Origin of the sequence: Vitreoscilla stercoraria DSM 513 (assembly GCF_000382305.1) — a bacterium.
Lineage (GTDB): Bacteria > Pseudomonadota > Gammaproteobacteria > Burkholderiales > Neisseriaceae > Vitreoscilla > Vitreoscilla stercoraria.
On sequence record NZ_KB908026.1, the window covers coordinates 1 to 115,343 of the forward strand.

General features: G+C 44.0%; 113 protein-coding genes, 1 other RNA gene and 1 pseudogene. 53 read left to right on the forward strand and 62 right to left on the reverse strand.

Annotated features, from left to right (window positions below):
* Nucleotides 1-560 precede the first annotated feature (560 nt).
* Both H150_RS0107825 and H150_RS14030 read left to right on the forward strand, forming a co-directional pair.
* A complete protein-coding gene (locus H150_RS0107825) occupies nt 561-2,021 on the forward strand; it encodes a protein adenylyltransferase SelO (RefSeq protein WP_026353574.1) in 1,461 nt (486 codons plus the stop codon).
* A 39-nt stretch (nt 2,022-2,060) separates the two neighbouring features.
* Nucleotides 2,061-3,320 (forward strand): glycosyltransferase, encoded by a 1,260-nt coding sequence (locus H150_RS14030; protein ID WP_019958497.1) that lies wholly within the window; start codon nt 2,061-2,063, stop codon nt 3,318-3,320.
* Nucleotides 3,321-3,543: 223 nt separating this feature from the next.
* On the opposite strand, the gene H150_RS14035 is transcribed toward H150_RS14030, so the two are convergent.
* Together H150_RS14035 and H150_RS0107840 are read right to left on the reverse strand one after the other, a co-directional pair.
* Nucleotides 3,544-4,224 carry a septal ring lytic transglycosylase RlpA family protein gene (locus H150_RS14035; protein WP_425316056.1) on the reverse strand — a complete coding sequence of 227 codons (681 nt, stop codon included), beginning with the start codon at nt 4,222-4,224 and terminating at the stop codon, nt 3,544-3,546.
* A gap of 440 nt (nt 4,225-4,664) precedes the next feature.
* Complete coding sequence (locus H150_RS0107840) at nt 4,665-5,372, reverse strand: ComF family protein (RefSeq protein WP_019958499.1); 708 nt, start codon at nt 5,370-5,372, stop codon at nt 4,665-4,667.
* On the opposite strand from H150_RS0107840, the gene H150_RS0107845 reads away from it, so the two are divergent.
* The 5 genes from H150_RS0107845 to ruvA all read left to right on the forward strand — a co-directional run bounded on the left by H150_RS0107845 (nt 5,371) and on the right by ruvA (nt 9,264).
* The gene (locus H150_RS0107845) at nt 5,371-6,111 is read left to right on the forward strand and encodes an alpha/beta fold hydrolase (protein WP_019958500.1); all 741 of its coding nucleotides are present in this window, start codon (nt 5,371-5,373) and stop codon (nt 6,109-6,111) included. The genes H150_RS0107840 and H150_RS0107845 overlap by 2 nt on opposite strands.
* Nucleotides 6,101-6,916 carry a methyltransferase domain-containing protein gene (locus H150_RS0107850; protein ID WP_019958501.1) on the forward strand — a complete coding sequence of 272 codons (816 nt, stop codon included), beginning with the start codon at nt 6,101-6,103 and terminating at the stop codon, nt 6,914-6,916. The genes H150_RS0107845 and H150_RS0107850 overlap by 11 nt, the downstream gene beginning before the upstream one ends.
* A gap of 8 nt (nt 6,917-6,924) precedes the next feature.
* Nucleotides 6,925-7,809 carry a patatin-like phospholipase family protein gene (locus H150_RS0107855; RefSeq protein WP_019958502.1) on the forward strand — a complete coding sequence of 295 codons (885 nt, stop codon included), beginning with the start codon at nt 6,925-6,927 and terminating at the stop codon, nt 7,807-7,809.
* A 286-nt stretch (nt 7,810-8,095) separates the two neighbouring features.
* The gene (ruvC, locus tag H150_RS0107870; RefSeq protein ID WP_019958505.1) at nt 8,096-8,635 is read left to right on the forward strand and encodes a crossover junction endodeoxyribonuclease RuvC; all 540 of its coding nucleotides are present in this window, start codon (nt 8,096-8,098) and stop codon (nt 8,633-8,635) included.
* A 41-nt stretch (nt 8,636-8,676) separates the two neighbouring features.
* On the forward strand, nt 8,677-9,264 hold the full coding sequence (gene ruvA / locus H150_RS0107875; protein ID WP_019958506.1) for a Holliday junction branch migration protein RuvA: 588 nt from the start codon (nt 8,677-8,679) through the stop codon (nt 9,262-9,264).
* Nucleotides 9,265-9,319: 55 nt separating this feature from the next.
* Here ruvA and H150_RS0107880 read toward each other — a convergent pair whose 3' ends face one another.
* The 3 genes from H150_RS0107880 to H150_RS0107890 all read right to left on the reverse strand — a co-directional run bounded on the left by H150_RS0107880 (nt 9,320) and on the right by H150_RS0107890 (nt 11,467).
* The gene (locus tag H150_RS0107880; RefSeq protein WP_019958507.1) at nt 9,320-9,523 is read right to left on the reverse strand and encodes a CsbD family protein; all 204 of its coding nucleotides are present in this window, start codon (nt 9,521-9,523) and stop codon (nt 9,320-9,322) included.
* Nucleotides 9,524-9,690: 167 nt separating this feature from the next.
* Nucleotides 9,691-10,440 carry an SDR family oxidoreductase gene (locus tag H150_RS0107885; protein ID WP_019958508.1) on the reverse strand — a complete coding sequence of 250 codons (750 nt, stop codon included), beginning with the start codon at nt 10,438-10,440 and terminating at the stop codon, nt 9,691-9,693.
* Between the two features lie 121 nt (nt 10,441-10,561).
* A complete protein-coding gene (locus tag H150_RS0107890) occupies nt 10,562-11,467 on the reverse strand; it encodes a LysR family transcriptional regulator (RefSeq protein ID WP_019958509.1) in 906 nt (301 codons plus the stop codon).
* Nucleotides 11,468-11,603: 136 nt separating this feature from the next.
* Here H150_RS0107890 and H150_RS0107900 point away from each other — a divergent pair, with 136 nt between their 5' ends.
* From H150_RS0107900 to mnmE, 3 genes are all read left to right on the forward strand, one after another.
* The gene (locus tag H150_RS0107900; RefSeq protein ID WP_019958511.1) at nt 11,604-12,014 is read left to right on the forward strand and encodes a DoxX family protein; all 411 of its coding nucleotides are present in this window, start codon (nt 11,604-11,606) and stop codon (nt 12,012-12,014) included.
* Between the two features lie 132 nt (nt 12,015-12,146).
* Nucleotides 12,147-13,985 carry an ABC transporter ATP-binding protein gene (locus tag H150_RS0107905; protein WP_026353576.1) on the forward strand — a complete coding sequence of 613 codons (1,839 nt, stop codon included), beginning with the start codon at nt 12,147-12,149 and terminating at the stop codon, nt 13,983-13,985.
* A 610-nt stretch (nt 13,986-14,595) separates the two neighbouring features.
* The gene (mnmE, locus tag H150_RS0107910) at nt 14,596-15,948 is read left to right on the forward strand and encodes a tRNA uridine-5-carboxymethylaminomethyl(34) synthesis GTPase MnmE (protein WP_019958513.1); all 1,353 of its coding nucleotides are present in this window, start codon (nt 14,596-14,598) and stop codon (nt 15,946-15,948) included.
* Nucleotides 15,949-16,322: 374 nt separating this feature from the next.
* Here the strand turns inward: mnmE and H150_RS0107915 are convergent, their stop codons facing one another.
* The 4 genes from H150_RS0107915 to H150_RS0107930 form a co-directional block, all read right to left on the reverse strand.
* Nucleotides 16,323-16,814: an outer membrane protein gene (locus H150_RS0107915; RefSeq protein ID WP_026353577.1), complete on the reverse strand. Its 492-nt coding sequence runs from the start codon at nt 16,812-16,814 to the stop codon at nt 16,323-16,325.
* Between the two features lie 165 nt (nt 16,815-16,979).
* Nucleotides 16,980-17,732, reverse strand: coding sequence for a 5'-methylthioadenosine/S-adenosylhomocysteine nucleosidase (locus H150_RS14040; RefSeq protein ID WP_019958515.1), 753 nt, complete (start codon nt 17,730-17,732; stop codon nt 16,980-16,982).
* 20 nt (nt 17,733-17,752) lie between these two features.
* The gene (locus H150_RS0107925) at nt 17,753-18,946 is read right to left on the reverse strand and encodes a pyridoxal phosphate-dependent aminotransferase (protein WP_040755816.1); all 1,194 of its coding nucleotides are present in this window, start codon (nt 18,944-18,946) and stop codon (nt 17,753-17,755) included.
* A 190-nt stretch (nt 18,947-19,136) separates the two neighbouring features.
* Complete coding sequence (locus H150_RS0107930) at nt 19,137-19,478, reverse strand: hypothetical protein (RefSeq protein ID WP_019958517.1); 342 nt, start codon at nt 19,476-19,478, stop codon at nt 19,137-19,139.
* Nucleotides 19,479-19,973: 495 nt separating this feature from the next.
* Between H150_RS0107930 and H150_RS0107935 the strand changes: the two genes are divergently transcribed.
* Nucleotides 19,974-20,585 (forward strand): HAD family hydrolase, encoded by a 612-nt coding sequence (locus H150_RS0107935; protein ID WP_019958518.1) that lies wholly within the window; start codon nt 19,974-19,976, stop codon nt 20,583-20,585.
* A gap of 23 nt (nt 20,586-20,608) precedes the next feature.
* Nucleotides 20,609-20,968 (forward strand): hypothetical protein, encoded by a 360-nt coding sequence (locus tag H150_RS0107940; RefSeq protein WP_019958519.1) that lies wholly within the window; start codon nt 20,609-20,611, stop codon nt 20,966-20,968.
* A 73-nt stretch (nt 20,969-21,041) separates the two neighbouring features.
* Here the strand turns inward: H150_RS0107940 and H150_RS0107945 are convergent, their stop codons facing one another.
* Together H150_RS0107945 and H150_RS0107950 are read right to left on the reverse strand one after the other, a co-directional pair.
* Entirely contained in the window at nt 21,042-21,782 is a 741-nt protein-coding gene (locus H150_RS0107945) for a DUF4850 domain-containing protein (RefSeq protein ID WP_019958520.1), read from the reverse strand.
* Nucleotides 21,783-21,905: 123 nt separating this feature from the next.
* The gene (locus H150_RS0107950; protein ID WP_019958521.1) at nt 21,906-22,949 is read right to left on the reverse strand and encodes a threonine aldolase family protein; all 1,044 of its coding nucleotides are present in this window, start codon (nt 22,947-22,949) and stop codon (nt 21,906-21,908) included.
* A 180-nt stretch (nt 22,950-23,129) separates the two neighbouring features.
* On the opposite strand from H150_RS0107950, the gene dinG reads away from it, so the two are divergent.
* From dinG to H150_RS0107970, 3 genes are all read left to right on the forward strand, one after another.
* Nucleotides 23,130-25,265: an ATP-dependent DNA helicase DinG gene (gene dinG / locus H150_RS0107955; RefSeq protein WP_019958522.1), complete on the forward strand. Its 2,136-nt coding sequence runs from the start codon at nt 23,130-23,132 to the stop codon at nt 25,263-25,265.
* A 192-nt stretch (nt 25,266-25,457) separates the two neighbouring features.
* Nucleotides 25,458-26,303, forward strand: a complete 846-nt coding sequence (locus tag H150_RS0107960; protein ID WP_026353580.1) for a GNAT family N-acetyltransferase — start codon at nt 25,458-25,460, stop codon at nt 26,301-26,303.
* A 549-nt stretch (nt 26,304-26,852) separates the two neighbouring features.
* The gene (locus H150_RS0107970; protein WP_019958525.1) at nt 26,853-28,010 is read left to right on the forward strand and encodes a branched-chain amino acid ABC transporter substrate-binding protein; all 1,158 of its coding nucleotides are present in this window, start codon (nt 26,853-26,855) and stop codon (nt 28,008-28,010) included.
* Nucleotides 28,011-28,082: 72 nt separating this feature from the next.
* Here the strand turns inward: H150_RS0107970 and H150_RS14780 are convergent, their stop codons facing one another.
* The 6 genes from H150_RS14780 to mutS all read right to left on the reverse strand — a co-directional run bounded on the left by H150_RS14780 (nt 28,083) and on the right by mutS (nt 34,496).
* Nucleotides 28,083-28,820 carry a DUF4870 domain-containing protein gene (locus H150_RS14780; protein WP_019958526.1) on the reverse strand — a complete coding sequence of 246 codons (738 nt, stop codon included), beginning with the start codon at nt 28,818-28,820 and terminating at the stop codon, nt 28,083-28,085.
* Nucleotides 28,821-28,903: 83 nt separating this feature from the next.
* Entirely contained in the window at nt 28,904-30,235 is a 1,332-nt protein-coding gene (gene hslU / locus H150_RS0107980; RefSeq protein WP_019958527.1) for an ATP-dependent protease ATPase subunit HslU, read from the reverse strand.
* Nucleotides 30,236-30,280: 45 nt separating this feature from the next.
* Complete coding sequence (locus tag H150_RS0107985; RefSeq protein ID WP_019958528.1) at nt 30,281-30,742, reverse strand: hypothetical protein; 462 nt, start codon at nt 30,740-30,742, stop codon at nt 30,281-30,283.
* A 52-nt stretch (nt 30,743-30,794) separates the two neighbouring features.
* Nucleotides 30,795-31,334, reverse strand: coding sequence for an ATP-dependent protease subunit HslV (gene hslV / locus H150_RS0107990; protein ID WP_019958529.1), 540 nt, complete (start codon nt 31,332-31,334; stop codon nt 30,795-30,797).
* Between the two features lie 105 nt (nt 31,335-31,439).
* On the reverse strand, nt 31,440-31,853 hold the full coding sequence (locus H150_RS0107995; RefSeq protein ID WP_019958530.1) for a VOC family protein: 414 nt from the start codon (nt 31,851-31,853) through the stop codon (nt 31,440-31,442).
* Between the two features lie 51 nt (nt 31,854-31,904).
* Complete coding sequence (gene mutS, locus H150_RS0108000) at nt 31,905-34,496, reverse strand: DNA mismatch repair protein MutS (RefSeq protein WP_155970497.1); 2,592 nt, start codon at nt 34,494-34,496, stop codon at nt 31,905-31,907.
* A gap of 122 nt (nt 34,497-34,618) precedes the next feature.
* Here mutS and H150_RS0108005 point away from each other — a divergent pair, with 122 nt between their 5' ends.
* Together H150_RS0108005 and mltA are read left to right on the forward strand one after the other, a co-directional pair.
* Nucleotides 34,619-36,067 (forward strand): capsule assembly Wzi family protein, encoded by a 1,449-nt coding sequence (locus tag H150_RS0108005; RefSeq protein WP_019958532.1) that lies wholly within the window; start codon nt 34,619-34,621, stop codon nt 36,065-36,067.
* 54 nt (nt 36,068-36,121) lie between these two features.
* Nucleotides 36,122-37,468: a murein transglycosylase A gene (gene mltA / locus H150_RS0108010; protein WP_019958533.1), complete on the forward strand. Its 1,347-nt coding sequence runs from the start codon at nt 36,122-36,124 to the stop codon at nt 37,466-37,468.
* Nucleotides 37,469-37,579: 111 nt separating this feature from the next.
* On the opposite strand, the gene H150_RS0108015 is transcribed toward mltA, so the two are convergent.
* The 9 genes from H150_RS0108015 to H150_RS0108055 all read right to left on the reverse strand — a co-directional run bounded on the left by H150_RS0108015 (nt 37,580) and on the right by H150_RS0108055 (nt 43,908).
* Nucleotides 37,580-38,119 (reverse strand): GTP-binding protein, encoded by a 540-nt coding sequence (locus H150_RS0108015; RefSeq protein WP_019958534.1) that lies wholly within the window; start codon nt 38,117-38,119, stop codon nt 37,580-37,582.
* A gap of 149 nt (nt 38,120-38,268) precedes the next feature.
* Nucleotides 38,269-39,612 (reverse strand): NADP-specific glutamate dehydrogenase, encoded by a 1,344-nt coding sequence (gdhA, locus tag H150_RS0108020; RefSeq protein ID WP_040755807.1) that lies wholly within the window; start codon nt 39,610-39,612, stop codon nt 38,269-38,271.
* Nucleotides 39,613-39,891: 279 nt separating this feature from the next.
* Nucleotides 39,892-41,166, reverse strand: coding sequence for a glutamate-1-semialdehyde 2,1-aminomutase (hemL, locus tag H150_RS0108025; RefSeq protein ID WP_019958536.1), 1,275 nt, complete (start codon nt 41,164-41,166; stop codon nt 39,892-39,894).
* Nucleotides 41,167-41,193: 27 nt separating this feature from the next.
* Nucleotides 41,194-41,655, reverse strand: coding sequence for a CYTH domain-containing protein (locus tag H150_RS0108030; RefSeq protein ID WP_019958537.1), 462 nt, complete (start codon nt 41,653-41,655; stop codon nt 41,194-41,196).
* An 8-nt stretch (nt 41,656-41,663) separates the two neighbouring features.
* Nucleotides 41,664-42,092 carry a CopD family protein gene (locus H150_RS0108035; protein ID WP_019958538.1) on the reverse strand — a complete coding sequence of 143 codons (429 nt, stop codon included), beginning with the start codon at nt 42,090-42,092 and terminating at the stop codon, nt 41,664-41,666.
* Nucleotides 42,093-42,125: 33 nt separating this feature from the next.
* Nucleotides 42,126-42,767, reverse strand: coding sequence for a YdcF family protein (locus H150_RS0108040; protein ID WP_019958539.1), 642 nt, complete (start codon nt 42,765-42,767; stop codon nt 42,126-42,128).
* Complete coding sequence (locus tag H150_RS0108045) at nt 42,754-43,119, reverse strand: ArsC/Spx/MgsR family protein (protein ID WP_019958540.1); 366 nt, start codon at nt 43,117-43,119, stop codon at nt 42,754-42,756. The genes H150_RS0108040 and H150_RS0108045 overlap by 14 nt, the downstream gene beginning before the upstream one ends.
* A 10-nt stretch (nt 43,120-43,129) precedes the next feature.
* Nucleotides 43,130-43,450 carry an efflux RND transporter periplasmic adaptor subunit gene (locus tag H150_RS0108050; protein ID WP_019958541.1) on the reverse strand — a complete coding sequence of 107 codons (321 nt, stop codon included), beginning with the start codon at nt 43,448-43,450 and terminating at the stop codon, nt 43,130-43,132.
* A gap of 20 nt (nt 43,451-43,470) precedes the next feature.
* Nucleotides 43,471-43,908, reverse strand: a complete 438-nt coding sequence (locus H150_RS0108055) for a surface-adhesin E family protein (protein WP_019958542.1) — start codon at nt 43,906-43,908, stop codon at nt 43,471-43,473.
* A gap of 108 nt (nt 43,909-44,016) precedes the next feature.
* Between H150_RS0108055 and recQ the strand changes: the two genes are divergently transcribed.
* Together recQ and H150_RS14050 are read left to right on the forward strand one after the other, a co-directional pair.
* Entirely contained in the window at nt 44,017-45,849 is a 1,833-nt protein-coding gene (recQ, locus tag H150_RS14045; RefSeq protein WP_019958543.1) for a DNA helicase RecQ, read from the forward strand.
* A gap of 64 nt (nt 45,850-45,913) precedes the next feature.
* Nucleotides 45,914-46,468 (forward strand): DUF2799 domain-containing protein, encoded by a 555-nt coding sequence (locus tag H150_RS14050; protein WP_019958544.1) that lies wholly within the window; start codon nt 45,914-45,916, stop codon nt 46,466-46,468.
* A gap of 67 nt (nt 46,469-46,535) precedes the next feature.
* Here H150_RS14050 and H150_RS0108070 read toward each other — a convergent pair whose 3' ends face one another.
* From H150_RS0108070 to H150_RS0108090, 5 genes are all read right to left on the reverse strand, one after another.
* Complete coding sequence (locus H150_RS0108070; protein WP_019958545.1) at nt 46,536-47,195, reverse strand: site-2 protease family protein; 660 nt, start codon at nt 47,193-47,195, stop codon at nt 46,536-46,538.
* A 14-nt stretch (nt 47,196-47,209) separates the two neighbouring features.
* A complete protein-coding gene (locus tag H150_RS0108075; RefSeq protein ID WP_019958546.1) occupies nt 47,210-47,830 on the reverse strand; it encodes an L-threonylcarbamoyladenylate synthase in 621 nt (206 codons plus the stop codon).
* Nucleotides 47,831-48,231: 401 nt separating this feature from the next.
* Entirely contained in the window at nt 48,232-49,068 is an 837-nt protein-coding gene (locus H150_RS0108080; RefSeq protein WP_019958547.1) for a PHP domain-containing protein, read from the reverse strand.
* Nucleotides 49,058-49,234: an oxidoreductase-like domain-containing protein gene (locus H150_RS14990; protein WP_019958548.1), complete on the reverse strand. Its 177-nt coding sequence runs from the start codon at nt 49,232-49,234 to the stop codon at nt 49,058-49,060. The genes H150_RS0108080 and H150_RS14990 overlap by 11 nt, the downstream gene beginning before the upstream one ends.
* Nucleotides 49,231-49,464 carry an RNA-binding S4 domain-containing protein gene (locus H150_RS0108090; RefSeq protein WP_019958549.1) on the reverse strand — a complete coding sequence of 78 codons (234 nt, stop codon included), beginning with the start codon at nt 49,462-49,464 and terminating at the stop codon, nt 49,231-49,233. Before H150_RS0108090 ends, H150_RS14990 begins: the two co-directional genes overlap by 4 nt.
* Before the next feature lie 166 nt (nt 49,465-49,630).
* On the opposite strand from H150_RS0108090, the gene H150_RS0108095 reads away from it, so the two are divergent.
* Both H150_RS0108095 and H150_RS0108100 read left to right on the forward strand, forming a co-directional pair.
* Entirely contained in the window at nt 49,631-50,155 is a 525-nt protein-coding gene (locus H150_RS0108095) for a hypothetical protein (protein WP_019958550.1), read from the forward strand.
* A 7-nt stretch (nt 50,156-50,162) separates the two neighbouring features.
* Nucleotides 50,163-50,486 (forward strand): YnfA family protein, encoded by a 324-nt coding sequence (locus tag H150_RS0108100; RefSeq protein WP_019958551.1) that lies wholly within the window; start codon nt 50,163-50,165, stop codon nt 50,484-50,486.
* Between the two features lie 49 nt (nt 50,487-50,535).
* On the opposite strand, the gene H150_RS0108105 is transcribed toward H150_RS0108100, so the two are convergent.
* Both H150_RS0108105 and H150_RS0108110 read right to left on the reverse strand, forming a co-directional pair.
* Nucleotides 50,536-51,534, reverse strand: a complete 999-nt coding sequence (locus H150_RS0108105) for an adenosine deaminase (protein ID WP_019958552.1) — start codon at nt 51,532-51,534, stop codon at nt 50,536-50,538.
* Nucleotides 51,535-51,608: 74 nt separating this feature from the next.
* The gene (locus H150_RS0108110; protein ID WP_051083019.1) at nt 51,609-52,019 is read right to left on the reverse strand and encodes a hypothetical protein; all 411 of its coding nucleotides are present in this window, start codon (nt 52,017-52,019) and stop codon (nt 51,609-51,611) included.
* Between the two features lie 43 nt (nt 52,020-52,062).
* Here H150_RS0108110 and H150_RS0108115 point away from each other — a divergent pair, with 43 nt between their 5' ends.
* Nucleotides 52,063-52,695: a nitroreductase family protein gene (locus H150_RS0108115; RefSeq protein WP_019958554.1), complete on the forward strand. Its 633-nt coding sequence runs from the start codon at nt 52,063-52,065 to the stop codon at nt 52,693-52,695.
* Between the two features lie 52 nt (nt 52,696-52,747).
* Here the strand turns inward: H150_RS0108115 and H150_RS0108120 are convergent, their stop codons facing one another.
* From H150_RS0108120 to pyrB, 3 genes are read right to left on the reverse strand one after another with little or no spacing between them, the layout of a single operon-like run.
* A complete protein-coding gene (locus tag H150_RS0108120; RefSeq protein ID WP_040755808.1) occupies nt 52,748-53,428 on the reverse strand; it encodes a YjjG family noncanonical pyrimidine nucleotidase in 681 nt (226 codons plus the stop codon).
* Between the two features lie 60 nt (nt 53,429-53,488).
* Complete coding sequence (gene pyrI, locus H150_RS0108125; RefSeq protein WP_019958556.1) at nt 53,489-53,947, reverse strand: aspartate carbamoyltransferase regulatory subunit; 459 nt, start codon at nt 53,945-53,947, stop codon at nt 53,489-53,491.
* Nucleotides 53,944-54,870 carry an aspartate carbamoyltransferase gene (gene pyrB / locus H150_RS0108130; protein ID WP_019958557.1) on the reverse strand — a complete coding sequence of 309 codons (927 nt, stop codon included), beginning with the start codon at nt 54,868-54,870 and terminating at the stop codon, nt 53,944-53,946. Before pyrB ends, pyrI begins: the two co-directional genes overlap by 4 nt.
* A 382-nt stretch (nt 54,871-55,252) precedes the next feature.
* Here pyrB and H150_RS14995 point away from each other — a divergent pair, with 382 nt between their 5' ends.
* The 4 genes from H150_RS14995 to H150_RS0108150 all read left to right on the forward strand — a co-directional run bounded on the left by H150_RS14995 (nt 55,253) and on the right by H150_RS0108150 (nt 60,721).
* Nucleotides 55,253-56,515 carry an NYN domain-containing protein gene (locus H150_RS14995; protein ID WP_019958559.1) on the forward strand — a complete coding sequence of 421 codons (1,263 nt, stop codon included), beginning with the start codon at nt 55,253-55,255 and terminating at the stop codon, nt 56,513-56,515.
* Nucleotides 56,516-56,656: 141 nt separating this feature from the next.
* On the forward strand, nt 56,657-57,367 hold the full coding sequence (locus tag H150_RS0108140) for a glutathione S-transferase N-terminal domain-containing protein (protein WP_019958560.1): 711 nt from the start codon (nt 56,657-56,659) through the stop codon (nt 57,365-57,367).
* Between the two features lie 248 nt (nt 57,368-57,615).
* Nucleotides 57,616-59,511: an arginine decarboxylase gene (speA, locus tag H150_RS0108145; RefSeq protein ID WP_019958561.1), complete on the forward strand. Its 1,896-nt coding sequence runs from the start codon at nt 57,616-57,618 to the stop codon at nt 59,509-59,511.
* 490 nt (nt 59,512-60,001) lie between these two features.
* The gene (locus tag H150_RS0108150; RefSeq protein ID WP_019958562.1) at nt 60,002-60,721 is read left to right on the forward strand and encodes a DUF4760 domain-containing protein; all 720 of its coding nucleotides are present in this window, start codon (nt 60,002-60,004) and stop codon (nt 60,719-60,721) included.
* Nucleotides 60,722-60,786: 65 nt separating this feature from the next.
* On the opposite strand, the gene metH is transcribed toward H150_RS0108150, so the two are convergent.
* The gene (gene metH / locus H150_RS0108155) at nt 60,787-64,494 is read right to left on the reverse strand and encodes a methionine synthase (protein WP_019958563.1); all 3,708 of its coding nucleotides are present in this window, start codon (nt 64,492-64,494) and stop codon (nt 60,787-60,789) included.
* Between the two features lie 271 nt (nt 64,495-64,765).
* On the opposite strand from metH, the gene H150_RS0108160 reads away from it, so the two are divergent.
* Together H150_RS0108160 and H150_RS14060 are read left to right on the forward strand one after the other, a co-directional pair.
* Nucleotides 64,766-65,134 carry a hypothetical protein gene (locus H150_RS0108160; protein ID WP_019958564.1) on the forward strand — a complete coding sequence of 123 codons (369 nt, stop codon included), beginning with the start codon at nt 64,766-64,768 and terminating at the stop codon, nt 65,132-65,134.
* 34 nt (nt 65,135-65,168) lie between these two features.
* Nucleotides 65,169-65,657: a glutathione S-transferase family protein gene (locus tag H150_RS14060; RefSeq protein ID WP_019958565.1), complete on the forward strand. Its 489-nt coding sequence runs from the start codon at nt 65,169-65,171 to the stop codon at nt 65,655-65,657.
* A gap of 137 nt (nt 65,658-65,794) precedes the next feature.
* On the opposite strand, the gene H150_RS0108170 is transcribed toward H150_RS14060, so the two are convergent.
* The 6 genes from H150_RS0108170 to H150_RS0108195 all read right to left on the reverse strand — a co-directional run bounded on the left by H150_RS0108170 (nt 65,795) and on the right by H150_RS0108195 (nt 70,272).
* Nucleotides 65,795-66,610 (reverse strand): aldo/keto reductase, encoded by an 816-nt coding sequence (locus tag H150_RS0108170; RefSeq protein WP_040755810.1) that lies wholly within the window; start codon nt 66,608-66,610, stop codon nt 65,795-65,797.
* 31 nt (nt 66,611-66,641) lie between these two features.
* Nucleotides 66,642-67,364 carry a LytR/AlgR family response regulator transcription factor gene (locus H150_RS0108175; protein ID WP_019958567.1) on the reverse strand — a complete coding sequence of 241 codons (723 nt, stop codon included), beginning with the start codon at nt 67,362-67,364 and terminating at the stop codon, nt 66,642-66,644.
* A gap of 132 nt (nt 67,365-67,496) precedes the next feature.
* The gene (gene dksA / locus H150_RS0108180) at nt 67,497-67,913 is read right to left on the reverse strand and encodes an RNA polymerase-binding protein DksA (protein WP_019958568.1); all 417 of its coding nucleotides are present in this window, start codon (nt 67,911-67,913) and stop codon (nt 67,497-67,499) included.
* A gap of 213 nt (nt 67,914-68,126) precedes the next feature.
* Nucleotides 68,127-68,693: a YggT family protein gene (locus H150_RS0108185; RefSeq protein WP_019958569.1), complete on the reverse strand. Its 567-nt coding sequence runs from the start codon at nt 68,691-68,693 to the stop codon at nt 68,127-68,129.
* Between the two features lie 11 nt (nt 68,694-68,704).
* Nucleotides 68,705-69,502, reverse strand: a complete 798-nt coding sequence (gene proC / locus H150_RS0108190; protein ID WP_019958570.1) for a pyrroline-5-carboxylate reductase — start codon at nt 69,500-69,502, stop codon at nt 68,705-68,707.
* A 71-nt stretch (nt 69,503-69,573) separates the two neighbouring features.
* Nucleotides 69,574-70,272 (reverse strand): YggS family pyridoxal phosphate-dependent enzyme, encoded by a 699-nt coding sequence (locus H150_RS0108195; RefSeq protein WP_040755811.1) that lies wholly within the window; start codon nt 70,270-70,272, stop codon nt 69,574-69,576.
* Nucleotides 70,273-70,423: 151 nt separating this feature from the next.
* On the opposite strand from H150_RS0108195, the gene H150_RS0108200 reads away from it, so the two are divergent.
* The 3 genes from H150_RS0108200 to rarD all read left to right on the forward strand — a co-directional run bounded on the left by H150_RS0108200 (nt 70,424) and on the right by rarD (nt 73,708).
* Complete coding sequence (locus H150_RS0108200; RefSeq protein ID WP_019958572.1) at nt 70,424-71,467, forward strand: type IV pilus twitching motility protein PilT; 1,044 nt, start codon at nt 70,424-70,426, stop codon at nt 71,465-71,467.
* A 14-nt stretch (nt 71,468-71,481) separates the two neighbouring features.
* The gene (locus H150_RS0108205; RefSeq protein WP_019958573.1) at nt 71,482-72,747 is read left to right on the forward strand and encodes a PilT/PilU family type 4a pilus ATPase; all 1,266 of its coding nucleotides are present in this window, start codon (nt 71,482-71,484) and stop codon (nt 72,745-72,747) included.
* 64 nt (nt 72,748-72,811) lie between these two features.
* Nucleotides 72,812-73,708 carry an EamA family transporter RarD gene (gene rarD / locus H150_RS0108210; RefSeq protein ID WP_040755812.1) on the forward strand — a complete coding sequence of 299 codons (897 nt, stop codon included), beginning with the start codon at nt 72,812-72,814 and terminating at the stop codon, nt 73,706-73,708.
* A gap of 76 nt (nt 73,709-73,784) precedes the next feature.
* Here rarD and H150_RS0108215 read toward each other — a convergent pair whose 3' ends face one another.
* From H150_RS0108215 to H150_RS0108225, 3 genes are all read right to left on the reverse strand, one after another.
* The gene (locus tag H150_RS0108215) at nt 73,785-74,606 is read right to left on the reverse strand and encodes a basic amino acid ABC transporter substrate-binding protein (protein ID WP_019958575.1); all 822 of its coding nucleotides are present in this window, start codon (nt 74,604-74,606) and stop codon (nt 73,785-73,787) included.
* A gap of 70 nt (nt 74,607-74,676) precedes the next feature.
* Entirely contained in the window at nt 74,677-75,486 is an 810-nt protein-coding gene (locus H150_RS0108220) for a basic amino acid ABC transporter substrate-binding protein (protein WP_019958576.1), read from the reverse strand.
* Between the two features lie 201 nt (nt 75,487-75,687).
* Nucleotides 75,688-77,883, reverse strand: a complete 2,196-nt coding sequence (locus H150_RS0108225; protein WP_019958577.1) for a UvrD-helicase domain-containing protein — start codon at nt 77,881-77,883, stop codon at nt 75,688-75,690.
* Nucleotides 77,884-78,026: 143 nt separating this feature from the next.
* On the opposite strand from H150_RS0108225, the gene argE reads away from it, so the two are divergent.
* The 3 genes from argE (at nt 78,027) to H150_RS0108240 (ending at nt 80,377) form a co-directional block, all read left to right on the forward strand.
* Nucleotides 78,027-79,181, forward strand: a complete 1,155-nt coding sequence (gene argE, locus H150_RS0108230) for an acetylornithine deacetylase (RefSeq protein WP_026353589.1) — start codon at nt 78,027-78,029, stop codon at nt 79,179-79,181.
* A 13-nt stretch (nt 79,182-79,194) separates the two neighbouring features.
* Entirely contained in the window at nt 79,195-79,890 is a 696-nt protein-coding gene (locus tag H150_RS0108235) for a nitroreductase (RefSeq protein WP_019958579.1), read from the forward strand.
* Between the two features lie 211 nt (nt 79,891-80,101).
* Complete coding sequence (locus H150_RS0108240; RefSeq protein WP_019958580.1) at nt 80,102-80,377, forward strand: hypothetical protein; 276 nt, start codon at nt 80,102-80,104, stop codon at nt 80,375-80,377.
* Nucleotides 80,378-80,442: 65 nt separating this feature from the next.
* On the opposite strand, the gene H150_RS0108245 is transcribed toward H150_RS0108240, so the two are convergent.
* From H150_RS0108245 to purD, 4 genes are all read right to left on the reverse strand, one after another.
* Nucleotides 80,443-81,018 carry a TMEM165/GDT1 family protein gene (locus H150_RS0108245; RefSeq protein ID WP_019958581.1) on the reverse strand — a complete coding sequence of 192 codons (576 nt, stop codon included), beginning with the start codon at nt 81,016-81,018 and terminating at the stop codon, nt 80,443-80,445.
* 300 nt (nt 81,019-81,318) lie between these two features.
* A complete protein-coding gene (locus H150_RS0108250; RefSeq protein WP_019958582.1) occupies nt 81,319-82,059 on the reverse strand; it encodes a helix-turn-helix domain-containing protein in 741 nt (246 codons plus the stop codon).
* 131 nt (nt 82,060-82,190) lie between these two features.
* Nucleotides 82,191-82,769 carry an L-threonylcarbamoyladenylate synthase gene (locus H150_RS0108255; protein ID WP_019958583.1) on the reverse strand — a complete coding sequence of 193 codons (579 nt, stop codon included), beginning with the start codon at nt 82,767-82,769 and terminating at the stop codon, nt 82,191-82,193.
* A gap of 54 nt (nt 82,770-82,823) precedes the next feature.
* On the reverse strand, nt 82,824-84,092 hold the full coding sequence (gene purD / locus H150_RS0108260; RefSeq protein ID WP_019958584.1) for a phosphoribosylamine--glycine ligase: 1,269 nt from the start codon (nt 84,090-84,092) through the stop codon (nt 82,824-82,826).
* A 156-nt stretch (nt 84,093-84,248) separates the two neighbouring features.
* On the opposite strand from purD, the gene H150_RS0108265 reads away from it, so the two are divergent.
* Complete coding sequence (locus H150_RS0108265; RefSeq protein WP_019958585.1) at nt 84,249-85,214, forward strand: lysozyme inhibitor LprI family protein; 966 nt, start codon at nt 84,249-84,251, stop codon at nt 85,212-85,214.
* A 29-nt stretch (nt 85,215-85,243) separates the two neighbouring features.
* Here H150_RS0108265 and H150_RS0108270 read toward each other — a convergent pair whose 3' ends face one another.
* Entirely contained in the window at nt 85,244-85,879 is a 636-nt protein-coding gene (locus H150_RS0108270) for an IMPACT family protein (RefSeq protein WP_244802730.1), read from the reverse strand.
* A gap of 100 nt (nt 85,880-85,979) precedes the next feature.
* Between H150_RS0108270 and trmL the strand changes: the two genes are divergently transcribed.
* The gene (gene trmL, locus H150_RS0108275) at nt 85,980-86,459 is read left to right on the forward strand and encodes a tRNA (uridine(34)/cytosine(34)/5-carboxymethylaminomethyluridine(34)-2'-O)-methyltransferase TrmL (RefSeq protein WP_019958587.1); all 480 of its coding nucleotides are present in this window, start codon (nt 85,980-85,982) and stop codon (nt 86,457-86,459) included.
* A gap of 103 nt (nt 86,460-86,562) precedes the next feature.
* On the opposite strand, the gene H150_RS0108280 is transcribed toward trmL, so the two are convergent.
* From H150_RS0108280 to waaC, 3 genes are all read right to left on the reverse strand, one after another.
* A complete protein-coding gene (locus tag H150_RS0108280; protein WP_019958588.1) occupies nt 86,563-87,492 on the reverse strand; it encodes an electron transfer flavoprotein subunit alpha/FixB family protein in 930 nt (309 codons plus the stop codon).
* 11 nt (nt 87,493-87,503) lie between these two features.
* Complete coding sequence (locus H150_RS0108285; RefSeq protein ID WP_019958589.1) at nt 87,504-88,253, reverse strand: electron transfer flavoprotein subunit beta/FixA family protein; 750 nt, start codon at nt 88,251-88,253, stop codon at nt 87,504-87,506.
* A 109-nt stretch (nt 88,254-88,362) separates the two neighbouring features.
* A complete protein-coding gene (gene waaC / locus H150_RS0108290; protein ID WP_019958590.1) occupies nt 88,363-89,334 on the reverse strand; it encodes a lipopolysaccharide heptosyltransferase I in 972 nt (323 codons plus the stop codon).
* A 50-nt stretch (nt 89,335-89,384) separates the two neighbouring features.
* Here waaC and tsaA point away from each other — a divergent pair, with 50 nt between their 5' ends.
* Together tsaA and lpxC are read left to right on the forward strand one after the other, a co-directional pair.
* The gene (gene tsaA / locus H150_RS0108295) at nt 89,385-90,077 is read left to right on the forward strand and encodes a tRNA (N6-threonylcarbamoyladenosine(37)-N6)-methyltransferase TrmO (RefSeq protein ID WP_019958591.1); all 693 of its coding nucleotides are present in this window, start codon (nt 89,385-89,387) and stop codon (nt 90,075-90,077) included.
* 343 nt (nt 90,078-90,420) lie between these two features.
* A complete protein-coding gene (gene lpxC / locus H150_RS0108300; RefSeq protein WP_019958592.1) occupies nt 90,421-91,338 on the forward strand; it encodes a UDP-3-O-acyl-N-acetylglucosamine deacetylase in 918 nt (305 codons plus the stop codon).
* A 107-nt stretch (nt 91,339-91,445) separates the two neighbouring features.
* Here the strand turns inward: lpxC and H150_RS0108305 are convergent, their stop codons facing one another.
* Nucleotides 91,446-92,234 carry an inositol monophosphatase family protein gene (locus H150_RS0108305; RefSeq protein ID WP_019958593.1) on the reverse strand — a complete coding sequence of 263 codons (789 nt, stop codon included), beginning with the start codon at nt 92,232-92,234 and terminating at the stop codon, nt 91,446-91,448.
* Between the two features lie 144 nt (nt 92,235-92,378).
* Here H150_RS0108305 and H150_RS0108310 point away from each other — a divergent pair, with 144 nt between their 5' ends.
* From H150_RS0108310 to H150_RS0108320, 3 genes are all read left to right on the forward strand, one after another.
* Nucleotides 92,379-93,104, forward strand: coding sequence for a 16S rRNA (uracil(1498)-N(3))-methyltransferase (locus H150_RS0108310; protein WP_019958594.1), 726 nt, complete (start codon nt 92,379-92,381; stop codon nt 93,102-93,104).
* Nucleotides 93,105-93,122: 18 nt separating this feature from the next.
* Nucleotides 93,123-93,746 carry a PAQR family membrane homeostasis protein TrhA gene (trhA, locus tag H150_RS0108315; protein ID WP_019958595.1) on the forward strand — a complete coding sequence of 208 codons (624 nt, stop codon included), beginning with the start codon at nt 93,123-93,125 and terminating at the stop codon, nt 93,744-93,746.
* 156 nt (nt 93,747-93,902) lie between these two features.
* A complete protein-coding gene (locus H150_RS0108320) occupies nt 93,903-94,427 on the forward strand; it encodes a hypothetical protein (RefSeq protein ID WP_019958596.1) in 525 nt (174 codons plus the stop codon).
* Between the two features lie 31 nt (nt 94,428-94,458).
* Here H150_RS0108320 and rnpB read toward each other — a convergent pair.
* The 4 genes from rnpB to H150_RS0108345 all read right to left on the reverse strand — a co-directional run bounded on the left by rnpB (nt 94,459) and on the right by H150_RS0108345 (nt 98,446).
* Nucleotides 94,459-94,807: RNase P RNA component class A (rnpB, locus tag H150_RS14790), an RNA gene on the reverse strand.
* Nucleotides 94,808-95,131: 324 nt separating this feature from the next.
* Nucleotides 95,132-95,593, reverse strand: coding sequence for a DUF4442 domain-containing protein (locus tag H150_RS0108335; RefSeq protein ID WP_019958599.1), 462 nt, complete (start codon nt 95,591-95,593; stop codon nt 95,132-95,134).
* A gap of 163 nt (nt 95,594-95,756) precedes the next feature.
* Nucleotides 95,757-97,115 carry a M16 family metallopeptidase gene (locus tag H150_RS0108340; protein WP_019958600.1) on the reverse strand — a complete coding sequence of 453 codons (1,359 nt, stop codon included), beginning with the start codon at nt 97,113-97,115 and terminating at the stop codon, nt 95,757-95,759.
* Entirely contained in the window at nt 97,112-98,446 is a 1,335-nt protein-coding gene (locus H150_RS0108345; RefSeq protein ID WP_019958601.1) for a M16 family metallopeptidase, read from the reverse strand. The genes H150_RS0108340 and H150_RS0108345 overlap by 4 nt, the downstream gene beginning before the upstream one ends.
* A gap of 607 nt (nt 98,447-99,053) precedes the next feature.
* Between H150_RS0108345 and ftsY the strand changes: the two genes are divergently transcribed.
* The 5 genes from ftsY to yczE all read left to right on the forward strand — a co-directional run bounded on the left by ftsY (nt 99,054) and on the right by yczE (nt 103,571).
* Complete coding sequence (gene ftsY / locus H150_RS14065; RefSeq protein ID WP_155970500.1) at nt 99,054-100,346, forward strand: signal recognition particle-docking protein FtsY; 1,293 nt, start codon at nt 99,054-99,056, stop codon at nt 100,344-100,346.
* A 22-nt stretch (nt 100,347-100,368) separates the two neighbouring features.
* Nucleotides 100,369-101,226 (forward strand): DMT family transporter, encoded by an 858-nt coding sequence (locus H150_RS0108355; RefSeq protein ID WP_019958603.1) that lies wholly within the window; start codon nt 100,369-100,371, stop codon nt 101,224-101,226.
* Nucleotides 101,227-101,246: 20 nt separating this feature from the next.
* Nucleotides 101,247-101,900: a cell division ATP-binding protein FtsE gene (locus tag H150_RS0108360; RefSeq protein ID WP_019958604.1), complete on the forward strand. Its 654-nt coding sequence runs from the start codon at nt 101,247-101,249 to the stop codon at nt 101,898-101,900.
* Nucleotides 101,901-102,818, forward strand: coding sequence for a permease-like cell division protein FtsX (gene ftsX / locus H150_RS0108365; protein WP_019958605.1), 918 nt, complete (start codon nt 101,901-101,903; stop codon nt 102,816-102,818).
* A gap of 105 nt (nt 102,819-102,923) precedes the next feature.
* Nucleotides 102,924-103,571 (forward strand): membrane protein YczE, encoded by a 648-nt coding sequence (gene yczE, locus H150_RS0108370; protein ID WP_019958606.1) that lies wholly within the window; start codon nt 102,924-102,926, stop codon nt 103,569-103,571.
* A 54-nt stretch (nt 103,572-103,625) separates the two neighbouring features.
* On the opposite strand, the gene murJ is transcribed toward yczE, so the two are convergent.
* Nucleotides 103,626-105,185, reverse strand: a complete 1,560-nt coding sequence (gene murJ, locus H150_RS0108375) for a murein biosynthesis integral membrane protein MurJ (RefSeq protein WP_026353593.1) — start codon at nt 105,183-105,185, stop codon at nt 103,626-103,628.
* A 198-nt stretch (nt 105,186-105,383) separates the two neighbouring features.
* Between murJ and H150_RS0108380 the strand changes: the two genes are divergently transcribed.
* Complete coding sequence (locus tag H150_RS0108380) at nt 105,384-106,925, forward strand: class I SAM-dependent methyltransferase (protein ID WP_019958608.1); 1,542 nt, start codon at nt 105,384-105,386, stop codon at nt 106,923-106,925.
* A 37-nt stretch (nt 106,926-106,962) separates the two neighbouring features.
* Entirely contained in the window at nt 106,963-108,501 is a 1,539-nt protein-coding gene (locus tag H150_RS14785; protein WP_019958609.1) for a class I SAM-dependent methyltransferase, read from the forward strand.
* Between the two features lie 217 nt (nt 108,502-108,718).
* On the opposite strand, the gene H150_RS0108390 is transcribed toward H150_RS14785, so the two are convergent.
* Nucleotides 108,719-109,741, reverse strand: coding sequence for an isopenicillin N synthase family dioxygenase (locus H150_RS0108390; protein ID WP_019958610.1), 1,023 nt, complete (start codon nt 109,739-109,741; stop codon nt 108,719-108,721).
* 132 nt (nt 109,742-109,873) lie between these two features.
* Here H150_RS0108390 and H150_RS0108395 point away from each other — a divergent pair, with 132 nt between their 5' ends.
* From H150_RS0108395 to H150_RS0108405, 3 genes are all read left to right on the forward strand, one after another.
* Nucleotides 109,874-111,343 carry an aldehyde dehydrogenase family protein gene (locus H150_RS0108395; RefSeq protein ID WP_019958611.1) on the forward strand — a complete coding sequence of 490 codons (1,470 nt, stop codon included), beginning with the start codon at nt 109,874-109,876 and terminating at the stop codon, nt 111,341-111,343.
* 127 nt (nt 111,344-111,470) lie between these two features.
* On the forward strand, nt 111,471-112,859 hold the full coding sequence (locus H150_RS0108400; RefSeq protein ID WP_026353594.1) for an NAD(P)/FAD-dependent oxidoreductase: 1,389 nt from the start codon (nt 111,471-111,473) through the stop codon (nt 112,857-112,859).
* Nucleotides 112,860-112,876: 17 nt separating this feature from the next.
* Nucleotides 112,877-113,359 carry a GNAT family N-acetyltransferase gene (locus H150_RS0108405; protein WP_019958613.1) on the forward strand — a complete coding sequence of 161 codons (483 nt, stop codon included), beginning with the start codon at nt 112,877-112,879 and terminating at the stop codon, nt 113,357-113,359.
* Nucleotides 113,360-113,434: 75 nt separating this feature from the next.
* Here H150_RS0108405 and H150_RS0108410 read toward each other — a convergent pair whose 3' ends face one another.
* Nucleotides 113,435-114,394, reverse strand: a complete 960-nt coding sequence (locus H150_RS0108410) for a D-2-hydroxyacid dehydrogenase (RefSeq protein ID WP_019958614.1) — start codon at nt 114,392-114,394, stop codon at nt 113,435-113,437.
* A gap of 121 nt (nt 114,395-114,515) precedes the next feature.
* Between H150_RS0108410 and H150_RS15315 the strand changes: the two are divergent.
* Nucleotides 114,516-114,701, forward strand: a pseudogene (locus tag H150_RS15315) (DUF2061 domain-containing protein); the annotation flags it as partial.
* Between the two features lie 172 nt (nt 114,702-114,873).
* Nucleotides 114,874-115,197, forward strand: a complete 324-nt coding sequence (locus H150_RS0108420; RefSeq protein ID WP_019958616.1) for an FKBP-type peptidyl-prolyl cis-trans isomerase — start codon at nt 114,874-114,876, stop codon at nt 115,195-115,197.
* The last annotated feature ends 146 nt before the right edge of the window (nt 115,198-115,343 follow it).

Genomic DNA, 115,343 nt, shown 5'->3' on the forward strand with positions numbered 1-115,343 from the left:
AACTCTTATGTTTAATCTCTAAGCTTACTATTTAATTTCTGGTCTGCTTCTCAAAGAAAAAGAGCGAGAAATGATTAAAAATCATATCTTGTCTTTACTTCTTTAGCAGTGTGAGGCTCTTCGCACTCACACTTATCGGTAATCTGTTTTTTAAAGAGCTGTGCTGTGAAACTTGTGAAGCTGACCGTTTGGTCTGTTTCGTTTCTGTCTCAGCAGCGAAGAAACCGAATATTACAGAAACACCGAAAACCCGTCAACACCTAATTGTAAAAATATGACTATAAAAACACAATCACACTGAATTTAAAGGAAATCTTATTACAAATTATTTTAACAACCTTCAAAAAACCACAAACATCACATCAAAATATTTTTTAAAATAACCGAAATATCACTAAACAAAGCAATCCAAGCGTCCTGCAACTCCTTTACAGGACGCTTGGATTGCTTTTTTATTGCTTCAATCACACTAATAAGTATGTTTTAAAGACTTGAGTGCATCGATATACATTTTTTTGATTGGGTATATACTGCCCAAAAAACTTTCAGAATGCCCACACATGCCAACATCTCTTCAGCCTTCTCGATTATTGTCTTTGCCTGAACATCATTACAGCGCAATAGATGTGCAACCCTTACACCAAGCTTCTTTGCTTGCCTACAATACAGAGTTGGCAACGAGTTTGAATTTACCAGCTACGGTTCAACATTTAGAGAATTGGATTGCGCTTTTTTCAGGCAGCTTATTAACGCCACCACAACAGCCTATTGCCACTGTATACAGCGGTCATCAATTTGGTATTTGGGCTGGACAATTGGGTGATGGTCGAGCAATGTTGCTAGGGGAAGTGGTTTCGTCCCAACATGAACACTGGGAAATCCAATTAAAAGGTGGCGGTCAAACACCTTATTCACGCCGTGCTGATGGCCGAGCGGTATTGCGTTCGTCCATACGCGAATATTTGTGTTCAGAATACATGCATGCTTTGGGCATTCCAACGACACGAGCCTTGGCTTTAACAGCATCTAATGATGTGGTTTACCGCGAACAAGCCGAAACGGCAGCAGTGGTCACTCGAGTTTCGCCTTCATTTTTACGCTTTGGTCATTTTGAACATTGGTATCACAAAGGTTTGAATCACGATGTACAGGTTTTAGCCGATTGGGTTTTGGATCATTTGTATCCAGAATGTTTACAGGCCGACAATCCTTATTTGCAATTGTTTGCAACCATTAGCCAACGCACAGCCGATTTGGTCGCTTCGTGGCAAGCAGTGGGCTTTTGTCATGGCGTCCTGAATACAGACAATCTGTCTATATTAGGCTTAACCATAGATTATGGTCCGTTTGGTTTTATGGATGGTTTTGATCCACACTATATATGTAATCATTCTGACCATCATGGACGTTATTCTTACCAAGCACAGCCAGCCATTGTGCAATGGAATTTGTCATGTTTGGCGTCTTGCTTTTTGCCTTTGGCGACTGAAGAAGAATTGGTTGCCGTTTTGAATGGTTTTGTAGCGCAATACAAGGACGCTTATTTGCAAAAAATGCGTGCGAAACTCGGCCTGTATATAGAAGATGAACACGATCAAGAATTGATAGATGACTTATTAAAAGCCATGGCAGCGCAACGAGTCGATTTTAGTTTGGGCTTTCGTTATCTAAGCCAAGTCCAACGCAATGACAATACCATTCCTCAAAAATTACGCCATATTTGGCCTTTGCCCGACGTTGGTTTAACAGATTGGTTGCAACGCTACCGCCATCGTTTACAACAAGAAGTGCTCAACGATGAAGAACGGGCAGTGCGAATGAATGCCGTCAATCCAAAATATGTCTTGCGCCAATATTTATTACAACAAGCAATTGAGCAAGCTCAACAAGGCAATGTCGACAGCATGAACGAGCTATACCAAGTCATGTCCAAACCGTATGATGAGCAACCTGAATACGAACAATATGCCGCATTGCCACCTGATTGGGCGGCTGGTATTTGCGTATCATGTTCTAGTTAAACGCACTCAACCTTCAAACTGACTTCAAAAAGGCTATTCATGAGTACCATTTGTTTGAATATGATTGTGAAAAATGAGGCTGCCATCATTGCCGATACGTTGGCCAATGTGGTGGAGCATATTCACATTGATTACTGGGTGATTGCTGATACAGGTTCTAGCGATGCGACCATGGACATTATCCGCACTTTTTTTCAAGAGCGTGGTATTGCAGGCGAATTGTTGCAACACGAATGGAAAGACTTTGGTCACAATCGCCAATTGGTTTTAGAAGCCGCGCAAGACAAAACCGATTATGTGTTCTTTTTTGATGCCGATGATCGGTTTGAAGGTCGACTCACGCTGCCTGAAAATTTAACCACCACTTTTTACAATTTATTCCTCACCAATGCTCAAAGATCCACACGCTATCCACGGCGTTTATTGGCTAAAAATGATGGGTCGGTTTATTGGAAAGGTGTATTGCATGAAGTGATTTTACCTAAGACGGATCACGCCAACCAAGAACAACATATTGAAGGTCCTTATCATGTGATTTCAGGACGCTTTGGCGCACGCAACCAAGACCCAAACAAATACTTAAAAGATGCACAAGTTTTGGCTGCTGCCTTTGAAACCGAAACCAATATCATTTTTAAACGCCGCTATTCTTATTATTGTGGTCAATCTTATCGCGACTGTAATCGTCCTGATTTGGCAGTCACATGGTTTGAGCGCAATATTCAATTGTGCGAACCTCATGGCGAAGAAGTTCGCTTTAGTTATATTGCGCTGGGCACAGAATACAATCGCATGAATCAGCATGCCAAAACAGCGGAAGCTTGGTGGAACGCTTATAACGCAATGCCAAAACATGCCGAAGCGCTAGCCCTCTTGGCACAACTGTATAACAACACCCAACAATATCAACTGGCCTTTGATGTGGCTAAAAAAGCCTCCACACTGCCACCGCCAGACCCACAAAAAACCTTATTTGTGAACGAACCCATACACCGCTATATGATTTGGTATGAAGTCGCACGCAATGCCATTAAACTGCATTTAGCCGAAGAAGCTTATTGTGCTTGTCGTCACCTGCTCCATCAAGCTGAGTATGGCGAAACTTTAAACGACTTTATTCTTGATGTTCTGTATGTTCATAGAAATCAAATTGAACAAGATACATTGTCCAATGCCAAAAAAATCTATCTACGCTTAGGTCAATTGACATTGGTATCTGAAAAATCACAGCCAACCTATACCCAACTGCTGCAATGGTTTCACAATCAATTTACCAGTAGCAGTCATCCAAACATTTAAATTTGCCTGTTTCACTTATCTTCTCATGAGTATGAGAATGGAACAAATGAAGCGTCAACATCGATTTGCGTACCAACTTCCATATAATATGAGTCATATTTGGTCATTGCATCTCTAAAAAAATGGTATTTTGCTGATGAGATAAAGTCAGAACACATTCTCATTAAACAATAAAAAAGCGTCCTGTAAATATTTACAGGACGCTTTTAATATTCAAATCAGATTACAAAGCGGTGAGCATATTCTTCTTCAAAGATTCCGCTTTTTCTTTGTTGCTAAATGGACCGATGCGAACAACATATTGGTCGTTTTGACGCACCATAATCACTTTTTGTTCATGGCTACCTTGTTTCACCAAATCGCTCACGCGCTTCAAATAAGCTTGCGCATCGCTGACTTGGTCAAAAGTATGCAAATTCACATAAGTATTTTTAGACGCTTCCGCTTGTGCCAATTGACCAGGTACCAATTGCTCAACACGCACTTTGGCCGTACCAGAATTGACCATGCCTAATTTTTGCGCAGCACCATAAGAAACGTCGATGATGCGATTGCCATGAAATGGACCACGGTCATTAATACGCACAATCACGCTTTTACCATTGCTCACATTGGTGACTTTGGCATAACTTGGAATCGGCAAAGTTTTGTGAGCGGCAGTCATCTCATGCATGTCATAGCGTTCACCTGAAGAGGTTTTACGACCATGAAATTGCTTGCCATACCAAGAAGCACCACCTTCTTGAGAAAATTGCGATACTTTATTTAAAGGCTGATAACGTTTGCCTTTGACTTGATAACTGCGGTTGGCGCTAACATGTAACTTTTCTGCTTTTACCACAGAGTCAGGCACCAGTTTGTGCGTACGACCTGCATGATTGGCGACTTTTAATTGGGTCGCCATGGCTTTTTGAGTCGACATTGCAATCGGTTCTTTAGCCACAGGTGCACGCGCTGTATCAGCTTGAGCCTGAGTCATTAAGGTGCTACTGATTGCAATAGCGGCTATGGTACAGAAAAAAACATTTTTGCTAGACAAACCGGGGCTACTTTCTTGAGTTTATAAGGGGCAATACCAATACAGGACTTTCGCATCGAACAAATTTCAACCTATTGTTGAGCCATCACATCAGCTTGGTACTTTTGGTGTCTCACGCATTGAATATGCGCAAAGGCAATCGTTCTAAAGTCCGTTTTTAAACCTTATCTAACCTCGCCAAAGCCACCATTTTTTATGACATAAAAATGTAAAAAATAGTTAAATTTTTACATAAAATATTAAAATCAACTACTTAACAATCGCTACTATGCAGCAAGCCGCAAACACGGTCAAATTTTTTGCAATTACGCTTTCGCAAGAACCCAACAAGAAACACTCGCAGCCCCCGCCCCTTTTAGCTTTCGAGCCAATTCATTTAATGTTGCACAAGTGGTCACAACATCGTCAATTAACAGCAAATGACGTTCATTAACATCGTTCTGAATCGAAAATACACCATCTACATTTTCATAACGTTGTTGCAGTGGTAATGAACTTTGAGGCGGCCTGTAAAGACGCCTAATTTTGACTTTTGAATGTTGAGAAGATATTAATGATGATGTACTAAGAAACTGAAATAACCATTCAGACTGGTTATAACCACGCTCAAACAAACGTCCTCGGCTCAAAGGCATGGCAATCACACCATCCAAAGCCAAATCAGACAGCCATTTGGGCGGATTTTCCTGCATCCAAGCTGCCAAAATCGGTGCATACGACCATTGCTTGTGAAACTTATATTCGGTAATGATTTGATGTAGTGGAAATGCCAAGTGATAACTCGCCCACAAACGATCAAAATAAGGCATGTTTTGCTGACACTCCCCACAAATAGCACCACCGACACTTAAATGCGCACACCAAGGACACACTTGTTCAGACATGATAAGCTGCTGTAACAAAGGCAAACAGTCGGCACACAAATGCAAACGCTCGATGGAATCGTGGCATAATAAACAGCCTTGAGATGGCTTAAGCCATGAATCACAAGATTTCAGAAAAGATTGCCACATGTATTTAACCTCGCCTGTGCTGCTACTACATGGTTGGGCTGCCAACCACCACGTTTACGACGATTTCCGTCAATATTTACCCACAGATTCCATTTGGGCGCCCGACTTACCCGGTCATGGCGACCATCACGAGACCGAATTTGATGCTGCCGTATTTGCCGACCAATTGGCGGCGCAAATGGACGAAGCACATCACATTGTGGCTTGGTCTTTGGGCGGACAAGTGGCGCTGCAATTGGCAGCTCGCCATCCTGATAAAGTCAAAACCTTGTGCCTGTGCGCCACATTTGCCAAATTGTTACAAACTGAGGGTTATGATGCAGGTTTGGTTCAATCCAAACTGCTGGGCATGATTCCTGTGTTTCAGGCCGACTATGGCAAAACCATGACGCAATTTTTGCAATTGCAAATTTTGTACACGCCAGAGCGCAAAGCGGCGGTTGAAGCCATATTGCCCGCCACCATCGCTTGTGGTGTGCCTGCGGGTTTACACAGTGCGCAGCAATATGCCAGCGCTGCCGATGCGCGCAGCTTGTTGGCTCACATCACCACGCCTACTTTGTGTGTTTTTGGCGACAAAGACACCATTACCCCTGTGCGCTTGGGCGAATATTTGGCCGCTCACTTGCCCAATGCACAATTATTGAACATCCCCAAAGCCGTACACGCCCCATTTATTTCCCATCCTGATGTGATGGCGAACGCATTGATAGAATTTTGGAACACTCATGAAGCTTGATTGGCAAGAAAACGATTGGTTTGTACACCAGCGTTTGGTAACACAAATGGACGAACGCTTGGACGTCTTGAAAAACACACCCAAAGACATTGCCATTTTTGGTGCAGATTTTGATTTAAGCCATGCCGCTTTGTCGCAACGCTATCCACAAGCAAGCCTGCAAGAATTTGATGCTCGCAGCGATTATTTGGAGCTGAGCGCCGAGCAACGCGCTTCCAAACGCAATATGTGGCAAAAATTGATGGGCAAAAAAACCATCCAAACCCAAGGCGTCTTAACCGACATTGGCGCCACTGCCAGTTTTGATGTGTTGTGGAGCAATTTGGCATTTGTTGCCGAGAGCGAACCGACAAAATTGTTTGAACATTGGTCAGATGTATTGCGCAAAGATGGCTTGCTGTATTTCACGCATTTTGGTCCCGATACTTTGCAAGAAATCATCATGTTATTGCAAATCCATGGCATCCAAGTGGCCAAAAACCGTTTTTGGGACATGCATGACTTGGGCGATATGTTGTTCCATCATGGTTTTTACGACCCGGTGATGGATGTCGATCGCATCCATTTAAGCTATCAAAATCCACAACGCTTTTGGCGTGATATGGAAGTATTGCAAGTGTGGCAGGCTTTGGGCATTGCAGACGATGATCAAGAAAATGCACAAAAAATCATCAGCCAATCTTTGCAAAATGGCGAATTGAAAAACATCACATTAGAAGTGATTTTTGGTCATGCAGTGAAAAAACTGGTTTTGCCTGAAAACGAATCTTTGGTGAATTTTTACCCATCTAAACCCAAAGCTTAAGGACGCTTATGTTAGCCAACCGTTATTGGATATTGGGCAGCCTCGCTGTATTATTAAGTGCTTGCGGCAGCACAGACAAACCCCAAACCAAACCAACATCTGTGACACACTCCAAACCCAAAGCCGTCATTGGCTTGGCTTTAGGCGGCGGGGCAAGCAAAGGTTTCGCCCATATTGGCGTGATTAAAGTTTTGCGTGAAAACCATATTCCCATTCATGTGGTCACAGGTACCAGTGCAGGTTCTGTGGTCGGTAGTCTTTACGCTTCAGGCATGAGTCCTGATCGCTTAGAATTGGAAGCCCAAATCATGGATTCGACCAATTTGGTCGATTTGACTTTGTCCACCAGTGGTTTTATCAAAGGGCAAAAGCTGCAAGACTTCATCAATGGCAAAGTCAAAAACAAGCCAATACAACAGTTTCCCATTAAATTTGGCGCAGTTGCGACCGAGTTTGGCAGCGGTAAAATGGTCACATTCACCCATGGCAATGTGGGTCAAGCCGTGCGTGCATCGGTCAGCATTCCCAATGTATTCCAACCGACCATCATTGGCGGCAAACAATATGTTGATGGTGGTTTGGTCGCACCGGTACCTGTGAAATCTGCAAAAAGTTTAGGTGCCAATTTTGTCATTGCAGTCGATATTTCACAAAAACCTGCCAAAAGCGCCACAGGCTTTTTAGCCCAATTGGATCAAAGCTTGAACATCATGAGCGTTTCCGCTTTGAATGGCGAACTCAAACAAGCCAACATCGTCATCCGTCCACAAGTGCAGCAATTGGGTGCCATTGGCGGCTTCAACCAACGTGACCATGCCATCAAATTGGGCGAAGATGCCACACGAAAAGCATTGCCGCAAATCAAAGCCCAATTGGCAAAATACCGTTATTAACCATTTAATATCATCCACCAAGCCAACAAGCGTCCTGTAAACCTTTACAGGACGCTTGTCATCATTTCATGAGCTGATTCAATATCAAATTTGAAAGCGTTTCCACAGCCATTGATGAGCTTGTTTTTAAAAAATATTGTCTTAGTTGCGTCAACATTTCCATCAACCAACACCTTCATATTGTGGCCATCAATTCATCACTACCTTCTTTAAAACCAAAACTCCAAACTCAGCACCGACAAACCACACTTTTGAGTCACCAACAATTTGGGCTACAATCTTCGCCATGAACACTCCTACCCGAATTTTAGGCATCGATCCTGGCAGTCGCATTACGGGCTTTGGTGTGATTGATTTGGTTGGTCGCCAACATGTTTATGTGGCTTCAGGCTGCATCAAAACGCCACCCAAAGCCACTTTAGCCGAACGCATTGATGTGTTGTTTCGCCACATTGTCGAAGTAATCGACACTTATCAACCGACTGTTAGCGCCATCGAACAAGTCTTTGTCAACGTCAATCCCGCAGCGACATTGATGCTAGGTCAGGCGCGCGGTGCGTGCATTGCTGCATTGGTACACCAATCTTTACCTGTGCATGAATACACCGCTTTGCAAGTCAAACAAGCGGTGGTCGGACAAGGCAAAGCCGCCAAAGAACAAGTGCAACACATGGTGGTACAAATGTTGGCATTAAATGGCACACCTTCCGCCGATGCGGCAGATGCGTTGGCAGTTTGTCTGACCCACGCGTTGCGCAACCACAATTTGGCAGCACAAATTCAACAAGGTTTGAGCATCAAAGGCGGTCGTTTTACCGCACGTTAAGCCTGTATTTTTAAGCGTCCTGTATTTTTTAGAAAGCCTGTATGATCAGTCAATTGACCGGCAATATCATCGACAAACAACCGCCCATCATCATTATGGATGTCAATGGTGTCGGTTATGAAGTGCATGTTTCGATGCAAACTTTTTACACTTTGCCTGCTGTGGGTGAAAAACTGCGTTTGTACACACAATTGATTGTGCGTGAAGATGCACATTTACTGTTTGGCTTTGCCAATACTGCCGAGCGTGAAACCTTTCGCTTGCTCATCAAAGTTTCTGGCATCGGTGCCAAAACCGCTTTGGGCATCTTATCGGTTTTGTCTAGCGACGATTTGGCTCGGGCGATTGCCGATGAAGACATCAAAGTGTTGAGTTCTGTACCAGGCATTGGCAAAAAAACCGCCGAACGCTTGGCTTTAGAATTGCGTGGCAAATTGCACATTGGTGGTGCGGTTGATATGCCTGAAGGTTTATTCACCCCCAAAACCGATACCAAAGACGACATCATCAGCACTTTATTGGCATTGGGCTATAACGAGCGTGAAGCCAATGCAGCGACCAAAACCTTGCCTGCCGATTGCGATGTCAGCGAAGGCGTGCGTTTGGCTTTGAAAAACATGCTCAAATAAAACAATGTATCAAAAAAACCGCAGCCCATCGCTGCGGTTTTTTGTTGATGCGCTTTCAATCTTTGTTGCTGTCAAACCAATCATTGACTTCTTTTTCAGCCTCTTCTTTGGTTTTACCGTATTTCTCTTGCACTTTACCCGCCAAATATTGGGCATTGCCTTTGGCCTCTAACAATTCATCATCGGTCAAGTCGCCCCATTTTTCTTTGGCTTTACCTTTAAGCTGTTCCCATTTGCCTGCCATTGTATCTTTGTTCATCCAAATCTCCTTGTCATTCAATCAATCGTTGCTTTATGCAGACATGCTTCTTTTCAATAAAGTTTGGCAAAATACATTTCTTTAACAATATTAACCCAATCAAAACACCGTCAATCCATACAAAAAGCGTCCTGTAAATCATTACAGGACGCTTGTAATTTGAAGATTTAGGCTTCGCGTGCCACTGCCAATGGTGCAAATGCTTGCGCCACAGGCATGATTTCAATGCTGTTCACATTCATATGCTTCGGTTGCTCTAACGCCCACACAATGGCATTGGCAATGTCTTCACCGGTTAAAGCTTGCACATTGTCATACACACTGGCAGCTTTTTCATCATCGCCTTTGAAGCGCACATTGGAAAACTCCGTTCCACCGCACAAACCGGGCTCAATATTGGTCACACGCACAGGCGTTCCCACCAAATCCGCACGCAAATTCAAGCTAAACTGCTTCACATAAGCCTTGGTTGCACCATATACATTGCCACCTGGATACGGATACGTGCCTGCAATCGAACCCAAATTGACAATATGACCTTGCCCACGTGCGACCATGCTCGGTAATACTTGGCGAGTCAGATAAGTCAATCCAATGATATTGGTATGAATCATTGTGAGCCAATCAGCAAAATCAGCTTGAGGCGCTTTTTCCAAACCCAAAGCCAAACCTGCGTTGTTCACCAAAACATCAATATTTTGCCAATCCTGCGGCAAAGCTGCCAAAGCCGCATCTACTTGCTCCAATTGTGTGACATCCAATTGCAACGGCAAAAATGCGTCACCCAATTCTTGCTTCAAACCATCCAAACGCGCCATGCGACGTGCCGCACCAATGACGCGATGCCCTTTAGCGACCAACAAACGACAAGTCGCTTCACCAAAACCTGCCGATGCTCCTGTAACCAATACCAACATGTGTCTTCCTTTATGTGAATATGCATTCGTCAATCAAACAGCTGTGCCAAAATTGTAGGCGATAGCAAGGCATTTGCAAAAGAATTAAAACTTCCTAGTTAAGAAGCAAACGCTGTTCGGACTAGGCTTGCGGATATTTAACCCGCTCGTGCTGAATTTTTTCGGCTAAAAAATCAATAAACGTGCGCACTTTGGCGCTTAAGAATTGGCGATTAATATAAGCTGCATACAATGTCACAGGCGTGTAATGCTCATGGCTCAAAACCCGTTCCAAGCGCCCTGCCGCCAAATCTTCCAACAAAATCGGCTCAGGCAAATACGCAATGCCCATGCCTGCCAAAGCCAAACGATAATTCATCAAAGTATCACTGGTTAAAATAGAAGCAGGAATGTCAAAAACAGGCGCAGATTTATCAGCATTGATGACAATTTGCGATAAATTGGTATAAGTGGGCATCACGCCTTTGTGCTGCGACAAATCAGCAATGCTTTCAGGACGCCCATAACGCTGCAAATACTCAGGCGCAGCCACCAAATAAAATTGAATGGTGTCAATCGGTTTGACAATCAAAGATGGTGATGGGTCGTGCGACACTCGCAAAGCCAAATCATAGCCTTCGGTCACCAAATCCACACGGCGATTTTCCAAGCTCAAATGTACCAATACCTCAGGATATAAGCGATGGTATTGAGCCAGCCAATCGGCAAATTGTGGAATCGCCATCCAACCCGGTGCCGTCACTTTCAGGACGCCTTTGGGCTGTTTGACACCAGCGCTGGCATTGGTGCTGGCTTGTTGCAAGATGTCCAAAGCCTGCCCTGATTCATCAAAATACAATTGCCCAGCTTCAGTCAAATGCAAACGGCGACTGGTGCGCATTAACAAACGGGCTTGTACTTGTTGTTCCAAATTGGTGACATGCTTGCTTGCCATCGCTGTCGAAATATTCAAATCTTCCGCAGCTTTGGTAAAGCTGCCACGCATCACCACTTGGCGAAAAACTTTGATACTGGTCAGTAAATCCATGGTTTCTATCTTTAACGATTGATAAACAATTCTATAACAAAATGCATATCGATTTCTAAATAAGACATGATTACAATGCTCATCTGCATCAAAACCAACAACATATTTGAAAATCAATCACATACAAAGAGCCATCATGTCAAATCCTACCAAAATCCAAATGTTAGAACCCATTACTTTGGGATTATTGCGCATCGTCAGCGCATATTTGTTTATTTTTCACGGCACGACCAAATTGTTCCAATTTCCTTATATTGAAAAATTTGCCAACGTTCCTATGGCATCAATTTTTGGCGTGGCGGGCATTTTGGAAGTCATCGGTGGCATGTTATTGTTATTAGGATTGTTCACCCGTCCTACTGCTTTTGTTTTGTCAGGCTTCATGGCGGTGGCTTATATCATGGGTCATGTGATGAATGCAGGCAATTTCTTGATGCCTATTTTAAATGGCGGTGAGTTGGCGATTGTATGGTCGTTCGTCTTCTTATACATCAGCGTAAAAGGCGCAGGCGCATTTGCTTTGGACAATATGCGTCAAAAAGCCTAAGCCCAATTAAGCACTATATGAAACAGGTCAGTTTATACTGGCCTGTTTTGTGTTTCAGGAACCACCATCATTATAATAAGCTCATTTATCACAAAACTGTTTGTGGTCATATTTTAGAAGAAAGCTGTCTTTATGAAAAAATGGTTTCGATGGTTTGAAACTCGATTGCCGCTTTACCCTGAGTCCCTACCACCACTATCCCAAGACAATATGTGGCAATTTGTGCGGGCTTGCTTAAAAGGTTGCGGCTTTTGGATAGGCATCATGATGGTCTTTTCCGCAGGTGTCGGCATGTTTGAAGCCTATTTGTTTCAAATGATGGGCAGCTTGGTCGATGCGATGAACACGCTCACACCTGCGCAATTTTGGGCAGAGAAAAAAGCGTGGTTGCTTGGCATGGCAGTCATCTTGATACTCAGTCCATTTTGGGTGTTAACGGGCTCATCTGTGCATTTGCAAACCTTACAAGGCGTGTTGCCCATGCGTTTGCGCTGGCAGTTTCACCGCCTGATGCTCAATCAATCGATGAAATTTTACCAAGATGAATTTGCAGGACGCTTGTCGGCAAAAGTGATGCAAACGGCTTTAGCCATTCGTGACTTGACCATGACCGCAGCAGAAATGGCCGTCTATTTGCTGATTTACTTCCTGTCTATTGGCGTGATTTTGGCGCAATTTGACTGGCGTTTGTTATTGCCATTTGTATTGTGGATTGTCACCTTCACTTGCATGTTGGCATTTTTTATTCCCAAAATGGCCAAAGCCGCTCGCAACCAAGCCGATGCACGCTCATTGATGACAGGTCGCATCACCGATGCTTATTCCAATATTTTGACGGTCAAATTGTTCTCACACAATGAACGTGAATTGGATTATTCCAAAGAAGCCATGGATGAATTCATGCTCACGGTGCACAAGCAAATGCGTATCGGCACCCAACTGGATGCCATCAATCACGCTGGCAATGTGTTGCTGATTTTACTCACAGGCATTTTGTGCGTGTTGCTGTGGCAAGACGGTATGATTACCGTGGGTGCTGTGGCTGCGGCAACTGCGATGGCTTTGCGCTTGAATGGTTTGTCACAATGGATGATGTGGCAATCGGCGATGGTTTTTGAAAACTTGGGTACCATCCAAGATGGCATGAACACCTTAGCCAAAGAACACCATGTCACCGACCATGACCATGCCCCTGCACTACAAGTGACACAAGCGAACATCCGTTTTCAAGATGTTGATTTCAGTTATGGGCAAAAGAATTTATTAGAACAATTCAATTTGCACATACAAGGCGGCGAAAAAATTGGTTTGGTTGGCAGATCTGGTGCTGGTAAATCCACCTTGGTCAATTTGCTGTTGCGCTTGTATGACATCGATAGCGGCAGCATTCAAATCGATGGTCAGAATATCGCTGCGGTACAGCAAATTTCATTGCGCAAACACATCGGCATGGTCAGCCAAGATACGGCTTTGTTACATCGCTCGGTGCGGGACAATATTTTGTATGGTTTTCCCGAAGCGAGCGAAGCGCAGTTACAGGCCGCTTTGAAGCAAGCACAAGTCTTGGAATTTCTCGACAATCTGGTCGATGCCAAAGGTCGACGTGGCTTGGATGCGCATGTGGGCGAGCGTGGTGTGAAGCTCTCGGGCGGTCAACGCCAACGCATTGCCATCGCTCGGGTGATTTTGAAAAATGCGCCGATTTTGTTATTGGATGAAGCCACCAGTGCGCTCGATTCTGAAGTAGAAGCGGCGATTCAGGAAAATCTTTACCAATTGATGCACAACAAAACTGTGATTGCCATCGCGCATCGCTTGTCTACCATTGTACAAATGGACAGATTGATTGTTTTGGACGGTGGTCAAATTGTCGAAAGTGGCAGCCATGAACAGCTTCTTGCCAAAGGTGGCGTGTATGCCCGTTTGTGGCAACGTCAAAGTGGTGGTTTTTTAGGTGATGACATCGATTAATCTCACCACTATTTCGATGCATTGCCATTTACAGGACGCTTTTAAGCGTCCTGTAACATTTTTTAACAAAAAAAACCCGACTGTTCAACCAGTCGGGTTCAAATCACATCATCATGAAGAAAGTTCATACACACATCGTGCGTGAATCAAACTGTGCGTCAAACGGTTGGCGGCTTTGATTTGTTTTGCTCCCACAAACAATACAAATCCTCGCTAGCAACCATCTGTGATGAACATCAAGCACTGTTTGCCTCACCACGGGTGTCAATATAATGTTTACTTCATCATGACTCTTTGCGCTAACGCAAACAATCTAATCTCAATTAGACTAAATCGGTCTGAGGATTGATATAAAACAAATTATTTTTAGCCTCACCATACACATCATGCATCCATCCTCCAATCCTCAACACCATACCAACTGTTTTCTACGGCTTATTTGTTCTGATATTATTTTTTTAAAATGTTTCTCCATCACCAACAACAGTTTGGAATATTCACTGTTCATTGCTGACAAAACACCACTCTTATAGATAGCCATTTCGTAAATCCCTGATAAAACGCCGATTGCGTTACAATCACCTTTTTGCTGCAAAGATAGAGTGACATCATGTCTGAAACCGTTACCATTGCCGCCATTGCCACTGCCCCAGGTCGAGGCGGTGTGGGCGTGATTCGCTTGTCGGGTCAAAATCTAATGCCACTGGCACAAAAAATCACTGGCGGTAAAACGCCCAAACCTCGCATGGCTTTGTACAGCGACTTTTTGTCTGAAGATGGTCAAGCTTTGGACAACGGCTTGTTATTGTATTTTGCTGCGCCCGCAAGTTTCACAGGTGAAGATGTGATTGAATTGCAAGGTCACGGTGGTCCTGTGGTGATGCAAATGTTGCTCGCACGTTGTTTGGAATTGGGCGCACGTCTTGCTGAACCGGGCGAATTTACTAAACGCGCTTTTTTGAACAATAAACTCGATTTGGCTCAAGCCGAAAGCGTTGCCGATTTGATTGATGCATCCAGCCAATCTGCCGCACGCATGGCGTTGCGTTCGCTCAAAGGCGCTTTTTCCAATCACATTCACGCTTTGGTTGACGATGTGATTACTTTGCGCATGTTGGTCGAAGCGACTTTGGATTTTCCTGAAGAAGACATTGACTTCTTAGAAGCGGCAGATGCCAAAGGCAAATTACGCAAAATCCGTGAGCAATTAGACGGCGTTTTGGCACAAGCACAACAAGGCGCCATTTTGCGTGAGGGTATGCAAGTGGTATTGGTTGGTGCACCCAATGTCGGCAAATCCAGTTTGCTCAATGCATTGGCAGGCGATGATGTGGCGATTGTGACCGACATTGCTGGTACCACACGCGACACCGTGCGTGAAATGATTACTGTAGATGGCGTACCGATGCACATCATCGATACCGCAGGTTTGCGGGATACCGACGACGTGGTCGAAAAAATCGGCATCGAACGCAGTCACAAAGCCGTACAAGAAGCCGATGTGGCATTGATTTTGATAGATCCACGCGAAGGTGTGAATGCTCGCACACAAGAAATTGTCGCCAGTTTGCCTGAAAACTTACCTTGTTTGGAAATTCACAACAAAAGCGATTTGATGGGTAGCGAAGTTTTGCAAACCCAACAATACATTGCCCGTGCCAACGATGTGATGACCATTTCAGCCAAAAAAGGCGCAGGTTTACAAGCTTTGAAACAAGCATTGCTCCAACAAGTTGGCTGGCAAGGTGAAGCCGAAGGTTTGTTTTTGGCACGAAGCCGCCATTTGCATGCTTTGGAACAAGCCAAGCAAGAGTTGGCATTTGCTGCCGATTGCGGTGAAATGATTGATTTGTTTGCCGAACATTTGCGCTTGGCACAAATCAGCTTGAATGACATTACAGGAGAATTTACCGCCGATGATTTATTGGGCGTGATTTTCAGCCGTTTTTGTATCGGTAAATAAAAAAACAGGCGTCCTGCACCCTTTCAGGACGCCTTTAAATAAGACATCATCAATTGAATTAAAGAAGATAATTCTGCCAAATTCTGTGCTCACGAGAAGTTAACAAAGCGCATCATAAAGCCATCCATAGCATTTTCACAAAGAATATAATCTTTGCCGCTTAGTGCTAAAAATTATGTGATACAAACAATCTGATTGGAGATTCAAACAAACCGCATCTATCCAACACTGACAAGGCTTGTATTAGAAAATTTGCTCACCAATAAAATCTTGAAACGGTTATTTTTTTAGAAATATGCCTCTGGTTATTGATTTAACAATCACATCTAAAGCCATTTTCAAATCCATTCATTTTAGATATGAATTAAAAATATTCAGAACCGATAAGCAACACCTATATTAAAGTAATTAACCCTCTTGCCATCATCTCCTTGGGTTTGAAACTGCGTGTTTTGATATTGCATATCCACCACCCATTGTTCACTCGGGCTCATGCTCAGACCCATTCCATACATTCTAGAATCTTTATCCAAACTCAAAGCTTGCAAAGAAGCAGAATCCTGACGATGGCTATCCGAAGTGGTTGCAGAACCGACCAAGCCATAAGCACGCAATTGAGGGCTCAAATCAAGACTAGGACCAAAACCAAAAGAGGAATATTGGCTTTGCAAGGTAGAATCCGCACTCACCTCTTTAATCGCCTCCCAGCTGGGACGGTCAATATAAGCCGTAATCAGACCAATTTTATCTTCTGCCTCTAGTTTCATCACATAATCGGCATAAATAGAGGTTGGAATGTCATCTGCCCAACAAAATGAATGCACCCACAAACAGCAACCAGCAAAGCAAATATTCAATCTGTTCATCCAACATACTCCCGATCACAATCAAGACTAATATTTTCTAGAAAACTTCTATTGAATCAACATACAAACACGACCATAACACCAATCATGCTCGATGAGAAAGTCTGAGCATAAAAAAGCGTCCTGTAAACTTTTACAGGACGCTTAAAATCATGCTTCAACCCATTATGCTGTTGCGTATTGTTTGACCACTTCCAAAACAAAGGCTTGGCAAGCACGACCGCTGTCAGGATTGTATTGACCATTGTTGGTAATATTGTTTGAAACCACACGAATGGCCAGCATCGGCACACCGTATTGAATCGCCACTTGCGCCACCGAAGCCGCTTCCATTTCTTCAACGCTCGTTCCGTATTGCTGACGCAAAAACGCAATGCGGTCGAGTTCATTGTTCCAGCAATCTGCCGAACCAATCACGCCTTCAACCACTTTGCCTTCAGTGTATTGTGCTGCCACAACTTGCGCAGCCTGCATCAAGCCTGCATCGGCTGCATAAAAGCGTTGGCGAATCGGCTCAGGATCGCTTTCGTCTTCTGGCAACATGTCAAACGCTTCTACCCATGTCAAAGCATTGCTGCCCTCGCCCACAGCCGCCACAGGCGTTTTGACTGTATTGATATTGGCGACTTTTTCACCCAAAACAATGTCAAACACATTCAATTGCGGATCATGGCCGCCACTGGTGCCTTGATTGATGATGGCTTTGGGCTGGAAACATTCAATGGCAATGGCCGTAGCCGCTGCTGCATTGGTCATGCCCATGCGTGTTTTAGACACAATGATGTCGATACCTGCATATGTACCATGCCAAAAAACCCAACCGCCTCGTGTTTCACGTGAAACATTGTGTAACTGTTTCACCAATTCATCACATTCCAACGGCAAAGCTGCCTGTATCACGATTGCTTGTTTGCTCATTTTGATGTTTTCCTTATGGCTTAAACCGATTGCGTTTGAATAAAACGCTGAATCCGCGCCACCGCTTCTTGCAAGCGTGGCAAACTGTCAGTGTACGCAAAACGCACATGCTCGTCACAACGGAATGTGCCAAAATCCTCACCCGGTGTCACGGCCACGCCTTCTTGCTCTAGCAATTGCAAACACCAATTGCGACTGTCTTGGGTGAACGCTGACACATCGGCATACACATAAAATGCCCCTGCTGGCACATTTGGAATAATCAAACCCAAATCCCGTAAAGCTTGCACCAAATAGTCTCGACGCTGCGCAAATTCGGCTCGACGTGCTTCATGAATGGCGACCGCTTCTGGCGAAAATGCGGCCAAAGCGGCATATTGCGAAATCGTCTGTACGGAAATATAAAGGTTTTGCGCCAATTTTTCGATTTCAGGAATCAAAGCTTCAGGTGCGACCAACCAACCAATGCGCCAACCGGTCATGCCAAAATATTTGGAAAAGCTGTTCAGCACCAACACATCGTCCGCCACTTCCAATACCGACACCGCATCTTCGCCATACACCATGCCATGGTAAATTTCATCGACCAATAACACGCCACCCAATTCACGACACACCTGAGCCAATGCTTGCAATTGTTCACGGCTGAGCAATTCGCCTGTCGGATTGCTTGGTGAGGCGACCAGTACGCCTTTGGTATGTTCATTCCAATGCTCACGCACCATCGCAGGCGTGAGTTGATAACGGCTAGTGGCAGTGGTTTCAATCAAGCGGGCTTTGCCTTCAACCAAACGCAAAAAATGACGGTTACACGGATAACTGGGGTCTGACATTAATAATTCATCATTTGGATTCATCAACAAAGCCGACAACAGCAACAATGCGCCCGACCCTCCCGGTGTCACCACAATGCGGCTGGCAGGTACATCTATGCCATATTGTTTTTGATACCAAGCCGAAATGGCGGTGCGCAACTCAGGAATACCCAACGCTTGGGTATACGTGGTTTTGCCTTGTGCCAAAGCCTCTTGCGCGGCTGCGATAATCGGCTCGGCAGTAGTAAAATCAGGCTCACCAATTTCCATATGGATAATGTCCCGCCCCTCAGCTTGCAATTGCTTGGCACGAGCGAGCAAAGCCATGACACGAAATGGTTCAATCGCTTGCATGCGTTCAGCAAGCGCAATGGTACGACTAACAGGCAAATCAGACATCACACGCACATCCATTTAAATTAAAAATAAGTATCCATCATACCTTTGTTTGCAAAATCACAGGCAGCAGATTGTTTTTACCATTATCAAGATGCATACTATGCTTAGTCTTTGCCAAGCCAATTGACAATTAAAAAGCGTCCTGTAAACATTTACAGGACGCTTCTCACTGTGCCACACAGGTTCAATACTATGACCCAATACCCATCATTTGCAATGCAGGCATGCAATGTTTTTTAAACAATGACTGCAATTTTGCATTCCATTTAGGGTTTTGAATTTCAAATTCAGTCGGCTCAAAAAGATGAGGATGGTATAACCAATTGTAACTGTAAACAGGTTTTAAAAACCAACCACCTTCATCCAATTGAATCACCAAACCACCTTCTTCAAACATGACCGCATTTTTAGCAGTCAGCGAAAAAACCAAACGCTCTACTTTGGTTTGCATGTCTTCCTCACGCTGAGGCTCAAATGACATTGCCTTAAATAAGGAAACAGGTGCTGAAGCATTAAAAGGAATAATCTTCATAATCAGGCTTTTCAAATCAAGTTAAATGGTTTTCAATTACAATGTAACCAATATACTGTTTTATCTGTTTTTGAAATTAGATTTAAATCAAAATATAGATAAAAATTCATATAATTCAAAAAGATATAAAAATACTCAATCAGTATATAATTATATATAAATAATACAAATCGGCTTTATTGGATGTTGCTTAAAATTAGATTCATTTCATCTTAAATAAATTCCATTTTGCGTATTCAAACTGGATTTCGCTTGCGTTAAAACAAACAAGCTTCATTTCTTGGAAAAAATCTTCAATTTGTTTTTATTTCAATGTCTTATATTAAATTAATATATTTCAATACCATATCTATTTTAAAAACATTAAATTTAAGCAAATATCATTATTCAATACCATTGCATCAAGGAACTTTCATCCAAACCAGCTGATAAACACCTTGCACTGCTATACTCAAAATAGCTAAAGTAAAATTTCAAATCTTTCAGGACGAAAATATGCCGACAGCCTTACAAAACATTAACCATTGGATTTTTGATATGGACGGTACCTTAACCGTTGCTTGCCATGATTTCCCTTATATGCGCCAACAATTGGGCATGGCTGATGGCTATACCGATATTTTGGCTTATGTTTCACGTCAAGATGCAGCTACGGCGGTCAAAATGGTGAGATGGTTGCAAGATTATGGTTTGGATTTGGCTCAAAATGCCGAAGCGGCACAAGGTGCGGTGGCTTTGCTCACGCATTTACATCAACAAGAGCACAAATTGGCGATTTTGACCCGCAACGAAAGAAGCTTGGCGATGGTGACGCTGGAAGCCATAGGCGTATTGGATTATTTTGATGAAGATTGCATTTTAGGGCGAGAAAGCTGCCAACCCAAACCCAAACCCGATGGCATTTTGCATGTTTTGAACAAATGGCAAGCCGATAAAGCCAATGCCATTATGGTAGGTGACTACCATTTTGATTTGAACGCAGGACGCAATGCAGGCGTGAACACCATGCTTTTGCATCCTGAATTCAATGAATGGCCTCACTTGAGTGATTATTATTTTGCCGATTGCGCCGCAGTATTGACCCAATTGCAATATTCAGCCGCTTAAAACCCATTGATACAGAGCCAGCCATGATTTTATACCGCAGCCACACGCAAACCTTTGACATCGAAACCTTATCGTTAAATCTGCAAGACGATGTGATGGCAGAGGTATATTTGTTCCAACCCGAATTCATCATGGCGGAAGCCGAGCTGGAAAATACAGCGGTATTACAGGCCGCTTTAAACACTTGGGCAGGCTTTGGTCTGATTGAACCCGATATAGCACAATTGGGCTGGGCTGCTTTTCAAAACCAACAATCCAAAGTGTTATTGCTCAAGCCTGATAATGCCTATAGCCCGTTATTGTCCCAATATGGCTTGGTGGTGCACGATATGACCCATTATCAAGCGGCTTGTATCGAGGCTTTGAACAATATATTGACTTAAATATCGCACTCCCAAGCGGCAATATTCAAGCGTCCTGTAAACGGTTTTACAGGACGCTTCATCTATAAAAACATTAAAACGCCATCATACCCGCATTCAATATCACACCAGCCAATGCCGTATTGTCTTGACTCACCGTCACACGCATATCTTGATACGGCTCATCATCAGCATTTTGCCAAAACGCCACGCCATGAGTGGTATATTGGTTTGACAAGGTATAACTGAACAAAACTTTGTTGTTTTGCGCACGCACCAATTGGATACTTGGGTTGGGACGGTTAGGCTCGTAATCATCAGCCTGAGCCAATTTAAATGCTTGTGGGAAAAATGGTGCCGCAGCTGTCAACGCACAACCAACACACGCGCCACTGTGGTAATAACTCACATATTCACGCCCATCTGCACTTTTCATCAACAACGCCTGCGAACCATTCACGCCCACATCCGCTTCGATATTGCGCCACGTTTTCGGTGCCAATATCCAACCCATGCCCGCCACACGCACCGCCATCAAACGATACAACTGTTCGGTTCTGACATTGGCAGACACAGGCAAAACACAAGCCTTGGGATGACAGGCATCGTCTTCAGATATCCAACCTTCTTCGATAGGGTCACGCACAGACACGGCATAAGCAGGCAAACGTTGTCCTGCGACCATCGCCGTGCCGATGTTTTGCCACGGATTGTTTTTCGCTCTTTGGTTGCCATTGGTTTCATTAAAAGTCGGCACTTGCGGTTGGTATGTTTTTGCCTGTACTTGCGTTACCATCAAAACGCCCAACAATGCCAATATGATTTTATTTTGCATCCCGCTTCCCCCTTTTTAAACTGATGAAAACAAAGATTTGGATTTAGATGGGCAATGTAACCTATCAAAAAGCGACCTGTAAATGTTTACAGGCCGCTTTTCATTTTTCAAAACCACCACAGATTAAGATACTGAATATTCATTCAACAACGTTTCCGCTTGCTGCAAAAACAATACAATATTTTCAATATCGCTTGCCCACGATGTCACCAAACGCACTGCGCTGCGCTCTGCATCCATCGCTTGCCATGTATAAAATGCAAATTGCTCTTGCAAAGCCGCCATCACTGAATTGGGGAAAATCGGGAAGATTTGATTCGATTGCGGTGGCGTTAAAAATTCACAACCCAAAGCGCGCAAACCTTCTGCCAAATACATTGCATTGGCATGCGCGTTTTGTGCAGATTCAAAAAAGATTTTGTCTTCAAACAAGCCCAAAAACTGAATGCCCAACAAACGACCTTTGGCCAACAAAGCGCCGTGTTGTTTCATTACAAAACGGAAAGCGTCCTGTAAATCAGAATTCACAATGACGATTGCTTCACCAATCAATGCACCATTTTTAGTGCCGCCAATGTAAAACACGTCGGCAATTTGTGCGATCAATGCCAAACTCAAAGCTTTATTGGCCGCCAAAGCCGCACCCAAACGCGCGCCATCAATGTGCAAATACAAGCCCAACGCATCACAACAAGCCCGAATCGCAGTCAATTCATCAACCGTATAAACACTGCCATTTTCAGTGGTTTGCGAAATATATACCAATTTGGGTTTGACCATGTGTTCATCGGTATGGCTGTGACAAATGTCTGCAATTGACTCAGGCGTCAATTTGCCATCGGCACCGCTAGGCGCCACAATGACTTTGTGACCTGTCGCTTCAATCGCACCTGTTTCATGTACCGCAATGTGACCACTTTGTGCGGCAATCACCGCCTCGTGTGGGCGCAAAATGGATTTGATGATGACCGTATTGGCTTGTGTGCCACCACTGACCAAATGAATCTGTGCGTGCTCATTGTGCAAATGCTGCTGAATCAACGCTTTTGCCTGCTCGCTATACACATCTTCACCATAGCCTGCACATTGCGCCAAATTGTGTTCGGTCAACAATGCCAAAATGCGCGGATGTGCGCCTTCGCTATAATCGTTTAACAATGAAATCATGGTCTGCCAATTCATTAACAATGAAGCGAATCAGTATACACCTGCCTTTTTAAAAAAACAGTCTAACAAGCGTCCTGTAAGCGTTTACAGGCCGCTTATCGGGCATAGTTTGATTTGATTAGTTTGTATGCAAAGAAAGCTTTATACTGTCACATCATTTGTCTTTATCAGTCTGCGTCAATGCTCACCGACCTCGAAAAAAATGCCATCTCCGACCATTACAAAAACATTGCTCGCAATTTGCCCAATTTCCGCCCGCGCGCGGCACAACGCAAAATGCTGGCAGAAATCGCCAATGCGTTCAGCCGCACCCAAATACGCACCTCTGAAGACGAAATCATCGAGCGTCAAGGCGAAAGCATTGTGGTGGTCGAAGGACCCACAGGCGTGGGCAAGAGTTTGGCGTATTTGCTCGCAGGCGGCATCATGGCGCAAACGCGCGACAAAAAATTGATTGTTTCCAGCGCCACCATCGCCTTACAAGAACAATTGGTCCATCGTGATTTGCCATTTGTGATTGAAAAAAGTGGCTTACAAATGAGTTTCGCGCTCGCCAAAGGTCGTGGGCGTTATTTGTGTCCAAAACGCTTATACGATTTGACGCAAACGCATGCCCAAACGGCTTTGGGTTTTGAAGAATTGCAGCCAAATACCACGCTTTGGGACAAAAAGCCCAAACAAGAAGAACTCGATACGCTGCGTGAATTGGCAGACGCTTTTACCGAACGTCGCTTTAATGGCGATCGCGACACTTGGCCTGAAAATATTGACGATGGATTGTGGCACCGTGTCACCAATGACCGCCATGGCTGTTTGAAACAAGCCTGCCCCAACCGTCCTGAATGCCCTTTTTTCTTGGCGCGCGAGGTTTTGGAGCAAGTCGATGTCGTGGTCGCCAACCACGATTTGTTATTGGCAGACATTTCTATGGGCGGTGGCGTGATTTTGCCCGACCCTGAACGCTCGTTTTATTGCATCGATGAAGCGCATCATTTGTCCAAAAAAGCCGTCAACCAATTTGCAGCCGAACACAGCTTGAGCCAAGCGCAAAGCTTTTTAGAAAAATTGCCAGTGACCACCAGTAAAATTGCCGCTCATTGCGACAAAGCAGAAGTGGCGAATTTGGCAGATGAAGCGGCTACTGCATTATTGGAAGCATTTGGCGATTGGATGTACCAAGTGCAGCAAGCCGATGAGTTGGCGCCTACCTCTAGCGGTGCAGACCCTTTGTGGCTGTGGGAACGTGGTCAAATTCCTGAAGGTTTGGACACGTTGGTCGAAAATACCGCTATCAGTGCACGCATGTTGCTCAAACATTTGTACAACCTCAATGACGCCATTTCATTGGCTCGCCGCCAAAACGATGACAATGCAACTTTATTAGATGGCTTGAATTTAGAAGCAGGTTTGGCCATTGCCCATGCCGAAAAAATCAATGCTGTGTGGGATTTGATGGTCACTGTTCCACGTGAAACCGAACCACCTTTGGCCAAATGGATGGTTGCCAAACGCCAAAGCAGCATCGATTTTCTGTTTTGTGCGTCCCCCGTATCCAGTGCCTCAATGTTGAACAATCAATTGTGGCGCCGTGCCGCAGGCGCAGTTTTGACATCGGCAACCTTGCAAAGCTTGGGCAGTTTTGATTTGCTGTTGCGCCAAACTGGTTTGCAATGGTTGCCTGAAACCACCACTGTGGCATTAGAATCACCGTTTGATTTTCCTCAGCAAGGCGAATTGTATTTGCCATTTTTGCCAGTTAGTCCCAAAGACAGCAACGGTCACACATTGATGATTGCCGAATGGTTGCCCAAATTGATTGATTTGCGCCAAGGCGTCGGTACTTTGGTCTTGTTCTCATCTCGCAAACAAATGCAAGAAGTGGCGATGCGCTTGCCTGATGCATACCAAGAGATGTTATTGATACAAGGTGACAAACCCAAAGCGATTTTATTAGAACAACATTTGGCAGCAGTGAATCAAAATCGTGCCAGCATATTGTTCGGCTTAGACAGTTTTGCCGAAGGTTTGGATTTGCCGGGTTTTGCATGCGTACATGTCATCATTGCCAAATTGCCGTTTTCAATGCCTGACAATCCCATCGACAAAACTTTGAGCGATTGGGTCTCAGACCAAGGCGGCAATCCATTTATGGAAATTACGGTACCTGAAGCGAGCATCAAATTGATTCAGGCCGTTGGTCGTTTGATTCGTACCGAAACCGATACAGGTCGCGTGACCATCTTAGACAATCGTTTGACCACTGCCCATTATGGCAAAAAAATGTTGGCAGCCTTACCGCCATTCAAACGCATTTGAATCTGATTCCATCATGCGGATGATCAAGTATGTAATCCGCATGTCATGATGAATACAAAGCATGTATTTCACCACAATCCGACCAACTTACCACTTCTTAAGACGGTTTTGGATACTCTGTACATACAGGCTACTGTATAATCATGCCCATTCTAATCACCGCGCATCAAGCGTCCCAAAAGAGCGAATCTTATGCAAGTATGTAATCCGTATGAAATTCTGATTCAAGGCATGACGACCAAAGGCAAACGTTTCCGTCCAAGCGACTGGTCAGAACGCCTGTCTGGTATTTTGTCTTCATTCAATACAGGACGCCTGTCTTACCATCAGTATGTTCGTCCGTTGCTGGTCGACAATGTGAGCTGTGTGGCAGTGGATAAAAAATTGGCAGAACTGCATCCTGAAATGTTCCAGTTTTTGATGGATTTTGCCCAAGACAATGATTTGCGTTTAATTGACTGCAAAGAAATGTCAGAATCTGAAGCCATCGCCGCCTCTACCCCAACCATCACACCTGAAAAAGCCGTGATTGCCGCAGCACAAAACACCATCGAACAAGCAGAAAAAACGATGGAGCCTGCCATTGCAACCACTCCTGAGTCGATCACAGTCAAAGAGATTTTGCCACCAGACACCGCCTTGGCTTATCACGCCATGAAAGAGTTGCGTGTGAGCTTGGTTTCAACGCAATCTTTTGCCAATCAAGTAGACAATATCCAACGTGGCGCAGGCTACCGTTTGTTTGCGGTGTTTGTACCTGAGCAAAAAGAAGCCGTCGCAGTCTGTGGTTTCCGTTTGACCCACAATTTGGTATGGGGTCGTTTCATTCATATTGATGATTTGGTCACCCAACAAGCCTACCGCCGCCAAGGTCATGCACAAACTTTATTGGATGCAGTCACCATCGAAGCGCGCAAACTCGGTTGCACTGAAATTCATTTGAATGCTTATGTATCCCCAGAACGCGCGCCGATGCATCGTTTGTGTTTTGACAATGAGTTTTTCATTGCCAGCCATCATTTCCGTCGCAGCCTGTAACACCCAATACCAACAGCCCTGATTTTAAAATATCAGGGCTTTTTTTATTGCTCTTTTTTGATGTTTTGACCTATCAAATTGTCAAAATATGGATATTTTCTTCATTTAATATGATAAAACAATTATAATTCGTCATGATATGGCTTAGCATTTTATTGCGTTTATTTGATTAATCGAAACATTAAAAACAATGTTTAATTGACATCAATATGACTATAAATCAAACAACAACACCCATTTAATCCTATTGCAATTCCTGACGCAAAGATGCCTTAAAATACAAAATTGCGACACAATCTTGCGTCAAATCAGCCATCCTCTTGACGAAAACCCATAAAAAAAGCAACAATTCTTAACACATTTTCATACTTAGCATGGAAACCATTCAAGCTAAGTATGATTGCGATGGTCGTAAACGTGCATGGCAATTGATTCGGCATCAACAATACCAAAAACGAATCCATACCTTGGCACACGACATCACTTTATCGATTCAAAGGTTAGGAAGAGACATGTTGACTTTAAGTAAGTTTCGCTGTTGCCGCGGCTTTGTTGTTGGCAGCTTGTGGTGGCAAACCAGCAGAAACCGCACCTACCGCAGCACAGCCTGCTGCCAGCGGCGCAAGCGCCTCAGCACCTGCAACCACAGGTGGTGAAATTGTGGTGAAATTGGGTACAGCCAACCCATTGACAGGCGCATTTGCTGAATGGGGTAAAGATGCAGCCAATGGTGTGAAATTGGCTGTCGATGAAGCCAATGCCAAACAACTTACTTGGAACGGTCAAGTAGTTAAATTTGAATTGCTTTCAGAAGACGACATGGCAGACCCAAAAACTGCGGCTCAAGTGGCTGACCGTTTTGTAGATGCCAAAGTCAATGCGGTGATTGGTCACTTGGTAACAGGTGCGACTTTGCCAGCTTCTATCGTGTACAACGACCACAATATTCCATTGGTAGCCTACTCTGTAACAGGTCCTAAACTGACCCAACAAGGCTTCAAAGGCACGTTCCGTGTGATTTCGAACGACAAGCAACAAGGTGATGCCCTGGGCGCTTATGCAGTTAGCAAATTGGGTGCAAAAACCTTTGCTGTGATTCATGACAAAACGGCTTACGGTGAAGGTTTGGCCAATGACTTCGCTACTGCTGCCGAAGCCGCTGGCGCGAAGAAAATTGCAACCGAATTCACCAGCACCAGTGCTACCGATTTTGGTGCGATTGTAACCGCGATGAAAGCTGCCAAACCTGATTTGATTTTCTACGGTGGCATGGACCCACAAGGTGCACCATTGTTGAAAGAATTGCGTAAGCAAGGTGTTGAAGCCAAATACATGGGTGCTGATGGCTTGAAAACCAGCAATTTCCCAACTTTAGCAGGCGATGCTGCGAATGGCGCATTCGCTTCTACCGCCTCAGTAGCTGACGACAAGATGCCAGGTCGCGCGGCCTTTGCTGAGAAATACAAAACCGCATTTGGTGGCGAAGTTGTGGCTTACTCTCCATATGCTTACGATGCGACCAATGTGGTGATTAACGCCATGAATGAAGCACAATCTGCAGATGCAGCGCAATATGTGCCAAAATTGGCCGCTTCTCAATTTGAAGGCATTACAGGCAAAATCTCATTCACAGAAAGCGGCGACTTGAAAGATGGCGTGGTAACCATTTACACCATCAAAGACGGTCAATGGGTTGTGGCTGAGTAATTTTTAAGCCGTCTCAAATCAATTAAAAAGCGTCCTGTAATATTACAGGACGCTTGTTGGAATACCCAATGATTAATCCAATGGACGCCAAGCCATAGGCACACGATATGTACTGCCTGAGCGTGCCGCATTCGCACCCAACAAACAGAATATCACGTGCGCGATACTCAACAAGACTTGCAATGGTCCACCGATGAAAATCAGCATCAAAATCGTACACGCCACACTGCCCAACAAGAAGGTAGAAGTCCAATTCAAAGCTTCACGCGCTTGTTGTTTCAAATAATCGGATGCATTGCCATTGAGCAAGACAATCATGGCAGGAATCATCAAAAACACCAAACTGCCCAACCACATGACCAATGCCAAACCACGCTCATCTTTAGACACATTGGCATTTAAAGATTGATTAGCGGTATAAGTTTGGTATTTTTCAGAAGATGCAGCTGGCTGATCGGTGTTTGCTTCTGTTTGCGCTGCCGCTGTATTGTCTGATGCTTTTTCCAACACAACTTCTTCAGCCTCATTGACTGCTACAGCTTCTGACGCTGCCAATTTAGGCTCAACCAGTTCGCTCACACCTTGTGTCACATGGTTAGAAGTATGCGCTGCCTCAGCCATAGATGCTTGTTTCACGTCATCTTGCAAGCTGTCTGCGGTTTGTACCATTAAATCTTTGGCATAACGAATTGGAAACACGGTCGCTTGGCTATCAGCGGCCACTGTGTTTTCAGTATGTCCCGCAGCAATATCACTCATGGCACGAATGGCTTGCTGTTTGCGGTTAAAATAAGCAGATTGGTAAGACATGACATTCCCTCTTGGTTTCAATAGGTATTGCTTGTTTACAGGACGCTCAAGCAGAACCATCTGCCTGAGCCTAGCTTCAAATCTTACAAAATATAACGAGCCAAGTCTTCTTGCTCTGCCACATTTTGCAAACGCTCATTCACATAAGCCGCATCAATGACTACTTCACCTTTAGGGCTAGAGAATGACACTTCTTCCAACAATTTTTCCAACACTGTATGCAATCGACGTGCGCCAATGTTTTCAGTTTTTTCGTTCACTTGGAATGCAATTTGCGCCAAACGCTCCACGCCTTCATCGGTAAAGACCAATTCTACTTCATCGGTCGCCAACAACGCTTGGTATTGCTTGGTCAAACAAGCATCCGTACCAGTCAAAATTTGTTTGAAATCGTCTACCGACAAATTATCCAACTCAACACGAATCGGGAAACGACCTTGCAATTCAGGAATCAAATCTGAAGGCTTGCTCAAATGGAATGCACCAGAAGCCACAAACAAAATGTGATCGGTCTTAATCATACCGTATTTGGTTTGTACCGTAGTACCTTCCACCAATGGCAACAAATCACGTTGTACGCCTTGACGAGAAACGTCTGCGCCCGCACGATCACTGCCTGCAATTTTGTCGATTTCATCCAAAAACACGATGCCATGGTTTTCGACCGCAGCCACCGCTTTTTCACGCATATCGTCTTCGTTGATTAATTTTGCCGCTTCTTCATCTAGCAACAATTTCATCGCCGCATCAACACGCATTTTTTGCTTTTTGGTTTTGCCTTGACCCATATTGGCAAACATACCTTGCAATTGCTGGGTAAAGTCTTCCATTCCCGGAGGACCCATAATCGACATCGCTGCAGCGCCTTGTGCCACATCAATTTCGATTTCTTTGTCGTCCAAACTGCCTTCACGCAACATTTTGCGGAATTTTTGACGGGTATTGGTTTCAGGTGAAGCTTCTGGTTTTTCACCTTCAAAACCGACTTGACGTGGTGGTGGCAACAAAGCATCTAAAACACGATTTTCTGCTGCATCTTGCGCACGGTCGCGGTTTTTTTTGATTTCAATTTCACGCACATTTTTAATCGCATTTTCAATCAAATCACGAATGATTGAATCCACATCACGACCCACATAGCCGACTTCCGTGAACTTGGTCGCTTCAATTTTGATGAAAGGCGCATTTGCCAAGCGAGCCAAACGGCGTGCAATCTCGGTTTTACCTACGCCAGTTGGACCTATCATCAAAATGTTTTTTGGCACAATTTCAGTGCGCAAAGGTTCAGCGACTTGGCTGCGGCGATAACGGTTACGCAAAGCGACCGCAACTGATTTTTTAGCGTTGTGTTGACCAATAATGTGTTTGTCTAATTCTGACACAATTTCTTGTGGTGTCATTACGGCTGCTGACATAAATAGATCCTGTTCTTCATGCTCACGCGGAGCATCAAAATGTTTTTATTCTTGACGTTGCAAAATCATTTGCACCGGTGGCTTAGATTGTAAGGCTACCATCATATAGCTGGTATAGCCTTTCTGAGCCTTGCTGTCAAAACGACAAAATGCTTGTACTTGATTTTGAATACAGCCAATATCATCGGCTTTTTTCATTTGCGCCAATTGTGGGAAAATCGCTTGTAGTTGGCTGCCTGTAGAGGCTTGAAAATCACAATTACTGGTTGAACAAATATTTTGCCATTGGTTTTTAGCAGCACCTTTTAAAGTACCGTCTTTACCATCCATAGCCCAACGGCCATTTTGATGAGTCAAACGCATTTGAATGCCTGACAAACCTGCAGGTTGGTTGTTTTTCAACGTCACCAATTCATATACACCAGCATCTTGTGCACCAAAACCAGCAGCCATGACTGCACTCGTACTTAATACCGCCATCAAACCCAAAGTCAGTTTTTTCAACATATTTGTTTTCCCTGTATAAGCCACTATACGCTTACTGCTTGCTGCAATAAGTTTATGCGCCCAAAATTTCAATCGTATGATTTTGATTGGTGTAAATACAAATGCTGCCTGCAATTTCCAGCGACTTTTTAACCACTACCTCAGGCGCTAAATCCGTATTTTCCATCAAAGCACGCGCTGCAGATTGTGCAAATGCACCACCCGAACCAATCGCCGCAATGCTGTCTTCAGGCTCTAACACATCACCATTGCCTGTAATCACCAAAGTATAGTGTTTGTCCGCAACAATCAACATCGCTTCTAAGCGACGCAATGCACGGTCTGTACGCCATTCTTTTGCCAACTCAATCGCTGCCACCATCAATTTGCCTTGGTGTTTTTGCAATTTGCTTTCAAACAACTCAATTAAAGTAAACGCATCTGCTGTACCGCCTGCAAAACCTGCCAACACTTGATTGTTATACAATTTACGCACTTTGCGTGCGGTGGCTTTGATAATGGTATTGCCCAAAGTGACTTGACCGTCACCACCGATGGCCACATGTTCACCACGTCGCACCGACACAATCGTCGTGCCGTCAAATTGCTGCATATAAACTCCTTAATTATGGATATTTCACCTTGATTAACTTATTTAAGATGAGGGCAAACTGTTCGGACATCAAGCCAAACTGACATAAAAAATGTCATTCGCCTCTCAAAGCGTGGCATGAGAACGACAGCTAATCATCCATATCACACCAAACTTGTCTTCAACCAAACCATATTTAGGTGTCCAAAATGTATAATCCAAAGCCTTGCGAACCATACCACCTTCGCTCAAAGCTTCAAAAATACGCTCCACATCTTCTTCCGTATCGCCTTGCCACGACACCAACATGCCTTGTTGTGGCTGATACATGTTTTCAGACGTATCACAGCCTAATAATTCTTGCCCGCCCAAATCCAACTGCGCAAACATGATTTTTGGGCTCAAAGCAGCACTGGCTTGCTCCAACAAAGGTGCATCGCTATAACGCAACAATCGCACATTGCCACCAAAAACACTCTGATAAAACACAAATGCCGCTTCACAATCACCATCAAACATCACAAATGGGCTAAAACTCATGGTCATACTCCTGTTTTAATCAGTATCGCAGCCAAGAGACTCCCATTGGATTTATGCTTGAGGCAGCAATGCTTGCAATTGGTAAATCACATCCAAAGCAGCTTTAGGGGTGAGCTCATCGGCTTGCAATTGTTGTAAGGCTTCGATACAAGCTAAATATTCATTAGGAATACAAGTTGTATCAACATGCTCATCGACTGTGATTTGAGCATCAGGTTCCCACTCTTGGAACAAGCCCAATTGTGCCTGTTGTTCACGCTGTTGTTGCTCTAATTGTTGTAAATATTGCTGTGCAGAATGTAAAGCTTTATTCGGCAAACCTGCCAATTTTGCCACCGCCACGCCATAACTTTTGCTGGCAGGTCCTGCTTGAACTTGGTGCAAGAACACAATGTCTTGTCCTTGTTCCAAAGCATTCAAATGCATGTTAAAAGCGTCCTGAAAGCGTTCAGGCAGCTTGGTTAATTCAAAATAATGTGTGGCAAACAAAGTCAGCGATTTGTTTTTTTGTAGCAAATATTCGGCAATCGATTGCGCCAACGCCAAGCCATCAAATGTGGATGTACCTCTCCCCACTTCGTCCATCAATACCAACGATTTTTCCGTGGCATGATTCAAAATATAAGCCGACTCCGACATTTCCACCATGAAAGTCGAGCGATTGCCCGCCAAATCATCGGATGCGCCAATACGGGTAAAAATTTGGTCGACCATACCAATGCGAGCAGACTGCGCAGGCACCAAAGAACCGACATGAGCAAGCAATACCAACAAAGCCGTTTGACGCATGAACGTCGATTTACCACCCATATTGGGACCTGTTAACAACATCAAACGGCGTTTGCTATCGAGTTGCGCATCATTGGCGATAAATTGTGTCACTTGTGCCGCCACCACAGGATGACGACCTTGCTGAATGTCGATACACGGAAAATCTAATAATTGTGGTACAACCCATCCGTCTTGCGCCGCCACAGCCGCCAAACTTGCCAACACGTCCAAAGTTGCCGTTGCCTTCGCCAATTGCTGCAATAAACTCAAAGCGTCCTGTAACTCTAGCACCAACGCATCAAACAGTTTTTTCTCTAACGCCAAAGCTTGATCTTGCGCAGTCAACACTTTGTCTTCAAACGATTTTAATTCAGGTGTGATATAGCGTTCAACATTTTTCAAAGTTTGACGACGCTGGTAATCGCTTGGTGCAGACTCAGCTTGCGCCTTGCTCAATTCAATGTAAAAACCATGTACCCGATTGAATTCCACTTTCAGCGTCGATAAACCCGTGCGCTCACGTTCTCGTGCTTCCAATGCTTGTAAAAATTCATCACCATGATTTTGTACATGGCGCAAATCATCCAAATGAGCATCAAAACCATCATTGATGACACCACCATCACGCAACCACACAGCAGGCTCAGGCAAGATAGCGGCCTGTAAACGGGCTGCGATAGCCAAGCCTTGTGGCAATACCGTTTGCAAATTGGTGAGTAATTCGCTGGTGCATTTTTCAGGCCAAGCCAAATGTGCCAACACCGATAAACTGTCACGCAATCCTGCCAAATCTCGTGGACGCGCACTGCCAACGGCAATGCGTGCTGTGATACGCTCGATGTCTGCAATGGGTTTAAAAGCGTCCTGTAACCATGTGTAATGTGCCAACAAAGCCACCACAGCTTGTTGACGCAATACAATCTCCGCTTTGTGCGTTAACGGCTGATGCAACCACTGATGCAATAAACGGCTGCCCATGTGTGTGGCACACACATCCATACGCGACAATAAAGTCGGGGCAGCTTTGCCGCTCAAGGTTTGGCTGATTTCTAAATTGCGACGGCTGGCAGCATCAATTTGAATGTATTGACTGTGTGACTCGCATTGCAAGGCTTCTAAATGCTGCGGCATTTGCGATTGGGTCATTTGAATGTAATTGAGCAAAGCTCCCGCAGCCGCCACCGCAGGCAAATAGGCTTCATCTTCTAAACCCAAACCATGTAAATCTTGAATTTGGTAATAGCGCAAAATCTGCCCACGACCTGCATCGGCTTCTACTTGCCAAGCATGCAAACGGGTCGTGATTTTGGCAAAAACACCCAAATCCAAACCATGACCATCCGCAATCAAAATCTCAGCAGGCTCCAAGCGTCCCAACACATGCACAATATGGTCAGCTGCACACAATTGGCAACGAAATTCACCACTTTGCAACGAAGCCCATGCCACTGCCCAAGCTTTTTTGTGTTTAGCTATGGCCACAATGCGATTGCTGTCTTTGTCGTCCAACAAAGCACTGTCGGTCAAAGTACCTGGTGTCACCACACGCACCACTTTGCGCTCAACAGGTCCTTTACTTGCACCCACTTCCCCCACTTGTTCCACAATCGCAACAGATTCGCCCAGCTTCACCAATTTGGCCAAATACTGCTCTGCGGCATGAAACGGCACACCCGCCATTTTAATCGGCTCACCTTCATATTGACCACGACTGGTCAACGTGATGTCTAACAATTGGGCTGCTTTGGATGCATCATCAAAAAACAATTCATAAAAATCACCCATGCGATAAAACATCAATTTATCGGGATGATGTTGTTTCAAAGACAAATATTGAAGCATCATTGGCGAAACAGTGGGCTTGGCACTCATAAATATCTAAACTATATAGTGTAAAAACAAACCATATTGTACCGAAGCTGCTTTGGTCTTGTGACATCGTACTGTTATAATCCAAATAATATTCTACTATCATGATTGTTCTAAGGAATTCTATGCAACACTGGTTACGCACACTATTGGCAAGTTCACTGGCTTTGGTAGGGGCGCAAGCTTTGGCCAATGGCATGGTTTTACCTGATGAACAATTACAACAAGATTTGTCTTGGTTAAGCAACCGCGGTGTGATTAACCTCAGCTTGTCTACATGGCCGATGAGCGGTGAAGAAGTGCAAATTGCGTTAAGCGATGCCAAACCACAAACCACTCAAGACCAATTGATGATTGATCAAGTGCGCAATCGATTAAACGCTTTAAAATCCAATTTTGTGGTTGAAGCGCAATCTGCTACGGGCTTTAACCCTTTAGGTCAAGGCTTAGGTGACACAACTACAGATCAACACCGATTTTCTGCTATTGCTCAATATCAAAACCAATATGTTGACGTTCGCTTACAAGGCAATGCTGTTGGTGGTGAGGGTGTAGATCGCTCAAGTCATGGCAATTTGAATGGCTCTTATGGAGCAGTCAAATTGGGCAATCAGTGGCTGTCTTTTGGCCAACAACAACGTTGGTGGGGTCCGGGCAAAGAAGGCAGTTTGATTATGGGTCATACTGCCCGTCCTGTAACTGGTTTTGCCTTGCAACGTGCCGAGCAAACACCGTTTGAATCTCCTTGGTTATCATGGTTAGGTCGCTGGCAATACCAACTGACTGCGGGTCAATTGGCACATTATGATGCCGTACCTGATGCCAAATTGATTGGTATGCGCGTGAACATCCAACCTACTGATTACTTGGAACTGGGCGCTTCTCGTGCCATGCAATGGGGTGGTGAAGGTCGTCCTCAATCTGCAAAATCTTTTTGGAATGGCCTGATTGGCAAAGGTGACAATACTTACACCGCTGCTGAAAAAAGCCAAGAACCAGGCAATCAATTAGGTGGTTTTGAAGCCAAATTAAAACTACAACCTTTAATTGGCTTACCTGTGAGTATTTATGGTCAAGCCATTGGTGAAGACGAAGCAGGTGGTTTACCTTCTAAAAATACTTATTTGCTTGGCGTAGAAGGCAGCCATGCTATGGGTAACAATGCTGTCAATTGGTATGTAGAAGGCGCAGACACCACCACTTCATTGGGCAGCAAAGAAGGCATTACCTATAATCACCATATTTATCGCAATGGCTATTACCAACAAGGTGCACCTTTAGGCTATGCCTTAGGTGGTGATGCAAAAACCGTGACCACCAAAGTCACTTTCTCAACGCCTGACCAACAACGCCTCAGCGGTAAAGTCACTTATGCAGAAGTCAATCCAACCGATCATGCCAACAATCGTATTTTATCTTATGCAGATAAAATGGCGATGTTAGAAGTCGGCTATGGTAAGACATTTAAAAATGGTTTGAATGTCGATTCAACTGTATGGTACAACCATGCTGCTGACGTATCGACATACGATGGTGCTGGTGTAGGCGTGAAACTTTCAATGCCTTTTAAGTAACCAACCCACTTTAATTCCACAGGCAGCTTGGCTGCCTGTTCGACTTTAGAAGCCATGAAAAAACACCAATTACTTCATTCCAATAAATTTCGTTTAATCGCCATCTGCTCAACAGCAGCCTTATTAACCGCTTGCCCATCCACCACAACACCACCTCCGAGCAGCGGCAATGCAAATACCCCTATTCAAGGTCCTATTTCTGCGATTCCTGCTACGCCTGCAGGGCAAACCTTTGCCACACCTGGTCAAAACGTCCGCTATACCTCAGCCACATTCCAAGACATCCCTGAATGGCAAGGCCAAGCGTTTCAACAATCTTTATTGTCTTTCCAGCGTGGCTGTACCAAGCTAACCAACAAAGTACAATGGCAAGCAGTTTGCCAACAAGCCAAAATCACGCCGATGAACAATCAAGCGGCAAAAGTGTTTTTTGAGAATTTGTTTACACCTTGGAAAATCACCGACAATGGCAATCACTCAGGCACCGTAACAGGTTATTACGAGCCTGTTTTGCTTGGTGATACCCACCAAACAACGCAAGCGCGCTTTCCAATTTATGGCATTCCGAATGATTTTATCAGCGTGCCTTTGCCTGACGCCAATCGCTTAAGTAAAGGCAATGTGCGCATCAATGTGACAGGTGCCAATCAAGGTCGCATCGCTGCAGGTGGTAACCTCAGCGCCAATTTGAACAATTTCCCTATTAACGAACGCAGCCGCAATCTCAAAGGTCGGGTGGTTGGCAATCAATTTGTGCCGTATTACACCCGTGCTGAAATCAATGCAGGCGCCCTGAATGGCAAAGCACCTGTTTTGGCCTATGCCAATGACCCTGTCGAATTGTTCTTCTTGCACATTCAAGGTTCAGGACGCTTGCAAACGCCAAGCGGTCAATTTGTGCGCTTGGGTTTTGCTGATAAAAATGAACATCCTTACAAATCCGTTGCCACTTATATGGCCAATAAAGGCTATTTGCCCTTAGCGCAAACTTCTATGCAAGGCATCAAAGCATGGATGCAACAAAATCCTCAACGATTGTCTGAAGTGTTGGGACAAAATCCAAGCTATATTTTCTTCCGCACCAACCCAGCCAGCGCCAATGAAGGTCCTATCGGTGCTTTAGGTGCACCGTTGACAGATGAATATTCAGCCGCAGTAGACCGCCATCATGTGGAATTGGGTTCACCTATTTTTGTGGCGACCACGCATCCACTCCATAATCAACCCCACAACCGTTTAATCATGGCACAAGATACAGGCACCGCTATCAAAGGCGGCATACGTGTGGATTATTTCTGGGGTTATGGTGATGCCGCAGGCAATGTGGCAGGCAAAATGAAACACCAAGGGCAAGTTTGGATGTTGTTGCCAAATGGTTATACACCTCGTTACCAACCCTAAAGCATTCATACATGCCTTAGGGTGTGCATGAATGCGGCCTCATACTCATTGCAATAAAGAATGCCTAAATCAAAGAAGCGTCCTGTAAATGTTTACAGGACGCTTCTTTGATTATTTGGCAAACAATTTATCTGAAAACAAAATACGCTTGACCAATTTATTCATGTCTTTGCGCTTGCGTATGTCTACCGCCAACACATCGGCATCACTACCAAAGTCAATAGCAGCTTGTTGCAGTTTTTCAATAAAATCAGATTCTCTTTGTTCCATACTGATTTTATTGACACCAATCACCAAAGGCACACGATCCAAAACATCGGCAAAAGCATGCAAATAAAAACGCAAATCTTGCAAGGGATTGCGTGCGCTGGCATTCAACACAATGATGACCCCACGGCTGCCTTTGCTTAAGATTTCCCACATGAAATCAAAACGTTCTTGACCTGGCGTACCATACAAATGCACTTTGGTTTCGGCATCCAAAACAATCGTACCGTAATCCATCGCAACAGTCGTTGCCTCTTTCATGGTTTGTGTTTGGTCTGAAGCCAAGATGTCAGTTTCCACCACCTGAGACGTACTATAAGTACGAATGGCAGTGCTTTTACCGGCGCCTACAGGTCCGGTAACAATGATTTTGTGATCAAACATTGCGGTATGTTCCCGTTTTAAATATGTGTGTGTAGTCTCATATAAGCCACTTAAGGCTTACTAGGCGCAATGCCCGTGTGCATCATAGCAATAAAAAACCCAGCATGACGCTGGGTTAGATTAAAGTTTCTGCGATTAAATCACTCAAATCAATAAACACCTTGAGCAATCATGGCATCAGCAACTTTGACAAAACCAGCTATATTAGCGCCATTAACATAGTTAATGAAACCATCTTTTTGCTTACCATAGCGAACGCAATTGCCATGAATGTCTTTCATAATAGCATGCAAACGTTCGTCTACTTCACCATGAGTCCAGTTAAAGCGCAAGCTGTTTTGTGACATTTCCAAGCCAGAAGTCGCAACACCACCTGCGTTTGATGCTTTACCTGGTGCATACAAAATTTTCGCATCTACAAATGCGTCTACTGCATCCAATGTTGATGGCATATTAGCACCTTCAGCCACACATTTCACGCCATTTTGAATCAACAATGCTGCATCAGCACCATTCAATTCATTTTGCGTTGCACATGGCATTGCAATGTCTACAGGTACAGCCCAAGGACGTTGACCTGCAATATACTCAATACCTGCCACATTGGCTAAGTCAGACAAACGACCACGTTGAATGTTCTTCAAATTCATGATTTCAGCCAACATGTCTTCAGAAATACCATCTTTCACATAAATCATGCCGCCTGAATCACTCAAAGTCACCACTTTTGCACCCAATTCAGTGGCTTTTTGCGCAGCGTATTGCGCCACATTGCCCGAGCCTGAAACAGAGACAATTTGACCATCCAAATTCATACCACGGGTACGCAACATTTCTTCAGCGAAATACACATTGCCATAACCTGTCGCTTCAGGACGCACCAAGCTGCCACCATAAGCCATGCCTTTACCCGTGAATACACAGCTGGCATCATTGCTCAATTTTTTCATCATACCAGCCATGAAGCCCACTTCGCGTGCACCCACACCAATATCACCAGCAGGAACGTCGGTATTTGAGCCTAAGTGACGGTACAATTCCACCATCAACGCTTGGCAAAAACGCATCACTTCGCCATCACTCTTGCCTTTAGGGTCGAAGTCAGAGCCGCCTTTACCGCCGCCCATAGGCAAAGTGGTCAAAGCATTTTTGAAAGTTTGTTCGAAACCGAGGAATTTAAGAATGGAGAGATTAACAGATGGGTGAAAGCGCATGCCGCCTTTGAAAGGACCGATGGCTGAATTGAATTGAACACGGAAAGCACGATTAACTTGAACTTGGTTATGATCATCGACCCATGCCACTCGGAATTGAATCACACGTTCAGGTTCCACTAGACGCTCTAATAAACCATGTTCGCCATATTGTGGATTTTTTTCAATGAATGGCCATAAACTGGTCATCACTTCTTTAACGGCTTGCAAAAACTCTGGCTGATTTGAATCTCGAACGGCAACCTGATTCAGGAACTCGTTCACATTGCTATATTTCAAAATGACATCCTTAAAGTGTAACAAGAAAAAAATTCATACAGACTATATCAATGACATCATGATGACAGCTAAACCATGAATACCGACGTATAGGCTCAATTTGAACCTAATTCTAGCACAATCCAGAAAGCAAACAGGTAATTTTTACTGAGTTTTGGCTACTTTAAAGCAAAGAAAAATTTATTTTGAAATAAAGTACCAATACTAAAATATATCTATAAAAAAATGCCAATACTTTTTACAGCCTTGGCATCTGGTACCTATTTTACTATATTGTCATTAAATTCCAAAATAATCTTCAACTCTTGCAATGGTTTCATTAATGAGTTCATCATTGTGCGCCGCAGACATAAAAGAAGCCTCAAATGCCGATGGCGCCAATGCCACACCACGCTCTAACATGCCATGGAAAAAGTGCTTAAACGCCTCTTGGTCACTCGCTGATACATCCGCAAAAGTTTGTGGAATGCGGTCATTAAAATAAAAACCAAACATGCCGCCAACATATTGACCACTCAATGGCACACCAGCTTTGGCGGCAGCTGCACACAAACCATTAACCAAACGCTCACTGTTGCGATTCAAACACTCATAAAAACCATCACGCTGAATGATTTCCAAAGTTTTCAAACCTGCCATTACTGCCAAGGGGTTTCCCGACAAAGTACCTGCTTGGTACACACCGCCCAAAGGTGAAATACACGCCATGATGTCTTTGCGACCACCAAATGCCGCTAAAGGCATGCCGCCACCAATCACTTTGCCCATTGTCGTTAAATCAGGTGTGATGCCGTGCAACGATTGTGCACCACCCAAAGCCACACGGAAACCCGTCATCACTTCATCGTAAATCAATACCGAACCGTGTTGCTCAGTCAAACCACGCAAGGCTTTTAAGAAATCAGGTATTGGTTGCACCATGTTCATATTGCCAGCAATCGGCTCCAAAATCACACACGCAATTTCATCACCGATTTTGTCAAATGTGTTTTGCAATTGCTCGATATCGTTGTAAGACAAAACGATGGTGTGTTGGGTGAAGTCTTGCGGCACACCTGCTGAGCTAGGATTGCCAAACGTGAGCAAACCGCTGCCAGCTTTCACCAACAAGCTGTCAGAATGGCCGTGATAACAGCCTTCAAACTTGATGATTTTATCGCGGCCTGTAAAACCGCGCGCCAAACGAATGGCCGTCATCGTCGCTTCGGTGCCTGAGCTGACCAAACGCACTTGCTCCACACTTGGCACAAGTTTGATGATTTCCTCGGCAATGCGCACTTCACCTTCGGTAGGCGCACCAAACGACAAACCATCCAAAGCCACTTCACGCACCGCTTCAATCACTTCAGGATGTGCATGCCCCACAATCGCAGGACCCCAAGAACCAACATAATCAATGTACTCGACGCCCGCTTCATCCCAAACGTGCGCGCCTTGTGCTTTTTTAATAAAGCGCGGCACGCCACCAACACTACCAAACGCGCGCACAGGCGAATTCACGCCACCGGGAATGACTTGTTTGGCTTGTTCAAATAACTCTTCATTGCGATTCATAATAATTCCTACTTGTTTACAGGACGCTTACCACGCACTGTAAGGATGTTGACTCAAATAAGCATTGGTAAAACGACCATCATGGGTGATTTCCTCACCCAACCATTCAGGACGCTCAAACGCAGTGTCTTCCGATGGCAATTCAATTTCTGCCACCACCAAAGGTGCATTGTCGCCAAAATACTCATCGACTTCAAATGTATGTCCACCAAAATCAATACAATAACGGTGTTTTTTCATTTTAAACGGACACATATTGTCAATGATGCTCAAAGCGTCCTGTAATGGAATGGGGTATTCAAACTCATGGCGTGACACATCAGAAATATACCCTTTTAAAGTCAACCACGCCTCGTCCCCCACCACACGCACACGCATGGTGCGCTCTTTTTCGACGCTCAAATATGCTTGATACAATAATTTAGGCTCAACTTGTCCACGCCAAGCATCGTTTTTCACCAAAAAACGGCGTTCAATTTCAACTGCCATACACATCCTCAAAATGGTTTAAACACCACCAAATACAAAGCCACCGCCAATATTAAGGTTGGAATTTCACCATATATACGAAACCAACGTGGCGAATAAATATTTCGCTCTGCACGAAAATCTTGCAACAAACGCCAACAATAAAAATGATAGCCAAGCAAAATCACACCCAATGTGATTTTAGAATGCGACCATCCTTGCCATAAGCTGCCACTCATCAAACTGAATAAACCAAACACCACTGCCAATATCGCCCAAGGTGTCATGAACCGCCATAACTTCTCTGCCATAGCCAACAAACGTTGATACTCACGTTGGGTTTCCGTGGTATGAGGCAGCATGTGTGCCAAATTGACAAACAATCGGGGCAGAGACAACAAACCTGCGAACCAAGAAATCACAAAAAACACATGCAATAGTTTGAACCACAAATACATGTCGCCCCCTTAGCATCAAGCAAAGACTATTCATTAAGTACGTATGTGATCGCGAGCTTGTGGAAACAAACGCCCAGCTTGGTATAACACCAATAAAAAACTTTCCTCTAACCACAATCGCAATTGTTTGCTCTGCGCACTGTCGTTATAACGCGATGTTGGTGTCGGAGCAGTTTGCACATCCATACCCAAATCATCCGCAATAAAATGAGCGCGCGCCAAATGATGTGGATCACTGATGACAATCAAACGCTTCATCTCGCTGCCAACCAACAATTCCCGCGTGTTATACAAATTTTCATATGTGTCGCGCGACTGGCTTTCTAAAATCATGTCAGCTTGTTTGATGCCTTGCTTGCCTGCATAACGCGCCGCCACTGCCGCCTCAGTCGGATAACCTTCCACAGGCGTTCCACCTGTAAAAATCAATTTATCCACCATGCCATCGCGGTAAAGTTTTAAACCATAATTGATGCGCTCTTTGAACACAGGTGATGGATTTTTACCCCAAGCAGCAGCACCAAGCACCACGGCAGCATCCGCCTGTTGCAAAGTTTGCGGCTGCGCATAATGCCACACTTGGTACAAAGCCCAAGTTTGCAATACCAATACCGCCAACACACTCAAATACACACCGCGGCGCAGGTAATACCAAAAAGATTTATGCTTGTTCATGACCTTGTTCAGCCAACCAACTCAAAGCCAAAGACGGTGGTCGGCAAATCACCGCATCCTCACCGCATACCAAAATGGGACGCTGTAACAAATGCCGATGCTCAGCCAAAACATTGGCCCAAGCCACATCATCAGCGTCCTGTAAATGTGGCCACGACTCATGTTCATCTTGACTGGCACGCACCAAGGCTGAAACAGGTTGTCCCAAAGCTTTTGCCAAAGACAAAACCGTCTCTGGCGTCAAAACCTGTTCTAAATACAAAATGATTTGCACATCCACCCCTGCTTCTTGCAACAAAGCCAAAGCTTCGCGCGATTTAGAGCATTGAGGATTGTGATAATACTGTTTCATGTTCGCTCTCTTAAGGTTTGGCGGCACTCCACGCGCTGTCCAAACGACTTCCAAAACTTTGTAACTGTTGCTCCGCACTGGTTTGAGCGGCCTGTAAACGGCTAACCTCTGCTTCCAATTGGCTCACACTGCTTTTAGCCGCCTCAAGACGCTGTTGGGCAATCACCAACTGGCTTTGTTTTTCAAGCAATTGGGTTTTGCTCAATTGTATGCTGCTTAAAGCCGTTTGATACGACTTTTGTGCTGACAACAATTCCATTTCAATAGGTGTTTGCGCCACAGCCCAAGTTGTCGCCAACGAGCATACTGCTGCCATCCAATAATGCTTCATTTTCTACCCCTTTGTGTCATTTACTGTGGACACACCAAATCATATTGTTTTTTTGCCGCCGAGCCTGTCGTTACCAAGTTATAACCGACTTGATGACCGAAAGTTTGCTGATTAATCATCACGCCTTGTTGGTTATACAATTCAGTGTCCAAAATACGATAGCTGCGTTCACGACATTGCATTTGATAAGTGCTGACCGCCGTTTTGAACACTGGCACATTCGGCAAAGACTCCAAACGGATATCATCGACCACTGTGCGAGTGCGATACGTCACCACATTGCCATTTTTTTGTATGCTTTGAGTGTCAATTTCATGTTTCACATTTTTATTGGCAGAGTCGCCCAAAGCTTTCCAAGAACCTACTGGACCCACTTGAGAAGTGGTTTGGCAAGCAGACAACATCAAGATTGCCACCACGCCCAATATGCCTAACCAAGGTTTTGATTGTGTCACCATTTATCATCCATCAAAGCATCTATTTAAGGCAATCAGTGTAGCAGCTATTAACTGTCATTAGCAGCTTAAAGCGACTAAAATGATGTTTTCGTCACGGTTGCGCATCACATGAACACCCACGCCTTACAGATTTTACACGACACCTTTGGCTACCAAAATTTCCGTGGTCAACAAGCCGACATTGTCGAATGTGTGGCAACAGGAAACCATGCCATCGTGTTAATGCCAACAGGTGGCGGCAAATCTTTGTGCTACCAAATCCCTGCTTTAATGCGTGCAGGTGTCACCATTGTGGTGTCGCCATTGATTGCGTTAATGGATGACCAAGTCGCCAATTTACAGGCCGCAGGCGTTGCTGCGGCAGCGGTTCACAGTGGCATTCCCTCTGAAAAACTGCATGCCATCGCTCACGACATCCGACAAGGCGTCCTGAAACTGTTATACGTTGCGCCTGAACGTTTGGTGAGCGAGCGTTTTGTGCGCTTTATGCATTCTATCGATATCGGTTTGTTTGCCATTGATGAAGCGCATTGTGTCAGCCAATGGGGGCACGATTTTCGACCTGAATACCAACAATTGGGCTTTTTAGCCCACGAATTCCCACACATTCCTCGCATGGCGTTAACGGCTACCGCAGACGAAGAAACCCGTGCCGACATTCGCCATTATTTACAATTACAGGACGCTCAAACTTTTGTGTCCAGTTTTGACCGTCCCAATATTTTTTACCAAGTCATCGAAAAGAACAATGGTAAAAAACAATTGTTACAATTTATCAAAAGCCAAGGGCATCAAGTCAGCGGAATTGTGTATTGCCTGTCACGCAAACGGGTGGAAGAAGTGGCTTTGCTATTGCAAGAAAATGGTTTCAATGCCATTCCCTACCACGCAGGTTTGGACATGGCTGTTCGTACGCGCCATCAAAAACAATTCAGCCAAGAAGACAATGTGATTGTCGTGGCGACGGTGGCGTTTGGTATGGGCATAGACAAACCCGATGTGCGTTTTGTCGCACATTTGGACATGCCAAAATCCATCGAACATTTTTATCAAGAATCAGGACGGGCAGGACGTGATGGGCTGCCAGCGATTTCTTGGTTGTGTTATGGCTTAAACGATTGGGTATTGCTACGCCAACGCATACAAGACGGCGAAGCCAGCTCAATGCAAAAACAAATCGAATTACAAAAAGTCGATGCGGTCTTGTCTTTGTGCGAAACCGCTACTTGTCGCCGCCAATTGTTATTGGCCCAATTTGACGAAGTTTCAGAGCCTTGTGGCCATTGTGACAATTGTTTGGAAACGCCTGTGCGTTTTGATGCGACCGAATTGGTACAAAAATTATTGTCATGCGTTTATCGCCTCAAACAAAATTGTGCCACTTCCTACGTCATCGATGTTTTACGAGGCAAAGACAGCGATTGGGTGCGCCGCTTAGGTCATGACAAACTGTCTACTTTCAATATTGGTGCGGACTTAAGCGACAAAGAATGGCGTTCGGTTGTGCGCCAATGCGTGGCAGGCGGATTGCTCAGCGTCAATCTCAGCCACAACCAAGCTTTGCAATTGACCGAAGCATCCAAAGCCGTCCTGAAAGGCGAACAACAATTGTGGTTGCGCCCACTCAAACGGGATAAAAAAGCGGTATTGTCTGCGCCTAAAACCACTGTTTTGCGCACCGAACGTCAAGAACGTTTGTGGCAAGCCTTGCGCACTTGGCGCAAAGCGCGTGCGCTGGCGGACAGCGTGCCTGCTTATGTGGTTTTTGCCGACCGTACTTTGGACAGTTTGGTGGAACATGCACCACAAAATTTGGCGCAATTGGATGGCATTTATGGTTTGGGTAGCAGCAAACAAGCCAAATATGGTCAAGAAATTGTCGATTTGTGCGTCAACATTTTACAAAATGATGTCGAACCTAATACCGATATTTTGGCTTGATAATCTGTTGAAAAACAGGGATTATTTGCACATATCATAAAAACACAGCAGACAAAGGGGCGGCATGAAACCATTTTATTGGGCATTAATCACGGCAACATTGACCGTGAGCAGCTGCGCTTCCATGTCGCCAGAAGAATGCATGGTGGCAGATTGGCGCCAAATTGGTTTACAAGATGGCAACGCAGGTTACAACAACCAACAATTGGCACGCCACCAAAAAGCCTGCACCAAGGCCAATATCACACCTGATTTCAACCAATATCGCCTCGGTTATCAAGAAGGTTTGAAAAATTATTGCCAACCGCAAAATGTGTTCAGCCTTGCCATGCAAGGACGCGGCGATATCAACGTGTGCCCTAGCCAACAACAAACCTTGCTTGGGCCTTTTTACCATGTTCCACATGATTATGTAGAGGCCAAAAAAGAGGTTGAGAACCAAATTGAAAACTTAGAACGCATCGACAGACGCTTGCGTGACAAATTGTCTGACGATGAGCGACGCCATTATCATAGTGAAAGACGCAGCGCACATCTGCGTTTGCGCCAAGCCGAGGCCGAATACGACCACCAAGCTTATCGTTTGCGCGATTTCCAACGCATGCACAACGTCTATTAAAACTGAAAACAATAATCAAAAAGCGTCCTGTAATCGTTTACAGGACGCTTTTTCATATCACCGTATCTTAAAAAATACCAGCGACCAATGCTGCAATCAATTGTGAAAATTTCATAATCATGGTCACAACAGGACCCATAATCATCCACAGCAAACCCGTCATCATCAAACCAATTAAAATCCAAGTGCCATAAGGTTCAATCTTTTGAAAGCTTTGTGAGGCTTTGGCAGGCAAAAACGAATCGACAAAACGACCACCATCCAATGGCAAAATCGGCAACATATTCAAAGTAAACAACACCGCATTAATCATAATGCCAATGCTTGCCATCTTCGCCAAACCTTCTTGAAAAGTCATCGGCACCACATAACTGAGTCCCAATATCACTGCCCAAACCAAAGCCATCATCAAATTAGATGCAGGTCCTGCAATCGCCACCATACGCATGCCGACACGCATATTGCGCAAATTGCGAGTTTGTACTGGTACTGGCTTTGCCCAGCCGAAAATAAATGGTGTGAACATGAATGTCAGCAACGGAATGATAATGGTGCCGACCAAATCAATGTGCGCCAATGGATTCAAAGTCAAACGACCCAATTGTTCGGCAGTGCGGTCACCATAATGACGCGCCATATAGCCATGTGAAGCCTCGTGTACGGTTAAAGCCAACAAGACAGGCACAATCGCCAGTAAAAAAATCCCCAAATCAAACGACTGAAACATGTTTTTCCTTCAATTTAAAAACCAAACAAAGACACATCACCTTTGCCTGCACGCAGTAATTGAGTACCTTCAGTCATGTCTATGACTGTAGTCGGCTCAGTCCCGCACCAACCACCATCAATAATCAAATCCACATGATGATCCAAACGCTCACGAATGTCATAAGCATCGGTCAAAGGCTCATCGTCTTCAGGCAGCATCAAAGTACAACTGAGCAAAGGCTCACCCAACTGAGCCACAATCGCACTGACAATGGCATGCTCAGGCACACGCAAACCAATGGTTTTGCGCTTAGGATGCATGGTACGCGCAGGTACTTCTTTGGTTGCGGTTAAAATAAATGTGTAACTACCTGGTGTGGCAGCTTTGAGCAAGCGAAATTGGGCATTGTCCACACGGGCATACGTCCCCAATTCACTCAAATCATGACACAGCAACGTAAAATGATGGTGTTTGTCCAGACGGCGTATGGCTTGAATGCGCTCCATCGATTTTTTGTTACCCAAAGCACACACCAAAGCATAACAAGAATCGGTCGGCACCACCGCTACCGCACCGCCACGAATCAACTCCGCCGCTTGATGCACCAAACGCTCTTGCGGATTATCAGGATGGATGGTCAAAAATTGTGCCATAAGATGTCTTCCTTTTTGATGATGGTGTGTCTAATTGGCAAATCAAGCTTTCAATTCAAAATCACAAACCAATAGCAGCATCACACCGAAAAACCAACTGGTTGCTGTAAGCCAGCGTTTTTTTTCGAACAGTTACAGGCATTTGCTCTGCACCCAATAGCCCCGAATCAAACGCCTCGGCTTTGCCGCTAAGGATGATCAACCATCCCTTGATTTTTATAGGACGCTATGAACAAAACCAGTGCGGTCAATCATGGGATTAAAAATACCAAGCCCAATTTATCCCAACTAGATTATTGCCCATCAAACACATAAAATAACGCCAACAAAATGGTGAAAATCTTGTACCCATATTGCCATGCGCATCTGCTCATCGTGTCATTTCCATGACCGCAAAATGATTATGCTGCTTGGTCGAACAATGTCCAAATCGGCTTGCAAATCGGTGGCAATGGTGGCGGCACACCCAATTGTCCGCCTTCGTTGACGCCATGGTAATCGCTGCCAACGCTTGCGTACAATTCAAATCGTTCAGCCAACAAAGCGTAATTCAAACGCTCGCTCAAACTGTGTGAGCTCGATGCAACTTCAATACCGATGCCACCCGCTTCTTTAAATTCGCCTATCATTTCGCGCATTTTGGTGGCGCTCATGTCGTAACGTGCAGGATGTGCAATCACGGCCACCCCGCCTGCATCGACAATCCATTTTACAGCGTCCTGTAAACTGGCCCATTCGTGTTTGACATAAGCTGGCTTGCCATCGCCCAAGTATTTTTTGAATGCCTGCTGCATGTTTTTAACGTGCCCCGCTTGCACCAAAAACCGTGCCAAATGCGCTCGTCCAACGCTGTCGGGGCTACCAGCCAAAGCCAAAGCGCCTTCATATGCGCCTGCAATACCTTTTTTGTCCAACTTTTCCGCCATCAATTGCAAACGACTGATGCGACCACTGCGCAAAGTATCCAAAGCGGCCTGAAATTCAGGCACATCGTCACGCATGTTCAAACCCACAATGTGAATGACTTTGTTATTCCAAGTCACAGACACTTCCACACCATTGATAAATGGCAAACCCAAACGCGCAGCTTCCGCCCGAGCCACAGGCAAACCCGTTAAGGTATCGTGGTCGGTCAAAGCCAACATTTTGGCACCATTTTGATGCGCCAAGCGCACCACCTCCACAGGCGGCAAAGAACCATCCGACACATTGGAATGACAATGTAAATCAATGTTCATCAGCAATGTCCTTTTCATTTGCCACTTGGTTTTTCAATTGCAATTGCTGCGCATCATAAGCGGCTTTGTCACGGTAATACATATTCCAGACACATACATCACCACAATCGCTGCCACAACATTCCCAATCTTCAGGCATGACAGGTTCGGGCAATAACTCGCTCATGCCATTGCACTTTTAGTGACCACAATCGTGACATTAAATTCAGGCATGGTAATGGTTTCGCCATCTTTAATTTTAGCGGTTTTACGGATTTCGACCTGACCATTGCGCAAAACCAATCCATCGCTAATCAAAGCTTTCGCTTGACCACCACTTTCGGCTGCGCCTGTAATTTTCAATAAATCACACAAAGCAATGTGCTGTTGTTCTAATAAATCAAAGGTTTCGTTCATTTTTTATTCTTTCATTTCGTATCAAGCTATTTTACGCCAAAAAACCCCTTCATGCGCTTGTCGTCAATTATTGACCGATTAATTCACACAACTTGTTCTGCTCAAGCAATGCTGACATCATTTCCAACTTCACTCAAACGCCGCACCTTGAATCCATCATTATCTTATGCATCAAGTCTATTACAACCGCTCTATGCTCTTGACTGCCTTGTTGCCCATGTTATTGATTATGGTCAGCAGTGTGTATTTGATTTTAGATGGCGCAGATGTGGCGCGTGAACGGTTTTTGTTTGGCGTTTTACAATCTCCTTATTTTTTTTATCCCATCATTGGCATCATTGCCATCACCTTTGCCCAATATTCTTCCAAACCCTTATACAAATTGCTGCGTAAAAAACCTGCTTTGCGCTGGGGGAAAGCTGGCATTACCTTGGCAAATGGCAGCCGTGTGGCATGGATGGCGATTCAATGCATACACATGCAACAACACAAAAACCAAACCTATATTTTGATTTTTTTAGATGCGCCCTTGGCGTTTATAGACATGCAATACAAATACCGCCAAGTAGACGCTCGCCAACACTGGAAACGTTTCCAAACACCTGTTGCCATCTGTTGCAATGAATTGGATATAGACGCTCAAGTATTGTTAAAAACGTTACAATCGCTGCATCAAAAAAACCATTCGTAATCCTCTTATGCTCAAAACTTTGGCTTTGTTTTTTCTCACTGCGCTCATGGAAATTTTAGGCTGTTTTTTGCCTTATATTTGGCTCAGACAAAATGGTTCTGTGTGGTTATTGGTGTTAGGCGCGGCGGCTTTGTGTGCGTTTGTGTATTTATTGAGTTTGCATCCGACGGCTTCAGGACGCGTGTATGCCGCTTATGGTGGCGTGTACGTCATCAGTGCGTTGTTGTGGTTGCAATGGGTCGACAAAATAGCGTTGCAATGGAATGATTGGTTGGGCGCAGGCGTGATTTTGACAGGCGTATTATTGATTGTTGTACCGTGGCAAAATTAAAAACAAGCGTCCTGTAAAGGTTTACAGGACGCTTGAATGACTGACCATATTACATGGCTTGAATTTTCTCTATCCAAGCTTGCTTTTCAGACTCAGGCAAAAACGAAGCTATGAATGAATGGATGCACAATTGTTTGATTTCAGCCGCAGTCAAATCCAGAGCCTCAGCAATGGCGATGAAATTGTCATTCACATAACCGCCAAAATAAGACGGATCATCCGAATTGACCGTCACCATCACACCTTGCGCCAGCAAGCGACGAATATTGTGTTCACGCATGTCTGACACCACGCACAATTTCAAATTGCTCAACGGACAAACGGTCAACGGCATTTTGTCGTCAATCAAACGTTGCATCAATTTGGAATCTTCTTCTGAACGCACACCATGATCAACACGATTGACTTGCAACACATCCAAAGCTTGCCACACATATTCAGGCGGTCCTTCTTCGCCTGCATGCGCCACAATCAAAAAGCCCTCAGCACGCGCTTTGGCAAACACACGCGCAAACTTTTCAGGTGGATGACCCACTTCGCTAGAATCCAAACCCACGCCAATAATATCGTCTTTGAATGGCAAAGCTTGTTCTAAAGTGGCCAATGCCGCCTCTTCGCTCAAATGGCGCAAGAAGCACATAATCAAATGCGAGCTGATATTGAGTTTTTCTTGTGCATCATCACAAGCACGTTTTAAACCTTTCAGGACGGTTTCAAACGCGATGCCACGATCGGTATGAGTTTGTGGGTCGAAAAAGATTTCAGTATGCACCACATGGTCTTGCGCACATTTTTCAAAATACGCCCACGCCAAATCGTAAAAATCTTGCTCGTGTACCAACACTTTGGCACCCGCATAATAAATGTTTAAAAAAGACTGCAAATTGTGAAAATCATACGCTTGGCGCACTTCTTCAACATTTTGATAAGGAATTTCAATGCCGTTGCGCTGAGCAATGGCAAACATCAATTCAGGCTCAAACGTGCCTTCAATGTGAACGTGTAATTCTGTTTTGGGCAAGGTTTGAATCAAAGAATGGGTGCTCATAAGGCGATACTCCAAATAAAAAAAACGCAAAAACACCGTTTTGCGTCCCCTTGTTATTCAATAATGCTTGTCGGTTATTGTAAATAGGCTTCATCCATTTGGTAATATTCAGACCGCTCCCACACCACCAAGACGGCAACCTCGTCACCAACAGCGACAACAGGTTTTTTAACCAATGGATTGCTGACAAACACATGTAGTTTACCACTGTTTGGATGCAGCCAATGAGCGGTGACTTCATATTGTGTTTTATAGTTGCCATCACCTTCTTTGCGCTGCCATTGTCGTATGCTTTGCACTTGCGCCATCACTGTCACACCTTTTTCAAGTGCTTGTTTTTGTGCTTGGTATTTGGGTAACAATATCAACCCGATTAACAAACCCAACACCAAAGCCATCAACCAAGTGATGGGATGCGGTACAATAAGCACCAATAACACGCAGCCGAACAATAACAATACGGCAATTATCAAGACCACTAACACGGCCATTCCTTCATGAAGAGGCGGCCTGAAAGACCACAAATACATGAGTTTACTGGACGATTTACGGTGGCGCTATGCCGCCAAGCATTTAAACGGCAACGCTGTCCCACAAGAAGATGTTGATTACATTGTTGAAGCCGCACGCCTTGCGCCTTCTTCTTCAGGTTTACAACCGTATCACGTGTTTGTGATTCGCAATCCTGAATTACTCGCTCAATTGTCACAATGCGTTTATGGCAACCAACAAGTGAAAAACTGTTCGCCTTTATTAGTGTTTGCCGCTTGGAATACGTATACCGAAGCGCGCATCAACGAAGTCTTTGAACTGCAAAACCGTGTTCGCAACGTGCCCGACAGTTTGACCGATGCATACCGCACCCGTTTGATTGCCCAAGTAGCCAAACAAGATTTAAGCGAACACCGCCATCATGCCGACAAACAAGCGTTTTTAGCAGCGATGTGTGCGATGAATGCCGCTGCCGAACGCCGCATTGATTGCACGCCGATGGAGGGTTTTGAAGCAGACAAAGTTGATGCGATTTTGGGCTTGGCTGAGTTGGATTTGCACGCCGCTTTGCTATTGCCGCTAGGTTATCGTGATGAAGAGGTGGATTGGTTATTAAAACTGCCCAAATACCGCCGCAACAGTGCAGATTTCATCACCCATTTAGATTGATTTTTGCCATGATGAAGCGTCCTGTAAATGTTACAGGACGCTTTTTTCATGTTTACAAATATTGCAATAACTGTGACAAAGCCGAAATTTGATAAGTCGGCTCTATATCCACATGCAAATGGTTTTGCTTAGGGTTATACCAACACATGTCCATGCCACTGTTCAAAGCGCCAACCATGTCCGCTTCAACACTGTCACCAACAAACAAAACCTCATCCGCCGCCAAACCGCTGCGCTGCAAACAAGTTTCAAAAAAACGCGCATCGGGTTTTTCATAACCGATGTCACTGGAAATATACAAATCGGTAAAATATGGCAACAATTGCGCTTGATTCAAACGCTTGGTTTGCAAAGCCAACATGCTGTTAGACGCGGCATAAATCGGGCGTGTCGCACTCACTTGCTGCACCAACTCCAAAGCACCATGTTCCAATACACTTTGTTGAGACAAATTATTTTGATGACTGAGCGTCACCGCTGTCGCATCCAAATCTTGCCAATTCATCGCCTCAAAAAACAGACCAAAACGGCTGTTAATGACTTCATGTACTTTCATTAAGCCTTGTTTTTGCTTGGCCCACAAACCATCGTTCAATTCGGTGAACACCGTTTGCGCTTGCTCATCCCATAACAATTCATAATCGGCAAAAGTTTGCTGCAAAGCACGTTTGCCGCTTTGCCCAAAATTGAGCAAGGTATCGTCTATATCAAAAAAGACCGCTTGGTAAGCCATGTTTTGCATCCTTTTTACTGCATCAAAAAAAGCGTCCTGTAATTTACAGGACGCTTATTATCACGCTTCGGTCACCAATTTGCGCGCATACGTCTTTTCGCAATAATGACAACGAAGTTTCACATCGCCGTCTTTGCTTTTGACTTTGAAACGGCTCAAAACAGGTTCTTTGTGTGAAGCACAATTGGCGTTCGGGCAACGGAACAAGCCTTGTACTTCGCTTGGCAAATGCAAGCTCAATTTTTCTGCCACTTCATAATTGCGAATCACGTTCACGGTAGCGTTCGGTGCAAAAAATGCCAAACGGTTGGCTTGTTCGGCATTGAAATGCACGTTTTCCACTTTGATGATGTCTTTGTGACCCATGTCTTGGCTGGTCAAATTAAAACCCACCGTCACACGCTCTCCCAAATCATTCAAACCAAATTGGCTCAAAATCACCAAGCCTTGTCCAGCGGGAATATGATCGATGACAGTGCCATCACAAATGGCTTCAACATTGCGTTGGTGGATGGTCATGCTGGCAACTCCTCATTCAAAACCGCAGACAACAAAGCTTGGCGCGCAAACACGCCATTTTTCGCTTGTTCAAAATAATACGCATGAACGGTTTCGTCCACATCAGGATGAATTTCGTCCACGCGTGGCAACGGGTGCATGATGCGCATATTGGCTCTCACATGCGCCAGCATGGCCGCTTTCAACACATACAAACCTTGGATTTTCAAAAATTCTTGCTCATCAAAACGCTCACGTTGCACCCGCGTCATGTAAACGATGTCGGCCAAATTCAAAGCTTCTTCAAAGCTTTCAATCACATGGTAAGCGCAGCCTTTTTCGTCCAACTCTTCGGTAATGTAATCGGGCATTGCCAATTGTGGCGGCGCAACGAAATAAAACGTATTGTTCCAATTGCTCAGAGCTTGTGCCAAAGAATGCACAGTGCGGCCGTATTTCAAATCACCGACCAACACAATGTTCAAACCTTCCAAACGACCTTGGGTTTCAAAAATCGTCATCAAATCGAGTAAAGTTTGCGAAGGATGTTGGTTGGTGCCATCGCCTGCATTGATCACTGGCACAGAAGAAAATTCACTCATCACACGAGCAGCACCATCTTGATTGTGCCGCACCACAATCGCATCGGCATAACCTGCAATAATGCGCGCTGTGTCTGCCAGAGTCTCGCCTTTTTTGGCGCTCGTATTGGCGCCATCAGCAAAACCAATCACATCCGCACCCAAACGATGTGCCGCAGTTTCAAACGACAAGCGTGTGCGAGTAGAAGGCTCAAAAAAACAAGTTGCGACCAACTTGTCATCTAATAAATGCGGTTGTGGATGTTGCTTCAGATGCAAAGCGGTTTTGACCAATTGCGTCAAGGTATCGGTAGACAAATCAGCCACCGAAATGACGTGTTGGCGATAGAGCGGGTTAGACATGGCGTTCCTCTAAGGCAATGTGACAGCGACCCAATCGCTGCGCAAACGGCGGTAATGATACGCTCAATCGGCTTGGCTTAAAAGGCTCAAATTCTATCAGAGGCACTGTGAAACACATGCTTTCAACATCTGATTGCCGTCGTACAAAAGCAAGTCAACCAACACCATGCCCAACGATATCGGTCTTTTAAACTGAAATGAATCCATACCCCATCCACACAATCCCAAAAGCTGACAATGGTTGCTTCCCTATTTTTACATTAAAATCCATACTGAATGATTCATTTGGCTTGTTGAAATTCCAATAAAAATCAACCAACAACCCATGCATTTTTCTTAAGCTCGCAATATCTTAAATTCATATATTTACAAAAGGGAAAACATGTCCACTCAACAAAAATTAGCGGTTTTGATTGATGCAGAAAATGTTTCTGCACAAATTATCGAGCCCTTATTCAAAGAAATCAATAAATTGGGTACGGCGAGTGTCAAACGGATTTATGGAGATTGGACGAGCAATCAATTGGCGCAATGGAAACCAATTTTATTGCCACATGCCATTGAACCTAAACAACAGTTTTCATATACCAAAGGCAAAAATGCTTCTGATATTGCCATGGTTATTGATGCGATGGATTTGTTACACAGCCATAAATTTGATGCAGTGTGTTTGATTTCCAGCGACAGCGATTTCACGCCGTTGGTGATTCGCATCCAACAAGAAGGCATCAATGTCTTTGGCTTCGGACAAAAGAAATCGCCTGAACCTTTCGTCAATGCTTGCCACCAGTTCATTTACCTCGAAGACATCGTCAACAACCAAGTACAAGCACCCAAAGTCGCCAATAAAAAAATCGATGCTTCATCACGCGCGCTGTTAAAAGCCGCGATTGCCGAATACGAAGATGCCGAAGGTTGGGCCAATGTGGGACATGTTGGCAAATTCTTAAGAGCCCAAATCAAAGACTTTAATGTTGCAGATTATGGCTGCAAAAATCTCAGTAATTGGATTCGTGCTTGCGGTGGGCAATTTGAATTGCGGGTTGAAAACAGCATTGCTACGGTCAGACTACGAGCCAATAAAAACAAACCCAAGTCCGTTACTTCTGCGACAGCAACAACCGCAAATACAAATACAAATACAAATACAACCACCATCATCAATCCAACACCTCCACAGCAAGAACCATGGAACCAAGAGCGTTTAAACAGCGATATTGAGTTGAAGAAAAAACTGCGTCAAACCATTTGCCCATTACAAAATGAACAAGGCTGGGCAACGATTGAACAAATAGAACAAGCTTTACAAGAATACGATTGGCAACAATACGGTCATGCCGATCTGAAAACTTTACTGAACCAAATGAATTACATTCAGCAGCAAAATGACTTTTTCAGCGTTTCAATTACCGCCAAACAAGTGCAATTGTATTTAGACAGCATTATTCCTTCTTTGGCGGATGAAGATGGCTGGGTTAGCAGTCTGTTATTGGCAGAACGCTTGTCACAAATCGCTTTATTCAATGCACCAATCTTGGGTTATAACGATGCTTTGGATTTGATTTTAAAATTGGATCGTGAAAACTATGCTTTTATGACTTTGTATGGTCAAAGAATGTTGAAGCCCAAAACCGATTCTGTGTAATGTTTTGAAGGTTTAAAGCGTCCTGTAAACCCTTTACAGGACGCTTTTTGCAAACCTTTATCACACAATGCATTTGCACCATTGCCAATTTGCATTACATTAGAGTTTCATACAAATCAACTGTTTGATTGAAAGCAGCCTATGTCATCACTATTTGATTTTCCCACCACTCAAAAATGGCCACCACAACATCCTGAACGTCTACAACTGTATTCTGCGCCCACGCCCAATGGTGTGAAAGTGTCGATTATGTTGGAAGAAATTGGTTTGCCGTATGAAGCGCATTTGATTCATCCCAATGGCAACGACCATCACTCACCGGAATACATTACCTTAAATCCCAATGAAAAAATGCCCGCCATCATTGACCCAAACGGTTTGGATGGCAACGTGCAGCCTTTGTTTGAATCGAATGCTATTTTGTATTATTTGGCACAAAAAACAGGCAAGCTTTTGCCCCAAGACAGCGTGCGCCAATACCAATGTTTGCAATGGTTGTTTTTCCAAGGTGCGGGCATGGGTCCGATGTTGGGACAAGTGGGATTTTTCTACAAATACGCTGGCAAAGACATCGAAGACAAACGTCCCTTACAACGCTATTTAAACGAAAGCAAACGGGTTTTTGGCGTGTTAAACCAACATTTAGAAGGCAAACAGTGGATGATGGGCGATGAATATACCATTGCGGACATCGCTGTTTTCCCGTGGATACGCTCATTCAATGTGTATTATGAAGCGGGACATTTGGTGGATTATGACTCATTCACCAACATCCATCGTGTTTTAGAAGCCTTTTTAGCCAGACCTGCGGTGCAACGAGGTTTGCTCATTCCAGAGGTCCCTGAAGCATAATATTTGAAGCGTCCTGTAAGCCTTTACAGGACGCTTGATTGTCACAAAAAATCATCAAAATACCGCAATTTATTCTCAAAAAAACCTCATTAAGTTGTCAAATTTAATTCTATTAAATCAAAAGATTAAGCAACAACTTCAGCTGAATAAATCAAAATTGAACATTCACATGCCACACAAGTCGGACAGGGGGTTATTTTTGCGTTACCATGCGCGGCTAAGTAACGCGTAAGCTAAAGGAAAATAGCATGTCTTGGAGTTGGGAAATTGAAGATGCCGCCAGCGTCTACGGTATCAACCACTGGGGTGATGGTTATTTTGGCATCAATGCCAAAGGTCATGTGTCGGTCACGCCTCGCGGCGACAGCGAACACAGTGTTGATGTGTATGAATTGGTTGAGCGTGTAAATCAACGTGGTCAAGATTTGCCGATGCTGTTTCGCTTTCCTGACATCTTACAAGATCGTGTTAAGCGTTTGTGCGCTGCTTTTGACAAAGCCATCGACAAATACGAGTACCAAGGTCAATACACTGCGATTTACCCCATTAAAGTCAATCAGCAAGAATCTGTGGTTAAAAACATCATCGCCACGCACGAACAAGGCGCATCGATTGGCTTGGAAGCAGGCTCAAAACCTGAATTGATGATAGTCTTGGCATTCGCACCCAAAGGCGGCACGATTGTTTGCAACGGCTATAAAGACCGCGATTTCATCCGCATGGCATTGATTGGTCAAAAACTCGGTCACAATGTTTACATCGTGATTGAAAAAGAATCCGAAGTGGATTTGATTATTGAAGAATCAAAACACTTAGGCGTGTGTGCCAATTTGGGTTTGCGTGTGCGTTTGTCGTCTTTGGCGTCAAGTAAATGGGCGGATACAGGCGGCGACAAAGGCAAATTTGGTTTGTCGGCAGCGCAATTGATGTCGGCACAAAAGAAATTACAGGCCGCAGGTTTGGCAGAATATGTGCGCTTGATGCATTTTCACATGGGCTCACAAATCGCCAATATTGCCGATTACCGTTTGGGCTTTCGTGAGGCTTTGCGCTATTTTGCCGAATTGCGCGCTTTGGGTTTGCCGATTGATACGATTGATGTGGGCGGCGGTTTGGGCGTTGATTACGATGGCACCCGTTCGCGCAACGACAGTTCGATCAATTATTCCATGAGCGAATATGCGCATGTAATTGTGAACAATTTGCAAGAATTTTGCCAAGAAAATGGTTTGCAAGAACCGAATATTTTCTCAGAATCGGGTCGCGCGATGACGGCACACCATGCCGTTTTGGTGATGAATGTGACCGATGTTGAGCGTTTGCCATCGAAATGGGATCACATCGAAGACATGGATTCTTTGTCTTTTCCTGTGCGCAAATTGCTTGACTATACCAAAGTCAATGACGCAGACATGGTGACCGAAACCTACCATCGCATCACGGTTTATTTCAATGAACTGACAACTTTGTATGCCGAAGGCAAAATTGGTTTGGCCGAAAAAGCCTTGGGCGAGCAATTGTATTCGGTGTTGTGCCAACGCTTGCACAAACAATTATTATTGCTTGCCAACCAGCGTTCACAACGCCAAGTTTTTGACCTTTTGAATGACAAATTGGCCGACAAATATTTCTGCAATTTCTCGGTATTCCAAAGCCTGCCCGACACTTGGGCGATTAATCAAGTGTTGCCTATCATGCCTTTGCATCGCTTGGATGAGCAGCCAACGCGCCGCGCGGTGTTGCAAGATTTGACTTGTGATTCGGATGGCAAGGTGAGCCAATACATCGACCAGCAATCGATTGAAAGCAACATGCCTGTGCATGATTTGAACGATGAGCCTTATTTGTTGGGCGTGTTTTTGGTGGGCGCTTACCAAGAGATTTTGGGCGACATGCACAATTTGTTTGGCGATACCGATTCCATCAATGTGTATGTGAACGATGATGGCTCGGTGCGTTTGGACGGCATCGAAGAGCACGACACCATCGAAGACATGTTGGCGTATGTGCATTTGTCATCGAAAGAAATCTTGAACCGCTACGAAGAAAAAATCCGCATTGCCGATTTGAGCGCCAACGACAAAAAAGCCTATTTCGCCGTCTTCTGTCATGGCTTGAAACAATCGTCTTATTTGAGTGTTTGAGATTGATTTAGATAAGTCATTGTTGATATTGAAGCGTCTTGTAAAGTTTACAGGACGCTTCAATACTAATATTTTTATTGAATTAATTGAACTATTTTTTAAAAAAATACTCTATATATCATTGAAAAATAATTAAAAAAAATATATAATAATTGACTATTCAAATCTTTGATTGTAATTTAAGCTAAATTAATCAATAAAAATTTATTTTAAATATTGACTAATGTATATATAGTTTTTATATTTAGCTTTGTATAAAATAACATATACTAAATGCTCAGATTACTAATTTTAAAATTTAATATTATCCGCAACAGTAATTATTTAAGGAGTATTACAATGGTTTTAATTTTTAAAATGGATGGGTATGGATTTGGGATTAAATTACGTTAAAATTGTAAAGTATTATATATAAAAGCATTTGAGTTTATCTTAAATGCTTTTTTTATTTTTACTATAATTACTCTAAATAATTAGAGGATACAAATAAATGTCTCCGCTTAATCTATTAGTATTAAATGTTTTAAAAACATTTGCATTATTTATTCCATATTTTACTATCCTAATATGGTTTTATTTTAAAAGGGACTCGTTTTTTTTAAAAAATAGAATTGAAATACAGTTCAATTTAATTATCTCTTTCCTCATTACTGCTTTTATCCAAATAGCAATTTGGAATCTTTTAAGTCTTTTTAAACAGGAAAGTTTTTTAGGGTTTACACCCTCTTCCTCTAATTCAAATACAGATTCTAGTCCTATTCTAGTTTTATTAGGTATTCTTGCTGGTGTAATAGGTTGGCTATACAATTCAAGATATAATGGTATAACAGCTAGAAGAAATCATTCTATTCAAGCATTAATCTCATCACGACTTTCTACAGAATATATTCAAAATAGTAATAGAGTTAGTCATATTTCTAACAAATATTCAACATTAAATCCTTCTTTTAAAAATAAAATGGATATTAGTTATTTTGAAGCATTGCCAACAGAGGACCAAAAATCAATTCACTATATGCTAAATTTTCTTGAATTTATTGCTGTGGGAATTAGATTTGGAGACCTTGATGAGGCACTAATGAAAAATACTTTATCCTCAATATTAAAAAATAACTTTTTATTATTTGAAGATATAATAAAAAAATATCAACAAAAAAATACTCATACTTTCGAGCACTTAACACATCTATATAATCGATGGCACTGTTAAAAAAAGCGGCCTGTAAATATTTACAGGCCGCTTCTTATTTAAAACCACTGATTCAAACCAAACGTTTAATAACCCAGCACAGGTGCCAAATCACGTTCGGCTTGTTCCAAGCTCACGCCACGACGTTTGGCGTAGTCTTCGATTTGGTCTTGTGCCAATTTGCCCGTACCAAAATAACGCGCTTCAGGATGGGCGATGTAAAAACCGCTCACCGCAGCCGTTGGCCACATCGCATAAGATTCGGTCAAAGTGATGCCGACGTCTTCGGGCTGCAACAATGCCCACAAATCGGCTTTGGTGGTGTGATCAGGACAGGCAGGATAGCCTGGAGCTGGACGAATGCCTTGGTATTTCTCGGCAATCAAGTCTTCGTTGCTCAAGCTTTCCGCCGCCGCATAACCCCAATACTCTTTGCGCACCAACTCATGCATGCGCTCGGCCAAAGCTTCGGCGAAGCGGTCCGCCAAAGCTTTGAGCAAAATGGCTGAATAATCATCGCCCGCTGCTTCAAAACGCGCCACATGTTCGTCAATGCCTATGCCTGCGGTCACTGCAAACGCGCCGATGTAATCGGTTTTGCCGCTGTCGTTTGGTGCAATGTAGTCTGCCAAGCACGAATTGTACGCGCCACGGGTTTTTGGCAATTGTTGGCGCAAAGTGTGCCAACGCATCGCTTCGCCTTCGCCATTAGCTTGACCAAAAACGATGTCATCATTGTCCAAACTGTTGGCAGGGTAAAAACCAATCACCGCACGAGCGGTTAACCATTTTTCAGCGATGATTTGTTTTAACATGTCTTGCGCATTGTTATACAAATCGGTTGCCGCTTCGCCCACCACTTCATCGGTCAAAATCGCAGGGAAGCGACCTGCCAATTCCCAGCTTTGGAAGAATACCGTCCAGTCAAAACGCTCTACCAGTTCAGCCAAATCAATATTATCAAACACTTTGCGACCCAAGAAACTTGGCTTCACAGGCTCATAAGCTGCCCAATCAATCGGCGTTTTGTTCGCGCGCGCTTGTTCAATCGACACCAATTTTGCTTGCTTATTATTGTACTTCTCACGCACTTGCACATACTCATCGCGCACGCCTTGCTTGAACGCTTCCACTGCTGTTTGGTCGTCCTGTAACAATTGCGACACCACGCCCACCAAGCGCGATGCATCCAACGAATGCATGGCAATGTTGTTTTGGTAATGCGGCTCGATTTTCACCGCAGTATGCGCTTTAGAGGTGGTGGCACCACCAACAAGCAACGGCACATCAAAACCTTGTCGCTGCATTTCTTTGGCAATGTGGCTCATCTCTTCCAAGCTTGGCGTAATCAAACCCGAACAAGCGACAATATCGGCTTTGTGTTCACGTGCCGTGTCCAAAATGGTTTGACTCGGCACCATCACGCCCAAATCAATCACGTTGTAATTGTTACAACGCAGCACCACCGCACAAATATTCTTACCAATGTCGTGCACGTCGCCTTTAACAGTAGCGAACACAATCGTACCGTTCGCTGGTTGGTCTTCTAAGCCAAGTAAGCGTTTTTCTTCTTCGATGTAAGGCTGCAAATATGCCACCGCTTGCTTCATCACGCGTGCCGATTTCACCACTTGCGGCAAGAACATTTTGCCTGCACCAAACAAGTCACCCACCACGTTCATGCCGACCATCAACGGGCCTTCAATCACTTCAATCGGACGTTTCGCCGCTTGGCGCGCTTCTTCGGTATCTTGCTCAATATAAGTCGAAATGCCTTTGACCAAAGCATGGGTGATGCGCTCTTGCACGCCTTTTTCACGCCAAGCCAAGTCTTCTTGTTTCGCACCACCAACGGCTTCGCCTTTGAAGCGTTCTGCCAACTCAATCAAACGCTCGGTCACATCACCGCCATCTTGGGCCTCACGCATCAATACCACGTCTTCAATGCGTTCACGCAATTCAGGCTCGACTTCTTCGTACACTTCCAGCGCGCCTGCATTGACAATGCCCATCGTCAAACCATTTTTAATCGCGTGGTACAAAAACACCGCATGAATCGCTTCGCGCACTTTGTTGTTACCACGGAACGAGAATGACACGTTCGATACGCCGCCTGAAGTTTTGGCATGTGGCAAGTTTTTCTGAATCCAACCCACCGCTTCAATAAAATCTAAACCGTAGCGTGCATGTTCTTCAATGCCTGTTGCCACTGCAAAAATGTTCGGGTCAAAAATGATATCGCTTGGGTCAAAACCCACAACATCAACCAAAATGTCATAACTGCGTTTGCAAATATCAATTTTCTTTTGGTAAGTATCGGCTTGTCCTGTTTCATCAAACGCCATCACCACCGTTGCCGCACCATAACGCTTGATTTCTTTGGCATGGGCAATGAATTCCGCTTCGCCTTCTTTCAAGGAAATAGAGTTGACAATCGCTTTGCCTTGCACGCATTTCAAGCCTTTTTCGATGACGTTCCAACGTGAGCTGTCAATCATGATCGGTACGCGCGAAATATCAGGTTCAGCTGCGACCAAATTCAAGAAGCGTACCATCGCCATTTCAGCATCCAACATGCCTTCATCCATGTTGATGTCGATGATTTGGGCACCGTTTTCCACTTGAGTTTTCGCTACATCCAAAGCTTCGTCATACAGGCCGTTCAAAATCAAACGGGCAAATGCTTTCGAGCCAGTCACGTTGGTACGCTCACCAACGTTCACAAACAAGCTTGTATCGTCAACATTGAACGGCTCCAAACCCGACAAACGCAGCGCAGGTTTGAGTTCTGGCAAAGCGCGCGGCGCAACACCTTCGACCGCTTCACACATCGCGCGAATGTGCTCTGGCGTGGTGCCACAGCAACCGCCGACAATATTAATCAAGCCAGATTCAGCCCACTCTTTGATGTTCACCGCCATCATTTCAGGCGTCAAATCATAGCCGCCAAATGCGTTTGGCAAACCTGCATTGGCATGCACCGACACGAAGGTTTCTGAAATACGGCTCATTTCTTCCACGTATGGGCGCAACAAATCAGGGCCCAACGCACAGTTCAAACCAAACGAAATCGGTTTGGCGTGGCGCAAACTGTTATAGAATGCTTCAGTAGTTTGACCTGTTAAAGTGCGGCCTGATTGGTCAGTAATCGTACCTGAAACCATCACAGGCAAACGCAAACCATTGTCATCAAAATATTTTTCAATCGCGTAAACCGCGGCTTTGGCGTTCAAGGTATCGAAAATGGTTTCAACCATCAACAAATCCACACCGCCATTGACCAAGCCATCAATCGCTTCCAAATACGCTTCGACCAACTCATCAAATTTCACATTGCGAAAGCCCGGATCATTCACATCAGGTGAAATCGATGCTGTGCGGTTGGTGGGTCCCAAAACGCCTGCCACAAAACGCGGTTTGTTTGGCGTCAATTGGGTAAATTCGTCCGCCAAACCACGCGCAATTTGTGCCGCTGCAAAGTTGATGTCATACACCAAACCTTCCATGCCATAATCGGCTTGAGCGATGCTGGTTGCGTTAAACGTATTGGTTTCAACAATGTCTGCACCCGCTGCAAAATACTCACGCTCAATACCCGCAATCACTTGCGGTTGGGTCAACACCAAAATGTCGTTGTTGCCTTTGATGTCTTGCGGCCAATCTTTGAAACGCTCACCGCGAAAATCGGCTTCGCTCAAATTGTGGCGTTGAATCATCGTGCCCATGCCGCCATCAAGGAGCAAAATGCGTTGTTTCAAGAGTGTGTACAACAATTCGGTACGGTTGCTGGTCATAAACGTGGTTCCAAAATCATTAAAAAACAGAGGATTTGCCCATAGCAAAGAGGCAGATTATAGCAAATCTTACCTTATTAAAGCGTCCTGTAAACGCTGATATCCAAATCAAAACCAACAAAATGGCAGATAATGCTGCTTTTAATCATTTAGAATGCGCTATACAAGGCTTACAGGACGCTTCATATTCCATACAAGTTCATTCAAATACTCAAAAGACACACAAAACATGGTCAAAAAGCTAAAATAAGCATCATTTTAAGGAATTGGCATGAATCATTTACATCGACTTTCATGGGTTTGCGCCGCTGTCATTTTGAGCGCTTGTACACCCACAGACACCAACAACACACCCGCCAAACCGCGTCTATCAGAAGTGGCTCAAAATGGTTTTAGCGAAACTTTTGAACAAGAATACATAGACCAATGTTTAAAAGAGCAAACATCGGTGAATGTGGATACCAAAGTATATTGCTTTTGCATGGGCAGTTTTGTCGTGCGTGACAACCAAGCAGACGAATTCATGCCTTTGTGGCAAGCACATTTGGCAGATACCAAAACAGCTGAACAGACGGCTGTATGGGCGGCTTTGGCTGATACTGCAAAAAAACAACGTGGTTGTAAAATTGAAAAATTCTGACGTTTCACGTGAAACAACACTTTAAGGAACATCTATGTATACCGTTTTTGGCGATACCCAATCAGGTAATTGCTATAAAATCCAATTGTTAATGCAACATTTAGACATCGCTCATCAATGGGTGAACATCGATATTTTGGCGGGTGACACACAAACCGATGCTTTTTTAAGCAAAAATCCTCATGGCAAAATTCCCGTTTTACAATTGCCCAGCGGTAAATATTTGCATGAATCCAATGCCATTTTGAATTATTTGGCATATCAAACCACTTATTTACCAACCGACCGCTTGCAACATGCTCAAGTGTTGGCATGGCAATTTTTTGAGCAATACAGCCATGAGCCCTACATTGCTGTGGCGCGATTTATTGCCAAATATTTAGGGCTGCCTGAAGCGCGACGCCACGAATACGAATCCAAACAAATCGGCGGCCACAAAGCTTTGGCAATGATGGAAAATACCTTAAGCCAACAAGCGTATTTGGTCGGTGAGACGATGAGCATTGCCGACATCAGTTTGTAGGCACACCCATGTGGCCGATGAAGGTGGTTTTGATTTAAGCATGTATCCTGCGCTACGAGCTTGGTTGTCACGCATCGCAGCCCATCCCAAGCACATTGCTATGGCTTAATCCATTCAAGCACCGATTTATTATGGGTTCAGACATCCCAAGCAGGGGAGAAATCTGGATGGATGGTGCGAATGTTTTTTGGCAATGCATTAATCAAAGCCACATCGTGTGCATCCAATTGCAATTGAGCGGCCTGTAAATTATTATGCAAATGCTCACATGAGCTGGCTTTGGGAATGACTGCCACCTGGTCTTGTTGCAACAACCACGCCAACGCCACTTGATGAGCCGTCACACCATATTTGTCTGCAATCGTTTGCAACACAGGAAATTGTGACAAATCCCCGCGCGCCAATGGGCAATACGCAGTCAGCATCATATTGTGTGATTGCGTAAAACCCAAAACCGCTTTTTGCTGCAAACTGATATGGTATTCCACTTGATTGACAGCCAGTTGTTCTCCGACTATGCCCCAAGCTTGTTGCAACAACGGTACGGTAAAATTGGCCACACCAATGTGTTTTGCCCAACCTTGTTGTTGGATTTTGACCAAGGCTTCTAAACTGGCTGCCATATTCCAATTAGAATCTGTGCTTGGCCAATGAATCAGCAACAAATCCACATAATCCATTTGTAAATTTTCAAGACTGGTCGCAGCGGAACGTTCCATTGCAACAGGACTTAATTGATCGTGCCAAATTTTGGTGGTTAAAAACAGCTCTGAGCGTTTAACGCCACTTTGAATGATACCCGCTCCAACCGCAGCTTCATTGTCATAGCGCGGTGCAGTATCAATATGACGATAACCCAGCTCAATCGCTTGTGTGACCACATCCGTAGCTTGCTCACCCAATAAACACCACGTACCCAAGCCAATACGAGGCATATGCATTGTTACTGTCATTGCAACCCTTCCCAAATAGCCAAAGACGTTATTAATGCTCTCGCATCTGTTTGCGCAGCGTGGCCAATTGGCGACGGCTCACAGGCAAGATTTCTTCCAAATCTATAATTTTGGCACCCCAGTTAGCAGCATCATCCGTATGCTTACCAGGCAAGCGCACCAAAGAATCCAAACCATGTTTCATTACAATGGCGTTTCTGTGAATGCGAACCACCTTATCACCGAGCAACTCCTCCCAATAAATCAAAGTTTTGGGCAAATCATAAGTCGAACCATCGGCAGTCACCAAGATGACACTTTTTTCTTCTGCAATCAAATAACGGCTCTTTTGCCATGGAATTTCAATCATACGCTCACGGCTCATGACTTTAAAACAATCAAATTCATCACTAGGCTTATCATGCGAAATGCGTTGCAAAGCGGCCTGTAAGCGACTGATTTTAATGGGCTTCAATAAATAATCTACCGCCGCCAAATCATACGCTTTCAAAGCATGTTCTTCATATGCCGTCGTAAAAACAATTTTTGGAGGATTGCCTGAGGAACGGTTGATGCGCTCCACCAGCGTTAATCCATCCATTTCAGGCAAACCTATATCGACAAAGGCAACATCCACTTGGTGTTGAGTAAGCCAATCTAAAGCAGCTTGTGGGTGCTCAAAATGCTGTAATAAAATAACTTGGCAATCTTTCAGCAACACACGCAAACGTTCTGCAGCCAATACTTCATCTTCCACAATGATGGCACTGAGCATTGTATTTCCTCCTAAATTAACCAAACTCCCCCGAATTATTTTAAATGTATGGTGGGTTTGTTTGGTTCATCTACATCAAAAAAGCCACAACCTTCCCTCGGCTGTGGCTTTTTACATCTCACAAACCTAATATTAATCAGCAAATTGCTTTTTAACTTGCTCACGACGCTCTTGCGCCTCTACTGACAAGTTGGCAGTTGGACGCGCCAATAAGCGTTTTAGACCAATCGGTTCATCAGTATCTTTACAATAGCCATAAGAACCATCTTCAATTTGACGCAAAGCCGATTGAATCTTGGTCAACAATTTACGCTCACGGTCACGTGTACGCAATTCCAATGCATATTCTTCTTCCAAAGTCGCACGGTCAGCAGGATCTGGTGTCACCACTTGTTCTTGCAAATGATTGGTTGTCGCATTGGCATTGCTTAACAACTCTTCTTGCAATGAATTTAACAATTCTTTGAAGAAAGCCAAGTGGTCTTCATTCATGTAATCTTCTTCTGGACCAGCCCAGCTGATGATGTCTTTCTCGGTTAATTTAGCCATAGTAAAGCCCCTCCACTTAGCGTTACCATTGATTTTGATAACGTCGGTTAAATCGGTTTGATTTTTATTAAAAAACGCGCGGCATATTAACACATTTACCGCTACCGATTTCAATACCCATCAATTACATAGCAAAGCTTAAGCTGAAAAACTAAGACTTCTGACATTCTAATAGGTTTCTTTGCGTGCTTGGATTCAGGTTACAGCAGAGAATCATTGCAAATACCAAGCGTTCAAGCTTTGTTGCAAATATGGTAATACTGCTGACAACCACCACCATAAAAACAAAACCAAAATCGCAGCTGAAAAATCAAATTGGCGATAACGCATCCATGCAAAAGGCTTGGTCAACGGACGGTAAATGCGTTGCATGACTGTCAATAAATGAGTGGGTTGTTGCTGCCAACTTAAGATGGTTTGAATCAACAAACCCATGAGCAAAGAATAAGTCGCTGCTTTTAAGGCCGTTAAAACCGTAGACAAAACACTACCTGCCAAAAACACCACATTGCCCAAAACAGTCACATCACGAAACAACCACAACGCCACCACCAAATGCATCACATAAATGAATATCAATGCCGAAGCCACCGAGGCCATGTCAAACCAACCTAAAGGCGGCAATATACGGCGCAAGGGTTTTACCATCCATTGCGTGGTACGCATCGTAAATTGCGCCAATGGATGATCAATGTGCAAACGACCGTATTGCAACAACATACGGCTAAAACACAAAATCCCAAAAATCAACGCCAACATATGCATGATTTCAACCATCATCGCCGTAACCTTTATGCTTGTGACAATTGCTGTTGCATCTCTTCAGAACGTGCCACGCAAGCCGCCACACCTTGTTCTATGCCTTGTGCCACTTGTGCTGCTTCCAATGCGCTAATGGCTGCAAATGTGGTGCCACCTTTAGAAGTCACATTTTGCTGCAATTGTGCAAATGGCAAACCCGATTGTTCTGCCAAAGTCACCGCACCTTTGAAGGTGGCCAAACTCAATTCACGGGCTGTTTCAACATCAAAACCTTGTTGCTGTGCCGCTTGTGCCAAAGCTTCTAACAAATAAAATACATAAGCAGGACCACTACCTGACACACCTGTAATGGCATGCATTTGCGTTTCAACGTCCAACCAATGCACCGCTCCCACGCTTTGCATGATTTGTGTGGCAATGTCTTTATCACTTTGAGCAATGTGTGCAGGTGCATACAGCCCAGCCACGCCCAAGCCCACTTGCGCAGGCGTATTAGGCATAATGCGAATCACACGCTCATTACCCGCCATCGCTGCCAAAGTTTGCGTATCTAAACCCGCTGCAATCGACAAAATCAACGCGCCATTGCTGCGAGCATCGGATAAAGCTTGCGCCATGTCTTGTGGCTTCACTGCCAATAGCAACACATCTTCAGCATGTAACGAAGGCAAACTTTCTGCCACTGCCACGCCATAAGCGTCCTGTAAATATTGACGCTTGTCAGCATGGCTTTCAATCACCGTAATATCAAAACGCGGTGTTTTGATTAAACCCGAAACAATGGCTTGGCACATATTGCCACCGCCTAAAAAATACAATTTTTGCATGTGTGTCTTTCAGGACGCTTGTATGCGTCTGTTCATCATCATAATTGGAAATTCAAAACTGGCTGGTAGATTTAAGCAGGATAATGACGATGGCCAAAAATAGCCGAGCCTATGCGCACATGGGTCGAACCAGCAGCAATCGCCGCTTCCATATCCGCACTCATACCCATAGACAACACATCCACAGCCAAACCTGCCGCTTGCAATTGCTGCAACAAGGTTTGCATCAACGCAAGTTCCTGCTCTAATTTTACAACATCATCCATGTGGCTGGGCACACACATCAAGCCGCGCAAACGCAATTGCGGCAAAGTGACAATGGTTTGTGCCAATGCCAATACATCGCTTGGATTCACGCCATGCTTGGCATCGCTGCCTGAAGTATTTACCTCAATACAAACATTCAATGGCGGCAAGTTTACAGGACGCTGCTCACTCAAACGTTTGGCAATTTTTTCACGGTCTACCGTATGTACCCAAGCAGCTTTTTCGGCCACGATACGGCTTTTATTGGATTGGATTTGCCCAATGATGTGCCATTCAATGTCCAAATCCGCCAATTCAATGGTTTTTTGCGTCCATTCTTGAATATAATTTTCGCCAAAATGTCGTTGTCCTTGCTCATAAAGCGTGCGAATATCCGCACTTGGAAACGTCTTGCTAACGGCAATCAAGTTGACCGCACTGTCACTTTGGCGATGCTGTTGTGACAATTGTTTGACTTTATTGATAACCGATTGATAGTTTTGTATTAAACTGTTTTGGTTCATGACCACCGCTCCGAATTTTGAACAATCGGCATATTTTTCGCAGCCGAAACAACATGAAACCATATCATAAATCAAAGCTCGCAAGGCAGTGTCAGGCTACAATCCGCCATCATAATAACCACTCATTGAATACATACATTAAGGGATGACCATGCAAATTACCGATTTATTGGCATTTAGTGTCAAAAATAAGGCTTCAGACTTACACATCAGTACCGGTTTGCCACCAATGATTCGTGTGAACGGTGACGTGCGCCGCATCAATTTGCCAGCCGCTTCGCAAGAAGAGGTTTTTGACATGATTACCGATGTGATGAATGACAATCAGCGTAAAATTTTCCAACAAAACTTGGAAACGGACTTTTCGTTTGAGTTGCCCAATATTGCCCGTTTTCGTGTGAATGCATTCATGGGTAATCGTGGTCCTGCTGCCGTTTTTCGTACCATTCCCAGTACGGTTTTAACGCTAGAACAATTGAATGCGCCTAAGATTTTTGAAAAAATTTCCGATACGCCGCGTGGTTTGGTCTTGGTGACAGGTCCGACGGGTTCTGGTAAGTCTACCACTTTGGCAGCGATGATTAACTATATCAACGAAAACCATCCTGCGCATATCTTGACGATTGAAGACCCAATCGAGTTTGTACACCAACCGAAAAAATCTTTGGTCAACCAACGTGAATTGCACCAACACACCCACAGTTTTGCCAATGCCTTGAAGTCTGCCTTGCGTGAAGACCCAGACGTGATTTTGGTCGGTGAGATGCGTGATCCTGAAACGATTGGTTTGGCTTTGACTGCTGCGGAAACGGGTCACTTAGTGTTTGGTACCTTGCATACTACAGGCGCAGCCAAAACCGTCGACCGTATTGTAGACGTGTTTCCAGCAGGTGAAAAAGAGATGGTACGTTCGATGTTGTCTGAAAGCTTGCGTGCGGTAATTTCACAAACCTTGCTCAAGACCAAAGATGGTTCAGGCCGCGTTGCAGCACATGAGATTATGATCAGTACGCCTGCGGTACGTAACTTGATTCGTGAAAACAAAATTGCGCAAATTGGCTCTGTGATGCAAACAGGTCAACAGTTTGGCATGCAAACTTTGGATCAATGCTTACAAAACTTGGTACGCCGTGGTCAAATTTCTTTGGATGTGGCACGCGGCAAGGCTTCCAATCCTGATTTAATTAATAGCTAATTTGGAGCTTCATCATGTCTAATGATACTAATGAACTGTTATCCATGCTCAATGATGTGGCCAGCCAAAAAACATCTGAGCTTGAAGTACAGTCACCAGCTAACAGCCAAACAACCACAACCACACAACCCATACATTCATCACAAACCTTGCAGCAAGCGTATTTGAATTTACAAAAAATCATGATTTACGCTGCCGAAAAAAATGCTTCGGATATTTTCATTGCGCCAGAATTCCCACCTGCGGTGAAAATCAACGGCAAAATTACACCATTGTCTTCCAAGCCTTTTACCGCTGAAAACACACGTGAAACCGTGTTGTCTACGATGACACCTAAGCAAATCAAACAATTTCACGAAGAGTTGGAAATCAACTACGCCATCAAAGCCAATGCCGATGTGCGTTTCCGTGTGAATGCTTATCACGAGCAAGGCCGCATGGGTATGGTGATGCGTAAAATCAACACCGAAATTGCCACTTTAGATGAATTGAAATTACCTGATATTTTGCGTGATTTGGTGTTAGAGCGCCGTGGTTTGATTATTGTGGTCGGTGCCACAGGTTCTGGTAAATCCACCACCATGGCAGCCATGTTAGACCATCGCAATAAATTGCAAGCAGGTCACATTGTCACGATTGAAGACCCTGTCGAGTATGTACACCGCCATCAAAAAAGCATCGTCACCCAACGTGAAGTGGGAATGGATACTTTGAGTTGGCATGCTGCATTGAAAAGTGCCATGCGTGAAGCACCTGATGTTGTCGTGATTGGTGAGGTTCGTGACGAAGAAAGTATGAGCCGAGCTTTGGAATTGGCACAAACGGGTCACTTGTGTTTATGTACTTTGCATGCCACCAATGCCAACCAAGCTGTTGAGCGTGTGATTAACTTTTATGAAGAAGCGCGTCACGCTCAAGTGTATATGGACTTGGCTTTGAACTTAAAAGCGATTATTTCACAACGTTTGGTGGTTAAAAAAGACGGTACAGGCCGCGCAGTTGCCATGGATATTTTGCTGAACAATCCTGCTGTACAAGATTTGGTTTTCAAAGGCGATATTGGCGGTATCAAAGAAATCATGAACCGCGCGCAAGACGAAGGCATGCAAACTTTCGACCAACATTTATTGCGTTTGTACATCGATGGTACGATTGATTATGAAGAGGCTTTACGCAATGCCGACTCTATCAATGATTTGCGCTTGAGCATCAAACTTTGGGAAGAGGGTCAAAGCAAGAAAACCGTATTTGATCGTGTGAACAATTTGAATTTGATGTAAACATTTAAAAGCGTTACATTGATAAGCCACCTATTAAGGTGGCTTTGTTCATTCAGGAAGACTTATGTCCAACATTCACTATCCCGAGAAGAAGCTCGGGCTGATTTATGCCATCAGCTGTTACATGATTTGGGGTTTGTTTGCCCTGTATTGGTATCCGCTGACTCAAACCGATATGCCTGCAAGCCAAATTTTGGCACAACGGGTCATTTGGTCTACCGTATTTGCTTTAATTTTAATGGTCGCCTTGCGCCAAACCAAAATCGTCGTAGATGCGATTAAAACGCCTAAAGTATTGGGTGTGTTTGTTCTGTCTGCGGCTTTATTGGGTGCCAACTGGCTAATTTACATTGGTGCGATTACTTCCAATCATGTGTTAGATGCCAGCTTAGGTTATTTTATTTCACCTTTATTCAGCATTTTATTAGGACGATTGTTCTTCAACGAACGTTTGTCTTATTTACAGGTCGCTGCTGTGGGCGTCGCATCTTTGGGCGTTATTTGGTTGATTGTGTTGTATGGTAACGTTCCTTGGATTGCCTTGGGTTTGACCATCAGTTTTGGTTTTTACAGCCTAGTACGCAAACTCGCTCCTTTGCCTGCTTTACCCGGTTTAATGCTGGAAACTTTGTGCATGTTGCCCATTGCTTTGTTGTATTTGGCATTTCAACAACAACAAAACACTTTGTATTTGGATTTATCGTCTTTTAATTGGGCGATTTTGGTCGGCTCAGGCATCATCACCACCGTACCCTTATTGTTGTTTGCCGCAGGTGCCAAACGCATCAGCATGACAGAAATGGGCATCATCCAATACATTTCACCAACTTTGCAATTGATTACAGGCTTAATCTTGTTTCACGAAACCTTTAATCAAGACCGTTTCATCGGTTATGCTTTGGTGTGGGCTGCGGTGATTTTGTATTTGCTGTCTTCGTGGCAAAAACGCCGCAAAGCGTAATCATCATCGTGACCATATAAAAGCGTCCTGTAAAACATTTACAGGACGCTTTATTCATGACTGATAAAACTCAATATTATTGAGCAAAGTATTTGGCAGAAATTTTGGCATATTCACCATTGGCTTGGATTTTTTTCAAGCCTGAATTGATTTTATCCAATAACTCTTGGTTGTTTTGTGCCACAGCAATACCGTAGTTTTCCACATCAAAGTCTTTGACTTCAACCATCGTAAAACCTTTGTCGCCGTGTTGTTTCACATAATGTGCCACCACTGCGCTGTCAGAAATCACCGCATCCACGCCACCACTTTCCACTTCTTTCAAAGTCAAAGGCAAGTTTTCCAAACGGATGATTTTTTCACTGGTCGCACCCAAGATTTTTTGAGCCGCATGGTCACCTGTGGTACCCAAGCTCACACCCACTTTATCCAAGCTCTTCAAATCTTCGACCGATTTTACATTTTTGCCTTGTGGCACCAAAATCACTTGAGTGATTTTATAATAAGGGTCAGAGAACAACATTTCTTGTTGACGCTCAGGCGTGATGGTAATGCCTGAAATCAAAATATCATGGTCGCCCGTTTTCAAACTGGCAAAAATGCCATCCCAAGGTTGTTGGTGATAAGACACTTGGAAGCCTTCTTCTTTGGCAATGGCATCCAACAAGTCCACATCAAAACCTTCGATTTTGCCATTTGAATCCATAGATTCAAACGGTGGATATTGCGCATTCATACCTACTTTATAAACTTTACCTGCTGCAGCTGGTGTAGAAGCAGCTGCTTCAGTTGGTTTGGATGCCGCAGGTGCTGCACTATTAGATTGACCGCCACACGCCGCCAAAACAGCTGCGGCCATGAATGCCAAACCCAAGTTGCGTACTTGATTCAATGCCATGTTTCACTCCCTAATACCTTACCGATTAAAAAATAAGGCAGCTTATTGAAGAGCTGCCCTAATATGTGTTTTATTTTGCGAAATACTGATCCAAAATCTTCTGATATTCACCATTTTCTTTGATGGTTTTCAAAGAAGTATTCAGCAAATTAACCAATTCAGGATTGTTTTTCGCCACAGCCACGCCATAATACTCTTCAGCAAAATCTGGCACTCGTACCATGGTAAAGCCTTTGTCACTGTTCAACTTCACATAGTTGGCCACCACAGCACTGTCCGAAATCACCGCATCCACGCCACCGCTTTCCACTTCTTTGGCTGCCAATGGGAACGCTTCTAAGCGAACGATTTTATCACTGGTCGCACCCAAGATTTTTTGTGCAACCAAGTCGCCGGTATGACCTGTCATCACAGCCACTTTACCCAACTTCTTCAAATCTTCAACAGAAGTCACATTTTTACCATTTGGCACCAATACCACTTGAGAAATCGTGTAGTAAGGGTCGCTGAAATCCATGGTTTGCTTACGGTCTTCAGTGATTGTGACAGCAGAAATAATCATGTCTGCATCGCCATTTTGAATAGTGGCAAACAAACCTTCCCAAGGTTGGTGTTTGTATTCCACTTTAAAACCACCCACTTTGGCCAAAGCATCCATCATATCAACGTCAAAACCTTCTACTTTGCCATCGGTCGTCATAGATTCAAATGGCGCAAATTCTGCATTCAATGCCACTTGATAAGTTTTACCGCTGGCTGTTTCAGCAGGTGCTGATGCATCATTTTTTGCAGGTGCAGACTCTTGTCCACCACATGCACTTAAACCCAAACTCAATGCTAAAACCGCCACTGTGCTACGTAAAGCCGAAGAAAACAACATATTTAACCACTCCAAAATAAAAAACAAGCCCTAAGGCTTGATGAATAACTACATTATATTCCAATATTAATTCATTTTGTGACAAAAATATAAGCATCATCTTGATTAAGCAAGTTATTTAATAATCAATTTGGATAAAATTAGCATATTATTTCAATAAAATAAAAGCCGCATAAAAATGCGGCTTTAACACCCACTGACTTAACGATGAACGACTTCTAAAATGGCAAATTGAGTACTGAGGTTTTTCAGACCATTGGCACCAAAATTAATGCTCAAAGTGGCATGTTCTCCCTTGTGTTTAGCATCCATAATGACACCCATACCAAATTTTTCATGACGCACATTTTGTCCAATCACAAAACCATCGAAAGTTTCTTTGGCACGTTTGGCATGGATGAAAGGTTCTTGGCGTATTTTCAATGTTTCTTGTCTTTTTTTGCGATGGCTCGATAAAAATTGCAACACATCATCAGGCAACTCATCCATAAAACGTGAAGACATAGAATAATTCGTGCGCCCATGTAGCAAGCGTTGTTGTGCCGCACTCAAATACAAACGCTCACGGGCACGTGTAATGGCAACATACATCAAACGGCGTTCTTCTTCTAAACCGCCGCGCTCTTGCAAAGAATACTCACTTGGAAATAAACCTTCTTCCAAACCAGTTAAAAACACCGTATCAAATTCCAAACCTTTGGCAGCATGTATCGTCATCAATTGCAAAGCTGCCTCGCCCTCTCCAGCTTGACGCTCACCCGCTTCTAACGATGCATTACTCAAAAATGCCACCAATGGCCACAAACCATCATCGGTTTTCACCCATTCCTCTGTTTGTACATCGGCACTGTTAAACACCATCGCTGCACTGACCAACTCTTGTAAATTATCGATACGGTCTTGATGGTCGCCTTTTTGGGTTTTGTAATACTCAAGCAAACCACTCAAATCCAAAGCAGCAGTAATGGTTTCCGTCAATTCCAAACCTTTGGCTTGTGCTTGCAATTGTTCAATCAAGTCTACAAAAGCTTTGAGCTTGCGATTGGCAGGCTCGGTAATCAAAAATTGTAATGCTTCCCACAAACTCGATTGTCTGTCATGCGCAACGGCCTGAACTGCCTCAATCGTGCGCGCCCCAATGCCTCGTGGCGGCATATTAATCACACGCAACACCGACTGATCGTCTTGTGGCTGCACCGCCAAACGCAAATACGCCAAAGCGTGTTTGATTTCTTGGCGCTCATAAAAACGCAAACCACCATAAATTTTATACGGCACGCTCGCCGCAAACAAAGCTTGTTCCAAAACACGCGATTGTGCATTGCTGCGATACAACACCGCCATATTGTCCAAAGCCACGCCTTCTTTCATGCGCTCTTTGGTTTCACTGACCACAAAATCGGCTTCTAGAAAATCACTGTCCGCCACATACAAACGCAGCTTCTGCCCTTGTTCACCTTGTTTGCTTTCAGGCAAGCGCAAATTTTTACCCAAACGACCGCTGTTATTGGCAATCAAAGTATTGGCAGCAGTCAAAATATGACCCACCGAACGGTAATTGACTTCCAACTTCAATGGCTCACGAATGCCAAAATCTTGCATCAAAGTTTGCATATTGCCCACATTCGCACCACGAAATGCATAAATGCTTTGGTCATCATCGCCGACGGCAAACACCGCTGCCGAATCGCCTGCCAACAATTTCAACCATTTGTATTGCAAATTATTGGTATCTTGAAACTCATCCACCAAAATATGATTAAAACGTTGTTGGTAATGAGTTCGAATGGCGGCGTTGTGAAGCAAGACTTCATAGCTGCGCAACATCAATTCTGCAAAATCCACCATACCTTCTTGTTGGCACAATGCATCATAAGCTTGATAACATTCAATCAATTGGCGTGTGGTTTTGTCATGAGCATTCAGGTCGCTTGCTCGCAAACCTGCTTCTTTATTGCTGTTAATGAAATATTGCAAAGTCTTGGGAGCCAAGCTTTCTTCCGCAATATTCAAACTCTTCAATAAACGTTTGATGACGGAAGCTTGATCACCGCTGTCCAAAATTTGAAACGTACTTGGCAAGCGCGCATCTTGATAATGCGTGCGTAAAAATCGGTGGCACAAACCGTGAAACGTGCCTAACCACATCGCAGCAATGGCATTTTCTACCATAGAACTGAGACGGCTTCGCATTTCTTTAGCCGCTTTATTCGTAAACGTCACCGCCATAATACTGTGAACACTCGCTTGTTCGGTATCGAGTAACCATGCAATGCGCGTAGTCAAGACGCGGGTTTTACCACTGCCCGCACCAGCGAGCACCAAAGCAGCAGCAGGCGGCCACGTTACCGCAGCCAATTGTTCGGCATTCAAGCCATTGAGTAATGAAGTATCCATGCATCAATTGTAACGGTTTCAAACACTTCTGTTCAGATTATTCCCAGCTGTGCATCTGACTTTACAGGACGCTTTGTGTGGCAGCGCAAAAACAACATTTTTATGTTAAGGTTAGCCACCAAACATTCTGGGAAACATGCCACATGAATACCATCGATTGGCTCAGCCGCTTGATTGCATTTGACACCACCAGCCGCCACTCCAATTTACAACTGATTGAAGCACTCGCTGATGATTTACACACACATGGTTTGTCACCTTGGCTCAGTCACAACGCAGACCAAAGTAAAGCCAATTTGTTTGTCACCATTCCTACCCATGATGGACAAACCCATGGTGGCTTGGTGTTGTCAGGTCATACGGATGTGGTGCCTGTGGATGGACAGGTTTGGGACAGCGACCCATTTCAAGCGCATATTGCCGATGGCAAATTGTATGGTCGTGGTGCTTGTGATATGAAAGGTTTTATTGCCGCTTGCATGAATCTGGTACCAAGCGCCCTGCAAAGCAAGCTGACTCAGCCTTTGCATTTGGCTTTTAGTTATGACGAAGAAGTAGGTTGTTTGGGCGCACCTGTAATGTTAAATGAATTAAAAGCGCGCGGCTTGTCACCAACACAATGCATAGTCGGAGAACCCACCAGCATGCAAATGGTTACCGCGCACAAAGGCATACAAGTTTATTCATGCAAAATACATGGACATTCGGCGCATTCTTCATTGACGCCATCTGGTGTAAATGCCATTGATTACGCTGCTCGCATCATCGTTTTTTTGCAGCAATTGGCACAAAAAATACAAAATGAGCACGCTCAAGATGCTGCGTTCGATGTGCCATTTAGCACCATCAATGTCGGACGCATTCGTGGCGGAACTGCCGTCAATATTGTGCCTAACGAATGTGAGGTACAATTTGATTTCCGCAATTTACCCACTTTATCAGCCGCTGTCTTGGAAACACCGCTCAAAGCATTTTTGGCACAACTGGTATCGGAAATGCAAGCGGTGCAAATCCACACAGACATCGTCTTAACACAACTGGCACAAGTACCAGCGATGCAAGATACTCACAATCACGCCTTGCTCGAGTTAATTGCCAATTTGGTGGATGAGCAAAAACAAAGCAAAGTCGCTTACGCGACCGAAGGCGGACATTTTCAATTGGCGAACATGCAAACCTTGATTTGCGGCCCGGGCAGCATCAATCAAGCGCACAAACCGAACGAATACATTGAACTGGCGCAACTGGCACGTTGCGACCGTTTTTTACAACAATTGCTGCATACTCTCAGCCAATAATTAGGATGGATACATGGATTACCAATCAGTTTACGATGCCATTACAGGCCGCCACTCTGTGCGTGCGTTCACCCCACAAACTGTCGAAAAAGATTTGATTTTAGAATTGCTCAATGTGGCTGCTCGTGCACCATCAGGCACCAATTGCCAACCGTGGCAAGTATATGTGGTGACAGGCGACAAACGTGACCAAATCGTGGCTGAAGTGTGCGCTTTGCACGATGCGGCTCGCTTGGATGCCAGCATCAACGAACAACACACCGAATCGTATCCTTATTATCCTGAAAAATGGATTTCACCTTACATCGATCGCCGCCGTGAAAATGGTTGGGGTTTGTATGGCTTATTGGGCATTCAAAAAGGCGAAAAAGACAAAATGCACGAGCAGCATCAACGCAATTTCCGCTTATTTGATGCACCTGTGGCTTTGTTTTTTACTGTTAACAAAGTCATGGGCATCGGCTCGAAAATGGACATCGCCATGATGATGCAAAATGTGATGATCGCAGCGCAAGCGCGCGGTTTGGCCACTTGCCCACAAGCTGCGTGGAACCATTATCACAAAGTGATTTTACCGATAATCGGTGCAGGTGAAGACGAAGAATTGGTGTGCGGCATGGCTGTGGGTTATGCCGACACAAGCGCAACTGTCAACACATTCATCACACCACGAGTAGATGCGAGCGAATTCACCCATTTTGTAGAATAAGCGTCCTGTAAACTTAAAAAAGCGTCCTGTAAACCCTTACAGGACGCTTTTTAATGGATTTTCACAACCAGTGTTCAAACACACAAATCCAAATTGCTTTTAACCTTCATGCTACAAACCCTAACTGAACATATTCGGTCTTAATAACAACGTGTGTTCCATTAAACAAATGTGAACATACACTTGTTTTTGATTACAGGAATTTGACATCATGAAACACAAAATACTGTTCACCACTGCCATGACTTTGTTACTGAGCGCATCGTTGGCACAAGCACAATACACAGGTGCCAATAAAAATGGTCCTATGGTCAATCCATATGCGGCATCCAACTTAAACGTAATGGGTCACCCTTTACAATTAGCAGACCGAACCAGCCCCCATACCAACCCTAAAGAAGTCAATCCATGGTTTGAATACGTCGGTTACGACAGTAGCGTGACCATTCCATCTTCTATCCAAACACCGTCAAGACGCTTGCCTTAATTGTGTTTAAATATTAAAAAAGCGTCCTGTAAACATATTACAGGACGCTTTTTTAATCTGTTTTTTTAACTGAACAATGCCATCAAGGGTTGGTATAAAGTGACCAAACCTAACACAACAAACAACACACACGCAGCCACACGGATAATATTCAAAGGCAATTTTTTCAACAACCAATCACCCAAAAACACCATCGGCACATTGGCAATCATCAAGCCCAAAGTCGAACCCACAACCACCCAAAAAACATCTTGGTATTTTGCTGCTAAAAACACGGTTGCCAATTGGGTTTTGTCGCCAATTTCGGCCAAGAAAAACAATACTGCCGTTGCCACAAACGCACTACCAGTCAGCCATTTTTCACTCACTTCTTCGTCTTTGTCTGGTACCAATAACCAAAAACCCACTGCAATAAAACTGATGCCTATCACCCACGCCATGATATTGGCGTTAAATGACTGTCCTACCCATGCACCGATCCAACCTGAAACCAAATGGTTTAGAATTGTTGCCACCAAAATGCCCATAATAATAGGCATAGGCTTGCGATAACGTGCCGCTAAAAACAAAGTCAATAATTGGGTTTTGTCACCGATTTCGGCAAGAGCTACCGCAGCGGTAGAAGATAAGAAAGCGTCCATGTACAAGGTTCCGTTTTGTGGGCTGAATTATGTACAAAAGACCAAATAAACGCCGCCCACATAGGTCGTTTATTCAGTCTTAAGTCTCATCAGCCGATTACGTCACCGCAACAGACACTCAGACCATGCTTGAATCAAGCAAATATGTTGACCTGAGTTTCAAAACGCTAGAAGCGTCCTGTAATGATTACTCCCTCAAGAAGTGGCGCTATTATAAAAGCACATTCATATTCATGTAAATCATTTCAAGCAAATAGCTATTTTTTATTACATTTAAATGAAAATGCCGTCATATAAACCTCATTTTTGATCCCGACGCAAATCACGAAACCATTTAGGCTCCCAAGTGCGCAAAGCCAAAACCATAGCCATACCTTGCTTGCGATCTTGTGGCACATTCAAAGATTGGCGGTGTGACTGTGCCATTTGTTGTTGGCATTTTTTCAACGTGCTGCGCATGGTTAAAATCGCATCGGCACTGAGCATGCCATGACCAAACAACAACTCTTCATAACCTGCGACATCGTTTTCAAAATCAAAAAAATCTGCCATGCCTTGTTCTTGAATATAACGCTGAATTGGTCCATTAGGCTGCCAAGAAAACTGTTGGCTCACCCGCAAACGCACCCGATTATTAGGCAATAATTGCAACATGCCCATTTTATCGAGCTGTGCCAATTTCAAAACACATTCGTGCATTTCAATTTGATAATGGGCAATCACAGCTTCAATCGGCCAATGATTCATCATGCAAACTGCCATCAAAATCAATTTCGGATCGCTCATCAATTGTTTTTCTTGCACCAAAGTCAATTGATCCAATACAGGACGCTGCTCATCCACCAAACGCGCCAATTCCACAAAACTCAATTGCAAATATTCACAAATTTCCAATAAACGTTCTAGCGAAGTGCTTTTTTTGGCAAACAAGCGCTTGATACTGGATTCTGAAACCTCTAAATATTCGGCCAAATCAGCATAACTTTTCCCCTGACCATGCAATTGTTGTTTCAACACCCTGAAAATTTGCTGTTGCTCCATAGTTTGCACCTTTTTATTATTTAAGTATCAATTACTGCTACTTTAAAGTGAAAACTCTTCCAAAGCAAACCAACGCAAAGCGTCCTGAAAAACCTGTATTGGTTTTTCAGGCAAAGATACATGGTGAAAAATCAACGCAAGCGGCGACCGCTGAGCAAATCAAAAATTTGACTTGGCTGTTTATTGCGACCAATCCGCCCATCCACCACTATCACTTGACGACCAAATTGGCGTTTGACTTCACGGGTATTGGTACAAAAACGCTTACCACTGCGATTGCAAGAAGTGGAAACCAACGGAGATGCCACCAACTTACTCAGCAAACGGGCATCATTATGCGCAGGAACACGCACCGCCAATTTATCGCGCCCATTGCCACGCAATAAGGCAGACACTTTATCTGAACATGGAATGATAAACGTCTTGGCAGCAGGCCAAGCTTGATTCACCAATTCGGTTTGGGAAGGTGTTAAAGGTTTTAACAAAGGTTGCAAGCGGTTCAGACTGTCACCAATGACAATCAAACCTTTGCTTTGAGGACGTTGCTTAATGGTCATGATTTGGCGCAAACCACGTTGATTATTGGGCAAACAACCCAAACCAAAACAAGCTTCACAAGCATAAGCAATCACGCCACCACGGCGCAAATGTTGTTTGAGACGGCGCAAATCAAAGGCGCCCATGATTCTGTGTGTGTACATAACAGACATTATAAAAGCGTCCTGTAAAGATTTACAGGACGCTGACTCAGTTTAACGCAAAGATTAACGCAATGCTTTGTCGGCAATGTCAGTACGGTATTGCATGCCATCAAACGAAACATGGCTCAAAGCTTGGTAAGCTTGGTCTTTGGCCGCTTGCACACCATCACCCAAACCCACTACGCACAACACACGACCACCATTGGTGACCAATTCACCTTGCTCATTCAAAGCACTGCCCGCATGGAACACTTTGCCAATTTGATTGGCAGCATCCAAACCTGAAATCACATCACCTTTGCGTGGCGTTTCTGGATAGTTTTGCGCTGCCAACACCACGCCAACTGCTGTTTGTGGATTCCATTGCGCTTGCACTTCATTCAAACGACCATCAATCGCCGCTTCTACCAAATCCACCAAATCAGATTCTAAACGGCTCATAATCGGCTGTGTTTCAGGGTCGCCAAAGCGGCAATTGAATTCAATCGTAAACGGTGCACCGTTTGCATCAATCATCAAACCTGCATACAAAAAGCCTGTGAATGGATGGCCTTCGGCTTTCATGCCTTGTACGGTTGGATGAATGATTTCATCCATCACACGTTGGTAAACCGCATCGGTCACCACAGGCGCAGGACTGTAAGCACCCATGCCGCCTGTATTCGGTCCCAAATCATCGTTTAACAAACGCTTGTGGTCTTGGCTCGTTGCCATAGGCAAAACATTTTCGCCATCGACCATCACAATGAAGCTGGCTTCTTCACCTTGCAAGAAATCTTCAATCACCACGCGTGCGCCAGCATCGCCCATTTTATTGCCCAACAACATGTCGTCAATCGCGGCATGCGCTTCGTCCAAAGTCAAAGCCACAATCACACCTTTGCCTGCCGCCAAACCATCGGCCTTGATGACAATCGGCGCACCACGACCATCCACATACTCATGCGCCAAAGCCGCATCGCTGAAAGTTTGATAACCTGCAGTCGGAATGTGGTATTTGGCCATGAAAGCTTTGGCAAAGTCTTTAGAGCTTTCCAATTGTGCTGCGTATTGAGTAGGACCAAAAATCTTCAAACCAGCGGCACGAAAATCATTGACCACGCCCGCAGCCAACGGCGCTTCAGGACCAACTACCGTCAAAGCCACATCATTGGCTTTGACAAATTCAATCAAATCTTGATGCGCTGAGATGGCAATATTGGTCAATTTAGGCTCCACTGCCGTACCTGCATTACCAGGCGCCACAAAAACCTCATCCACACGCGCAGATTGCGCCAAACGCCATGCCAACGCGTGCTCACGCCCGCCAGAACCAATTACCAATACTTTCATCATCCATCCACATCAAAGGAAATAACAAAGGCGTATTTTAAAGCGGTGTCGCATCCTTGCCTAGTTAAATGCCAAACTAAGCAAAAATTAATCAGTTTTGGTTTGAATTTGGGGATAATATTGGTTTTACTTAACAAATTACATGGGACGCACTGCATGAAAAAAATCGCTTTATCACTGCTTGTTTTGGGATTGTTCACTGCCTGCCAACCGCAAACACCAGAAGCAACACCGACCATTGCATGTGACAGCGACGTGGTCAAAACCACTTTTGATTTGGGCACCAAACAACAAATCATGGCCAAACTCAAATATTTAGCACAAGCACAACCTGAAGTTTATGGCAGTTTGAATTTCAGCCAAATTGAGCAAGACTTGAAGCAAATCCAATTCAATTTAGACGGCATCAATACCGCATCTGCTGCCACTGACAGCCCTCAAATTTGTCAAGCAGATGTACAAGTTTTGATTCCCAATGATTTAATCATCTCTGCTCAGTTAAAAGCCAATGAATTGAATCAAACCTTTAATTTAGCTGCCGAAGCATTCCAAGCACAATTAGGTCAATCTCCTAATGGTTTTTACCAAGTGCCAGTGCAATACCAAGCCAGCGGTGCAGCAGATACCAAAAGCCCAATGGTGCAATCCAATGCCGATACCAAACTGACGCAGTTTTTATTGCGCTTGCTCACTATTGGTCAACTCAAAACCAATACGCCTGCCTCAGTGTCAGATGTTTTGGAGGCACCCATTGATTTAACCCCAGCCAAACCTGCGGCGGCTTCAGAAGCAAAAGATGCCATCGGTGATTTGATTGATCAAGTGCAACAAAATCAAAACACCCAAACCAATACCAATCCTAACGATTTGACGCATAACCAAGCACAACGCAATCGCTCTGAAGCGCAAGTCGAACAAATTTGGTCTGAATTGCCAAGCGACGTGCAACAAACTTTGGAAAACGAGCAAAATCAATGGCGCAACAAACGCCAACAAACTTGTCAACAAGCCGCTGCCAATGCCAGCAGCGATGCAGAACGCAAAAATGTTTTGGCGCATTGCGAAGTACAATCCAACCAAAAACGCTTGGAAGAGTTAAAGCAATACCACGTACCCAACTGATTTTGAGGCATTCTAATGGGAAGCCGATATCAAGCTTCCCATTTTAACCAATGCCAATCTTGTACTTGCTGCATGAATGTGGCTTCATGTGATTTTGGCACTGCAACACTCAAACTCACTTCCATTTCCATATCTTGGCTGAGCATTTGCGCCTCCGTACGCTTGACCAAACGCATGACTTCACTCATTTTTTCATACGAAAATCGCAAAGAAAACGTTTTCAAAATCGGCTTTTCCAACCGAGAAGCGTCCTGTAAAGCCAAAACTGTTGCTTGTTTGTAAGCCTGAATCAAACCGGGAACGCCAAGCAAAGTCCCACCAAAATAACGCACTACAATCACCACCACATCCGACAAGCCCGCCGAATCAATTTGGCGCAAAATCGGCATGCCCGCGCTGCCTGAAGGCTCGCCATCGTCATTGGCACGAAACTGCATGCCATCACTGCCCAAACGATAGGCATAACACCAATGCACCGCTTTGGGGTGTTCGTCATACAATTTTTGCAACAAAGGCTTCAAATCATCTGCTTGCGACAAAGGATAAGCATAGCCCAAAAAACGGCTGCCTTTGGCTTTGTGTTCAGAAAGGGTAGGGGAAGCAATTGAAGTGATGTGTGTCGGTTCCATGCAAACATTATAAACATCCACATCAAAATGCTTCAAACAAATCTTTCCCTTAAGCCATCACAAAAACTTTGGCTTATAATTTGACTATTGCCAAGCTGTTCGATTGAGAACAACTGTTTTACGCTGAAAGATAAACATGCCTTTACACATTGCTTTGTACCAACCTGAAATTCCTGCCAATACAGGCAACATCGCCCGCACCTGCGCTGGCACTCACACCAGCTTGCATTTGATTCGCCCATTGGGTTTTTCTACCGATGACAAAATGCTCAAACGAGCAGGTTTGGATTATTGGGCACATGTCGACATTCATTACCACGATGATTTAGACGCTTTCATCGCCCACACCGAAAGCCAAAATGCCAAAGTGTATTTGATTGAAACTTACAGCGATGTACCGTTCAGTGAACATGATTTTAGCCACCAAGAACAAGATATTTATTTTTTATTTGGACGCGAAACCACCGGTTTGCCACAAGAATTTGCCCAAGCGCGCGCTCAAGACTGTTTGCGTATTCCACAATCGGAACACATTCGCTCGTTAAACCTGTCTAACAGCGCTGCCATCGTGATTTACGAGGCTTTAAGACAACAAGGCTACCCGAACCTTGCTTAAGGCGTAAAACACGCTGTACAGCGATAATAAAGCGTCCTGTAAACGTTTACAGGACGCTTTATTGATTTTTTGGCTCAAATCATCACAATTTTAGCCATGTTTATTACAATGCAGCCACCAATTCAGGTACCAAGGTAAACGCATCGCCCACAATACCGTAATCAGCCACATTGAAAATCGGCGCATCAGGATCTTTGTTGATGGCCACAATCACTTTACTGTCTTGCATACCAGCCAAATGTTGAATCGCACCAGAAATGCCCACAGCGATGTACAAGCTAGGCGCCACCACTTTGCCTGTTTGACCCACTTGGTAATCATTAGGTGCATAACCTGCATCCACAGCCGCACGAGACGCGCCAATGGCCGCACCCAATTTGTCTGCCAATGGCGTCAACAATTCGTTGAATTTTTCAGCACTGCCCATTGCACGACCACCAGAAACGATGATTTTCGCTTGGGTCAATTCAGGACGATCAGACTTGGTCAATTCACGACCGACAAAGCGGCTTAAGCCTTGTGGTGCAGAAGCTGCAACTGTTTCAACTGCCGCGTTGCCACCTTCGTTTGCTGCCGCATCAAAAGCGGTTGCACGAATGGTCAAAACCAATTTGGCATCAGATGCTTTCACTGTTTCAAACGCATTGCCCGCATAAATCGGGTGTGTGAAAGTTTGTGCATCGATGACTTCGGTCACATCAGACACTTGAGAAACATCTAACAAAGCAGCTACGCGTGGCAACAAGTTTTTACCAAACGCCGTTGCAGTTGCAACAACATGGCTGTAATCACCTGCCAAAGACACCACCAAAGGTGCTACTTCTTCTGGCAAGCTGTTTTCATAATGCGCTGCATCAGCTAACAATACTTTTTCCACACCAGCAACTTGTTTGGCTGCATCAGCAACCGATTGAGCACCGCTACCTGCCACTAAAACGTGTACTGCACCCAATTTTTGAGCAGCAGTGACCGCATTCAAAGTCGCCAAATTCAATTCGCTGTTATTGTGTTCAGCAATGATTAAAACTGTCATGTTGTTTCCCCTTAAATCACTTTGGCTTCGTTTTTCAATTTACCAACCAAATCCGCTACGGTTTCTACTTTCACACCAGCACTGCGGCCTTTAGGCTCAGCAACTTTCACAACGCTAAAGCGAGGGGTTACATCCACACCAAAATCAGCAAGCGTATGTTTGGCCAACGGTTTTTTCTTCGCTTGCATAATATTAGGCAATTTCACATAGCGAGGCTCGTTCAAACGCAAATCCGTGGTAATCACCGCTGGCAATTTGATTGCCACAGTTTCCAAACCACCGTCAATTTCACGTGTCACTTCCACTTCACCACCATTGACTGCTACTTTGCTCGCAAACGTCGCTTGTGGCGCATTCAACAAAGCCGCCAACATTTGACCTGTTTGATTGGCGTCGTCATCAATCGCTTGTTTACCGAGCAACACGATATCAGCATTTTCTTGTGCCTGAACCGCTTGCAATAATTTGGCCACTGCCAAAGGCTCCAATTTGCCATCGGTTTCAACATGAATGGCGCGGTCTGCACCCATTGCCAAAGCTGTACGCAAAGTTTCTTCGCACTGCTTCACACCAATTGAAACGGCAACGACTTCAGAAATTTGACCTGCCTCTTTCAAACGAACTGCTTCTTCTACTGCAATTTCATCAAATGGGTTCATCGACATTTTTACGTTGCCAATATCCACATCTGAGCCATCGGCTTTGACGCGCACTTTAATGTTGTAATCAACAACACGCTTCACTGCTACTAATGCTTTCATTCTCTATCCTCATTTGTACGACTCATTAACATGAAAAATGCCTTTGTTAGGCCATCACCCTGCCAAAATATATGCTGTTTTTCACGCTAATTTACGGTAATTATTTCAGTTATATTTTTGCTGCAGAGCAATATTGCCAAGCATTGAAAACCATGTCAACCGTTGGACAAACACCAACATCCCCTACATTGGTAGAAATTGGCGTAATTTGAACACCAGTTAACATAGGATTAGAATGTAAATAAATTCCAACTGTAGGTTTGTTGAGCGCATTGGCCAAATGTAACAAGCCAGTATCCACACCAATCACAGATTGTGCATCTGCTAATAATTTCGCTGCTTGCTGTAAATTCATTTTTGGCGCCAATTTTACATAATTAAATTGAGCAGCCCATTTGATAGCTCGATTTTTTTCAATATCGTTTCCCCAAGGTAAATAGATATCAAAACCAGTTTGTTGATGCAAGCGTTCAAATAATTCAAACCACAATGTTTCAGGCCACAGTTTTTCATCTTGGCTAGTTGCATGTAATGCAACAATATAAGGCGTCATGTTATCCACAATGTTATTCACCGTTGTGGGTACTTTGGCACCAAACACCACTTTATCCACATCAAACTCATAACCAAATGCCAAAGCAAACAATTGGCGATTGCGCCAAATTGCGTCAGCATACTTATCCACAGCATATTTTTTTTGATAAAACATACTGGCTAATGGCTCTCGAATACTGTGTTGGTCATACCCAACAATAGGAGTGTGGGCGAATTTTCCGAACAAAGCACTTTTGATTAAACCTTGGCTGTCTAATGCAAATTGGTAATCTTTGCCGATTAATTGATTACGCAATTGCATCATTGCAGAGCGTGTTTGCGATTGCCACAATTGTTTGCGCCATTGTCGCCAATGCATTGGTATGACATTTTGTACAAATGGATGTAAAGCAGCAATATCTGCAAACGATGCTTCACACATCCAATCTAACTTTACATCTGGTCTGTGTGTGGATAAGTCTTCAATGGCTGGCAACGTGTGTATTAAATCGCCCATGCTAGATAAACGCAGCAACAAAATGTTCATGGGTGCTTTCAGGTAACATAATGGGGTTTATTTTACTGGAAAAAGTCATTATGGGTTTATCGTTTCAAATTGAAGCCATTGGTATGGTGCAAGCGCAATTCAAACAAAAGTTTGGTATTCCAAGACAGCCTGGTCTGGTACCTGAAGCTAAAATCAGCATTGTTTTAAATCAAGAATTTTCGCCAGATGTTGTGCGTGGTTTAGAAGATTTTGAATATATTTGGGTGCATTTTGTGTTTCATGATGCAATAGGGGAGGGTTGGTCTGAATTGGTTAGACCTCCAAGACTGGGTGGTAAAACCAAAAAAGGTATTTTTGCTACTCGTACACCGCATCGTCCTAATCATTTGGGTTTGTCTTTATTAAAATTAGACAAAGTCATTACCAGTAAACCTATTACATTGATTTGTAGTGGTGCTGATTTATTAGATGGTACGCCTATTATTGATATTAAGCCTTATATTGCTTTTGTAGAAGCCAAGCCTAATGCTCAAAGTGGTTTTGTAGATGGTATACCGCCACAATTACAAGTAATTTGGTCTTTAGAAGTTCAAGAACAATTGCATTTCAATCAAGTCAATCAAAAATTAATTGAACAAACCTTAGCGCAAGATCCTAGACCTGCTTATCAAAATATTCCTGAACGCATTTATTTTATGCAAGTAGATGGTTTTGAGGTCAGATTTAAAATTATAGAGAATGTTGTTCAAATTGTAGATTTAATTAAATTGTCAGAATTTTAAAGAAGCTGTTTTTTATTATTATATTATTATATATAAAAAGATGATGATGCTGAAGGCAGTGAAAATCTGTGGATAAGTCTATTTTTATTGTTAAATAAATGGTTTATGAAAATATAAGTCTGTGTATAAATGGTCTTGTACTCAGGGGATAGTTTGTGGACAGTTTTTTGGCATGTTAATAAGCTGTGTATGGGTGTGGATAGATTGTGGATAAAAACAGGCATTTTGTGGATAAAATGTGGATAAATTTTAACTATATTCTAGTACAGAAATTTAAGTCACTTTGTGTTGTAAACTCCGTTACAATTTCAGCAATGCAATCATTATTATTGGTAAAACGATTATGTTACAAAGAACTTTAGCCAAATCAGTACATGTGACAGGCGTTGGCTTGCATTCTGGAGAACGTGTGTCTTTGACCATGCATCCTGCGGTTGTGGACAGCGGTATTCGCTTTCGTCGTACAGATTTAAGTGGTGAGCAAGGTGAAATTATTGCTTTAACTCCTTGGTTAATCAACGATACACGTCTGTCTTCCACTGTTGTAACTGAAAATGGCGCTAAAGTCGGTACGATAGAACACATCATGTCTGCTTTATCTGCGATGGGTGTGGATAATGTTTTGATTGAATTGAATGCGCCTGAAATTCCGATTATGGACGGTTCTAGTTTGCCGTTTATTTATGTGTTACAGGACGCTGGTATTGTCGATCAAGATGCCCAGAAGAAATTCATTCGCATCAAACGCCCGATTGTGGTGGAAGAGCCGGGTAAAAAAGTGTCTTTTGAGCCTTATGATGGCTTTAAAGTGACTTTGACCATTGAGTTTGACCATCCTGTTTTCAATCGCTCGAATCAAACTTACAGTATTGATTTTGCAGGTGCTTCTTATTTGGAAGAAATTGCTCGTGCGCGTACATTTGGTTTTATGCAAGAAGTAGAATTGATGCGCAGCCACAATTTAGGTCTAGGTGGCAATTTGACCAATGCCATTGTGATTGATGATTTTGATGTTTTGAATCCTGAAGGTTTGCGTTATCCCGATGAGTTTGTGCGCCATAAAATTTTGGATGCCATTGGTGACTTATACATTGCAGGTCATCCGATTATTGGTGCATTTACAGGTTATAAATCCGGTCATGCGGTGAACAATGCGTTGTTACGTAAGATGTTTTCTGAGCCAGATAGCTTTGAATGGGTTACTTTTCCAAGTGACAAAGACTTGCCAACGGCATTCCATCCTGTGAATGAATATGTATAAGTCTGTGGATAAGTTGTGAATAAAGTGGATAAGTAATTATTCTGCTGATAAAAAGCGGCCTGTAATGTGACAGGCCGCTTTGATTTTGTTGATTGATTTTGGGTGATTTATTGGTTTTTGCGTATCCAATTGAGCCAAGCTGTGAATAACTCAGGTTGTAAAGCCGCAATGGCAGAGCGACTGAATACATGTTCTCCATTCCAAAAATCATCTCCTTCTAATGTGGCAAGTTGTCCACCAGCTTCTTCAAAAATCAAAGCACCTGCGGCGTAATCCCACAATTTTTGACCGCCGTGTACATAAACATCGTAGCGGCCTGAAGCCAAATAACACCAATCCAAAGTGGAGCTGCCCATGCTGCGTTGGCTGCCACAAGGAGCGAGAGTTTGCATGCGGCTGGCCAGTTTTCCTGAGCGTAAATATTTGACTTCAACGCCTGCAATGGCCTCACTTAAAGGATTTAAGGTTTTTTTTAATGGTAAAGGAATACCGTTCATATGTGCCCCTTTACCTCGTTCTGCGGCATACATTTCATTGGTATAAGGATTGAAAATGACGCCCAATTGACTCACACCATTTTTGACCAAAGCCACAGACAAAGCAAAATGAGGCAGCCCGTTGATAAAATTGGTTGTCCCATCAATCGGATCGACCACCCACAAACCTTGTGGATTGTTTTGCCACAACTGCATTTGTTCATGGCGTGACATTTCCTCACCCAACATGGGATATGTGGATAAGTTTTTTAAGCCTTCTGCAAATGCATTTTGAGCCGCTAAATCGGCTTCTGTGAACAAAGAACCATCTTGTTTGCGTGTGCTACCGACACGTAAAAATCGAGGCATCACCTCGTTTTGTGCCACATCTCTTACCAATTGAATCAAAGCATTGAGCACGATACATCAACCTTTTAGCAAATTATTGCCTAATTATTTTCAAATTGATTATTAGGCGATGATGGAGAGAAGTCAATCCATTACGTTGATGAAGCTTATTGTACAATGAGTGTTCATTAATATTTTTATATAAAGTGATGTCTTATGCCACGTTTTTATTGTCCTGTTGAATTGGTCGTGGGTCAAAATTTGGAATTGCCCGAGCGTGTAATGCGTCATGTACAAGTTTTGCGCTTGCAAGAACAAGATGAGATTGTGTTATTTAATGGTGATGGCAATGATGTGACAGCTCATATTGTAGAAATGACCAGAAAGTTCGTAAGCGTTTGTTTGAAAGAGGTTAAAGCATGTCAGACTGAATCCAAATTACATTTAAGTTTGGTACAGTCTTTGTCCAGTGGTGAGCGCATGGAATTCACTTTGCAAAAATGTGTCGAGTTGGGCGTGAGTCAGTTTCAACCGATTATCAGTGAGCGTTGTGTGTTGCGTTTACAGGGCGAGCGTGCAGACAAGCGTTTGCAGCGTTGGCAAGAAATTGTGATTTCAGCTTGTGAGCAAAGTGGTCGTTCGGTTGTGCCAGAAGTATTGCCTGTGATTAAGTTATCCGAATACTTATCCACAGCCCCTGTTGATAAGCTGTGTATTTTACTTAGTGTGGTGAATAAGCAAGGTTTGAATACATTGCCTGAGTCTGTGAATCAAGCGGTGTTGATGGCAGGTCCTGAAGGTGGTTTCAGCGAAGCAGAGGAAGCGGCGATTTTAGACAGTGGTTTTGTACCTTTGAGTTTAGGACCGCGTGTTTTGCGCACTGAAACGGCTGCCATGACGGCCACTGCTTGTTTACAAGCGCGCTGGGGTGATTTTGATTAAAAATTGAGGGAAAAATCCATGTATTATGGTGAGCGGTTCAATGCATACAGTCATTTGTCTGGTGTCATATTGGCGGTCGCTGCGACGGTTTTATTGGTTTTAAAATCCATAGGTCAAGGTGAATTGGCTATTTGGGCAGCGAGTGTTTATGGTGGCACGTTGATTTTTTTGTATTTGATTTCAACTTTGTACCACAGCATCAAGCCTGAGTTGGCCAAAACCGTGTTACAAAAATTTGATCACTGCGCCATTTATCTGCTGATTGCGGGCAGTTATACACCGTTCACTTTGATTACTTTGAATGGTCCTTGGGGCTGGTCTTTGTTTGGTGTGTCGTGGGGATTGGCATTGTTTGGCATCATCCAAGAATTGACCATCGGTTTGCGCTCTCCTACTCGTTGGCTGTCCATGTTGATTTATGTGTTGATGGGTTGGCTGGTTGTGGTGGCCATTATGCCTTTGCTGCGCGGTTTGGAAAGTTGGGGCTTATTTTGGCTGGTTGCAGGCGGTGTGGCTTATAGCGGTGGTATTTATTGGTTTATCCAAGACACTAAAATTAAACACGGTCATGGTATTTGGCACATGTTTGTGTTGATGGGCAGTTTGTTCCAATTCTTTTGTATTTATTTTTATGTTTTGTAATGAGCTGTGGATAAGTCCAAAATGATTCACAAGCGTCCTGTAAGTTTACAGGACGCTTTTTTAATATTTATTTTGAGCATTGTTGTGGATAACACTTACAAAACGAAACACTTAAGGTAAGCTTGTGCACATCTTTTTGTACGAAAGCAAACAACCATGCAAACCATCACTTTGTTGCCTTTAGAAGGTATTGAAATAGAAGGCATAGGCTTATTAAAACTGGGTACCAGCAAAGAAGCGGTGCACAAGTTTTTGGGTCTGCCATCAGAACACGATGACCATTCTTGGTTTTATAAAAAACATGAGTTCCGTTTGGATTTTGATGAAGAAGGCAATATTGAATTCATTGAATTTGTCTTTGGCCCCAATCCTGAGCGCACGGTGTTGTCGGTGTATGAACAAAATCCGTTTGAATTGGATGCGGCAGATTTGGTGGCTTTGTTGACCAAATGCAATCGTGGCAGTGCTATTGATGACAGCGATGCGCCTTATTGTTATACCTTTTCACATTTGGCCATGGGCATTTGGCGACAATTTACCGATGCAGATGTGCAACAAAGCATGGATGAAACCCCCGCAGAAGACCGTGATTCAGATGAAGACGAATGGTTGGCGCGTGATTTGGAAATGGGCAAACATTTCTGGACTATTGGTTTGGGTGTGGCGGGATATTACGGCTAAATATGAAGGGGCATGAAGTAGCGAGAGAGGGCATTACAGTTTGTCGATAAGCCGGGTTTTGTCGTTGGACAGTCATTCATCTAGCAGCATGATTGCTCATGCCGTCAAGCAACCTACCCGAATCCAATGCGAGCCACATTAGCGGATTCTGTTTGGTCTTGCTCCCAATGGGGTTTAGCCTGCGACATCTTGTTGCCAAGTGCCCGGTGCGCTCTTACCGCACCTTTTCACCCTTACCTGTGCCCGAAGGCCATCGGCGGTTTTGCTTTCTGTTCCACTTTCCGTCGCCTTTCGACGCCCAGCCGTTAGCTGGCATTGTGCTCTATGGAGCCCGGACTTTCCTCCCCGTGTTGCCACGCGGCGACTGTCTGGCAAACTGTAATGCGGCGCGTATTGTAACACAATTTGCTGTGGCATTGATTGCTCGAACGATTTAGACTCATTTTGACTTTGAAATAATTCCTAAAACAGCGACTTATCCACGTTATACACAACTTATCCACAGGCTTTTGACAATAAATTGCCATATTTGCCATTTATTCACTCTTTAAAGGATAGAAATGGATGGAAAGTAAATGTGGATATCTTAAATCAGAGATAGAAATATCAAACCATATGCTTGTGGATAAGTTGGTTGGAATAAAAATGAAGCGTCCTGTAAGTTTACAGGACGCTTGTCTTAATCTTTTGATTTTTGACAAAATTTAAGCGTTTTTCACTTTCATCGTCCATTCAAAATTCATGGTTGTGACTACATCTCCTGCTTCGTCTGTTCCCACGCTTTGTAACCACAAAGTCACGCCTTCACGCGTGCGCAAGGTTTCTTCGATAGCGGCATTGATGAAATGACCTTGGGTACAGGTAAAGGTGATGGTGCCACGGGCTTTTTTGCTGAAATGGGCATTTTGGTTCAACACCAACATGGAAATGACTTCAGGCGCATTTTCTACGGCACGAATCACCATAGCACCTGTGGATAACTCTGCTGCCATCGCCAAGGCGGCAAAATAAATCGAGCCAAAAGGATTTTGGTTGGCATGTTGGTGTGTCATTGTGACATCGCACACCTTCTCATCCAGATTTTTGACGCGCACATCGCAAAAATGTGCAGCAGGCAATTCGGTTTTAACCACTTGATTGAAATATTCGACTGAGTGTTTTTGCATATGGGTTTCCTTTGTGATGGGGTCGATGAATCGGATTTTGTCAAACTGTGAACAGTGTAAACCGAGCGGCATTTTAAATGCTATTTGAATGAATTAAATCATGATAAACCACTTAAAAAAGCGTCCTGTAACTTTTACAGGACGCTTTAAATGATGAAATGATTTATTGTTTTAGGCTTTGTCCGACTGTCACCACGTTCAAATCTTCGACTTTCAAACGTCGCTGCCATGCATCGCGAATTTGTTCGGTGGTCAAAGCTTGGACTTTCTGTGGATAAGTGTCTAAATAATCCAATGGCAATTGGTAAAAACCGATGGTGCTGAGCCAGCCCAATAATTTGTTGTTGGTATCAAAACGCATCGGAAAGCCGCCTATGATATTATTTTTGGCTTGTTGCAATTGCGCTTCAGTAGGACCTTGCGCGATGTAGTCGGCCAATACTTGCTTGGTGACTTTCAAAGCTTCAGGGGCATTGGCCGCTTGCGTGCTCAAGCCTATGGAAAATGTGCCTTTTTGCGCCATCGGATTGAAATGACTGTAAGCGCCATAAGTAAAACCGCGATTGTCGCGCAATTCTTTCATCAATAAGCTGTCAAAACCGCCCGCACCCAAAGTGTAATTGCCAATCAATAGCGCAAAATAATCCACATCATCGCGGCTGATAACAGGCAAGCTCAAATCCAAATGGGTTTGGCTGGCAGGATGATGGATGTGTGTGGTTTGACCTTTGTGCAAAGGCACAGCTGCGATGTTTGGCAGTTTGAGTTTTTGTTGTGGCAAGTCTGCCAATAGTTCGGTGGCGATTTTTTGCGCTTGGGAGCGGTTTATATCGCCGACAATCGAAACCACAGCGGTGCTAGGGCGGAAATAGCGGTGGTGAAAATCCAGCAAATCTTGGCGTTTGATGGCGCGAATGCTGGCTTCGTTTTCTTGTGCCCAATAACCATAAGGATGTTGTGGATAATTCAAACGGGTCATGGCTTGTGAAGATAAAAATTGAGGATCGGTTTGGTTTTGTTTCCATCCCAATACGGCACGATCTTGTTCACGTGTTAAAACAGTCTGTGGATAAGTCGGTCGGCTTAAAATGGTTTGTCCAAGTTTTAAAGCGTCCTGTAAAGTTTGCGGCTGACTGAGGCTGCGAATGCGGATGCCCGCTTGTTCGGTGTCGCTGAAGCTGCTCACAGTGACTGCCCAATCGCTGCTCAAGCGGCGTATGTCTTCTTCATTCCATTTGCCTGCACCCATGTCCATCAAGCTGCCTGCAAAATTGGCGACACCTATTTTTTGTGCATCATCGCGGCGGCTGCCAGCATCAAAAGCCACGTTGATGTCTACAATCGGTAGCGCGTGTCGTTCGACTAGCAATACTTTGGCACCATTTTTTAAATGCCAGCTTTGAATATGCAGTTGATGTGGGTTGGTTTGAGCTATGGTAGATGGCGTGGTGGTGGTTTGTGCCCAAGCCGATTGGCTAAGCCAAGCCAAACTTAAAATGCTGATGGTGGCGATGGTTTTCATTGCGCCGCTCCTTTGCTTGACAAGGATTCAGGCTGCAAAATCACTTGGGTCAATTTGTCATCGGTTAAATATTGCGCTGCTTGTTGTACTTCTTGGGCAGTAACGTTGTTGAGCTTTTGGCGGATGGCATCTTCGTCTTGGTACGAAAAACCTTTGCTTTCTAAGTTGCCCAATAAAGACGCTTGGGCTGTAATGGCATCTTTGGCGTAAATTTCAGAAGCTTCACGCTGTGTGCGGATGCGGGTTAATTCTGCTTCGTCCACGCCATCGGTCGCAATTTTCTTGATTTCTTGCTTTAAGGCATTGATTAAGGTGGTGACATCGATGTTTTGTGCAGGTGCGCCCGATAAAATAAACAACTCATCCGAACGGCTTAACAAAGAATAATTGGCACCGACCGACAATGCAATCGGTTGACCGCGCACCAAATTTTTTTCTAAGCGACTGGCAGCATTGCCATCCAAAACGTTGGCTAAGGTATCCAAAGCATAAGGCAAGCGCTCATCTAATGTTTTTAAGTGTGGTACTTGATAAGCCAAAGCGACCATAGGCACTTCAGATGGCGCTGAGGTTTGCGCATGGCGTGTTTGGGTTTGAATCGGCTCTTGTGGCAAAGTAGGTGGCGTAAATGTATTGGCGTGAATGTCACCAAAAGTTTGTTGGACATTTTGAATGGTTTTTTTCGCATCCACATCGCCAACAATGACCAAAGTGGCATGGTTGGGTGCATACCATTTTCGATACCATGCTTTGGCATCATCGCCTGTCATTTTGCCTAAATCAGACATCGAGCCAATGATGGGTGAACGGTTGCCACTGGTGACAAAAGCCGTTTCATACAAGGTTTCAAACAAGCGTCCTGAAGGGCTGTCGTCGGTGCGCAAGCGACGTTCTTCTTTGACAACCTCCAATTCATTGACATAATCGGCATTGCTAAAGCTTAAATTCACCATGCGATCGGCTTCCATTTTCAAGACTTCAGGCAAATGTTGGCTAGCAATGGTTTGGTAATAAACCGTTTCATCGCGGTTGGTGTAAGCATTGAGTGAGCCGCCTAAGGCGCTGATGCGTTTGGCGTATTCACCTGATGGTATGTTTGGTGTGCCTTTGAACATCATGTGTTCCAAAACATGGCTTAAACCTGTTTTGCCTGTTTCTTCATCCACGCTGCCGACTTTGTACCAAAGTTGTGTGACGACAACGGGTGCACGTTGGTCTTCTCGCACGATGATTTTCAAACCATTGTCCAAGGTGTGGCTGAGGGTTTGAGCCCAAGCACTGCTATACGATGCAGCGAGTAATAAAGCACTGCTCCAAACTTTTAGATACATGATTTATCCTTGATTTTTACGCTACAATAGCCCTTACTTAGGCATATTGTGATTGAAAGACTAAATGTTCTCCAAATTTTTCAAACGATTTAGAAAATCTGAACCGGAACAAAACGTACCGGAAACCCAGCCAGAGCACATTCAAGAGCAACTTCCTGCTGAACCACTGATAGATTCTAGCAAGGAAGCTGTGGTTCAGGAAGTTGTGGCTGAGGCGACATTGCCTGTTGAAAATATTGCTATTGAGCCTAAAGAGGCGCCCATAGTCATCCATGACGTTGAAGTGGCAGAACCGATTGTTGAGCCTGTTGTGGCGCCAGAGGTTTCTGACACTGTGTCGCCTAGCGTTACGGCATTGAGTTTTGATACGTTGGACAATCAGCCTCAGTCTGTTGTGGTAACAGAACCTGTTGTGATGGCGCAAGTGACACCAGAATCGGTTGCATTGATAGCCCAAGAGCCTGCGCAAAAAGCTGTTGAGACTGTGACCGCACCAGAAGCAGCAGTATTGCCACAGTCTGAAGTGTTGACGGAGTCGGGATTAGAAGCACCTGTACCTTTGGTAAGTGCGGCTGTTGAAATTGCAACAATACCTGAAGAAGTGGTTATGGTGGTGCCTGCGGAGGAGACTATCTCGGCTGACGAAGCAGAAAAACCAGCAGCTTTAGTGGAGGACGCCCAGCCAGTCGTACAAGGTTGGGCAAGAGGTATTGTGCCGACTAAGGTTGAAAACGTTGCGGCAACAGTTGAGCCGATAGCCTTGGCAGAGGTGCAGGATATTGCCGTGCCGACTCAAGAAGCGGTGGCAGTTGTTGTAGAAGAAACAGTACCAGTATCTTCAGAATCTTCGTTCTTTACGGGCAATTGGGCAACCAATGTTGTTGAAGTAGAAGAAGCCATTATTGAAACGATTGCGCCAACGACGGCACCTGTTGTGAAGCCGGTGCATAGCAATCCTGTTAGCAATTTTGAACCCAATGAATCTGTGAGCAGTTGGACAGCACGTTTGAAGCAAGGCTTGAGCAAATCGCGTGACAAATTGGGCAAGTCTTTGGCGGGCGTTTTTGGTGGTGCGCAAATCGATGAAGATTTGTACGAAGAGTTGGAAGATGTGTTGTTGACCAGTGATATGGGTGTGGCCGCAACTGAGCATTTGTTAAAAGAAGTGCGCGAGCGTGTGAGTTTGAAAGGTTTGAAAGACCCACAAGAGCTGCGTGAGGCCTTGAAAGATGCGTTGGTTGAGTTGATTGAGCCCTTGCAACAACCATTGGAAATTCCTGCGGATGCCAAACCTTTTGTGATTATGATGACAGGTGTGAATGGTGCGGGCAAAACCACTTCAATAGGTAAATTGGCGACGCATTACCAACGACAAGACAAATCAGTGTTGTTGGCGGCAGGGGATACTTTCCGTGCGGCAGCACGTGAGCAATTGATTGAGTGGGGCGCACGCAATAATGTGACCGTGATTTCTCAAGCGACAGGCGATTCTGCAGCGGTGTGTTTTGATGCGATGCATGCAGCGCAAGCGCGTGGTACCGATATTGTCTTGGCAGACACTGCAGGCCGCTTGCCGACACAATTGCATTTGATGGAAGAAATCAAAAAAGTCAAACGTGTGATGCAAAAGTCTATGGACACTGCACCACATGAAATTATCTTGGTTTTGGATGCCAATATTGGTCAAAATGCCATCAATCAAGTGATTGCGTTTGACGATGCTTTGGGTTTGACAGGTTTGATTTTGACCAAACTCGATGGCACTGCCAAAGGTGGCGTGATTGCTGCTTTGGCAAAAACCCGTCCGATTCCAATTCGTTTCATTGGCGTGGGTGAAGGCATCGAAGATTTGCGCCCATTCAATGCGCGCGATTATGCCGAAGCTTTGTTAGGTGATTGATTAACTTTTTGAAAGCCACATCATGACCCGAAGCCGCGCGCTGTGGAACATGCATTTTGCAACGATTTTCTTTGGTTTATCTGGAGTGTTTGCTGCTTTGGTGCCCACTACTGCGGCAGCCATGGTTTGGGGGCGCTGTGCATTTGCAGTAGTGGTTTTGGGTTTGGTGTGCGCCCTGAAAAAACGTTTGCCGTGGCAAGATGTGGCAGCGAAAGAAATTGCCCAATTGCTGTTCATTGGTTGCTTATTGGGTTTGCATTGGTGGGCATTTTTTTATGCCATTCAACTTGGTGGCGTGGCGATAGGTACTTTGGGGTTTTCCTGTTTTCCTGCCGCGATTGCCATCATTGAAGCGCTCATATTCAAAGACAAAATCAGCCGTTTGGAAATGGTGTTGATTGTTCTCATCAGCATCGGTTTAATCTTAGTGGTACCCAGTTTTGATATGGGCAATTCTGGCACAGTGGGTTTGTTGTGGGGCATTTTTTCAGGCTTGGTGTATGCCGTGATTGCCGCACTGAACCGAGCAGGTGCTGCGCAACGCCAAGCCGATTCGATGCAATCTTGTTGGTGGCAATTTGCGGCGATTAGTGTGGTCAGCGCGTTTGCGATACCGCAATTGGGCAGTTTGGACATAGCAGGCTGGTTTTGGTTGGCTTGCTTGGGTGTGTTGTGTACGGGTTTGGCATATTGGTTGTTCATTGACAGCTTAACAGTCATCAGCGCACGCACTGCTGCGATGGTGATTGCTTTAGAGCCTGTATACGCCATTGCCATTGCTTGGATTTTTTTGCACGATGTGCCCACGCTGCGCATGATGTTAGGGGGCAGTTTGATCATCATGGCTGTTGTGGTGTCTGCACGTTTTAAAGCGTCCTGAAAACAATCAAAGAGGCTGACATGATACGATTTGAACAAGTCACCAAGGTATATCCTGGTGGCCATGAAGCATTGAAAAATCTGAGTTTCAAAATAGACAAAGGGGAAATGATTTTTTTGGCGGGACATTCTGGCGCTGGAAAATCCACGATTTTGAAACTCATTGCTGGCATTACCAAGCCATCAGATGGTGCGGTATGGCTCAATCAGCACAATATGGGCGATTTGAGTGACAACCATTTGGGTTTTTTACGTCAACACATTGGTATTGTGTTTCAAGATCACAAACTTTTGTTTGATCGCAATGTATTGGCCAATGTGTTATTGCCTTTGCAAATTTCGGGTAAATACAGTCATAAAGATGCGCTTAAGCGTGCCCATATGGCGATTGAGAAAGTCGGTTTGGCTGGCAAGGAAAAAGCTTTGCCTGTGACGATGTCAGGTGGCGAACAACAGCGTTTGTGCATCGCACGAGCGGTGGTTAATCAACCGACTTTGTTGATTGCCGATGAGCCGTCTGCCAATTTAGACCGTGCTTATGCTTTGGATATCATGGAATTGTTCCGTTCTTTTCACCAAGCGGGCACCACTGTGGTTATTTCCGCTCATGATGAATCTTTGATGGCAGACTACGGCCATCGCATTTTGCGTTTACAACAAGGCAGGTTAATCTAAATGAAGCATGCCATTTCCATGCACACGCAAGCGGCGTTGCGTGCGTTGAAGACATTTTTGCGCCAACCTTTTGGAACATTGTTGATTTTGGTGATGTTGGGCATTGCTTTGACTTTGCCATTGGCATTTTATTTGTTGGTGAAAAGCAATGAGCAAATATTAGGGCAATTGACCACAGAGCCGCAAATGACGGTGTTTGTGGATTTGACTGCAGATGACAGTGCTGTGCAGACTTTGCAAAGCACTTTGTCGCAGCGTCCTGAATTGGCGCAGATAGAATATGTGCCCAAGCAGCAAGCTTTGGAAGCTTTGCAAGACAGTATGGGCGAGCAAGATTTGGTGTCGATTTTAGAAGAAAATCCCTTGCCCGATGCGTTTGTATTGACCTTAAAGCCTGAATACAGCCCAGCGCAAATGCAAAGTTTACAGGACGCTTTGAGTATTTTACCCAATGTAGATTTGGTGCAAATGGATGCTCAATGGATACGTACTTTGTATCAATTGAATCATTTGATTCAACAATTGGTGTGGTTTTTGGCAGTGACTTTGTGTGTGGCGTTTGTGTTGGTGGCACACAATACCATTCGTTTGCAGATTTTGAGTCAAAAAGAAGAAATCGAAATCACCAAACTTTTGGGCGCACCGTCGTCATTTGTGCGCCGTCCATTTTTATACCAAGCTTGGTGGCAAGGTTTATTGGCTTTAGGGTTGAGTTTGGGTTTGTGTGCGGTTTTGGTGCAACAAACGACACCGATGCTTAGCAGCGTGTTGGCACCTTATGGTATCAATATGGCATGGCGGTTTTTCACGCCGACTGAATTGGCAGTGTTGTTTGGTTTGATGAGCGTGTTGGCGATCGTTGGCGCGACTTTGGCAACCAGTCAACATTTGCGTCACTTTAGAGCCAAACAACATTAATAAGGCGTCCTGTAACGCCGCTCAATTGTTACAGGACGCTTGAATGAAACAATAATAAATACAAGCGTTCAGAGCTCACTGAGCGCTTTTTTAGTTGGACTTGGTATGAAAAAAACACCCATTCCCATTGTGCCTTGGCGTGCGCCAAAGCTATGGTCTTTGCGCCCCTACTCTTTGTGGGTGAGCGTGTTGTCTTTGTTTGGTTTTGGCATCGGTGACGGCTTGTTATTGCAATCACAACTGGGCAATTCACCGTGGACGATTTTTGCCGAAGGTGTGTCTTTACACACGCCTTTGTCGGTTGGTGGTGCCAGCGTACTGATCAGCGCCGTGATTTTATTATTGTGGTTACCATTGCGGATTAAGCCGGGTTTGAACACGATTTTAAATGCATTGTTGATTGCTGCTGCCATCGATTTGACCCGTTATATTGTGCCGACACCTGAATTGTTGTGGCAGCAAGTGGTTTTGGGCGTATTTGGAATTGTGTTGGCAGGCGTTTGCGGTGCGTTTTATTTGAGTGCCAATATGGGTGCAGGTCCGCGTGATGGTGTGATGGTGGTATTGAGTGCACGTTATCATTGGCAAGTCAGTCACGTGCGTACGGGAATTGAAATTTTTGCCTGTTTAAGTGGTTGGATGATGGGTGGTAATTTGGGTTTGGGTACGGTGTTGTTTGCTTTGTTGATTGGTCCTGTTTTGGGTCAAACTTTGAATTGGTTTTCCAAGCGTTATCCACAAAACCATGAATGAATTATCAGCGTCCTGTAAAAAAACCTCCCTTTTGGGGAGGTTTTTAAGTTGAGGTTATGACATTTCAGAGCGTTTAAAGTGGCGAGGTCTGAAGCCTAGTAAACCTAAAACCAAGAAATACACGAAGATGCCAAGACCCACTAAGCCAAACAATTGCACACAACGTATCCAGCCTGAGGCATACCAATCGAAGTAATAAAAGGTTTGAGCGTATAGCAAAGCCCACAATACGCCACCCATGGCTGAGACTGCGACGATGACTTTTAGCAAAAAGGATTTCCAACCTGCTTTGGGTTGGTAAAAACCTGTGCGGCGCAACAATACATACAATAAACCTGCATTCAAACAAGCACCTAAACCAATGGCCAAAGCCAAGCCTGCATGTTTATAACCTTCAGCAAACAGATTCACAAAGATTAAGTTCATGATTTGGGTCATAACCAATGTAAAAATGGCGATTTTGACAGGAGTTTTGATGTTTTGGCGTGAGTAAAAACCAGGTGCCAAGACTTTTACCATAATCAAACCCACCAAGCCCACGCAATACGCTATCAAGGCCCATTGCGTATTGACTGCATCCAAGGCGCTAAACTGGTTGTACATGAACAAAGTGGCCACCAGTGGGAATGCTAAGACAGCCAATCCTACCGCAGCTGGTAAAGTCAATAATAGGCACAAGCGCAATCCCCAATCGAGCAAGGCAGAAAAATTCTGTGTGTCTTGATTGGCGGCATGTTTCGATAGCATTGGCAATAAAATTGTCCCCAATGCTACACCCAAAACGCCTGTGGGTAACTCCATTAAGCGGTCAGCGTAATACATCCACGACACCGAACCTGCGACCAAGAAGGATGCAAAAATGGTGTTAATCACCAAAGAAATTTGTGATACCGATACGCCCAAAATGGCTGGGCCCATATTGATTAAAACCCGTTTAACCGCTTGGTCTTTGAAATTGATTTTCGGCATTTTCAAAAAGCCCAATCTTGCCAAAGCAGGCAATTGAAAGCCCAATTGCAAAATACCACCTACAAATACCGCCCATGCCAATGCCAAAGCAGGGGGATCAAAATAAGGTGTGAAAAACAAAGCGAAGACGATGAATGAAATATTTAAAAAAGTGGGCGTGAACGCGGGAATGGAAAATTGGTGGTAAGTATTTAAAATACTGCCAACCAAGCTCGACAGTGAAATCAGCAAAATATATGGAAAAGTGATTTGCAACATGGTTGTGGCCAAGGCAAATTTGTCTCCGTCAGTGCCAAATCCGGGTGCCGTCACATAAATAATCCAAGGTGCTGCCAAAATACCGATGGCTGTGACAATGACCAGCACGAAACTGAGCAAACCTGTGATGTGTTGTACAAATGCTTTGGTCGCTTCTGGTGAACGAGTTTGACGATACTCCGCCAAGATGGGCACAAAAGCTTGTGCAAAAGCGCCTTCGGCAAAAATACGGCGCAATAAGTTGGGCAATTTGAAGGCTACAAAAAAAGCATCTGTTGCCATGCCTGCACCAAACATACGCGCAATAATGGCATCACGAACAAACCCTAATATCCGTGAAACCATCGTCATACTGCTGACTTTAGCTAATGTTTTTAATAAATTCATTGTGATACACAGTACAAGTTAAAGAAGAAATGAAAAACGAGAGTGTACACTTTAAGTTAAAAAATGGGTGTATTGAATTGACTTAGTGAACTATTATGAATTTAGAATAGTCTGCTTGAATATTTTTTGACTTGTTTGTTTGGACGTAATGCGTTGCTAAAAATAAACAATATTGAGACTTAAGATAAAGGAGTCATGATGAGCTGGTCTGACGGATATCATGTAGAAGCGGAATATACTTCTGGCTATTACAAAGAATTAAGCCCAACAATGCAACGTTTTTCTGCGTTGCTTAATGGTTATGATTTGCCTCCAGTGGGTCCCAATGATGCACATATGGAGTTGGGTTTTGGTCAAGGGGTGAGTATCAATATTCATGCTGCGGTGCAGCCTGGATTTTTTATTGGTAACGACTTCAATCCTACTCATGCTGCACATGCGCAGCAACTGGCATTGGCTTCAGGGGCGCATACTCAATTCAGCGATGAGAGTTTTGCCCAATTGGATGCCAGAAGTGATTTGCCTATGTGTAGCAGTATCAGTTTTCATGGTATTTGGAGTTGGATTAACGATGAAAACCGCCAACACATGTTGAATCTGATTCAACGTTGTTTGAAACCCGGTGGAGTGGTTTACAACAGCTATAACATTCTTGCAGGTCATGCGGCATTTATTCCGTGGCGCAATATGATGGTGAATCATTTCAACAGCCAATCAGGTCCTGCATTACAGCGAATTGAAGCGACGTTGGCATATATTGCTGGAATTTTTGAAAAAAACCCGCAATTGTTAGAGCAAAATCCAAGTTTGAAAAACTCTTGGGGTCGTGTGGTCAATGCCAATCGCAATTATTTGTTGCATGAATATTTTAATGCAAACTGGGATTGTTTCACTTTACACCAAGTGGCGGACTTGATGTCTGAAGTGAAATGTCAGTTTATTGGCGGCATTAATAACAATCAATACATGAATCATATTCATCTGAATCCTTCTGCATTAGAGCAAGTTTCAAACCAGCCTAATATTTTAGAAGCGGAATCTTGGCGTGATGTTTTGGTGGGCAATACTTTCCGTCGTGATTTGTATGTCAAAGGTGGTCGTCGTTTGTCACAAAGTGAGATTGTGGCACGTTTGAAAAACTATCGTTTTGTGATGGCTGTGAATGTGGATAAGTTTGGCAGCAAGCTGTATTCAGAAAGCGATGGACGTGAATTCAGTCAAGATTTGTTTGAGCCGATTCGAAATCTTTTGGCTCAACAAGATTATCGACCTAAATCGTTTCAAGAGTTGTTGGATGTCACAGACTTGAACAAATATAACTGGTCAAACATCTTACAAATTCTTTTGTTCAAGATAGACAGTTCACAATTGCATGTGTGCGCAACGCATGAAGTCAGCAATGAGCTGGTGACACAAGCACGAAATTTAAATACGGCTTTGTTAAAAGAACTGGATTACAACATTGCCAATGTTTATTTGGCTTGTCCAACGACAGGTTCTGGCTTGGTATTGGATTTTGCTTATGCTTGGGCTTTGCGAGTATGGATAGAAGATATCAATGCCAATGACCAAGTGATTTGCCAAAGAATCTGGCAATGTTTACAAGCCAATAATCGCTTTTTGATTGATAAAAATGGTAATCAATTGAATGATGAAAAAGCGACTTATGCATTTTTAAAAGAAATCATTCAAGACGCACATCAATTATTGCCAATTTGGAAACAATTGGGTGTGATTTAAACAATACTTTGTGATGTTATAAGTTAAGGGACGAGTGATGAATTGGTCTGATGGTTATAATATTGACGTTGAATATACATTTAAATATTTCGCTTATCTCAGTCCAGTTTATCAAAGGTTTGCCGCGTTGCTGAATGGTTATGACTTACCGCCAGCTTCGGAAGATGCTGTGCATATGGAGTTGGCGGTAGGACAAGGATTGAGTATTAATTTTCATGCGGCCTGTAATCTAGGTTCTTTTATTGGCAATGATTTTCATCCTAGTCATGCTTTACATGCACAGCAATTGGCGGCAAGAAGTGGTTTAAAAATTGATTTGACCGATGACAGCTTTGAACAGATGCTGAATCGTCCAGATTTACCTATGTGTAATAGCATTAGCATTCATGGTGTTTGGAGTTGGATTTCTGATCAAAATCGCCTGCATATATTGAATATTATCAAGCGTTGTCTTAAGCCCGGAGGTGTGGTTTATAACAGCTACAATATCAATGCAGGGTCTATGATTTGGAAGCCGTGGCGAGACATGATGAAGCGTTTTTATGATTGTCAAAAAGGCAGTGAAATCGATCGTTTTGAGGCAACCATTCAATATTTTAAAGAGATATTTGATAAAAATCCTCATATCATGCAAGACAATCTGGCTTTACAAAATAAGTGGAATCATATGACGAGCGTTAGTCAAGACCCGCATTATTTGTTACAAGAGTATTTTAATGAGCATTGGGATAGTTGTGATACATCTGAAATGGCAGCCTATTTTGAAGAAGCGAAATTAACACTCATAGGTCCTGCAAATTGTGGGCATGTTTGGAAATTTTTGGAGTTTTCAGGTGATACATTACAGTTCATGCTCAATCAGACCAGTCCTTTATTGTATAGCTCTTGGCGTGATTTGTTGTTACGTACTTCATTTCGAAGTGATTTGTATGTCAAAGGTGGTCAATTTTTATCCGAGCAGGCTATTTTTGCAAAGTTGAATTGTTATCGCTTTGTGCTGACGGTACCTGCTAAGGAGCTTAAAAATAATATATTTCAGTCTGATTATGAATATGATGAAGAGGTATTCAAGGCTTTGCAAGAGACTTTTTCAGCTCAAGATTATGAGCCTAAAACATTTTTACAATTGTATGAATCGGTCAAAGCATTGGGCAGCAGTCAGACGGATTTATTGATATTTTTAGTATCTAAAATGCAGGTAGGTCAAGTGCAAGTTTGCGCATCAAAAGTGAATCAGACATTGTTTGTGCAATCACAAGCATTAAATAAAGTTTTATTAGAATCAGATGATTATCAATTTAAAACAGATACTTTAGTCTCCCCAGTCACAGGACAAGGTGTTTTGGTTGATTGGAGTCATAGAGTGGTATTGCAGCTTTGGTTAGAAGACATTCATATGGCTGATGACGTTGTTTTGACTCGGTTCATAGCGCAATTACGCCGAAATAAAAAGCAATTTTTCAATCTTGATAAAACCATATTGTCACGAGAAGATGAGAAAACTTTTTTCTTGGAACATATTTTACCTTCCGCTAAATCGTATGTGCCCATTTGGCGACAATTGGGTTTGCTGTAAAGTGTGCTGGTTTAAAAAACAAAAACCTCCTTATCGGGAGGTTTTTTTGCTCAAATATCGCGTTTATGCCCAATTTGTTTATTAATGCAATATGATTGATAATCAAGATGTTAACCTATTCCTTCATGGCGATTATGCTGCTTGATGATAGGTTTTCCACAGACTTATCCACAGATTTTGATGGCATGCACATCACAATAAGTGTCCTGTAAATGTATTAAGAGGCATTGCGTGTTTGTGGATAAGTTTGTGGATAATATTTGTCAGCCACATTTTTATGTGAGCGCAAGCGGCTTTTGAAAGAGTTGGCACCCAATTGTTGTAGCATCGGATTATTCGGGTCAGCCTCAGGTCCAAGAGCCAATTGCTTTAACTCTGTGGATAAGTTGAGTAAAGTCACATGGCTGTTCAGATTTGGTGCCAAGAAGTAAGCAATGGAATAACGGTCTTGCTGTCCTTGTGGCGTGATTACGCGATGTACATTTGCACGCAAATAGCCATTGGTTGCCAATTCTAAAATCTCACCAATATTAATCACAAAAGCGTCCTGTAAAGGTGGAACATCTATCCAACCTTCATCGGTTTGCACTTGTAAGCCACCGACTTCATCTTGTAGCAACAAGGTTAAAATATCAGTATCTTTGTGCGCCCCAACGCCTTGCGCATCGGCTTGTGCAGCAGAAGCAGGGTAACGCACCAATTTCAATAAATGCACAGCAGGATCGGCAATCAAATCATCCAAAGCGTTTTCAGGCTGCCCCAACGCCACCAAAAATGCCCGTAGCAACTTGATGGCTACTTGGCGCAAAGTGTGTTGATAATCCAAAACCGTTGATTTGAATTCAGGCAAAGCGGTTGCATCTGGCCACAAATTGGGTCCTTGTAAATGTAACCATGGTTTGTCTTCTGGAATATGTTCCCAAACTGGCAATTCTGCCCCTAAATCAATTTGTTCGCGATGATCGGGTTGATTGCGGGTGATTTCTTCTTTGCTGCCGGTATAACCTCGAAATTGCGGTGAATGTACCATGTTCAAGCGATTTTTTTGTGCTTGTGGCAAGTCGAAAAAAGCCCGAGCTTGTTGTTCCATTTGACGGATTTGGGCAAGATTAACACCATGACCGACCAAATAAAAAAAGCCGATATTTCTGGCAGTTTGGCGCAATTCGGTATAAAAAGCCGCACGTTCTTCAGGATGATCCACTTTACTTAAATCTATAACAGGTAGTGTATTTTTCATGGTGACAGTCTTCATCAATTCAGGTAAGTTTCAAGTGTGTTTTAGTATAGCTTTACTTTGAGCAAGGCGACAAAGAACCCATGTTCATATGAAAATAACTACATCTTTTGTGATTGATTAGAAGGAAGAGAAATGACCACTCAAGCATACGCAGATATCAACCAACAATATATCAATGGCCAATGGCGTGATGGTGCATCTGCAAGCCGTGCCGATAACACCAATCCGTACACACAAGAAGTGATTAACACCATTCAATTGGCGAACCAAGAGGATGTGAATGATGCTTACCAAGCGGCCAAAAATGCTCAAAAAGCTTGGGAACAAACCTTGCACAATGAACGCACCGCTTTGGTGAATCGCGTGGGTCAAATTTTGCAAGAACGTGCTGGCGAAATCATCGATTGGATTATTCGTGAATCGGGCAGTACTCGTTTGAAAGCGATGATTGAATTGGGTGCGGCGCAAGGCATTACAGCGGAAGCAGCGACCTTTCCTACTCGTATGGTGGGTGAATTGTTACCTTCTAATATTCCCAATCAAGACAGTCGTTATTACCGCCAAGCTTTGGGTGTGGTCGCTGTGATTAGCCCATGGAATTTCCCATTTCATTTGAGCATGCGCTCGGTGATTACAGCGATTGCTTGTGGCAACAGCGTGGTATTGAAGCCTGCGAGCGACACACCAGTGACAGGTGGTTTGTTGCTTGCGAAAATTTTTGAAGAAGCGGGTTTGCCGGCAGGCGTTTTGAACGTGGTGGTGGGTTCAGGTCGTGAAATTGGCGATTATTTTGTAGAGCACAAAACACCAAGCATGGTTTCGTTCACCGGCTCGACCGATGTGGGTAAACGTGTGGGCGCGTTGGCAGTAGGTGGTCGCTATATCAAGCGTGTGGCTTTGGAATTGGGTGGTAATGCGCCGTTGGTGGTGTTGGATGATGCCGATATCAAGCAAGCGGTAGACATCGCAGTGATGGGTCGCTTCTTACACCAAGGTCAAATTTGCATGAGCACCAACCGTGTGATTGTGGACGAAAAAATCCACGATGAATTTGTGGCAGCATTGATTGAAAAAGTGAAAACCATTCGTTATGGTAATCCTGACAGCATGGAAACGTTTGTTGGTCCTATCATCAACCAATCACAATTGGACAGCTTGAAAAACATCATCGCCAAAGCACATGCGCAAGGTGCGCAATTGGTGGTCGGTGGTGAGATTGAAAACAATGTGTTGCCGCCACACGTATTCATCAATGTGGATCCTCAATCGGATTTGGCCAAAGAAGAAAGCTTCGGTCCTGTTTTACCTGTCATCAAAGCGCGTGACGAAGCGCATGCTTTGGAATTGGCGAATGACACCGAATACGGTTTGTCCAGTGCGGTTGTGACCAGCAATCACGAACGCGGTGTACAGTTTGCTTTGGGCATCGAAGCGGGTATGACGCATGTGAATGATATTTCTGTCGATGACCAAGCACATGCACCATTCGGTGGTGAGAAAAACTCAGGTTTGGGGCGCTTTAACGGTCATTGGATTTTGGATGAATTCACTCGCACGCATTGGGTGACTGTTCAAACCCAACCACGTCCTTACCCAATTTAAGCGTTTTATTTTTCATTTATTAGAGATGAAATGATGTTTCAAGCGGCCTGTAAAGTTTACAGGACGCTTTTTTAATGACTGCCATTGTCATAATATGATTGTTTGCCATGGCTATGAAATGGAATTCATGAAAAATCATGCACAAAATTTGTCGTTTTGGATGCAATCTTTGCCTGCAAACATGTTGGAATTTCCGCAGCCAATTTTGCAAAGTGAATATGATGTGGCGATTGTGGGCGCAGGTTTTTCGGGCTTGTGGTTGGCTTATTATTTGAAGCAAGCACAGCCTGAATGGAAGATTGCCATTTTTGAGGCCAAGCACATTGGTTATGGTGCTTCAGGCCGCAATGGTGGTTGGTTATCGACCAATATTCCGATTGTGATTGGCAATTTGCTTAAAAATCCCCGTTGGGCAAAGCAAGATGTGGTGCATTTGCAGCGACAGATTATTGATACCATTGCCGAAGTGGCCAATGTGTGTGAGCGTGAGCAAATAGATTGCGATTTGCATCAAGGCGGTTTGATGTTCATTGCCACCAGCGATGCGCAAGCATCACGTTTGCAAGACTATCATGCTGAAGAATTGGCACATGGATTTTTGCCGCATGAAATCCAATGGCTCGGTGCTGATGCAGCCAAGCAACATATCAATATAGACATCATGCAAGCGGCAACGCATTACCAATATGGCGCACGCATTCATCCTGCCAAATTGGTGTTGGGTTTGGCGCGCAAAGTCATCGCTTTGGGTGTAGATATTTTTGAAAACACGCCTGTGCAAAACTTGAGCACTCATACTGTGTATTTGTCGCATCAAGCTGTCAAAGGCCAACATATCATTGCTTGTACCGAAGGCTATACCGATCAATTGTTACAGGACGGTAAAGTCATTCCGGTGAATTCTTCTATCATCATGACACAAGTGTTGCCTGCATCGTTTTGGGAACGAGTGGGTTGGCAGAACAATGAATTGTTGGGTGATATGGCGCACGTGTATATGTATGCACAAAAAACGGCTGACTATCGGATTTTATTCGGTGGGCGTGGTGCGCCATATCAATATGGCAGCCGTGATGCGGGCGATGGTGAACTTGATCATGTCACCACGGCACAATTGTTACAGCGTTTGCGAGAATTGTTTCCACGACAAGATTTTCAAGTCGATACAGCATGGAAAGGCTCGCTTGGTGTGACGCGCGATTGGAATGCATCGGTGACTTTCGATGATAAAACAGGCTTGGGATTCATTTATGGTTTTGGTGGCAATGGCGTGGCGCCGACCCATTTGGCCGCTCGTACCATGACAGACCGAATCTTAGGCAAGCACACTGCGCTAACGACATTGCCATGGAACGATTATGTGTGTCCGACTTGGGAGGGCGAGCCGTGGCGTTGGTTGGGAATACAATCGATGTACCAATTATTGGGTTTGGCTGACCAAGTGGAAAACCGTTTACAGCTGAAAAAATCGGTGTTTTTTGCCAATACGGCATATCAAATTTGTGGTTTAGAATGAAATTTGGAGAAACAATCATGCAATTGCGTTTGATAGAACAACAAGACAATGCGGCTATGGCTGCAGTGATTCGAACGGTATCAGCTGAATATGGTTTGGGTGCGGACGAGGGTTTTGCAGTTGGTGACAGTGTGTTGGATGATTTGCATGCGGTGTATTCGCAAGCGCAAGCGGCGTATTGGGTTGTGGTCGATGATAATCAACAAATCGTTGGAGGTGGTGGCGTGGCACCGCTTCGAGGCGATGATTCGATTTTGGAAATTCAAAAAATGTATTTTCTGCCGCAAACACGTGGACAAGGTTTGGCAAAACAGATTGTGCAGCACTGTTTTGAGTTGGGTCGTGCTATTGGCAAAACGCAGTTTTATTTAGAAACCACCGCCAATTTACAGGCCGCTATTGCCTTGTACGAATGTATGGGATTTGAATATGTGAATGAGCCTTTGGGCAATACGGGACACAGTGCAGCTTGTGAAATTTATATGCTTAAGACGTTGTAAATATGCTTGATTAATGAAAAGCCAGCGTCCTGTAAACATAAACAGGACACTGGTTTTTTGTTTCACGTGAAACATTTATTTTGGTAAAACTTGGTTTTGCGGTACGCCTTTGGTATGGGCATTGATGTTGTCTATCAACATGTTAAACAAGCGCGTCATCGCTTCTTGGCTGCCCCAAGCCATGTGTGGCGTGACAATCAAATTGGGTAAACGCGTATTGACCAAAGGATTGCCATCGACAGGCGGCTCATTGGTAATCACATCAAAACCTGCACCGCCCAAACCACCATATTTCAACGCGGCAATCAACGCTTTTTCATCGACCAAACCGCCACGTCCGACATTGATGATGACACAACCCATTTTCAATTGTTTCAACTCTTCTTCGCCCAATAAATGGTAAGTTTGCGCATTCAATGGACAATGCAAAGAAATCACATCTGCTTGTTTTAAAGCGTCCTGAAACGGTACATAACCTTCACGGCAAATGTTCGCGTGTTTGTGTTCGCCATAAATCACCTTCATGCCAAATGCTTCGGCACGTTGTGCCAATGCCGAACCGATGCCGCCTTTGCCAAAAATCAACAAAGTTTTGCCATTGATATCATGAATCGGTGCACCAAAATGACAAAAATACGGTGAATTTTGCCACAAACCTGCTGCCACATCACGTTGGTAAGCGGGCAATTGGCGCATCAAAGCCATCATCAACATGAAAGCATGTTCGGCAACCGTATCATTGCCATAAGCACGAATGTTGGAAACGGTGATGCCACGTTCTGATGCGGCCTGAATGTCCACATGTTCATAGCCTGTGGCGGCAATGGCAATCATTTCCAAGTGGTTGGCAGCAGCGATGGTGTCGCGGCTGACTTTGACTTTGTTGGTGATGACAATGTGGGCATCACGGCAACGTTCTAGCGCTTGTTCATCGGTGCTGCTGTCGTATTCGGTGAGGGTGTGTTCAAAATCAAATTGCCATGGCAAAGGCATTAAAGTACCACGGTCTAAAACCACAATGTGACGACTGCTCATATCGCTCCTTGTATCTTTATAGTTAAAATTAATCGAATTTTGAAAATTAATATTAGTCAAATCTAAGTGATATGAATTATCATTTAACTACTTCCTTAACCGACAACTCTAGGAAAAACAAATGACTAAAACCCTTACCTTTGCCATTTTGCATTTTACTGTCGCGTTCAGCGTGGCTTATCTGTTGACTGGCAGCATCGCCATTTCAAGTACCGTAGCATTGGTAGAGCCTATTGTGAATACAGTGGCATTCTTTTTCCATGAAAAAGCATGGCAGCGTTTTGAAAGCAAGCGCCGTTTGAAACAAGATATGGCGCAACAACACACAGACCATCAAACAGCGGCCACTTGTTGTGTTCATCATCAATTGTTTGTAGGAGCACAAGAAGCGGGTGAGGCGGTGAAAAATAATACTCCCAACCCCATGCCTGCAAAAATTGTGTGATACAGTAAACTCTTTTGAGTTTGGGAGTGAACACATGGGTTTGCAAATCGAAGATGTGTTGATAGGCGAAGGTACGGAAGCTGTTGCAGGTAAAGAAATTACTGTGCATTACACAGGTTATTTGACTGATGGTAGCAAATTCGATTCTAGCGTAGACAGAAAACAACCTTTAAGCATAGTTTTGGGTGTCGGCCAAGTCATTAAGGGTTGGGATCAAGGCATCGTGGGTATGAAAGTTGGCGGCAAGCGCACTCTGACCATTCCACCTGAATTAGGCTATGGTAGTCGTGCAGTGGGTGGTGTTATTCCTGCCAATGCCACTTTGGTATTTGAAGTGGAATTATTGAAAGTATATTAGGACGTGTCCTCATTCTGAGGCGCATTCAATGAACATACGTGCTAAACGCAATATCGTTTTGTAGTGGTATGTTTAGTCAATCTGGTTGTAATGCCTTTGAAATGTTTGAAGCAAGCAAAGGCATTCTCAACTTCATGCGGCAATTG

Coding starts and splice junctions, on each gene's coding strand:
- H150_RS0107960 (WP_026353580.1), top strand. CDS start 25,458: ATGCAAGTATGTAATCCGTATGAAATTCTGATTCAAGGCATGACGACC.
- H150_RS0107825 (WP_026353574.1), top strand. CDS start 561: ATGCCAACATCTCTTCAGCCTTCTCGATTATTGTCTTTGCCTGAACAT.
- pyrB (WP_019958557.1), bottom strand. CDS start 54,870: ATGTCTAACCCGCTCTATCGCCAACACGTCATTTCGGTGGCTGATTTG.
- H150_RS0108030 (WP_019958537.1), bottom strand. CDS start 41,655: ATGGCAGTTGAAATTGAACGCCGTTTTTTGGTGAAAAACGATGCTTGG.
- H150_RS0108100 (WP_019958551.1), top strand. CDS start 50,163: ATGCTCAAAACTTTGGCTTTGTTTTTTCTCACTGCGCTCATGGAAATT.
- H150_RS0108280 (WP_019958588.1), bottom strand. CDS start 87,492: ATGACAGTTTTAATCATTGCTGAACACAATAACAGCGAATTGAATTTG.
- trhA (WP_019958595.1), top strand. CDS start 93,123: ATGTATTATGGTGAGCGGTTCAATGCATACAGTCATTTGTCTGGTGTC.
- H150_RS0108215 (WP_019958575.1), bottom strand. CDS start 74,606: ATGGCATTGAATCAAGTACGCAACTTGGGTTTGGCATTCATGGCCGCA.
- argE (WP_026353589.1), top strand. CDS start 78,027: ATGAATACCATCGATTGGCTCAGCCGCTTGATTGCATTTGACACCACC.
- H150_RS0108075 (WP_019958546.1), bottom strand. CDS start 47,830: ATGGCACAATTTTTGACCATCCATCCTGATAATCCGCAAGAGCGTTTG.
- H150_RS0108005 (WP_019958532.1), top strand. CDS start 34,619: ATGCAACACTGGTTACGCACACTATTGGCAAGTTCACTGGCTTTGGTA.
- H150_RS0108390 (WP_019958610.1), bottom strand. CDS start 109,741: ATGAAAAATACACTACCTGTTATAGATTTAAGTAAAGTGGATCATCCT.
- H150_RS0108255 (WP_019958583.1), bottom strand. CDS start 82,769: ATGTCTGTTATGTACACACACAGAATCATGGGCGCCTTTGATTTGCGC.
- H150_RS0107985 (WP_019958528.1), bottom strand. CDS start 30,742: ATGTTGAAAAAACTGACTTTGGGTTTGATGGCGGTATTAAGTACGAGT.
- H150_RS0108205 (WP_019958573.1), top strand. CDS start 71,482: ATGTCTAATGATACTAATGAACTGTTATCCATGCTCAATGATGTGGCC.
- H150_RS0107890 (WP_019958509.1), bottom strand. CDS start 11,467: ATGGATTTACTGACCAGTATCAAAGTTTTTCGCCAAGTGGTGATGCGT.
- H150_RS0107840 (WP_019958499.1), bottom strand. CDS start 5,372: ATGTGGCAATCTTTTCTGAAATCTTGTGATTCATGGCTTAAGCCATCT.
- H150_RS0108015 (WP_019958534.1), bottom strand. CDS start 38,119: ATGTTTGATCACAAAATCATTGTTACCGGACCTGTAGGCGCCGGTAAA.
- purD (WP_019958584.1), bottom strand. CDS start 84,092: ATGAAAGTATTGGTAATTGGTTCTGGCGGGCGTGAGCACGCGTTGGCA.
- trmL (WP_019958587.1), top strand. CDS start 85,980: ATGCCTTTACACATTGCTTTGTACCAACCTGAAATTCCTGCCAATACA.
- H150_RS14040 (WP_019958515.1), bottom strand. CDS start 17,732: ATGAGCAAACAAGCAATCGTGATACAGGCAGCTTTGCCGTTGGAATGT.
- H150_RS0108220 (WP_019958576.1), bottom strand. CDS start 75,486: ATGTTGTTTTCTTCGGCTTTACGTAGCACAGTGGCGGTTTTAGCATTG.
- H150_RS0108150 (WP_019958562.1), top strand. CDS start 60,002: ATGTCTCCGCTTAATCTATTAGTATTAAATGTTTTAAAAACATTTGCA.
- H150_RS0108265 (WP_019958585.1), top strand. CDS start 84,249: ATGAAAAAAATCGCTTTATCACTGCTTGTTTTGGGATTGTTCACTGCC.
- H150_RS0108360 (WP_019958604.1), top strand. CDS start 101,247: ATGATACGATTTGAACAAGTCACCAAGGTATATCCTGGTGGCCATGAA.
- speA (WP_019958561.1), top strand. CDS start 57,616: ATGTCTTGGAGTTGGGAAATTGAAGATGCCGCCAGCGTCTACGGTATC.
- H150_RS0108355 (WP_019958603.1), top strand. CDS start 100,369: ATGACCCGAAGCCGCGCGCTGTGGAACATGCATTTTGCAACGATTTTC.
- H150_RS0108195 (WP_040755811.1), bottom strand. CDS start 70,272: ATGAACCAAAACAGTTTAATACAAAACTATCAATCGGTTATCAATAAA.
- tsaA (WP_019958591.1), top strand. CDS start 89,385: ATGGGTTTATCGTTTCAAATTGAAGCCATTGGTATGGTGCAAGCGCAA.
- mnmE (WP_019958513.1), top strand. CDS start 14,596: ATGTCTGAAACCGTTACCATTGCCGCCATTGCCACTGCCCCAGGTCGA.
- H150_RS0108320 (WP_019958596.1), top strand. CDS start 93,903: ATGCAAACCATCACTTTGTTGCCTTTAGAAGGTATTGAAATAGAAGGC.
- H150_RS0107940 (WP_019958519.1), top strand. CDS start 20,609: ATGATTTTATACCGCAGCCACACGCAAACCTTTGACATCGAAACCTTA.
- H150_RS0107945 (WP_019958520.1), bottom strand. CDS start 21,782: ATGCAAAATAAAATCATATTGGCATTGTTGGGCGTTTTGATGGTAACG.
- H150_RS0108045 (WP_019958540.1), bottom strand. CDS start 43,119: ATGAAACAGTATTATCACAATCCTCAATGCTCTAAATCGCGCGAAGCT.
- H150_RS14030 (WP_019958497.1), top strand. CDS start 2,061: ATGAGTACCATTTGTTTGAATATGATTGTGAAAAATGAGGCTGCCATC.
- H150_RS0108040 (WP_019958539.1), bottom strand. CDS start 42,767: ATGAACAAGCATAAATCTTTTTGGTATTACCTGCGCCGCGGTGTGTAT.
- metH (WP_019958563.1), bottom strand. CDS start 64,494: ATGACCAGCAACCGTACCGAATTGTTGTACACACTCTTGAAACAACGC.
- recQ (WP_019958543.1), top strand. CDS start 44,017: ATGAACACCCACGCCTTACAGATTTTACACGACACCTTTGGCTACCAA.
- rarD (WP_040755812.1), top strand. CDS start 72,812: ATGTCCAACATTCACTATCCCGAGAAGAAGCTCGGGCTGATTTATGCC.
- mutS (WP_155970497.1), bottom strand. CDS start 34,496: ATGAGTGCCAAGCCCACTGTTTCGCCAATGATGCTTCAATATTTGTCT.
- H150_RS0108115 (WP_019958554.1), top strand. CDS start 52,063: ATGAGTTTACTGGACGATTTACGGTGGCGCTATGCCGCCAAGCATTTA.
- lpxC (WP_019958592.1), top strand. CDS start 90,421: ATGTTACAAAGAACTTTAGCCAAATCAGTACATGTGACAGGCGTTGGC.
- yczE (WP_019958606.1), top strand. CDS start 102,924: ATGAAAAAAACACCCATTCCCATTGTGCCTTGGCGTGCGCCAAAGCTA.
- H150_RS0108400 (WP_026353594.1), top strand. CDS start 111,471: ATGAAAAATCATGCACAAAATTTGTCGTTTTGGATGCAATCTTTGCCT.
- H150_RS0108380 (WP_019958608.1), top strand. CDS start 105,384: ATGAGCTGGTCTGACGGATATCATGTAGAAGCGGAATATACTTCTGGC.
- H150_RS14035 (WP_425316056.1), bottom strand. CDS start 4,224: ATGGCGACCCAATTAAAAGTCGCCAATCATGCAGGTCGTACGCACAAA.
- H150_RS0108105 (WP_019958552.1), bottom strand. CDS start 51,534: ATGAGCACCCATTCTTTGATTCAAACCTTGCCCAAAACAGAATTACAC.
- ruvC (WP_019958505.1), top strand. CDS start 8,096: ATGAACACTCCTACCCGAATTTTAGGCATCGATCCTGGCAGTCGCATT.
- H150_RS0108160 (WP_019958564.1), top strand. CDS start 64,766: ATGAATCATTTACATCGACTTTCATGGGTTTGCGCCGCTGTCATTTTG.
- H150_RS0107925 (WP_040755816.1), bottom strand. CDS start 18,946: ATGTCTGATTTGCCTGTTAGTCGTACCATTGCGCTTGCTGAACGCATG.
- waaC (WP_019958590.1), bottom strand. CDS start 89,334: ATGAACATTTTGTTGCTGCGTTTATCTAGCATGGGCGATTTAATACAC.
- mltA (WP_019958533.1), top strand. CDS start 36,122: ATGAAAAAACACCAATTACTTCATTCCAATAAATTTCGTTTAATCGCC.
- H150_RS0107930 (WP_019958517.1), bottom strand. CDS start 19,478: ATGAAGATTATTCCTTTTAATGCTTCAGCACCTGTTTCCTTATTTAAG.
- hemL (WP_019958536.1), bottom strand. CDS start 41,166: ATGAATCGCAATGAAGAGTTATTTGAACAAGCCAAACAAGTCATTCCC.
- H150_RS0107850 (WP_019958501.1), top strand. CDS start 6,101: ATGAAGCTTGATTGGCAAGAAAACGATTGGTTTGTACACCAGCGTTTG.
- H150_RS0107880 (WP_019958507.1), bottom strand. CDS start 9,523: ATGAACAAAGATACAATGGCAGGCAAATGGGAACAGCTTAAAGGTAAA.
- H150_RS0108395 (WP_019958611.1), top strand. CDS start 109,874: ATGACCACTCAAGCATACGCAGATATCAACCAACAATATATCAATGGC.
- H150_RS0107905 (WP_026353576.1), top strand. CDS start 12,147: ATGAAAAAATGGTTTCGATGGTTTGAAACTCGATTGCCGCTTTACCCT.
- H150_RS0108340 (WP_019958600.1), bottom strand. CDS start 97,115: ATGAAAACCATCGCCACCATCAGCATTTTAAGTTTGGCTTGGCTTAGC.
- H150_RS14785 (WP_019958609.1), top strand. CDS start 106,963: ATGAATTGGTCTGATGGTTATAATATTGACGTTGAATATACATTTAAA.
- H150_RS0108200 (WP_019958572.1), top strand. CDS start 70,424: ATGCAAATTACCGATTTATTGGCATTTAGTGTCAAAAATAAGGCTTCA.
- H150_RS0108050 (WP_019958541.1), bottom strand. CDS start 43,450: ATGAAGCATTATTGGATGGCAGCAGTATGCTCGTTGGCGACAACTTGG.
- H150_RS0108405 (WP_019958613.1), top strand. CDS start 112,877: ATGCAATTGCGTTTGATAGAACAACAAGACAATGCGGCTATGGCTGCA.
- H150_RS0107935 (WP_019958518.1), top strand. CDS start 19,974: ATGCCGACAGCCTTACAAAACATTAACCATTGGATTTTTGATATGGAC.
- H150_RS0108345 (WP_019958601.1), bottom strand. CDS start 98,446: ATGTATCTAAAAGTTTGGAGCAGTGCTTTATTACTCGCTGCATCGTAT.
- H150_RS0108310 (WP_019958594.1), top strand. CDS start 92,379: ATGCCACGTTTTTATTGTCCTGTTGAATTGGTCGTGGGTCAAAATTTG.
- hslU (WP_019958527.1), bottom strand. CDS start 30,235: ATGTCAGCAGCCGTAATGACACCACAAGAAATTGTGTCAGAATTAGAC.
- H150_RS0108420 (WP_019958616.1), top strand. CDS start 114,874: ATGGGTTTGCAAATCGAAGATGTGTTGATAGGCGAAGGTACGGAAGCT.
- ruvA (WP_019958506.1), top strand. CDS start 8,677: ATGATCAGTCAATTGACCGGCAATATCATCGACAAACAACCGCCCATC.
- H150_RS0107855 (WP_019958502.1), top strand. CDS start 6,925: ATGTTAGCCAACCGTTATTGGATATTGGGCAGCCTCGCTGTATTATTA.
- H150_RS0107900 (WP_019958511.1), top strand. CDS start 11,604: ATGTCAAATCCTACCAAAATCCAAATGTTAGAACCCATTACTTTGGGA.
- hslV (WP_019958529.1), bottom strand. CDS start 31,334: ATGCAGCAATTTGACGGCACGACGATTGTGTCGGTGCGACGTGGTGAA.
- H150_RS0107915 (WP_026353577.1), bottom strand. CDS start 16,814: ATGAACAGATTGAATATTTGCTTTGCTGGTTGCTGTTTGTGGGTGCAT.
- H150_RS0108185 (WP_019958569.1), bottom strand. CDS start 68,693: ATGATGGTTGAAATCATGCATATGTTGGCGTTGATTTTTGGGATTTTG.
- H150_RS0108080 (WP_019958547.1), bottom strand. CDS start 49,068: ATGAACATTGATTTACATTGTCATTCCAATGTGTCGGATGGTTCTTTG.
- H150_RS14995 (WP_019958559.1), top strand. CDS start 55,253: ATGTCCACTCAACAAAAATTAGCGGTTTTGATTGATGCAGAAAATGTT.
- H150_RS14060 (WP_019958565.1), top strand. CDS start 65,169: ATGTATACCGTTTTTGGCGATACCCAATCAGGTAATTGCTATAAAATC.
- H150_RS0108285 (WP_019958589.1), bottom strand. CDS start 88,253: ATGAAAGCATTAGTAGCAGTGAAGCGTGTTGTTGATTACAACATTAAA.
- H150_RS0108225 (WP_019958577.1), bottom strand. CDS start 77,883: ATGGATACTTCATTACTCAATGGCTTGAATGCCGAACAATTGGCTGCG.
- H150_RS0107995 (WP_019958530.1), bottom strand. CDS start 31,853: ATGAGTTTTAGCCCATTTGTGATGTTTGATGGTGATTGTGAAGCGGCA.
- H150_RS14990 (WP_019958548.1), bottom strand. CDS start 49,234: ATGAGCGAGTTATTGCCCGAACCTGTCATGCCTGAAGATTGGGAATGT.
- ftsX (WP_019958605.1), top strand. CDS start 101,901: ATGAAGCATGCCATTTCCATGCACACGCAAGCGGCGTTGCGTGCGTTG.
- H150_RS0108235 (WP_019958579.1), top strand. CDS start 79,195: ATGGATTACCAATCAGTTTACGATGCCATTACAGGCCGCCACTCTGTG.
- H150_RS0107885 (WP_019958508.1), bottom strand. CDS start 10,440: ATGTTGGTATTGGTTACAGGAGCATCGGCAGGTTTTGGTGAAGCGACT.
- H150_RS0108095 (WP_019958550.1), top strand. CDS start 49,631: ATGCATCAAGTCTATTACAACCGCTCTATGCTCTTGACTGCCTTGTTG.
- dinG (WP_019958522.1), top strand. CDS start 23,130: ATGCTCACCGACCTCGAAAAAAATGCCATCTCCGACCATTACAAAAAC.
- murJ (WP_026353593.1), bottom strand. CDS start 105,185: ATGAATTTATTAAAAACATTAGCTAAAGTCAGCAGTATGACGATGGTT.
- H150_RS0107845 (WP_019958500.1), top strand. CDS start 5,371: ATGTATTTAACCTCGCCTGTGCTGCTACTACATGGTTGGGCTGCCAAC.
- H150_RS0108245 (WP_019958581.1), bottom strand. CDS start 81,018: ATGGACGCTTTCTTATCTTCTACCGCTGCGGTAGCTCTTGCCGAAATC.
- H150_RS0108055 (WP_019958542.1), bottom strand. CDS start 43,908: ATGGTGACACAATCAAAACCTTGGTTAGGCATATTGGGCGTGGTGGCA.
- H150_RS14780 (WP_019958526.1), bottom strand. CDS start 28,820: ATGTCTTACCAATCTGCTTATTTTAACCGCAAACAGCAAGCCATTCGT.
- H150_RS0108240 (WP_019958580.1), top strand. CDS start 80,102: ATGAAACACAAAATACTGTTCACCACTGCCATGACTTTGTTACTGAGC.
- H150_RS0108250 (WP_019958582.1), bottom strand. CDS start 82,059: ATGGAGCAACAGCAAATTTTCAGGGTGTTGAAACAACAATTGCATGGT.
- proC (WP_019958570.1), bottom strand. CDS start 69,502: ATGCAAAAATTGTATTTTTTAGGCGGTGGCAATATGTGCCAAGCCATT.
- dksA (WP_019958568.1), bottom strand. CDS start 67,913: ATGGCTAAATTAACCGAGAAAGACATCATCAGCTGGGCTGGTCCAGAA.
- H150_RS0108035 (WP_019958538.1), bottom strand. CDS start 42,092: ATGTATTTGTGGTTCAAACTATTGCATGTGTTTTTTGTGATTTCTTGG.
- H150_RS0108175 (WP_019958567.1), bottom strand. CDS start 67,364: ATGCTCAGTGCCATCATTGTGGAAGATGAAGTATTGGCTGCAGAACGT.
- H150_RS0107950 (WP_019958521.1), bottom strand. CDS start 22,949: ATGATTTCATTGTTAAACGATTATAGCGAAGGCGCACATCCGCGCATT.
- H150_RS0108170 (WP_040755810.1), bottom strand. CDS start 66,610: ATGACAGTAACAATGCATATGCCTCGTATTGGCTTGGGTACGTGGTGT.
- H150_RS0108410 (WP_019958614.1), bottom strand. CDS start 114,394: ATGAGCAGTCGTCACATTGTGGTTTTAGACCGTGGTACTTTAATGCCT.
- pyrI (WP_019958556.1), bottom strand. CDS start 53,947: ATGACCATCCACCAACGCAATGTTGAAGCCATTTGTGATGGCACTGTC.
- H150_RS0108335 (WP_019958599.1), bottom strand. CDS start 95,593: ATGCAAAAACACTCAGTCGAATATTTCAATCAAGTGGTTAAAACCGAA.
- H150_RS14050 (WP_019958544.1), top strand. CDS start 45,914: ATGAAACCATTTTATTGGGCATTAATCACGGCAACATTGACCGTGAGC.
- ftsY (WP_155970500.1), top strand. CDS start 99,054: ATGGTGGTGCCTGCGGAGGAGACTATCTCGGCTGACGAAGCAGAAAAA.
- H150_RS0108120 (WP_040755808.1), bottom strand. CDS start 53,428: ATGGCTTACCAAGCGGTCTTTTTTGATATAGACGATACCTTGCTCAAT.
- H150_RS0108090 (WP_019958549.1), bottom strand. CDS start 49,464: ATGAACGAAACCTTTGATTTATTAGAACAACAGCACATTGCTTTGTGT.
- H150_RS0108140 (WP_019958560.1), top strand. CDS start 56,657: ATGTCATCACTATTTGATTTTCCCACCACTCAAAAATGGCCACCACAA.
- H150_RS0108070 (WP_019958545.1), bottom strand. CDS start 47,195: ATGTTTCAGTCGTTTGATTTGGGGATTTTTTTACTGGCGATTGTGCCT.